110 protein-coding genes and 4 pseudogenes (1 of these 114 running past the window's edge) are annotated in these 112,019 nt (G+C 62.2%); 43 read left to right on the forward strand and 71 right to left on the reverse strand.

What is annotated here, in order from left to right:
* Window positions 1-77: 77 nt before the first annotated feature.
* A complete protein-coding gene (locus KEC16_RS08400; RefSeq protein ID WP_211547795.1) occupies window positions 78-281 on the reverse strand; it encodes a hypothetical protein in 204 nt (67 codons plus the stop codon).
* Window positions 282-411: 130 nt separating this feature from the next.
* On the opposite strand from KEC16_RS08400, the gene KEC16_RS08405 reads away from it, so the two are divergent.
* Window positions 412-1,641 carry an SLC13 family permease gene (locus KEC16_RS08405; RefSeq protein ID WP_211547797.1) on the forward strand — a complete coding sequence of 410 codons (1,230 nt, stop codon included), beginning with the start codon at window positions 412-414 and terminating at the stop codon, window positions 1,639-1,641.
* Between the two features lie 8 nt (window positions 1,642-1,649).
* Here KEC16_RS08405 and KEC16_RS08410 read toward each other — a convergent pair whose 3' ends face one another.
* The gene (locus tag KEC16_RS08410) at window positions 1,650-2,216 is read right to left on the reverse strand and encodes a TetR/AcrR family transcriptional regulator (protein WP_211547799.1); all 567 of its coding nucleotides are present in this window, start codon (window positions 2,214-2,216) and stop codon (window positions 1,650-1,652) included.
* A 110-nt stretch (window positions 2,217-2,326) separates the two neighbouring features.
* Here KEC16_RS08410 and KEC16_RS08415 point away from each other — a divergent pair, with 110 nt between their 5' ends.
* Window positions 2,327-2,860, forward strand: coding sequence for an HPP family protein (locus KEC16_RS08415; RefSeq protein ID WP_211547801.1), 534 nt, complete (start codon window positions 2,327-2,329; stop codon window positions 2,858-2,860).
* On the opposite strand, the gene KEC16_RS08420 is transcribed toward KEC16_RS08415, so the two are convergent.
* The 4 genes from KEC16_RS08420 to KEC16_RS08435 are packed head-to-tail and all read right to left on the reverse strand — an operon-like array spanning window position 2,824 to window position 6,722.
* Window positions 2,824-3,348 carry a 3'-5' exonuclease gene (locus KEC16_RS08420; protein WP_211547803.1) on the reverse strand — a complete coding sequence of 175 codons (525 nt, stop codon included), beginning with the start codon at window positions 3,346-3,348 and terminating at the stop codon, window positions 2,824-2,826. The genes KEC16_RS08415 and KEC16_RS08420 overlap by 37 nt on opposite strands.
* Window positions 3,345-5,138 carry a chloride channel protein gene (locus KEC16_RS08425; RefSeq protein WP_211547805.1) on the reverse strand — a complete coding sequence of 598 codons (1,794 nt, stop codon included), beginning with the start codon at window positions 5,136-5,138 and terminating at the stop codon, window positions 3,345-3,347. The genes KEC16_RS08420 and KEC16_RS08425 overlap by 4 nt, the downstream gene beginning before the upstream one ends.
* Before the next feature lie 5 nt (window positions 5,139-5,143).
* Entirely contained in the window at window positions 5,144-6,211 is a 1,068-nt protein-coding gene (locus KEC16_RS08430) for a GGDEF domain-containing protein (protein WP_249208986.1), read from the reverse strand.
* A gap of 10 nt (window positions 6,212-6,221) precedes the next feature.
* Complete coding sequence (locus tag KEC16_RS08435) at window positions 6,222-6,722, reverse strand: pentapeptide repeat-containing protein (RefSeq protein ID WP_211547807.1); 501 nt, start codon at window positions 6,720-6,722, stop codon at window positions 6,222-6,224.
* A gap of 125 nt (window positions 6,723-6,847) precedes the next feature.
* Between KEC16_RS08435 and KEC16_RS08440 the strand changes: the two genes are divergently transcribed.
* Complete coding sequence (locus KEC16_RS08440) at window positions 6,848-7,720, forward strand: tetratricopeptide repeat protein (RefSeq protein ID WP_211547808.1); 873 nt, start codon at window positions 6,848-6,850, stop codon at window positions 7,718-7,720.
* Here the strand turns inward: KEC16_RS08440 and KEC16_RS08445 are convergent.
* Window positions 7,707-11,273, reverse strand: coding sequence for a hydantoinase B/oxoprolinase family protein (locus tag KEC16_RS08445; protein WP_211547810.1), 3,567 nt, complete (start codon window positions 11,271-11,273; stop codon window positions 7,707-7,709). The genes KEC16_RS08440 and KEC16_RS08445 overlap by 14 nt on opposite strands.
* Before the next feature lie 191 nt (window positions 11,274-11,464).
* Here KEC16_RS08445 and KEC16_RS08450 point away from each other — a divergent pair, with 191 nt between their 5' ends.
* Genes KEC16_RS08450 through KEC16_RS08475 form a run of 6 tightly spaced genes read left to right on the forward strand, consistent with a single transcriptional unit; the run spans window position 11,465 to window position 18,961 of the window.
* Window positions 11,465-13,159, forward strand: coding sequence for a methyl-accepting chemotaxis protein (locus KEC16_RS08450; protein ID WP_249208987.1), 1,695 nt, complete (start codon window positions 11,465-11,467; stop codon window positions 13,157-13,159).
* A 48-nt stretch (window positions 13,160-13,207) separates the two neighbouring features.
* Window positions 13,208-13,708 carry a prolyl-tRNA synthetase associated domain-containing protein gene (locus KEC16_RS08455; protein ID WP_346344054.1) on the forward strand — a complete coding sequence of 167 codons (501 nt, stop codon included), beginning with the start codon at window positions 13,208-13,210 and terminating at the stop codon, window positions 13,706-13,708.
* A complete protein-coding gene (locus KEC16_RS08460) occupies window positions 13,705-15,507 on the forward strand; it encodes an aminopeptidase P family protein (RefSeq protein ID WP_249208988.1) in 1,803 nt (600 codons plus the stop codon). The genes KEC16_RS08455 and KEC16_RS08460 overlap by 4 nt, the downstream gene beginning before the upstream one ends.
* A 42-nt stretch (window positions 15,508-15,549) precedes the next feature.
* Window positions 15,550-17,358, forward strand: a complete 1,809-nt coding sequence (locus KEC16_RS08465) for an ABC-F family ATP-binding cassette domain-containing protein (protein ID WP_211547812.1) — start codon at window positions 15,550-15,552, stop codon at window positions 17,356-17,358.
* Window positions 17,359-17,363: 5 nt separating this feature from the next.
* Complete coding sequence (locus KEC16_RS08470) at window positions 17,364-18,248, forward strand: DMT family transporter (RefSeq protein WP_211547814.1); 885 nt, start codon at window positions 17,364-17,366, stop codon at window positions 18,246-18,248.
* On the forward strand, window positions 18,245-18,961 hold the full coding sequence (locus tag KEC16_RS08475) for an N-acetylmuramoyl-L-alanine amidase (RefSeq protein WP_211547816.1): 717 nt from the start codon (window positions 18,245-18,247) through the stop codon (window positions 18,959-18,961). The genes KEC16_RS08470 and KEC16_RS08475 overlap by 4 nt, the downstream gene beginning before the upstream one ends.
* Here the strand turns inward: KEC16_RS08475 and fghA are convergent.
* Both fghA and KEC16_RS08485 read right to left on the reverse strand, forming a co-directional pair.
* Complete coding sequence (fghA, locus tag KEC16_RS08480) at window positions 18,958-19,797, reverse strand: S-formylglutathione hydrolase (RefSeq protein ID WP_211547818.1); 840 nt, start codon at window positions 19,795-19,797, stop codon at window positions 18,958-18,960. The two genes, KEC16_RS08475 and fghA, sit on opposite strands and share 4 nt — an antisense overlap.
* 13 nt (window positions 19,798-19,810) lie before the next feature.
* Window positions 19,811-20,926: an S-(hydroxymethyl)glutathione dehydrogenase/class III alcohol dehydrogenase gene (locus tag KEC16_RS08485; protein ID WP_211548103.1), complete on the reverse strand. Its 1,116-nt coding sequence runs from the start codon at window positions 20,924-20,926 to the stop codon at window positions 19,811-19,813.
* A gap of 116 nt (window positions 20,927-21,042) precedes the next feature.
* Between KEC16_RS08485 and KEC16_RS08490 the strand changes: the two genes are divergently transcribed.
* Window positions 21,043-22,011, forward strand: a complete 969-nt coding sequence (locus KEC16_RS08490; protein WP_211547820.1) for a LysR family transcriptional regulator — start codon at window positions 21,043-21,045, stop codon at window positions 22,009-22,011.
* Here KEC16_RS08490 and KEC16_RS08495 read toward each other — a convergent pair.
* The 8 genes from KEC16_RS08495 to KEC16_RS08530 form a co-directional block, all read right to left on the reverse strand.
* Window positions 21,934-22,527 (reverse strand): phosphoribosylanthranilate isomerase, encoded by a 594-nt coding sequence (locus tag KEC16_RS08495; RefSeq protein ID WP_249209001.1) that lies wholly within the window; start codon window positions 22,525-22,527, stop codon window positions 21,934-21,936. The genes KEC16_RS08490 and KEC16_RS08495 overlap by 78 nt on opposite strands.
* A gap of 41 nt (window positions 22,528-22,568) precedes the next feature.
* Window positions 22,569-23,276: an orotidine-5'-phosphate decarboxylase gene (pyrF, locus tag KEC16_RS08500; protein ID WP_211547824.1), complete on the reverse strand. Its 708-nt coding sequence runs from the start codon at window positions 23,274-23,276 to the stop codon at window positions 22,569-22,571.
* A gap of 24 nt (window positions 23,277-23,300) precedes the next feature.
* Entirely contained in the window at window positions 23,301-23,618 is a 318-nt protein-coding gene (locus KEC16_RS08505; protein ID WP_211547826.1) for a lipopolysaccharide assembly protein LapA domain-containing protein, read from the reverse strand.
* Window positions 23,619-23,623: 5 nt separating this feature from the next.
* On the reverse strand, window positions 23,624-23,911 hold the full coding sequence (gene ihfB, locus KEC16_RS08510; RefSeq protein ID WP_211547829.1) for an integration host factor subunit beta: 288 nt from the start codon (window positions 23,909-23,911) through the stop codon (window positions 23,624-23,626).
* The gene (locus tag KEC16_RS08515; protein WP_211547831.1) at window positions 23,908-26,121 is read right to left on the reverse strand and encodes a PAS domain-containing sensor histidine kinase; all 2,214 of its coding nucleotides are present in this window, start codon (window positions 26,119-26,121) and stop codon (window positions 23,908-23,910) included. The genes ihfB and KEC16_RS08515 overlap by 4 nt, the downstream gene beginning before the upstream one ends.
* The gene (locus KEC16_RS08520; protein WP_211547833.1) at window positions 26,118-26,921 is read right to left on the reverse strand and encodes a phosphate/phosphite/phosphonate ABC transporter substrate-binding protein; all 804 of its coding nucleotides are present in this window, start codon (window positions 26,919-26,921) and stop codon (window positions 26,118-26,120) included. Before KEC16_RS08520 ends, KEC16_RS08515 begins: the two co-directional genes overlap by 4 nt.
* A gap of 92 nt (window positions 26,922-27,013) precedes the next feature.
* A complete protein-coding gene (gene dmeF / locus KEC16_RS08525; protein ID WP_211547835.1) occupies window positions 27,014-27,958 on the reverse strand; it encodes a CDF family Co(II)/Ni(II) efflux transporter DmeF in 945 nt (314 codons plus the stop codon).
* A gap of 54 nt (window positions 27,959-28,012) precedes the next feature.
* Window positions 28,013-28,288, reverse strand: coding sequence for a metal/formaldehyde-sensitive transcriptional repressor (locus tag KEC16_RS08530; protein WP_211547837.1), 276 nt, complete (start codon window positions 28,286-28,288; stop codon window positions 28,013-28,015).
* Window positions 28,289-28,422: 134 nt separating this feature from the next.
* Here KEC16_RS08530 and KEC16_RS08535 point away from each other — a divergent pair, with 134 nt between their 5' ends.
* On the forward strand, window positions 28,423-29,874 hold the full coding sequence (locus KEC16_RS08535; protein ID WP_211547839.1) for a TrkH family potassium uptake protein: 1,452 nt from the start codon (window positions 28,423-28,425) through the stop codon (window positions 29,872-29,874).
* 2 nt (window positions 29,875-29,876) lie between these two features.
* Window positions 29,877-31,328, forward strand: coding sequence for a TrkH family potassium uptake protein (locus KEC16_RS08540; RefSeq protein ID WP_211547841.1), 1,452 nt, complete (start codon window positions 29,877-29,879; stop codon window positions 31,326-31,328).
* Here the strand turns inward: KEC16_RS08540 and KEC16_RS08545 are convergent, their stop codons facing one another.
* The 3 genes from KEC16_RS08545 to KEC16_RS08555 form a co-directional block, all read right to left on the reverse strand.
* Window positions 31,329-34,013: a DUF748 domain-containing protein gene (locus KEC16_RS08545; RefSeq protein ID WP_211547843.1), complete on the reverse strand. Its 2,685-nt coding sequence runs from the start codon at window positions 34,011-34,013 to the stop codon at window positions 31,329-31,331.
* Window positions 34,014-34,034: 21 nt separating this feature from the next.
* On the reverse strand, window positions 34,035-35,771 hold the full coding sequence (locus KEC16_RS08550; RefSeq protein WP_211547845.1) for a diguanylate cyclase: 1,737 nt from the start codon (window positions 35,769-35,771) through the stop codon (window positions 34,035-34,037).
* An 87-nt stretch (window positions 35,772-35,858) separates the two neighbouring features.
* Window positions 35,859-37,307 carry a sensor domain-containing diguanylate cyclase gene (locus KEC16_RS08555; RefSeq protein WP_211547847.1) on the reverse strand — a complete coding sequence of 483 codons (1,449 nt, stop codon included), beginning with the start codon at window positions 37,305-37,307 and terminating at the stop codon, window positions 35,859-35,861.
* Between the two features lie 260 nt (window positions 37,308-37,567).
* Between KEC16_RS08555 and KEC16_RS08560 the strand changes: the two genes are divergently transcribed.
* Complete coding sequence (locus KEC16_RS08560) at window positions 37,568-39,202, forward strand: SpoIIE family protein phosphatase (RefSeq protein ID WP_249208991.1); 1,635 nt, start codon at window positions 37,568-37,570, stop codon at window positions 39,200-39,202.
* 28 nt (window positions 39,203-39,230) lie between these two features.
* Here the strand turns inward: KEC16_RS08560 and KEC16_RS08565 are convergent, their stop codons facing one another.
* The 6 genes from KEC16_RS08565 to KEC16_RS08590 all read right to left on the reverse strand — a co-directional run bounded on the left by KEC16_RS08565 (window position 39,231) and on the right by KEC16_RS08590 (window position 44,450).
* Window positions 39,231-39,647, reverse strand: coding sequence for a cupin domain-containing protein (locus tag KEC16_RS08565; protein WP_211547852.1), 417 nt, complete (start codon window positions 39,645-39,647; stop codon window positions 39,231-39,233).
* Between the two features lie 2 nt (window positions 39,648-39,649).
* Window positions 39,650-40,255, reverse strand: coding sequence for a glutathione S-transferase N-terminal domain-containing protein (locus KEC16_RS08570; protein WP_211547854.1), 606 nt, complete (start codon window positions 40,253-40,255; stop codon window positions 39,650-39,652).
* A 75-nt stretch (window positions 40,256-40,330) separates the two neighbouring features.
* The gene (gene gloB / locus KEC16_RS08575) at window positions 40,331-41,104 is read right to left on the reverse strand and encodes a hydroxyacylglutathione hydrolase (protein WP_211547856.1); all 774 of its coding nucleotides are present in this window, start codon (window positions 41,102-41,104) and stop codon (window positions 40,331-40,333) included.
* 14 nt (window positions 41,105-41,118) lie between these two features.
* Window positions 41,119-41,766: a class I SAM-dependent methyltransferase gene (locus tag KEC16_RS08580; RefSeq protein ID WP_211547858.1), complete on the reverse strand. Its 648-nt coding sequence runs from the start codon at window positions 41,764-41,766 to the stop codon at window positions 41,119-41,121.
* A 1-nt stretch (window position 41,767) separates the two neighbouring features.
* A complete protein-coding gene (gene ubiA, locus KEC16_RS08585) occupies window positions 41,768-42,682 on the reverse strand; it encodes a 4-hydroxybenzoate octaprenyltransferase (protein ID WP_211547860.1) in 915 nt (304 codons plus the stop codon).
* A 31-nt stretch (window positions 42,683-42,713) separates the two neighbouring features.
* Window positions 42,714-44,450, reverse strand: coding sequence for an EAL domain-containing protein (locus KEC16_RS08590; RefSeq protein ID WP_211547862.1), 1,737 nt, complete (start codon window positions 44,448-44,450; stop codon window positions 42,714-42,716).
* A 201-nt stretch (window positions 44,451-44,651) separates the two neighbouring features.
* Here KEC16_RS08590 and rpmI point away from each other — a divergent pair, with 201 nt between their 5' ends.
* The 7 genes from rpmI to KEC16_RS08625 all read left to right on the forward strand — a co-directional run bounded on the left by rpmI (window position 44,652) and on the right by KEC16_RS08625 (window position 50,963).
* Entirely contained in the window at window positions 44,652-44,858 is a 207-nt protein-coding gene (rpmI, locus tag KEC16_RS08595) for a 50S ribosomal protein L35 (protein WP_211547864.1), read from the forward strand.
* Window positions 44,858-45,214: a 50S ribosomal protein L20 gene (gene rplT / locus KEC16_RS08600; RefSeq protein ID WP_211547866.1), complete on the forward strand. Its 357-nt coding sequence runs from the start codon at window positions 44,858-44,860 to the stop codon at window positions 45,212-45,214. Before rpmI ends, rplT begins: the two co-directional genes overlap by 1 nt.
* Before the next feature lie 86 nt (window positions 45,215-45,300).
* A complete protein-coding gene (gene pheS, locus KEC16_RS08605) occupies window positions 45,301-46,380 on the forward strand; it encodes a phenylalanine--tRNA ligase subunit alpha (protein WP_211547868.1) in 1,080 nt (359 codons plus the stop codon).
* Window positions 46,377-48,773, forward strand: a complete 2,397-nt coding sequence (pheT, locus tag KEC16_RS08610; RefSeq protein ID WP_211547870.1) for a phenylalanine--tRNA ligase subunit beta — start codon at window positions 46,377-46,379, stop codon at window positions 48,771-48,773. Before pheS ends, pheT begins: the two co-directional genes overlap by 4 nt.
* 1 nt (window position 48,774) lies before the next feature.
* Window positions 48,775-49,356 carry a histidine phosphatase family protein gene (locus KEC16_RS08615; RefSeq protein ID WP_211547872.1) on the forward strand — a complete coding sequence of 194 codons (582 nt, stop codon included), beginning with the start codon at window positions 48,775-48,777 and terminating at the stop codon, window positions 49,354-49,356.
* A gap of 46 nt (window positions 49,357-49,402) precedes the next feature.
* On the forward strand, window positions 49,403-50,155 hold the full coding sequence (locus KEC16_RS08620; RefSeq protein ID WP_211547874.1) for a substrate-binding periplasmic protein: 753 nt from the start codon (window positions 49,403-49,405) through the stop codon (window positions 50,153-50,155).
* A 58-nt stretch (window positions 50,156-50,213) separates the two neighbouring features.
* Entirely contained in the window at window positions 50,214-50,963 is a 750-nt protein-coding gene (locus KEC16_RS08625) for a substrate-binding periplasmic protein (protein WP_211547876.1), read from the forward strand.
* A gap of 17 nt (window positions 50,964-50,980) precedes the next feature.
* Here KEC16_RS08625 and KEC16_RS08630 read toward each other — a convergent pair whose 3' ends face one another.
* The gene (locus KEC16_RS08630; protein WP_211547878.1) at window positions 50,981-51,463 is read right to left on the reverse strand and encodes a cache domain-containing protein; all 483 of its coding nucleotides are present in this window, start codon (window positions 51,461-51,463) and stop codon (window positions 50,981-50,983) included.
* Between the two features lie 132 nt (window positions 51,464-51,595).
* On the opposite strand from KEC16_RS08630, the gene KEC16_RS08635 reads away from it, so the two are divergent.
* The gene (locus tag KEC16_RS08635; RefSeq protein ID WP_211547880.1) at window positions 51,596-52,978 is read left to right on the forward strand and encodes an MATE family efflux transporter; all 1,383 of its coding nucleotides are present in this window, start codon (window positions 51,596-51,598) and stop codon (window positions 52,976-52,978) included.
* On the opposite strand, the gene KEC16_RS08640 is transcribed toward KEC16_RS08635, so the two are convergent.
* The gene (locus tag KEC16_RS08640; protein ID WP_211547882.1) at window positions 52,959-53,801 is read right to left on the reverse strand and encodes a dienelactone hydrolase family protein; all 843 of its coding nucleotides are present in this window, start codon (window positions 53,799-53,801) and stop codon (window positions 52,959-52,961) included. The genes KEC16_RS08635 and KEC16_RS08640 overlap by 20 nt on opposite strands.
* Before the next feature lie 130 nt (window positions 53,802-53,931).
* Here KEC16_RS08640 and KEC16_RS08645 point away from each other — a divergent pair, with 130 nt between their 5' ends.
* On the forward strand, window positions 53,932-54,375 hold the full coding sequence (locus KEC16_RS08645) for a hypothetical protein (protein WP_211547883.1): 444 nt from the start codon (window positions 53,932-53,934) through the stop codon (window positions 54,373-54,375).
* Here the strand turns inward: KEC16_RS08645 and KEC16_RS08650 are convergent.
* Window positions 54,372-55,214 carry a 23S rRNA (adenine(2030)-N(6))-methyltransferase RlmJ gene (locus KEC16_RS08650; RefSeq protein ID WP_211547884.1) on the reverse strand — a complete coding sequence of 281 codons (843 nt, stop codon included), beginning with the start codon at window positions 55,212-55,214 and terminating at the stop codon, window positions 54,372-54,374. The two genes, KEC16_RS08645 and KEC16_RS08650, sit on opposite strands and share 4 nt — an antisense overlap.
* Window positions 55,215-55,512: 298 nt before the next feature.
* Between KEC16_RS08650 and KEC16_RS08655 the strand changes: the two genes are divergently transcribed.
* Both KEC16_RS08655 and KEC16_RS08660 read left to right on the forward strand, forming a co-directional pair.
* Complete coding sequence (locus tag KEC16_RS08655; RefSeq protein ID WP_211547886.1) at window positions 55,513-56,037, forward strand: PAS domain-containing protein; 525 nt, start codon at window positions 55,513-55,515, stop codon at window positions 56,035-56,037.
* Window positions 56,015-57,325 carry a methyl-accepting chemotaxis protein gene (locus KEC16_RS08660; RefSeq protein ID WP_211547889.1) on the forward strand — a complete coding sequence of 437 codons (1,311 nt, stop codon included), beginning with the start codon at window positions 56,015-56,017 and terminating at the stop codon, window positions 57,323-57,325. Before KEC16_RS08655 ends, KEC16_RS08660 begins: the two co-directional genes overlap by 23 nt.
* Before the next feature lie 78 nt (window positions 57,326-57,403).
* Here the strand turns inward: KEC16_RS08660 and KEC16_RS08665 are convergent, their stop codons facing one another.
* From KEC16_RS08665 to KEC16_RS08695, 7 genes are all read right to left on the reverse strand, one after another.
* Window positions 57,404-58,030 (reverse strand): ParA family protein, encoded by a 627-nt coding sequence (locus tag KEC16_RS08665; protein ID WP_211547891.1) that lies wholly within the window; start codon window positions 58,028-58,030, stop codon window positions 57,404-57,406.
* A gap of 88 nt (window positions 58,031-58,118) precedes the next feature.
* Complete coding sequence (locus KEC16_RS08670) at window positions 58,119-58,841, reverse strand: capsid assembly protein (RefSeq protein ID WP_211547893.1); 723 nt, start codon at window positions 58,839-58,841, stop codon at window positions 58,119-58,121.
* A gap of 15 nt (window positions 58,842-58,856) precedes the next feature.
* Entirely contained in the window at window positions 58,857-59,129 is a 273-nt protein-coding gene (locus KEC16_RS08675) for a Bbp19 family protein (protein WP_211547895.1), read from the reverse strand.
* On the reverse strand, window positions 59,116-60,621 hold the full coding sequence (locus KEC16_RS08680; RefSeq protein ID WP_211547897.1) for a portal protein: 1,506 nt from the start codon (window positions 60,619-60,621) through the stop codon (window positions 59,116-59,118). The genes KEC16_RS08675 and KEC16_RS08680 overlap by 14 nt, the downstream gene beginning before the upstream one ends.
* A 1-nt stretch (window position 60,622) precedes the next feature.
* On the reverse strand, window positions 60,623-60,826 hold the full coding sequence (locus tag KEC16_RS08685) for a hypothetical protein (RefSeq protein WP_211547899.1): 204 nt from the start codon (window positions 60,824-60,826) through the stop codon (window positions 60,623-60,625).
* 129 nt (window positions 60,827-60,955) lie between these two features.
* Entirely contained in the window at window positions 60,956-61,327 is a 372-nt protein-coding gene (locus KEC16_RS08690) for a hypothetical protein (RefSeq protein WP_211547901.1), read from the reverse strand.
* Entirely contained in the window at window positions 61,324-61,689 is a 366-nt protein-coding gene (locus KEC16_RS08695) for a hypothetical protein (RefSeq protein ID WP_211547903.1), read from the reverse strand. The genes KEC16_RS08690 and KEC16_RS08695 overlap by 4 nt, the downstream gene beginning before the upstream one ends.
* 121 nt (window positions 61,690-61,810) lie before the next feature.
* Here KEC16_RS08695 and KEC16_RS08700 point away from each other — a divergent pair, with 121 nt between their 5' ends.
* Window positions 61,811-62,449 carry a S24 family peptidase gene (locus tag KEC16_RS08700; RefSeq protein ID WP_211547905.1) on the forward strand — a complete coding sequence of 213 codons (639 nt, stop codon included), beginning with the start codon at window positions 61,811-61,813 and terminating at the stop codon, window positions 62,447-62,449.
* Window positions 62,450-62,488: 39 nt separating this feature from the next.
* On the forward strand, window positions 62,489-62,770 hold the full coding sequence (locus KEC16_RS08705) for a hypothetical protein (RefSeq protein WP_211547907.1): 282 nt from the start codon (window positions 62,489-62,491) through the stop codon (window positions 62,768-62,770).
* Here the strand turns inward: KEC16_RS08705 and KEC16_RS08710 are convergent.
* The 6 genes from KEC16_RS08710 to KEC16_RS08735 form a co-directional block, all read right to left on the reverse strand.
* Window positions 62,767-63,105 (reverse strand): hypothetical protein, encoded by a 339-nt coding sequence (locus KEC16_RS08710; protein WP_211547909.1) that lies wholly within the window; start codon window positions 63,103-63,105, stop codon window positions 62,767-62,769. The genes KEC16_RS08705 and KEC16_RS08710 overlap by 4 nt on opposite strands.
* A complete protein-coding gene (locus KEC16_RS08715) occupies window positions 63,102-63,632 on the reverse strand; it encodes an RNA polymerase sigma factor (RefSeq protein WP_211547911.1) in 531 nt (176 codons plus the stop codon). Before KEC16_RS08715 ends, KEC16_RS08710 begins: the two co-directional genes overlap by 4 nt.
* Window position 63,633: 1 nt before the next feature.
* Window positions 63,634-64,005, reverse strand: a complete 372-nt coding sequence (locus KEC16_RS08720) for a hypothetical protein (protein WP_211547913.1) — start codon at window positions 64,003-64,005, stop codon at window positions 63,634-63,636.
* A 113-nt stretch (window positions 64,006-64,118) separates the two neighbouring features.
* Complete coding sequence (locus KEC16_RS19780) at window positions 64,119-64,493, reverse strand: GreA/GreB family elongation factor (RefSeq protein WP_346344055.1); 375 nt, start codon at window positions 64,491-64,493, stop codon at window positions 64,119-64,121.
* Window positions 64,494-64,627: 134 nt separating this feature from the next.
* A complete protein-coding gene (locus KEC16_RS08730; RefSeq protein ID WP_211547917.1) occupies window positions 64,628-64,966 on the reverse strand; it encodes a helix-turn-helix domain-containing protein in 339 nt (112 codons plus the stop codon).
* 1,582 nt (window positions 64,967-66,548) lie between these two features.
* Window positions 66,549-66,767 carry a hypothetical protein gene (locus KEC16_RS08735; RefSeq protein WP_211547919.1) on the reverse strand — a complete coding sequence of 73 codons (219 nt, stop codon included), beginning with the start codon at window positions 66,765-66,767 and terminating at the stop codon, window positions 66,549-66,551.
* A gap of 162 nt (window positions 66,768-66,929) precedes the next feature.
* Between KEC16_RS08735 and KEC16_RS08740 the strand changes: the two genes are divergently transcribed.
* From KEC16_RS08740 to KEC16_RS08760, 5 genes are all read left to right on the forward strand, one after another.
* Window positions 66,930-68,621, forward strand: coding sequence for a hypothetical protein (locus tag KEC16_RS08740; RefSeq protein ID WP_211547921.1), 1,692 nt, complete (start codon window positions 66,930-66,932; stop codon window positions 68,619-68,621).
* 65 nt (window positions 68,622-68,686) lie between these two features.
* Complete coding sequence (locus tag KEC16_RS08745; RefSeq protein ID WP_211547923.1) at window positions 68,687-70,393, forward strand: PEP-utilizing enzyme; 1,707 nt, start codon at window positions 68,687-68,689, stop codon at window positions 70,391-70,393.
* Window positions 70,394-70,408: 15 nt separating this feature from the next.
* A complete protein-coding gene (locus tag KEC16_RS08750; protein WP_211547926.1) occupies window positions 70,409-71,287 on the forward strand; it encodes a PEP/pyruvate-binding domain-containing protein in 879 nt (292 codons plus the stop codon).
* A gap of 25 nt (window positions 71,288-71,312) precedes the next feature.
* On the forward strand, window positions 71,313-72,215 hold the full coding sequence (locus KEC16_RS08755) for an HD domain-containing protein (RefSeq protein ID WP_211547928.1): 903 nt from the start codon (window positions 71,313-71,315) through the stop codon (window positions 72,213-72,215).
* Between the two features lie 19 nt (window positions 72,216-72,234).
* Window positions 72,235-73,287, forward strand: a complete 1,053-nt coding sequence (locus tag KEC16_RS08760) for a pyridoxal-phosphate dependent enzyme (RefSeq protein WP_211547930.1) — start codon at window positions 72,235-72,237, stop codon at window positions 73,285-73,287.
* Between the two features lie 112 nt (window positions 73,288-73,399).
* Here the strand turns inward: KEC16_RS08760 and KEC16_RS08765 are convergent.
* Both KEC16_RS08765 and KEC16_RS08770 read right to left on the reverse strand, forming a co-directional pair.
* A pseudogene (locus KEC16_RS08765) lies at window positions 73,400-73,825 on the reverse strand (IS630 family transposase); the annotation flags it as partial.
* A gap of 18 nt (window positions 73,826-73,843) precedes the next feature.
* Window positions 73,844-74,527 (reverse strand): annotated as a pseudogene (locus KEC16_RS08770) (IS3 family transposase); the annotation flags it as partial.
* Between the two features lie 78 nt (window positions 74,528-74,605).
* Here KEC16_RS08770 and KEC16_RS08775 point away from each other — a divergent pair.
* On the forward strand, window positions 74,606-75,247 hold the full coding sequence (locus tag KEC16_RS08775; protein ID WP_211547934.1) for a plasmid pRiA4b ORF-3 family protein: 642 nt from the start codon (window positions 74,606-74,608) through the stop codon (window positions 75,245-75,247).
* 205 nt (window positions 75,248-75,452) lie between these two features.
* Here KEC16_RS08775 and KEC16_RS08780 read toward each other — a convergent pair whose 3' ends face one another.
* On the reverse strand, window positions 75,453-75,917 hold the full coding sequence (locus KEC16_RS08780) for a very short patch repair endonuclease (RefSeq protein ID WP_211547936.1): 465 nt from the start codon (window positions 75,915-75,917) through the stop codon (window positions 75,453-75,455).
* 122 nt (window positions 75,918-76,039) lie between these two features.
* On the opposite strand from KEC16_RS08780, the pseudogene KEC16_RS19785 reads away from it, so the two are divergent.
* The 3 genes and pseudogenes from KEC16_RS19785 (at window position 76,040) to KEC16_RS08800 (ending at window position 81,949) form a co-directional block, all read left to right on the forward strand.
* Window positions 76,040-77,161, forward strand: a pseudogene (locus KEC16_RS19785) (DNA cytosine methyltransferase).
* Entirely contained in the window at window positions 77,158-80,076 is a 2,919-nt protein-coding gene (locus tag KEC16_RS08795; protein WP_211547939.1) for an ATP-binding protein, read from the forward strand. The pseudogene KEC16_RS19785 and the gene KEC16_RS08795 overlap by 4 nt, the downstream one beginning before the upstream one ends.
* The gene (locus KEC16_RS08800) at window positions 80,069-81,949 is read left to right on the forward strand and encodes a response regulator receiver domain (RefSeq protein ID WP_211547941.1); all 1,881 of its coding nucleotides are present in this window, start codon (window positions 80,069-80,071) and stop codon (window positions 81,947-81,949) included. Before KEC16_RS08795 ends, KEC16_RS08800 begins: the two co-directional genes overlap by 8 nt.
* A gap of 65 nt (window positions 81,950-82,014) precedes the next feature.
* Here the strand turns inward: KEC16_RS08800 and gmtX are convergent, their stop codons facing one another.
* The 8 genes and pseudogenes from gmtX to KEC16_RS08840 all read right to left on the reverse strand — a co-directional run bounded on the left by gmtX (window position 82,015) and on the right by KEC16_RS08840 (window position 91,409).
* Complete coding sequence (gmtX, locus tag KEC16_RS08805) at window positions 82,015-82,692, reverse strand: gamma-mobile-trio protein GmtX (protein ID WP_211547943.1); 678 nt, start codon at window positions 82,690-82,692, stop codon at window positions 82,015-82,017.
* Window positions 82,685-83,248, reverse strand: coding sequence for a transcription elongation factor GreB (greB, locus tag KEC16_RS08810; RefSeq protein ID WP_211547945.1), 564 nt, complete (start codon window positions 83,246-83,248; stop codon window positions 82,685-82,687). The genes gmtX and greB overlap by 8 nt, the downstream gene beginning before the upstream one ends.
* Before the next feature lie 39 nt (window positions 83,249-83,287).
* Entirely contained in the window at window positions 83,288-86,500 is a 3,213-nt protein-coding gene (locus tag KEC16_RS08815; RefSeq protein ID WP_211547947.1) for a VPA1269 family protein, read from the reverse strand.
* Entirely contained in the window at window positions 86,497-87,879 is a 1,383-nt protein-coding gene (gene gmtY, locus KEC16_RS08820) for a gamma-mobile-trio recombinase GmtY (RefSeq protein WP_211547949.1), read from the reverse strand. The genes KEC16_RS08815 and gmtY overlap by 4 nt, the downstream gene beginning before the upstream one ends.
* Window positions 87,880-88,077: 198 nt before the next feature.
* A pseudogene (locus KEC16_RS08825) lies at window positions 88,078-88,305 on the reverse strand (transcription elongation factor GreB); the annotation flags it as partial.
* Window positions 88,298-89,110, reverse strand: coding sequence for an aminotransferase class IV (locus KEC16_RS08830; protein ID WP_211547953.1), 813 nt, complete (start codon window positions 89,108-89,110; stop codon window positions 88,298-88,300). The pseudogene KEC16_RS08825 and the gene KEC16_RS08830, both read right to left, overlap by 8 nt.
* Window positions 89,107-90,420 (reverse strand): aminodeoxychorismate synthase component I, encoded by a 1,314-nt coding sequence (gene pabB / locus KEC16_RS08835; protein ID WP_211547955.1) that lies wholly within the window; start codon window positions 90,418-90,420, stop codon window positions 89,107-89,109. Before pabB ends, KEC16_RS08830 begins: the two co-directional genes overlap by 4 nt.
* 2 nt (window positions 90,421-90,422) lie before the next feature.
* A complete protein-coding gene (locus KEC16_RS08840) occupies window positions 90,423-91,409 on the reverse strand; it encodes a 2-hydroxyacid dehydrogenase (RefSeq protein WP_211547957.1) in 987 nt (328 codons plus the stop codon).
* Between the two features lie 169 nt (window positions 91,410-91,578).
* On the opposite strand from KEC16_RS08840, the gene KEC16_RS08845 reads away from it, so the two are divergent.
* Complete coding sequence (locus tag KEC16_RS08845; protein ID WP_211547959.1) at window positions 91,579-92,079, forward strand: SH3 domain-containing protein; 501 nt, start codon at window positions 91,579-91,581, stop codon at window positions 92,077-92,079.
* On the opposite strand, the gene KEC16_RS08850 is transcribed toward KEC16_RS08845, so the two are convergent.
* The 6 genes from KEC16_RS08850 to KEC16_RS08875 form a co-directional block, all read right to left on the reverse strand.
* Window positions 92,055-92,846, reverse strand: coding sequence for a phosphatase PAP2 family protein (locus KEC16_RS08850; protein ID WP_211547961.1), 792 nt, complete (start codon window positions 92,844-92,846; stop codon window positions 92,055-92,057). The two genes, KEC16_RS08845 and KEC16_RS08850, sit on opposite strands and share 25 nt — an antisense overlap.
* A complete protein-coding gene (locus KEC16_RS08855) occupies window positions 92,843-94,561 on the reverse strand; it encodes an ArnT family glycosyltransferase (protein ID WP_211547963.1) in 1,719 nt (572 codons plus the stop codon). Before KEC16_RS08855 ends, KEC16_RS08850 begins: the two co-directional genes overlap by 4 nt.
* A gap of 206 nt (window positions 94,562-94,767) precedes the next feature.
* On the reverse strand, window positions 94,768-95,646 hold the full coding sequence (locus KEC16_RS08860) for a 3-hydroxybutyryl-CoA dehydrogenase (protein WP_211547965.1): 879 nt from the start codon (window positions 95,644-95,646) through the stop codon (window positions 94,768-94,770).
* 94 nt (window positions 95,647-95,740) lie between these two features.
* Window positions 95,741-96,676, reverse strand: coding sequence for an electron transfer flavoprotein subunit alpha/FixB family protein (locus KEC16_RS08865; protein ID WP_211547967.1), 936 nt, complete (start codon window positions 96,674-96,676; stop codon window positions 95,741-95,743).
* A 2-nt stretch (window positions 96,677-96,678) separates the two neighbouring features.
* On the reverse strand, window positions 96,679-97,425 hold the full coding sequence (locus KEC16_RS08870) for an electron transfer flavoprotein subunit beta/FixA family protein (RefSeq protein ID WP_211547969.1): 747 nt from the start codon (window positions 97,423-97,425) through the stop codon (window positions 96,679-96,681).
* Between the two features lie 126 nt (window positions 97,426-97,551).
* Complete coding sequence (locus KEC16_RS08875) at window positions 97,552-98,118, reverse strand: cob(I)yrinic acid a,c-diamide adenosyltransferase (protein ID WP_211547971.1); 567 nt, start codon at window positions 98,116-98,118, stop codon at window positions 97,552-97,554.
* A 120-nt stretch (window positions 98,119-98,238) separates the two neighbouring features.
* Between KEC16_RS08875 and lptG the strand changes: the two genes are divergently transcribed.
* The 4 genes from lptG (at window position 98,239) to KEC16_RS19985 (ending at window position 102,300) form a co-directional block, all read left to right on the forward strand.
* Window positions 98,239-99,342 carry an LPS export ABC transporter permease LptG gene (gene lptG, locus KEC16_RS08880; protein WP_211547973.1) on the forward strand — a complete coding sequence of 368 codons (1,104 nt, stop codon included), beginning with the start codon at window positions 98,239-98,241 and terminating at the stop codon, window positions 99,340-99,342.
* A gap of 4 nt (window positions 99,343-99,346) precedes the next feature.
* Window positions 99,347-100,813: an ArnT family glycosyltransferase gene (locus KEC16_RS08885; protein WP_211547975.1), complete on the forward strand. Its 1,467-nt coding sequence runs from the start codon at window positions 99,347-99,349 to the stop codon at window positions 100,811-100,813.
* Window positions 100,810-101,514: a phosphatase PAP2 family protein gene (locus tag KEC16_RS08890; protein ID WP_211547977.1), complete on the forward strand. Its 705-nt coding sequence runs from the start codon at window positions 100,810-100,812 to the stop codon at window positions 101,512-101,514. Before KEC16_RS08885 ends, KEC16_RS08890 begins: the two co-directional genes overlap by 4 nt.
* A gap of 258 nt (window positions 101,515-101,772) precedes the next feature.
* A complete protein-coding gene (locus KEC16_RS19985) occupies window positions 101,773-102,300 on the forward strand; it encodes a cold-shock protein (RefSeq protein WP_283091897.1) in 528 nt (175 codons plus the stop codon).
* 218 nt (window positions 102,301-102,518) lie between these two features.
* Here KEC16_RS19985 and KEC16_RS08900 read toward each other — a convergent pair whose 3' ends face one another.
* The 3 genes from KEC16_RS08900 to KEC16_RS08910 form a co-directional block, all read right to left on the reverse strand.
* Complete coding sequence (locus KEC16_RS08900; RefSeq protein WP_211547981.1) at window positions 102,519-103,025, reverse strand: invasion associated locus B family protein; 507 nt, start codon at window positions 103,023-103,025, stop codon at window positions 102,519-102,521.
* Window positions 103,026-103,106: 81 nt separating this feature from the next.
* Entirely contained in the window at window positions 103,107-103,619 is a 513-nt protein-coding gene (locus tag KEC16_RS08905; protein ID WP_211547983.1) for an NUDIX hydrolase, read from the reverse strand.
* 38 nt (window positions 103,620-103,657) lie between these two features.
* On the reverse strand, window positions 103,658-103,891 hold the full coding sequence (locus KEC16_RS08910; RefSeq protein WP_211547985.1) for a hypothetical protein: 234 nt from the start codon (window positions 103,889-103,891) through the stop codon (window positions 103,658-103,660).
* Between the two features lie 134 nt (window positions 103,892-104,025).
* On the opposite strand from KEC16_RS08910, the gene KEC16_RS08915 reads away from it, so the two are divergent.
* Genes KEC16_RS08915 through KEC16_RS08925 form a run of 3 tightly spaced genes read left to right on the forward strand, consistent with a single transcriptional unit; the run spans window position 104,026 to window position 106,219 of the window.
* Complete coding sequence (locus tag KEC16_RS08915) at window positions 104,026-104,361, forward strand: TusE/DsrC/DsvC family sulfur relay protein (RefSeq protein WP_211547986.1); 336 nt, start codon at window positions 104,026-104,028, stop codon at window positions 104,359-104,361.
* Between the two features lie 45 nt (window positions 104,362-104,406).
* A complete protein-coding gene (locus KEC16_RS08920; protein ID WP_211547989.1) occupies window positions 104,407-105,228 on the forward strand; it encodes a hypothetical protein in 822 nt (273 codons plus the stop codon).
* Window positions 105,229-105,253: 25 nt separating this feature from the next.
* A complete protein-coding gene (locus tag KEC16_RS08925) occupies window positions 105,254-106,219 on the forward strand; it encodes an NADPH:quinone oxidoreductase family protein (RefSeq protein ID WP_211547991.1) in 966 nt (321 codons plus the stop codon).
* On the opposite strand, the gene KEC16_RS08930 is transcribed toward KEC16_RS08925, so the two are convergent.
* From KEC16_RS08930 to KEC16_RS08970, 9 genes are all read right to left on the reverse strand, one after another.
* Entirely contained in the window at window positions 106,216-107,244 is a 1,029-nt protein-coding gene (locus tag KEC16_RS08930) for an NAD(P)/FAD-dependent oxidoreductase (protein ID WP_211547993.1), read from the reverse strand. The genes KEC16_RS08925 and KEC16_RS08930 overlap by 4 nt on opposite strands.
* A 13-nt stretch (window positions 107,245-107,257) precedes the next feature.
* Window positions 107,258-108,127: a TIGR01459 family HAD-type hydrolase gene (locus KEC16_RS08935; RefSeq protein ID WP_211547995.1), complete on the reverse strand. Its 870-nt coding sequence runs from the start codon at window positions 108,125-108,127 to the stop codon at window positions 107,258-107,260.
* Window positions 108,127-109,194, reverse strand: coding sequence for a quinone-dependent dihydroorotate dehydrogenase (locus KEC16_RS08940; protein ID WP_211547997.1), 1,068 nt, complete (start codon window positions 109,192-109,194; stop codon window positions 108,127-108,129). The genes KEC16_RS08935 and KEC16_RS08940 overlap by 1 nt, the downstream gene beginning before the upstream one ends.
* 1 nt (window position 109,195) lies before the next feature.
* Entirely contained in the window at window positions 109,196-109,543 is a 348-nt protein-coding gene (locus KEC16_RS08945) for a DUF952 domain-containing protein (RefSeq protein WP_211547999.1), read from the reverse strand.
* A gap of 30 nt (window positions 109,544-109,573) precedes the next feature.
* Window positions 109,574-110,203 (reverse strand): NnrU family protein, encoded by a 630-nt coding sequence (locus KEC16_RS08950; RefSeq protein WP_346344056.1) that lies wholly within the window; start codon window positions 110,201-110,203, stop codon window positions 109,574-109,576.
* Window positions 110,204-110,226: 23 nt separating this feature from the next.
* On the reverse strand, window positions 110,227-111,126 hold the full coding sequence (gene folD, locus KEC16_RS08955; protein ID WP_211548001.1) for a bifunctional methylenetetrahydrofolate dehydrogenase/methenyltetrahydrofolate cyclohydrolase FolD: 900 nt from the start codon (window positions 111,124-111,126) through the stop codon (window positions 110,227-110,229).
* Window positions 111,123-111,446: a DUF167 family protein gene (locus KEC16_RS08960; RefSeq protein WP_211548003.1), complete on the reverse strand. Its 324-nt coding sequence runs from the start codon at window positions 111,444-111,446 to the stop codon at window positions 111,123-111,125. Before KEC16_RS08960 ends, folD begins: the two co-directional genes overlap by 4 nt.
* Complete coding sequence (locus tag KEC16_RS08965; protein ID WP_211548005.1) at window positions 111,443-111,748, reverse strand: YggT family protein; 306 nt, start codon at window positions 111,746-111,748, stop codon at window positions 111,443-111,445. The genes KEC16_RS08960 and KEC16_RS08965 overlap by 4 nt, the downstream gene beginning before the upstream one ends.
* Window positions 111,749-111,863: 115 nt before the next feature.
* Window positions 111,864-112,019 carry the 3' portion of a bacteriohemerythrin gene (locus KEC16_RS08970; RefSeq protein ID WP_211548007.1) on the reverse strand. Its footprint extends 240 nt past the window's final position, so only the last 156 of its 396 coding nucleotides appear in the window; its start codon lies beyond the right edge, outside the window; the stop codon is at window positions 111,864-111,866.

A 112,019-nucleotide genomic window follows, 5' to 3' on the forward strand; every position in this document is an offset into this window, starting at 1 on the left:
CGCGCCCCCCCCTCCGAACTCAGCAGGAGAAGCGAATCACGATGCAGCCTCAGATGAAAGGGTTTTTCCGCAGCCTGTTAAACGCTGACATCGACCATTTTGCCCAGAGCATTCTGGGCATGGGATTGGGCGGGCGGCTGGCCCTCGGCGGCGGCGGTTACCAATTGGACGACGGCAGCGTCTTGCTGTGCCGCATGGCGCAGCATGCGCATGCCCAAATCCTGACCAAGATGGCCTTTCCAGCCGGCCAGGGACAATTCGGTCATACCGGTGACGTCCATGGGTCACGTCCCTTTGCGCACAGAGTGTGGATGTCTCTTTATACCACAAAACACGGTCTATTTTCAGGTTCCGAAGGTATGAGCATGCTATAACCGTGCAAGCCATCGGGGGCGAAACACGGACGTGTTCATGGATAATCTGATCGTCATCGTTTTCGGCCTGACCTATTTGGGCATGGCCCTGGGGCGGGTGCCCGGCCTGACGCTTGACCGCACCGGGATCGCGTTGATTGGCGCCGTGGCGCTGCTGGCTTCCGGCCGGGTCGGGGTTGGGGATGCCGGCGCCGCCATCGACATGCCGACATTGTTGCTGTTGTTCGCCTTGATGCTGATCTCGGCCCAATTTCAAGAAGCCGGTCTTTACCGTGTCGTCGCCGGCAAGGTGGCGGTGTCGGCGGGCAGCGCCAACCGTCTGTTGCTGCTGACCATTCTGGCCGCCGGCCTGTTGGCGGCGATCTTGGCCAACGACATCGTGGTTTTCGCCATGGCCCCCATGTTGATCGAGGGGATCAAGGGGCGTGGCATGGATCCGCGGCCGTTCTTGCTGGGGTTGGCGGGCGGGGCCAATGCCGGCAGCGCCATCACCATCATCGGCAACCCGCAAAATATTCTGATCGGTCAGGTGGGCGACCTGGATTTCTGGCAATTCATCGCCGCCTGTGGGGTGCCGGCGCTGGTTTCCATGCTGCTGGTGTTCTGGTGTGTCCGCTTGTTCTGGCGGCGGGAACTGGCGGTGCCGCCGGTGCCGGCGGCGGAGGGTCTGGTGCCGCGCCTTGATTATTGGCAGACCGCCAAGGGGGTGGCGGCGGTGGGCGCCTTGCTGGCCCTGTTCGCCACCGACCTGCCGCGCGAAGTGGGGGCGTTGGCGGTGGCGGCGCCGCTGTTGCTGTCGCGGCGCTTGGCCAGCCGCGACATGATCGGCACGGTGGATTGGCACCTTTTGCTGCTGTTCGCCTGTCTGTTCGTGGTCACCGACGCCTTTGCCGCCACCAATTGGGCGGCCAGTGGGGTGGAATGGCTGGCGGAACGGCAATGGCTGCCGGACCGGATCGGAGTGATGGCGCCGATGCTGACGCTGGCTTCCAACACGATCGGCAATGTGCCGGCGGTGATGTTGATTTTGTCCATGTGGCCGATCGAAGGCAGTGGGCCGCTTTACGGGCTGGCGCTGTTATCGACCTTGGCCGGCAATCTGTTGCTGGTGGGATCACTGGCCAACATCATCGTGGCCGAGCGCGCCGCCGCCAGTGGCGTGCGTCTGGGCTTTCTTGACTTCGCCAAGGCCGGTATCCCCATGACCTTGGCCTCGCTGGCGGTGGCGGCGGCGTGGCTGTTGCTGGGCGGCTGGATGAATTGGTGAAGCCCGGTCTATAGAATGCGGCTGGCGATGACGCGGGCGGTTTTCCAGGCGTCGGCGTCGCCACGGACGAAGGCTTCGGCGATGGCGCCTTCCTTCAACAAGGCCAGTTGGCGGGCGGTGTCGATGGCCAAGCCGGCTTGGGCGCACAAAAGAACCAGATGGTCGAGAACGGCTTGTTTATGACCGGCGGCTTGCCGATGAAGGGGGTGATCGGCGGCGACGAACTCGCCGGCGGCACGGACGAAGGCGCAGCCGACGAAATCAGGCCCCAGCGGTTGGGCCGCCCCGCCGATCCATTCGCCGACAGCATCGAACATGGCCAGCAATTGCTGTTTGGGATCAGGGCCGCCGATGGCCCGCATGCGGTCGAAGAGCCAGCGTCGAAACAAGGCGTCGCGATGGGCCAGCGCGGCGGCGATCAACGCTTCTTTCGAGGCGAAATGGCTGTATAGCGTCATCTTGCTGGTTTCGGCCTCGGCCAGGATGGCGGCGATGCCGGTGGCGTGAAAGCCGTCGCGCAGAAAGAGGCGAAGGGCGGCTTTAACAAGGTCGTCACGGCGCGATGGCGGGGCCAAGAAACTCTCCGGTCCAACGAGAGGATGATGTTGCGATCATAGGCGCGGTGGTGTGGATTGACAATAACTGACCGGTCAGTATAGAAAGGGGCGTGGCAACCGGAGGATGGATGATGCGTGGGCTGCAAAGATTGAAAGGCGGCGGCACTCTGCCGCCGCGGCCGCTGCTCAAACAGGTGTTGGCGGCGTGGTTCGGCGGATTATTGGCCATTGCCGCTATGGGTGGATTGACCGAATGGACCGCGACACCATGGCTGATGGCCCCGTTCGGGGCCACCGCCGTGATTGTTTTCGGCCTGCCCGATTCGCCCTTGGCCCAGCCGCGCAACGTCATCTTTGGCCATCTGCTATCGACAGTGATCGGTCTGGTGGCGCTGAAACTGGCGGGGCCGCATTGGTGGTCGATGGCGATGGCCGTGGCTACCGCCATCGCCGTCATGCAAGTCAGCCGCACAGTGCATCCGCCGGCCGGGGCCAATCCGCTGGTGGTCATGCTCGGGGGGGCGGATTGGGGCTTTTTGGTCAGTCCGGTGCTGATCGGGACATTGGTCATGGTCGCGGTCGCCCTTGCCAGCAATAACGTATTGGCGGGCCGCCGCTATCCGCTTTACTGGGGGCTGCCCAATTGGCGGGCCGGGTCATAGCCATCGCGGCGGGCGGCCAGCAAAATCTCGGCACAGGCGACGGCGTCGGACAGGGCGTCGTGGTGATTGAGCGGCTGGGCGAGAAAGCGGCAGACGTCGGGCAGTTTGGTCGGGCGCAGGTTCCACACCTCTCGGGCGGCGCGTACGGTACAGACGAACGGCGTTAACGGCGCCGGATAGCCATAGGCCCGACAGCATTCGGCCAGAACCCCTTTATCGAAGGGGGCGTTATGGGCGACCAGGAACGGCGCCTCGCTGATCAAGCCGCGGATTTCGGGCCAGAAATGGCCGAAATCGGGCTGGTCCTTGACCTGATCCCAGGTGATGCCGTGGATATGGGTAAACAGCATGGTCTGGCGCGGCGGCCGAATCAGCCGGTACCAGGTGTCGGCGATCTTGCCGTTTCGCACCAGGGCCAGGGCCAGGGAACAGGCGCTGTCGCGGCCATTATCGGCCGTTTCGAAATCAAGGGCGATGAAATCGGTCATCGGGGCTGAGAGGTCTTTCTTCCGGTTTCTTCGGCCCGGGTGGTGACCAGGGCGCTGTTATAGGCGTTCAAGGCGTCACTCAGATGAATCCAGCCCGCGAATATTTCGGTGTCGTCATGGCTCACCACCGCCATGTGGGCTTCGTGGAGCCGCTGCATGGTGTCGATGGCGGTGCCGATGTCATCCTCCAGGCTAAGGACCGGGGGATGCAGACGGGCGACGTCTTGGGCATTGAGCAGATCGTCCAGGTCCGAATCAAAGGCGGTTTCGGCCAGATCGGCCAAGGTGATGCTGCCGATCAGGATGCCGCCGTCGCACAAGACGAACACCTCGCCTTCGGGCCGGGCCTGCAACAACTGGCGGACATGGCCCAGCCGGGCTTGCCGCGGCACGGTGACGGCGTCGCGCTTGACCACATCGGCGACTTTCAAATTCTTCAGAATGCGGCTTTCGGCGCCGGCTTCCAGATCGATGCCGCGCCGCGACAATTGCCAGTGAAAGAACGATCCGCGCCCGGTGATCTGGCTTAACAGCACATTGGCGACGACGCTGGCCAGCATGACGGCGACGGTGACTTGATAATCTCCGGTCAGTTCAAACACGATCAAGGTGGTGGAAATCGGCGCTCCCAGCACCGCCGAGGCCAAGGCTCCCATGCCGACCAGGGCATAGATGCCGGGGACCGAGGCGAGGGTGGGGGACAGGTCGCCGATGGCGAAGCCGAACAATCCGCCCAGCATGGCGCCAAGGACCAAGGCCGGGCCAAAGACGCCGCCGGCCAATCCAGACCCCAGGGAAATGGCGGTGGCCGCCAGTTTGGCCAGCAACAGCGCCGCCAACAGGCCCGGACCGATCAACGCTTTCAGGCTGTCATCGGTGATGTCGTAGCCGACGCCCAAGACCTGGGGAAAGGCCAGGGCGATCACCCCGACGGCGAAGCCGCCGACGGCGGGGCGCAGAAAGGCGGGGCCAGGCAGGCGGGACATCTGGCTTTCGCTCAGGCGGACCAGATGCATGAACACGACGGCGGTCAGGGCGCAGGCGATGCCCAGGCCGGCGAAGGCGGGGAATTCGGCCCAGGTGCCCAGATGCATAGCGGGGATGGAAAAGGCGGGATAATTGCCGAACCAGCCCCGCGACACCATGGTCGCGGTGACCGAGGCGATCACCACCGGGGCGAAGGCCGACAGGGCGTAATGACCGACCACGACCTCGTGCGCGAACAAGGCGCCGGCAATGGGGGCATTGAACGACGCCGCGACGGCGGCGGCGACGCCACAGCCGAGCAATGAGCGCGACAGGTTGCGGCCCAGACGCAGGCGCGCGGCGATCCAACTGGCGATGGAGCCGCCCAGATGCACGGCCGGTCCTTCCCGTCCGACCGAGGCGCCGACGCCAATGGAGAGAGCCGAGGTCAAGGCCGCCGCCAAACCGGGCTTTAACGGCATATGGCCGCCATGCAGGGCGGCGGCTTCCATGACGTTGGCGACTCCTTGCGGCCGGCCGCCGGGCAACAGCCAATGGGCCAGGGCGCCGACGGCCAAGCCGCCCAAGCTGGGGATCAGCAAGATCTGCCACCACGGCAAAAGGGCGGCGGCATCATAAAGCCGTTCCGACGCCGTGCCCCAGGTCAGCCATTGAAGCAGGCCGATCAATTCGCGGAAGCCGACGACGGCGCAGCCCACCGTCAGCCCGGCGAACAAGGCCATGAAGGCCAGCACCAGCTGATCGTTGCGCAACAGCCGGCGGGACGCCTTGAGCAGCAGGCTGGGGCGGAACCGACGGGGCATGTGCCCTAGATATCCTCGAATTCGATGACGTTGGTGGTGGTCAGGTCGTCTTGGCTGGAGACGTGGTTGCGGCCCTGGCGCTTGGCCAGATACAACGCTTCGTCGGCACGGTGGACAAAGGCGCCCAGGGTTTCGCCGAATTCATATTCGGCCACCCCCACCGACAGCGTCACCTGTCCCAGCACCTGACCGGTGCGGCGGTTCAACACCTTGCGTCCGGCCACCTGACGGCGCACCGTCTCGGCCACGGCGACGCCGTCCTTGAGACGGGTGTCGGGCAAGATGATGGCGAATTCCTCGCCGCCATAGCGGGCGGCGGTATCCTTGCCCTTGATGCAGTCTTGGATGGTGCGGGCGACCAGTTTCAACACCTGATCGCCCAGCATGTGGCCGTGGCTGTCGTTGAATTGCTTGAAGAAATCAATGTCGATCATCAGCAGCGACAGGAATTTGCGTTCTTCCTCGGATTCCAGGGCCGATTCGCGCAAGCTGATGTCGAAGAGTTTGCGATTGGCCAATCCGGTCAGGGCGTCGGTGGTGGCCTCGCGCTTCAACTGGTCCAGATCCTCGCGCAGGCGGGCAATCTCGCCCGAGCTGGTTTCCAGGCGTTCTTCCAGTTGGCGGTTGACCTCGATCATCACCTTGGTTTCATCCAAGATGGATTTGACCAGCACCCCCAATTCCGGGCCGGGGGTCGGGCAATCCAGCTCGCCGCTGAAATTTTCCAGGGCATTGCCGTATTGGATGGCGCCTTGGCTGGCGGTGGACAGATATTCCATCACCCGAGCCACCGCGTCTTCGATTCGCTTGCCGACGGCGCGTAATTCGGCCTCGTGTTGCGACATGCCGAAAAAGCGTTCGTGCAATTCGCCGCAAATGGTGTCGGTGAATTTCTGCCCCGAGCGCAAGATGCCATTGATGGCCTTGGTCAATTCGGGGTCGCGGTCGGCGACGAAGGCGTACCAGACAATGAAATTGTTGGGATGGGCGGGGACGCCATAGCGATCCATCATGCCCATGGCGGCGCGGGCGCAATGGGCGGCGATATCGACCGGATCGGTAAAGGTGATCATGGCGGCGATCCTAATTGCATTGGCCGATGGATCCCTCGGCGCACAGGCGTTGACCATCGGTCCAACGAGCCCCCGACAGGTCGGCGTTCAAGAAATCGGCGCCTTGAAGCCGGGCGCCGGTGAGGTCGGCTCCGCGCAACTGAGCGCGAAAGAAACGGGTGCGGCGCAGATCGGCCTGTTTCAACGAGGCGTTGCTCAGGTCGGCCTTGGTGAAATCAGCTTCGACAAAGATGCCGCCATCCAGGTTCGCCCCGCTCATTTCCGCGCTGACGAAGCGGGCGCGGTAAGCGTCGGCGCCGGTCAGTGTGGTCGCTTTCAAGATGCTGCGCTGAAAACTGGTCTCGCGCAGGCGGGCGCCGGTCAGGTCATGGCCGGACAAATCGCGGCTATCGGCGTAACAGCGCTGCCAATCCACCTTGGGCGCGGCCGGGGCGTTGCAATCCGCCGCTTGGGCGATCGCGGAGACGGTAAGGAAGGCCGTCAGGATGGAAAGAAGAAGGGTTTGTCGCATATCTCTTTTTTAGACGCCTGTCGCCTGTGGCGGAAGTACTATTTCCGCTTGTCGGCGCATGGTTTACCTGCGGCTCGCCGAAGCGTAGTCTGTTGTGACGGTCCCATGACCAGGAAATTCCAACCATGACCGAGATTGCCGCCGATACCGCTCTTGCTCAGGCCGAAGCTCATTGGCTGGCCGGGGAAGCGCAACAAGCCCGAGAAGGTTTCCGCCGCGCCCGCATGCTGTTCCATCAGTCCGCCGACGCGATGGCGGAAGCCCATGCCCTGGCCCTGCTTGGCGATTTCGAGGCCGAGCACGACCATTGGGACGACGCGGCCACCGCTTATGCCGAGGCGCGGATGCTGTACACCCGCTTGGGCGATCAGCATGGCCAGGGCGGCATGCTGGTGCGCTTGGGACGGTTGGGGCAGCAACGCGGACGACTGACCGAGGCCGAACAATATTTTCTATCCGCGCACGAGGTGTTCGCCGCCGCCGGCGATCTGTCGGGCATGGCCCATGTGGCCAAGCGGCGCGGTCATTTGGCCCGCGATCAGGGTCGCCACGATGTCGCCCTTGATCATTATCACCACGCCCTCGAACTGTACCGGCGGGCCGGCGACACCTTGGGTCAAGCCAATGTGCTGAAGGGATTGGCTTCGTTGCACCGCCGGCTGGGGCATGGCGACAAGGCGCATCAGAATTTCGAGGAAGCTCGCGATCTTTACGCCCAGGCCGGCGATGTTCTGGGCGAGGCGGCGGCCTGTCGTGGTTTGGGCCATCTGCTGCGCCAGTTGGGCGACCACGAAGGGGCGGTCAAGGCATTGGACGCGGCCCGTCACCTTTACGCCGCCATGGGGCATTTGAAGGCCGAGGCGGAAACCCGGTTGGAACTGGCCGAAGACATGGCGATGTCTGATCCGGCCAAGGCGCGGGCCCATCGCAAGCATGCCCAGGATCTCTTCACCCGCCTGGGCGATCACGATCAGGCCGCCGCCATCACGGTGGCGTGAAGCCGCCGCCGCCCGGAGTTTCCACCACCAAGGTGTCGCCGGCTTCGACCTGGACCTGTGCGGTGCCGGGCAGCATTTCGATGCGGCCGTCGGCCCGTTCCACCCGGTTCTCGCCCTTTTGCCCATCGCCGCCGCCGCCCAGACCGAAGGGGGCGACACGGCGACGGTTGGACAAAATGGCGGCGGTCATCGGTTCTTGGAATTTCAGCCGGCGGATGACGCCGTCGCCGCCGCGCCATTGGCCGTCCCCGCCCGAGCCCCGGCGAATGGCGAAGCCATCCACCAGCACCGGATACCGCCATTCCAGAACCTCCGGGTCGGTCAGGCGTGAATTGGTCATGTGGGTCTGCACGGCGCTGGCCCCGGAAAAACCCGGCCCGGCCCCGGCGCCGCCGCAGATGGTTTCGTAATATTGGCGGCTGTCGTCGCCAAAGGTCAGGTTATTCATGGTTCCCTGGCTGGCGGCCATCACCCCCAAGGCCGCCATCAGACAATCGACCACCGCCTGACTGGTTTCCACGTTGCCGGCGACCACCGCCGCCGGCGCGGTCGGGGCCAGCATCGAGCCTTCGGGGATGATGATCTCCAGCGGTTTCAGGCAGCCTTCGTTCAGGGGAATGGCGTCATCGACGATGCAGCGGAACACATAGAGCACCGCCGCCCCGGTAATGGATTTCGGCGCGTTGGCGTTGCCGGGGCGTTGGGCGCTGGTGCCGGTGAAATCGATGCGGGCGCGGCGGTGGGCGGGGTCGATGACGATGGCCACCCGGATCACGGCGCCATCATCCATTTCCACGGCAAAGCTGCCGTTTTTCAGTTTGGCGATGGCCCGGCGGACCGCTTCCTCGGCATTGTCTTGCACGTGCCCCATATAGGCGGTGACGGTATCGCGGCCGTATTGCTCGCACAGCCGGATCAGTTCCGTCGCCCCTTTTTCGTTGGCGGCCAATTGCGCCTGAAGGTCGGCGATGTTCTGGGCGATGTTGCGAGCGGGGAAGGGGCCGGACCGCAACAATTCCTCCAAAGCGTGCTGGCGGAAATGCCCGGCCTCGACCACGGCGAAATCATCGATCAGCACGCCCTCCTGATCGATGGAGGTGGAATTGGGTGGCATGGAACCGGGGGTGATGCCGCCGATATCAGCGTGATGTCCGCGCGACGCTACATAAAACAACGGGCGCCCATCGACGAAGACCGGGGTGATGACGGTGACGTCGGGCAGGTGGGTGCCGCCGTTATAGGGGGAATTGAGGGCGAAGGAATCGCCGGGACGCAAGGCGCCGGCGCGGGAACGCATGATCGTGCGCACCGATTCGCCCATGGAGCCCAAATGCACCGGAATATGCGGGGCATTGGCCACCAGCCCGCCTTGGCTATCGAAGATGGCGCAGGAAAAATCCAGGCGTTCCTTGATGTTGACGGAATGAGCGGTGTTGGCCAGCACCGCCCCCATCTGTTCGGCCACGCTCATGAACAGATTGTTGAAGATTTCCAGCAAAACCGGGTCGGCTTGGGTGCCGGCGGCAAAGGATTGCGGACGTGGGGCGATGCGGCGCAACAACAGATGGCCTTGCGGCACGATTTCACCGCGCCAGCCCGGCTCGATGACGGTGGTCGCGGTGGCTTCGACGATGATGGCCGGACCATCGATCCGATGGCCGGGGCGCAGATGCGCGCGTTCGAAGACGTGGGTCTGGCGCCATTGGCCCTGGCAGAACATCCGGGTCTGCTCCGTCGCGGCGGCGGCGGCGGTGGCGGCGGGCAAATCGGGCATGGTGACGGCTTGACCGCCGCCAGCCACTTCGACGGCCACCGATTCGGCCACCAGCGGGCGGTTGGGCAAGATAAAGCCGAAGCGGGCGCGGTGGGCATCGGTAAAGGCGGCCGCCAATGTCGCCTGATCGCCAAAGGCGATGTCCAAGGCGGTATCCGAACCGTGGTACTTCAGTTTGACGGTGCGGGTGGCGCTCATGTCCAGGCGCTCGATTCCTTGGCGTTCCAACTCGCAACGGGCAATGGCTTCGATATCAGCCATGGCGCGGTTGACCGCCGGCATGGCGGCGGCGTCCAGAACCATCTCGACGGTGCGTTCCTTCAGCACCCGCAGATCGGCGAGCCCCATGCCATAGGCCGACAGCACGCCGGCCAGCGGGTGCAAGATGATGCTGTCCATGGCCAAGGAATCGGCGACCAGACAGGCATGCTGACCGCCGGCGCCGCCGAAGCAGGCCAAGGCATGACGACCGACATCGTGGCCGCGGGCCACGCTGACATGCTTGATGGCGTTGGCCATGTTGAGCACGGCGATGGCCAAAAAGCCCTCGGCCACCTGTTCGGGGCTGCGCCCGGTTTGCGCCGCCAAGGCGGCGAAACCATCCTGGGCGGCTTGGAGGTTCAGGGGCTGGTCGGCGGTGGGGCCGAAGACATGGGGAAAGAAAGCGGGGTGAATTTTGCCGAGCACGACATTGCAATCGGTCACCGTCAGCGGGCCGCCGCGCCGATAGCAGGCCGGGCCGGGATTGGCCCCGGCCGAATGCGGGCCGACGCGGAAGCGGGCGCCGTCATAGGTCAGGATCGAGCCGCCGCCGGCCGCCACGGTATGGATATCCATGATCGGGGCGCGCAGGCGGATGCCGGCGACCATGGTGTCGAAGCTGCGTTCGAAGCTGCCGTCATAATGCCAGACATCGGTGGAGGTGCCGCCCATGTCGAAACCGATCAGACGGGAAAATCCGGCCTGGGCGCTGGTGGCGACGCCGCCGACCACGCCGCCGGCCGGCCCCGACAAAATGGCGTCCTTGCCCTGGAAGCGGCGGGCGTCGGTCAACCCGCCGGAGCTTTGCATGAACATCAGCTTCGACCCGCCCAATTCGGCCGCCACCTGTTCGACATAGCGGCGCAGGATGGGGGACAAATAGGCATCGACCACGGTGGTGTCTCCGCGCCCGATCAGCTTCATCAGCGGACTGGCTTCGTGTGACAGGCTGATCTGGGGAAAACCCAGGTCGCGGGCCAGCCGGCCCAAATGGCGTTCATGTTCGGGGAAGCGATAGCCGTGCATCAAAACGATGGCGACAGCGCGATATCCGGCGGCGTGGGCGGCGGCAAGAGCGGCCTGGGCGCCGTCCAGATCCAGCCCTTCAATCACGGCGCCGCGCGGGCCGATGCGCTCGGTCACTTCGATGACGTGGGAATACAGCATTTCCGGCAGCTGAATGGCGCGGGCGAACAGATCGGGGCGGTTTTGCTGACCGATGCGCAAGGCATCGGCGAAGCCGGCGGTGGTGACCAGGACACAGGGTTCGCCCCGGCGTTCCAAAAGTGCGTTGGTGGCCACCGTGGTGCCCATCTTTACCGCCGCCACCCGTTCCGGCGGGATGGCCTCGCCGGCTTTCAAGCCCAAGCATCGACGGATGCCGGCGATGGCGGCGTCGGCGTAATGTTCGGGATCTTCCGACAACAATTTCAGCGTCGCGAGCGTCCCATCGGGATCACGGGCGACGATGTCGGTGAAGGTGCCACCGCGATCAATCCAAAATTGCCATCCGCCCATGGGTGCTCCTTAGGCCTAAGAGGGGAGATGCTACTCCAGCTTCAACCCTTGGGAAAGGCGACTTGCGCCATTGGTCGCAAGTCGTTCGCCCAACGTGTAGTCCGGGTATCCCTTGGTGATGTGGCAAAAATTTGCACAAAGAGTATGGTTGCTCTTAATAGAACTAAGGTATGTCCTTTGAGGGGGCCGAGATGATGAAATTACTCCATTCCATGGCGATCGCCGTTCGGTTGTGGGTTATCGTCGGCTTGACAGTTGCTGGTTTCGCCATCGCCTTTGTCACCGAGATCACCCAATTGTCCACTGACACCATGCAGGCCCGTCAGGCCAAGGTGCGCAACGTCATCGAGGCCGCCTCGGGCACTGTCGGCCACTTTACCGCCTTGGCGGAAAAGGGCGAGATGACGCGCGAACAGGCGCAAGCTTCGGCCATCGGCGCCATCAAGGCCATGCGTTATGACGGCACCGAATATGTGTGGATCAACTCGTTGGATGGCCTGATGGTCATGCACCCGACCAATCCCAAGCTGGAAGGCCAGGAATTATTCGGTCTTAAGGACCCGACCGGCAAATTGTTCTTTAAAGAGATGGTCGATGTGGTCCGGGCCAAGGGCGAAGGCGTGGTCGAATACATGTGGCCGAAGCCCGGTTCGGACCAGCCCGTGCCCAAGGTGTCCTATGTCAAGGGCGTGCCGGGCTGGAACTGGCTTTTGGGATCGGGCGTCTATGTGGATGACGTCGCCGTGGCGGTGCGCGAACGGGCGATCACCCGCGGATTGCAGACCGCCTTGGGCATCGTGCTGCTGACCTTGGCGGTGGTGGTCATCGCCCGCTCGATCAGCAATCCGCTCAAGCGCCTGACCGTGACCATGAATGAACTGTCCCATGGTCGGCTGGATATCGCCGTTCCCGACCTCGATAAAGGGGCGGAAATCGGCGCCATGGCGCAATCCATCGCCGTGTTCAAGGATAACGCCGTCGCCATGCGCCGCATGCAAGAGGAACGGGCCGAGGCGGAACAGCAGGTCGAGGCCGAGCGCCGGGCCCTGCGCCTGAAGATGGCGGGTGATTTCGAAGCTTCGGTCAAGCATGTGGTCAGCATGGTCGGTCAATCGGCCCAGGCGCTGAAAGGCACCGCCCAAGCCATGAGCGACAATGCCGACGATACCGCCGGCAAGTCGCAAGCGGTGGCGGTTGCCGCCGAACAGGCGACGGCGAATGTGCAGACGGTGGCGGTGGCGACCGAGGAATTGTCGGCTTCGATTCAGGAAATCTCGTGTCAGGTGCATCGCTCGGCCTCGATCGCTCAAAACGCCGTGGAGGCGGCCGAGCGGACCAATGACACCGTTCGCGGCTTGGCCGAAGCCGCCGGCCGTATCGGTCAGGTGGTCGGCATGATCAACACCATCGCCAGCCAGACCAATTTGTTGGCGCTTAACGCCACCATCGAGGCGGCACGGGCCGGTGACGCCGGCAAGGGCTTCGCCGTGGTCGCCAACGAAGTGAAATCCCTGGCCAATCAGACGGCGAAGGCCACCGACGAGATCGTCGCCCAGGTTCAGGCGGTGCAAGCCGCCACTGGCGACGCGGTCAAGGCCATTGGCGAAATCAGCCATGTCATTGCCGAAATCAACGAGATTTCAGGCTCGATCGCCGCCGCCATCGAGGAACAAGGGGCGGCGACCCAGGAAATCTCACGCAATACCCAGCAAGCGGCCCAGGGCACCCAAAATGTGTCCGATAATGTGACCGGGGTGCGGCAGGTGGCCGATGAAACCGGGCGTTCGGCCGGTAATCTGTTGGATCAGGCGCAAAACCTGTCGGCAGAAGCCGGGCAATTGTCGACGGCGGTGGATCGCTTCTTGTCAGAGGTGCGGGCGGCGTGATGGCGTGGTAAAAGTCTGGGCAGGATTTCAGCAAGGGACCTGCCCGCTTTGCCAGCCACCCCCGAGGACTTATTCGCCTGTTTCGACCGCCTGGATATCGCGGTGACCACCCACCACCATCCGCCGGCCTATACCGTCGCGCAAGGCAATGCCGTCTGGGCCGACATTCCCGGCATTCACTGCAAAAATCTATTCCTGAAGGATGGGAAGGGCAAATTGTGGCTGGTGGTCGCCCCGGCCCATGTCCGTATCGACCTCAAGCGCCTGCCCGCTCGTATTGGCGCCGCCCGGCTGTCCTTTGCCTCGGCGGAAATGCTGGCCGAGGTGTTGGGGGTGGAGCCGGGTTCGGTGACGCCCTTCGCCCTGATCAACGATGGCGAAAAGCGGGTTACTCCGGTTCTGGATGCCTGGATGATGGCGCAGCCGCTTTTGAATTATCACCCCTTGCGTAACCATATGACGACAACCATCACCGCCGACGGCTTTCGTCGGTTCTTGGCCCATACGGGCCATGTGGCGGATGTGGTGGCCGTGCAGGAGCAGGTATGAAGCCGGCGGATGAACAGATGATTTCAGGGCCGGCGGGGCCAGAGCGGATCGGGGATCTGCGCAAGGAACTGGCCGCGCGCGGCTTGACCGGCTTCATCGTGCCGCGCGCCGACGAACATCAGGGCGAATATGTCCCGGCATCGGCCCAGCGTCTGGCTTGGCTGACCGGCTTCACCGGCTCTGCCGGCATGGCGGTGGTGCTGCATGGCCGCGCCGCCATTTTCATCGACGGCCGCTATACGCTGCAAGTGACGCAAGAAGTCGATGCGGCGCGTTTCGAAATTCGCCACATGGTCGAGCAGCCGGTACAGCGCTGGCTGGGCCAGGCCCTGACCGCCGGCGACCGCTTGGGCTTTGATCCTTGGCTGCACACCGCCGAACAGGCCGAAACCTTGCGCCAGGTCTGTGAACGGGCGGGGGCCGAACTGGTGGCGTGCGCCGACAATCCGCTGGATGCGGTGTGGCATGACCGGCCGCCGCCGCCGTGCCGGCCGGTTGTCGCCCATCCCTTGCGTTTCGCCGGGCGGAGCGCGACGGAAAAACGGCTGGCCCTGTCCGACAGTTTGCAGGCTGATCATCTGGATGGCGCGGTGCTCACCGATCCGGCGTCGATCGCCTGGCTGCTCAATATTCGCGGCGACGACGTCGCCTATGTCCCGCTGCCCCTGTCGTTCGCCATCCTTCATGGCGATGGCGGCGTCGAGCTGTTCATGGACCCGGCCAAGATCAATCCGGCCTTGGTCGATCATCTGGGGGACGGGGTGCGCCTGTTTCCGCCGGCCCACTTCACCACCCGGCTGGCGGCGTTGCGCGGGCGGATCCGGGTGGATAAAAGCACGGCGCCGATGGCGGTGGTCCAGGTTCTGCGGGATAAGGACATCACCGTCGACATGGCTGGCGATCCCTGCGCGCTGCCGAAAGCGTGCAAGAATCCGGTGGAATTGGCCGGCGCCCGTGCCGCGCATGTGCGCGACGCTGTCGCCATGATTCGCTTTCTCGCATGGCTGGAGGCCGAGGACGACGTGGACGAAGCCGCTGCCGCCGAGCGCTTGTACCAGTTCCGGGCCGAGGGCGAGCATTTTCGCGGCCTGTCCTTTCCCACCATCGCCGGGGCGGGGCCGAACGGCGCCATCGTGCATTACCGTTCTTCGCCGGCGACCAACCGCAAGCTGCTGCCCGGCCAGTTATTCCTGCTGGATTCCGGCGCGCAATATCTGGACGGCACCACCGATGTCACCCGGACCATGGCCGTCGGCGGCGCCGGCGCCGAGGAATGCGAGCGCTTCACCCTGGTGCTGAAAGGCCATATCGCCATCGCCACCGCCCTGTTCCCCCAAGGCACCACCGGCAGCCAGCTTGATATGTTGGCGCGGCGGGCGTTGTGGGCGCGGGGGCTGGATTACGACCATGGCACCGGCCACGGCGTCGGCTCGTATCTGTCGGTGCATGAAGGCCCGCAACGCATTTCCAAGGTCGGCGCCGGGGCGGTGCCGCTGCGGGTCGGCATGGTGGTGTCGAACGAGCCCGGCTATTACAAGGCCGGGGCTTACGGCATTCGCATCGAGGCCCTGGTGGCGGTGGAGGAACGACCGCTTCCGGCCGGCGGCGAACGGCCGTTACTGGGCTTCGAGACCCTGACCCTGGTGCCCATTGATCGCCGGCTGATCGTGGTGGATCTGCTGGATGCGGGGGAACGGGCTTGGATCGATTGCTATCACGGCCGGATCCGCGACGAAATCGGCCCCTTGGTGGACGACGACACCCGGACTTGGCTGTGCCGGGCGACGGCGTCGCTTTAAAGCCATCTTGCTTGCGCGGGCGCCAAGGTGTAGGTGAAGCGTATGGCTTCACCTCCGCTTCTGTCGCTGCGCGACGTCCGCCTGACCTTTGGCGGCACCCCCCTGTTCGAAGGGGTCACCACCTGGGTTGGCAAAGGCGACAAGACCGTTCTGGTCGGTCGCAACGGCTCGGGCAAATCCACTTTGCTGAAAGTCTTCGCCGGCGAAATCACCGCTGATTCCGGCGAACGTTTCGTGCAGCCCGGTGCCCGCATCAGCTATTTGCACCAAGACCCGCTGATCGAGGCGGCGACCTTGGCCGATTTCATCGCCGAGGGATTGCCCGAGGATGAGCGCGATCAGACCTGGCGCGTCGATGCGTTGATGGAGGCGTTGGGGGTCGATGGCACGCGCTCGCCCGCCAATCTGTCCGGGGGCGAAGGCCGCCGCGCCGCTTTGGCCCGTGCCCTGGTCGGCGAGCCTGACGCCTTGCTGCTGGACGAACCGACCAACCATCTGGATCTGCCAACCATTTTGTGGCTGGAGGAATGGCTGAAATCCTATCAGGGCGCCCTGGTGATGATCAGCCATGACCGCCGCTTTCTTGAAGGCGTGTCCAAGCAAACCCTGTGGCTGGAGCGCGGCGTGGTGCGCCGGGCTGAATTCGGCTTTGCCGGCTTCGCCGCCTGGCAGGAAGAAACCTATGCGGCGGAAGAAGCCGAACTGGACCGCATGAACAACAATCTGCGCCAGGAACTGCATTGGCTGTCGCGCGGCGTCACCGCCCGGCGCAAGCGCAACATGGGCCGCTTGCGGGCGTTGCAGGGGCTGCGCAAGGAGCGTTCGGTCCGGTTGTCGTCAAAGATGGACAATGACCGCCGGGTGGCGATGGAAGCCGATGCCGGCGAGGTTTCCGGCCGCTTGGTCATCGAAGCCACCGCCGTGGTGAAAAAATTCGATGGCAAGGTGGTCGCCGACGGTTTTTCCACCCGCATCATGCGCGGCGACCGTGTCGGCCTGATCGGCCCCAACGGCGCCGGCAAGACCACGCTGTTGCGCATGCTGACCGGCGACCTGGATCCCGATGGCGGCGAGGTCAAGCTGGGCACCAATCTGGAACCGGCTTATTTCGATCAGCGCCGCGATCGCTTGAATCCCGATATCAGCGTCTGGGACACCCTGACCGATGGGCGCGGCGACAATGTCTGGGTGCGCGGCACGCCGCGCCATGTGGTTGGCTATATGCGCGACTTCCTGTTTTCCGACAATCAGGCCCGCACCCCGGTGCGGGCGTTGTCCGGCGGCGAGCGGAACCGTCTGCTGCTGGCCAAGCTGTTGGCCAAATCCTCGAACCTGCTGATTTTGGACGAACCGACCAACGATCTGGACATGGATACCCTGGATTTGCTGGAAGAAATGTTGGCCGATTATCAGGGCACGCTGTTGGTGGTCAGCCATGACCGCGATTTCCTGGACCGGCTGGTGACCAGCATCATCGCCGTCGAAGGCGATGGCGACATCAAGGAATATGTCGGCGGCTATTCCGATTATCTGGCCCAACGCCCCCAGGTCAAGGCCGCGCCGGAAGCCAAGGCGGCGGTCAAGGCCGAGGCGGCGGCCAAGGCGAAATCCCCCGGCAAGCTGTCATACAAGAACCAGCGCGAACTGGACGAATTGCCGGCCAAGCTGGAGAAGCTGCACGCCGAGATCGCCCGGCTTGAAAGCGATCTGGCGGATGCCAATCTGTATGCGCGTGACCCGGCCCGGTTCGACAAACTGGTGCAACGGGGCGATGCCGCCCGGGCTGAACTGGAACGGGCGGAAGAACGCTGGCTGGAGTTGGAAACCTTGCGCGAAGAATTGGCCGGATAATCCCCATGCCGCTCAAGGATTGGCTGTTGGCCCTGAGCGTGGTCACCTTGTGGGGGCTGAATTTCATCGCCGTCAAGGTGACGGTGCAGACCATTCCGCCGTTTTTGCTGACCGCCTTGCGCTTTGCCCTGGTCGCCGGGGTGCTGGCGCCGCTGTTTCACCCCCAGCACCATCAATGGAAAGGCATTATCGGCATCGCCGCCGTGCTGGGGGTCGGCCATTTCGGCCTGATGTTCGTCGGCGTCTCGGGCATGGATGCGGCCAGCGCCGCCATCATTACCCAATTGGGGGTGCCGTTCTCGGCGCTTTTGGCCTGGATCGCCTTTGGTGAGCCGTTGGGGCTGGGGCGCGGCATCGGCTTGGTGCTGGCCTTTGCCGGCGTCGCCCTGCTGGCCGGCGAGCCTGGCGTGTCCTCATTGGCGCCGGTGCTGATTTTGGTGGCGGCGATGATCGCCTGGGCCGTCAGCAACGTCCAGGTCAAACGCCTGGGCGCGGTCAACCCGCTGGCCTTGAATGGCTGGATGGCGGTCTTTGCCGCTCCCATGCTGTTGGCCTTGTCGCTGGCCACCGAAACGGGTCATGCCGATATTCCCGCCCGCATGATGGCCGATTGGAAGCCGTGGGCTGGCCTTTTGTACACGGTGATCGGTTCGTCCCTGATCGCCTATTCCCTGTGGTATGGTTTGTTGGGCCGTCACGCCATGAACCGGCTGGTGCCGGTCACCTTGTTGGGGCCGGTGGTCGCCGTTGCCGGCGGGGTGCTGGTGCTGGGGGAGACGCTGACCTGGCAAAAGCTGGTGGGCGGGGCCATCACCATCATCGGCGTCGCGGTCATCCAATTCTTGGGCGGCAACCCGCAGCCGCCGGCCGAACCGGAACCCGGATCATGATACGTCTGACCGATCACCCGTCGCCAAATCACGAAGACCGCCGCGACACCGCCATCGACATGCTGGTGTTGCATTACACCGGCATGCAAAGCGCCCCGGCGGCGTTGCAGCGGCTGTGCGATCCGGCGGCCAAGGTCTCGGCTCATTATCTGATCGACGAGGATGGCGGCGTCTTTCAGCTGGTCCACGAAGCGCGCCGCGCTTGGCATGCCGGCCAATCATCCTGGCGCGGTCATACCGACGTGAATTCCCGCTCCATTGGCATCGAGTTGGTCAATCCGGGGCATGAATTCGGCTATCGCGCTTTTCCCGAGGCCCAGATCGACGCCTTGATCGCCCTGACACAATTGATCTTGGCCCGTCATTCCATTCCCGCCCGCAATGTCGTCGGCCATTCCGATATCGCGCCGGCGCGCAAAACCGATCCGGGCGAGCTGTTCCCCTGGGCGCGGCTGAAATCCTATGGCATCGGTCTATGGCCGTTTTCCGGTGAGGAAAAAGTGGAATGGCTGCCCCAGGAAACCCTGCGCCGGCTGGCCGAATACGGCTATGACATCGGTGACCCGGTGGCGGCGATGACCGCCTTTCAGCGCCATTTCCGTCCCCAACTGGTCAATGGCGGCAACGATCCGGAAACCGCCGGCCGGGTTGAACGCTTGCTGGGCGCTTTGCGTCCGGGGGCCGGTCCGGTGGTTTCCTTCGAAGGCTCTTAAGCCTTCAATGCCGCCGCGTGATGGCGCAAATGGTCGTCGATGAAGCTGGCGATGAAATAATAGCTGTGGTCATAGCCCGGCTGCATTCTCAGCGTCAGCGGATAATCGGCGACACCGGCGGCGGCTTGTAAAAGCGCGGGGCGCAATTGCGTGTGCAAAAACGAATCGGAATCGCCTTGGTCGATCAGCAGCGGCAAGCGTTCGCGGGCGGTGGCGATCAAATTGGTCGCATCCCATTGCCGCCAGGCGACGCGGTCGTCGCCCAAATAACGGGAAAACGCTTTTTCCCCCCATGGACAGGTGGAAGGATTGACGATGGGGGCGAAGGCCGACACCGAGGCATAGCGGCCGGGGTGGCGCAGGGCGCAGACCAGGGCGCCATGACCGCCCATGGAATGGCCGGAAGTGGCCCGCTTGGCGCTTACCGGAAAATGCGCCTCGATCACATCGGGCAGTTCGTGCACGACGTAATCATGCATGCGGTAATGGCGCCGCCACGGCTCTTGGGTGGCGTTCACATAAAAACCGGCGCCCAGGCCGAAATCCCAGGCTCCATCGGGATCGCCGGGCACGCCTTCACCGCGCGGGCTGGTGTCGGGGGCGACGATGGCCATGCCCAGTTCCGCCGCCAGCCGCAGCGCCCCGGCCTTTTGCATGAAATTCTCGTCGGTGCAGGTCAGTCCCGACAGCCAATAGAGCACTGGCACCGGCGCCGCCGCCGATGCCCCCGGCGGCAGGTAGACGGCGAAGACCATGTCGCACTCAAGTACAGCGCTGCGATGACGCCAGCGCTGGTGGCTGCCGCCAAAGACGGTGTTGAGCGCGATCCGTTCCATGTCCCCTCCAAGCTCAGCGGTCATAAAGAATGACCGAGCGGATGCTTTTGCCTTCATGCATCAGGTCGAAGGCTTGATTGATGTCGTTCAGCCCCATGGTGTGGGTGATGAAGGTATCCAGCTCGAACTCGCCGGCCATGTAGCGTTCGACGATGCCGGGCAATTCCGAACGGCCCTTGACGCCGCCGAAGGCCGAGCCGCGCCACACCCGACCGGTAACCAGTTGGAACGGCCGGGTGCTGATTTCCTGGCCCGCCCCGGCAACGCCGATGATCACCGATTCGCCCCAGCCCTTGTGACAGCATTCCAGGGCCGAGCGCATGACGTTGACGTTGCCGATGCATTCGAACGAGTAATCGACGCCGCCATCGGTCATCTCCACCAGCACTTCTTGGATCGGCCGGTCGTAATCTTTCGGATTGATGACGTCGGTGGCGCCCAATTGCTTGGCGATCTCGAATTTCGACGGGTTGACGTCGATGCCGATGATCCGGCCGGCCTTGGCCATCACCGAACCGATGATCGCCGACAGGCCGATGCCGCCCAGGCCGAAGATGGCCACGGTGGCCCCCGGTTCGACCTTGGCCGTCTTCAGCACCGCGCCCATGCCGGTGGTGACGCCGCAGCCGAGCAGACAAACTTTCTCCAGCGGCGCCGCCTTGCTGATCTTGGCCAGGGCGATTTCCGGCAGCACGGTGTATTCGGAAAAGGTCGAGGTGCCCATGTAATGGAACACGTCGCGGCCACGGGCGGAAAAGCGGGTGGTGCCGTCGGGCATCAGCCCCTTGCCCTGGGTGGCGCGGATCGCTTGGCACAGATTGGTCTTGCCCGACAGGCAGAACTTGCACTGACCGCATTCCGGCGTATAGAGCGGGATGACGTGGTCGCCCACCGCCACCGAGGTGACGCCGGCGCCGATTTCCTCGACGACGCCGCCGCCTTCATGGCCCAAGATCGCCGGGAAGATGCCTTCCGGGTCCTCGCCCGACAAGGTGAAGGCGTCGGTATGGCAGACGCCGGTGGCGACGATGCGCACCAGCACCTCGCCCGCTTTCGGCGGCGCCACCTGGACTTCTTCGATTTCCAGCGGGCGATTGACTTCCCAGGCGATGGCGGCGCGCGACGTGATCATGGTTCTCTCCAAGGACGGCATATTCCAGCCGCCAGACTAACAGCCGGCGGAAATTGACAATCAAGCGTTTTGGCACAAGATTATTGCATATTTGGGATAATAGGGCGGCAGAGATGAATCGTTGGGATGGGATCGACGAATTTGTCGCCGTCGCCGAAACCGGCAGCTTTTCGCAAGCGGCCAAGCGGTTGCGGGTGTCGTCGTCACAGGTCAGCCGGCAGGTGGCGGCGCTGGAGGACCGCCTGCACACGCCATTGTTTTACCGTACCACCCGCTCCGTCGCCCTGACCGAGACCGGCCGCACCCTGCTGGGCCAGTGCCAAAGCCTGATCGCGGGCCGCGACGCCGCCCTGGCCTCGGTCAATGTGGCGGATGAGGAGCCGTGGGGCTTGCTGCGCATGACCTGCTCGGTCGCCTATGGCGAAATGTTCGTAATGCCCCTGGTCACCGACTTTCTGCAACGCCATCCCGGCTTGCGGGTCGAGGTCGACCTGACCAACGCCACCCTTGATCTGGTGCAAGGCGGTTACGATCTGGCGGTGCGGCTGGGGCGCTTAAGTGATTCCAGCCTGATCGCCACCCGGTTGGCCCCGCGCGTCATGTATCTGTGCGCCGCCCCCGATTATCTGGCGCGCCATGGCCGTCCGACACAACTGGCCGCATTGGCCGAGCATCAATGCCTGATCGGCACCAGCGATACCTGGATATTGGATGATGGCGGCCGCGAATGGCCGTTCAAGCCGCGCGGCCGCTGGCGCTGCAACAGCGGTTCCAGCGTCCTGCACGCGGCGTTGCGCGGCCTCGGCATCTGCCAATTACCCGATTATTACGTGCAGGAACATCTGCGCGCCGGCCGATTGGAATCCGTGCTGGATGCCCACCGGCCCCCGCATACCGGCGTCTGGGCGGTCTACCCGGAACGGCGTCATCTGTCGGCCAAGGTGCGGCGGATGATCGCCTTGCTTAAGGAAGGGCTGGCGGCACGGCCGGAATATGGCGGTGGCTCAGCTTCCCTTGGCCGCCTTGATGAAGGCGGCGATCTTGGCGGCGTCCTTGATTCCGGGGGCGCTTTCGACCCCTGACGACACATCCACCGCCGGAGCGCCGCTGATGCGGATAGCTTCGGCGACGTTGGCCGGGGTCAGGCCGCCAGCCAGCATCCACGGCAGCGGCGCCTTGTAGCCGGCCAGGATGGTCCAATCGAAGCTGGCGGCATTGCCGCCGGGCAGGACGGCGCCCTGGGGCGGCTTGGCGTCAAACAGCAGATGGTCGGCGACGTCGAAGAACGGTTCGGCCTGGGCCAGATCGGCGGCGCTTTCCACCGCGATCACCTTCATCACCGGCACGGCGAATTCGCGGCGGATGGCGTCAAGGCGTTCCGGCGTTTCCGAACCGTGGAATTGCAGCAGATCCAGCCGCACATGACCCAGGACTTCATCCAGGAAGGCGTCTTGGGCATCGACGAACAGGCCGACCAGACCGATTCCTTCGATGAATTGGGTCAGTTCGGCGGCGCGTTCGGGGGTGACGAAGCGCGGGCTTTTGGCGAAGAACACCAAGCCCAGATAATCGGCGCCGGCCTCGATGGCGGCGTCCATGGCCTCTTCGTCGGTCAGGCCGCAGATTTTGACGTCGACGCTCACCCGTTCAACTCCTCAAGGATGCGCTTGGCGGCGTCGGCCGGATAGCTGGCGGCGGTGATCGGACGGCCGATGACCAAGATATCGGCACCGCGTTCCATGGCCTCTTTGGGCGTCATCACCCGCTTTTGGTCGCCGGCCTCGGCCCAGGCGGGGCGGATGCCCGGCACCACCAAGGCCATGGCCGGTCCGACCATGGAGCGGACGGTCTCGACCTCGTGCGGGGAACAGACCAAGCCATCGACGCCGGACGCCTGGGTCAGCACCGCCAGCCGCTTGACCTGTTCCAGCACGCTGCCGGAAAAGCCCACGGATTCCATGGCCGATTGATCCATGCTGGTCAGGATCGACACCGCCAGCACCTTGACGCGGGGGCGATCGACCTTGGCCGCGGCATCCTTGGCCGCGTCCACCGCCGCCTTCATCATGGCGAAGCCGCCAGAGGCGTGAATGGTGGTGTAGCGGGCCGCCAAGGGGGCGATGCCGCGCATGGCCCCGGCCACCGTGTTGGGGATGTCGTGGAATTTCAGATCGAGAAACACCGGCATGCCCAGCGCGGTGATCGCCTCGATGCCGGCGGGGCCGTTGGCGGTAAAGAATTCCAGCCCCAGCTTGACCCCGCCGACCAAGCCCTTGAGCTTGGCGACCAGATCAGCGGCCTGATTGACATTGGTGGTGTCAAGGGCGACGTAAACGGGATTGGGCATAAGGCCCCCTTGAAGAAGATGTTATCAGGCGGCGCGATCGTCGGTGACGGCGGCGACAGACATTTGGGCGGATTGGGCCGCCTGTAACTGACGTTCCAGCGAATCGGCGCGGCGACGTTGTTCGCGGGCGCGGCGGCGTGCCCCATGACCGGACAGCCACATGGCGACGGCGCCGATGACGATGCCCTTGATCAAGGCGCCGAGCACCGCCAAATAGACCGGCAGGTCCATGGCCCAGGGCAGCGGCCACAATTCCAGGCGGACTTCATGCCGATTGGCGATGGCGAAGATCACGATCAGCAGAGCGATGGGGGTGGCCAGCAGCCAGCCGAGCCAACGCATGCGCCTTACTCGTCGCCGGCGTTCAACCGCTCGCGCAGTTGCTTGCCGGTCTTGAAGAAGGGCACCACCTTGCCATCCACCGCCACTTGCTCGCCGGTCCGCGGATTGCGGCCTTGGCGGGCGTCGCGGCTTTTCACCGAAAAAGCGCCGAAACCGCGCAATTCCACCCGGTCGCCACGGGCCAGGGCGCCGGCGATCTCGTCGAAAATCGTGGTGACGATGCGTTCCACGTCACGCTGATACAAATGCGGGTTCTTTTCCGCCAGGCGGGCGATCAGCTCCGACTTGGTCATGGCGTGGTTTCCACTTCAGGTCTGTTGTCGGTCGCAGCCTGCCCAAGCCCCGCCCCCGAGTCAACTACATGGTGCTCGGCGGGGCCTGGCAAGGTGAAGAAGAAGGTGGTTCCCAGGCCTTCCCCCTCGGAGGAAAGCCAGATGCGGCCGCCATGGCGCTCGACGATCTTGCGGCAGACGGCAAGGCCGATGCCGGTGCCTTCATAGGCTTGAGCCGAATGCAGGCGCTGGAAGATCATGAACACCCGGTCGGCCTGATCGGCGGGAATGCCGATGCCGTTATCGCTGACGAAGAAGACGCCGGCGGGGTCGCAGCCGATGCGGATATGGGGCGGGCGGTTGGGGTCGCGGTATTTCAGCGCGTTGCCCACCACGTTTTGCAACAAACGCTCCAGTTGGCTGCGATCCCCCCGGACCTGGGGCAGGGGGGCGCGCTCGATGGTCGCCGCCGCTTCGGCGATGGGGCCGGTCAGCAAAGCCAGGGCGGCGTTCAAGGCTTCGTCCATAAGGACGGTGTCGTTGTGCAGCGGCCGATGGCTGACGCGGGAATAATCCAGCAGATCACCGACCAGGGACTGCATCCGCTTGGCCCCATCGGTGAGGAAGTTCAGATAATCGCGGACGTCTTGTTCGACATCCGGCCCAAGCCGGCGTTCCAGCAAGGTGGCGAAACTGGAAATCTGCCGCAAGGGTTGCTTGAGATCGTGGCTGGCCACATAGGCGAATTGTTCGAGGTCCTGGTTTGAACGCTTCAATTCATCAAGCAGGCTGGCCAGCTTTTCCTCGGCCAGCTTGCGGTCGGTGATGTTGAGCTTGATTCCCAGATAATTGGTGATCCGGCCTTCGAGATTGCGGATGGGCTGAATGGATGCCTGTTCCCAATAAAGCGTCCCGTCCTTGCGGCGGTTGACGAATTCCCCCCGCCATTGCTCGCCCCTGTCCAGGGTCGACCACAAACTCTGATAGGTTTCCTCGGCCGTCAGCCCGGATTTCAACAGCGACGGCATCTGGCCGATGACTTCATCGGGGTGATAGCCGGTGGCTTGCAGGAAGCTTGGATTGACGTATTGGATGCGGCGCTCCAGATCGGTGATGACCACCGAAACCGGACTTTGTTCCACCGCGCGGGTCAGCATGTGCATGCGGTGGGCGTTTTCCATGGCGGCGGTGATGTCCGACCCGGTGCCGCGATAGCCGAGGAAATGGCCATCGTCATCGAAGCGCGGCACGCCGCTTTCCTTGACCCAGCATGGCCGGCCGCCATCATCTTCCATCCAGTACTTAAAGTCGCGGAACGAGCGATGGGCGGAGAGGTCTTCCAGGTGGTGTTGCCAGGTTTCGGCATCGACCTCCATCTTCGACGTCCCCAGGTCCCAGCGCCGCCGGCCCAACAAGGTGTCGGGCGAGCGCTTGGTGATGGTGGTGAAGGTGTCGGACAAAAAGACGTAGCGTTCGTCCTTGTCGGTTTCCCAGAACCAATCAGAATTGATCTCGGAATATTCCCGGAACCGGGTCTCGCGTTCGGCCAGGTCGCCATAGAAGCTTTGCAGGCGGTCGGCCATGGTGTTGAAAGCCCGCGCCGTTTCCGCCAATTCGTCCGTGCCGCTGGCATCGATGCGATGGGCCATGTCGCCGTGGGCCAGTCGAATGCTGGCATCGCGCAAACGCCCCAACTGGCGGGTCAGATAAAGCCCCAGCATCAGCGAGAACAGGGCGACCAGCACCATTTCCAAGGCGGAAATGCCAAAGGCCCAGCGCCGCAGATGGGCGCTGGCGGCGGTCACCCCGTCGATGGCGATGCCGAATTGCACCCGGCCATAAGGCACGCCGGCAGCCAGGATATCGGTCTCGCGGTCCAAGACGCCGTCGGTGGCGCTGGCCAGGCTTTCATCGGCGACAAAGCGGGTTTGGTCGGCGGGGAACTCGCCATATTGGGCCAGCACCCGGCCGTCTTTTTCGACGAAGCGGGCGTAGCGCAACTGGCCCGAGACGGTTGCTTCGCGGGCGATGCTGTCCAAGGTGGCGAAATCCCAGGACAACAGGGCGTCTCGCGATGCCGCCGCCAGCAATTTCCCGGTGGTTTCCGCCCGGTTCAGCAATTCCTGTTCGGTTGAGCGCTGCAAGATTCCCAAGGTGCTGAGCACCAAAATGGTCAGCAGCACCGCTTCGATGACGGCAACGCCGAGGACGGTTTTTGTCCGAAATTTCATGGCGCCGCCCCCTTCAACAGCGTCTCGACCGCATTTCCGCTCAACGAGCGGATCGGGTCATAGGTATGATCGTCGGCCAAGGCAACCCCCAACAAGGCCGCTCGGGCCAGCACCGCCTTGCCGGCATCATCGCCATCGAGGGAAAACAGCACCGCTTGCAGATGGGCCGCCCGCGCTTGACCAATGCGGGGCAGGACGAAGATCGGATAGGCGGGAAACGCTTCGGTGATCAGGACGACGCGCAGAAAGGCGCGGACATCCATGCCTTGACGGGTCAACGTCCGCACGGCGCCGCCTCCGGCATCGGCGATTCCGTCAAGCACGGCGCGATAAACCGATTCATCCGATGACAGGGTCATTTCCTGAACGTCGACGTCGCCGCGGAGCAGGCTGGCCCGATTGAGGACCGTCGCCCCCAGGGCGCTGGCGGCGGGAAAGGCCACTTTGCGCCCGTGCAGGTCCTGAATGCTCCGCACCGGCGAATCGCCGCGCACGACCAAGACGCCTTGTTCATCCTGACGTTGCCGGGCAATGGCGCGGGCGCCCAAGGCTTGGGCGGCGGCCACGTACAAGACCGGGCTGCCATAGATCACGTCATACTCGCCGGCCAGCACCCGGCGTTCGAATTCCTTGATGTCAGGGGCGGTACGAAAGGTCAGGGAGGCGCCAAAGCGCCGGCCGGCTTCTTCGAGCAAGGGGACCCAGCTTTCGGCCAACCGGCTGGCCGATTGTTGCGGGGTTATGCCGACCACCAGCCCTTCTTCGGCATGGACGCGGCCGGCCCACACAAGCGCCAGCATAAAGACCACCACCCCCTTGCGCATGCGGCCCAGAACCTCCCCCGATATGGCCGCCGAACGACCTTAATTTTAGCGGGGGTATGCTAACTTTTTCAACCGCCGCTGTCGAATCCCAAGGGCTGGATTTCCACGGTGAGATGGGAGATTTCCCCCAGATGGGAGAGCCGCGCCTTGTAGCTTTCAAGCGGTTGCGGCGCGGTCGAGGCGATGGCGACGATGGCGGCATGGTGGCCCGGCCCGATTTGCCAGACATGCAGATCGACAATCTGGTCGTGGGCGGTGACCAAGGCGGCGCGGATGGCGTCGGGTAAATCCTCGTCGTGGGGCAGCAAATCGACCAAAATGGCGCCGCTGTCTTTCATCAAGCCCCAAGACCAGCGCGCGATGACCACGGCGCCAACCAGCCCGATCATCGGATCAAGCCACGGCCAATCCCAGGCCCGGCCCAACAACAAGGCGGCGATGGCCAGGACGGAAGTCAAGGCGTCGGCGATGACGTGGATATAGGCGGCGCGCAAATTGTTGTCGTGGCCATGATGGTGGTGATGCTCATGGTGATCGTGGTCACCATGATGATGATGAGCGTGACCGTCCTTGAGCAGCCAGGCCGAGGCCAGATTGACCAAAAGCCCCAGCACCGCCACGGCAATGGCTTGCTCGTATTGGATGGGAATGGGGGCGACCAGCCGCGCGGCGCTTTCCCAGGCGATCTGTAGCGCGACCAAGGCCAGGACCACGGCGCTGGTGAAGGCGGCCAGATCGCCCAAACGGCCGGTGCCAAAGCTATAGCGCCGATCATGGGCGTGACGGCGGGCAAAGAAATAGGCCAGCGCGGTTATCAGCAAGGCGGCGGCATGGGTGGACATATGCCAGCCATCGGCGACCAGGGCCATGGACCCGAACACGGTGCCGGCGCCGATTTCAAGCCCCATGGTCAGGGTGGTCAGAAGGATCACCGCCCAGGTGCGGCGCTCGTTGCGCTGTTGGTCGGGGCCCAGAAAGACGTGGGAATGTTCCAAGGATTGCAGCGATGCCATGGCCGGCCTCTCGTTTGGCGGAACTATTTCATATAGGTGCGCCGTTTGGCGGAACTATTTCATATAGGTGCGCAAGATTTGGATCAGTTCATCGGCGCCTTGCTGGCGCGCCTTTTGATCGGGGGCGTCAACCACATGATGGCCGACATGGCCCTCGACCAATTCAGCCATCAGGCCATTAACGGCGCCGCGGACCGACGCGACCAGTTGCAGCACGTCCAAGCAGCAATCGCCCTCACCCTCCAGCGCCCGCTCGATCGCTTCGACCTGTCCGCGGATGCGCCGGATCCGCGCCACCAGCTTGGGTTTGTCCTTGAATACGTGACTCATGCCTTGCCTCCGACGAAATAATATAGGGGGGTATCCTATAGAGTCCAGTTCGAAGAAGGCCTGGCGCACACGATTTTCTGGACAGCGGCCGGCAACCGCGCCAATAGTCGTGCCGATTATAGGGGTGAGGCGGGTTGTTCGATTTTCGTCCGGTCATTTTCGTCAACGGCATATTGCTGATCGTGCTGGCCGCCGCCATGGCGCTGCCGGCGGCGGTGGACTGGCTGTATGACGATTTGGATTGGCGCGTTTTCATGGTCGCCGGCCTTGTCACCTTGCTGGCCGGCCTGGGGATGGTCCTGGGAGCCCGGCCCGAGGGCCGGCTGGACCTGTCCACCCGCCAGGCTTTTTTGCTGACCACCCTGGCCTGGGTTTTCATGGCCGCCTTCGGCGCCTTGCCGTTCACTTTTTCCGCCTTGCACGTCAGCTATACCGACAGCTTCTTCGAGGCCATGTCGGGGCTGACCACCACCGGTTCCACCGTCTTGACCGGGCTGGACAGCATGGCCCATGGCATCTTGCTGTGGCGCGCCATCCTGCATTGGCTGGGCGGTATCGGCATCATCGTCATGGCGGTGGCCATCTTGCCGATTCTGCGCATCGGCGGCATGCAATTGTTCAAGATGGAAAGCTCGGACAAGACCGACAAGGTCAAGCCGCGCACCTCGCAGGTGGCCAGCGGGATCGTCATGGTCTATGTGGTGCTGACGGTGCTGTGCGGCGGTTGCTTGTGGCTGGCCGGCATGACCCCGTTCGAGGCGGTGTGTCATGCCATGGCGACATTGTCGACCGGTGGATTTTCCACCTCGGACGCTTCGGTCGGCAATTGGAGCAATCCGTGGATTCAGTGGATATTGACGCTGTTCATGGCCATTGGCGGCGCCACCTTCGTATTGTTCATCAGCCCGTGGCGGCGTGGCCGCTGGGCCATCCTGACCGATTCGCAGACCCGGTGGTATCTGCACTTTCTGGTCTTCTTCACCTTGCTTTTGACCCTATGGCAATGGGGGGTCAACGACTGGTCGCCCGGCGACGCCTTGCGCCATTCGGCCTTCAACGTCGTTTCCGTCGTCACCACCACCGGCTTCGCCTCGACCGATTATTCCTTGTGGGGCGGTTTGCCGCAGGTGATCTTCTTTTATCTGACCTTTATTGGCGGCTGTACCGGATCGACATCGGGCGGGGTCAAGATTTTCCGATGGGAAGTGCTGTTCGCCATGGCCGGGGTTCACCTGAAGCGTCTGTTGCATCCGCACGGCGTCTTCGTCATCGACTTCAACCGCCAGCGCATTTCCGATTCGGTGGTCGATTCGGTGTTGGGCTTTGTCGTCATGTATTTCCTGACCTTCGCCGTCTTCGCCCTGATCTTGACCATGACCGGCATGGATTTCGTCAGCGCCTTCACCGGTTCGGCCACCGCGCTCAGCAATGTCGGCCCCGGCCTGGGCGAGGTGATCGGCCCTGCCGGTAATTTCAAGCCGGTGCCGGATCTGGCCAAGTGGTTGCTGTCCTTTGAAATGATGCTGGGACGCCTGGAATTGTTCACCGTCTTGGTGCTGTTCTCGCGTTCGTTCTGGCGGGGGTGACGATGATCGATTTCCGCCCGGTCTTGCATGTCATCGGCTGGCTTTTGTGCCTGCTGGCAAGCGCCATGATGCTGCCGGCGGTGGCCGATATCATGGCGGGGAACGGCCAGTGGATGAACTTCATTGCCGCCGGCGGTATTACCGTGGTGGCGGGATTGGGGTTGGTCCTGGGCACCTGGAGCAATCAGAAAAAGCCGCTCAATATCCGCCAAGCCTATCTGGCGGCGGGGCTGGGATGGCTGGTGCCGTGCCTGTTCGCGGCCTTGCCCTTCGCCTTGGGCAATGGCGGGCTGTCCAGCGTCGATGCTTTTTTTGAAGCCACCAGCGGCATCACCACCACCGGCTCGACCGTACTGACCGGATTGGAAGGCATGCCGCCGGGTTTGCTGTTGTGGCGCGGCCTGCTGCAATGGCTGGGGGGAATCGGCATCATCGTCATGGCCCTGGCCGTCTTGCCGGTGCTCAATATCGGCGGCATGCAGATGTTTCGGGTGGAGGTGCTGTCGTCGCGCGATCGCGCCGCGCCGCGTGCCGCCCGTATCGGCTCGACCCTGATCAGCGTTTATGTCGGGCTGACGGCGCTGTTGGCGGCGGCGCTATGGGCGGCGGGCATGGGGCGATTTGACGCGGTGATCCACGCCATGAGCACCATCGCCACCGGCGGTTTCGGCAATTACGATTCGTCCATGGCCCATTTCGACAGCGCCACCATGGATCTGATTGTTTTCATCGGCATGATCTTGGGCGGCATGCCGTTTCTTTTGTTTTTCACGTTGTTGCAGGGCGATTGGCGCCGGGTCGTGCGCGATCAGCAATTGCGTTGGTATCTTGGCCTGATGGCCCTGGGGTCGCTGGCGGTGACCTTATGGCTGATCGACACCCAGGATTTCGGCCCATGGACGGCCTTGCGGCATGGGGCTTTCACCGTTGTCTCGGTGATGACCGGGACCGGGCTGGTGACCATGGATTACAGTTATTGGACCGGCATGCCGGTGGCGGTGCTGTTCTTTCTGACCTTTGTCGGCGGCTGTGCCGGCTCCACCGCCGCCGGGATCAAGGTGTTCCGCTTTCAGTTGCTGTTCGCCAATGCCGTGGTGCAAGTCCGTCAATTGCTGCGCCCGCATGCGGTGATGGTGCCCAGTTTCAACGCCAAACCGATACCCAAGGATGTTCTGACCTCGGTCATGGGTTTTATTTTCGTCTATGCCCTGGCCTTCGCCACCTTGTCGATGATGCTGGCCTTGCTGGGGCTGGATTTCGTCACCGCGCTCTCGGCCTCGGCCTCGGCCATTTCCAACGTCGGCCCCGGCCTGGGCGCGGTGATCGGCCCCGGCGGCAGCTTTGCCACCTTGCCGGATTTGGCGAAAATCCTGCTGGCTGGCGGCATGCTGTTCGGACGGCTGGAAATGTTCATCTTGCTGGTGGTGTTCGTTCCCAGTTTTTGGGAAGACTGATCACAGCACCAGATCGACGCGGGGCGTCGCCTTGGCGTCGTCATCAATGCGCGGACGACAGGTGAACAGCTGACCGGCATCGACGCCGGCTTGGTCGACCAGCCAGGATTTGACGGCGACGGCCCGCGCCTCGGCCAGACGGCGCAGGCGGTCGCGTTCAAATTCGGCCAGCTCGGCGCGATTCTTTTCCGCCATCATCGCCTTGAAACGGGTCAGCAGACTGGCGTCGCGGTGCAGGACCGGTCCATCGCTGGCGGTCACCGCGACACCGCAGAGATTGAGGCGGATGCCGTCGCGGGCGGTCAACAGGCCGGCAACCTTGCCAAGGGATTCGGTCTGGGGTTGGCTCAACTCGGCGCTGCCGGCGGCAAAGCTCAGGGATTGCAAGGCGAGCACCGGCTTTTCCGCTTCGTCGAGAACCATGCCGATCAGGCCGACGAACGGAAACGCCACTTTCAAGGTGGTGAAAACGGTGGATTTCAGCGCTCCGCCGATGGCTTGGTTGACGGCGTCGCTGGTATCGAAATTGGGATTGTCGAGATCGCCGCGCACGGGAATGGACAAGCTGATGCGGTCATTGCTGTCGCGCAGCAGATCCAGCACCGTCTCGATCGGCATGTCCGCCTGCTTGGCCAAGGGGGCATTGGGGTCGGGTTGGGCGATGGTCAGGCGCGACAAGGTCAGTCCAAGTTTGCCATCCAAGCGGCCGTCGCGAACGATCAGACCGATATCGGCGTCCAACTGGCCGGTATGCAGATTGACGCCCAAGGCGTCGGCGGCATAAGGCGACAGCGGCGGCAATTCCAGCGCCCGCACCAATCCCTTGACGTCAAGCCCCGGAATCGGTCGGAACGGCCGCATCATCCCTTGCGCCGACATTTCGGCGGCGCCGACAAGGGCGCGCAGCGAGAAGGGGCTGTCTTGATCGGGGCGGCCGCTATCAAGAGCTTCGATGGTGCCGGCCAGACCGCTGACGGACAGCCGCACCGGATCGGGGAGACTGCGGTCACGGAATTCGACCTGTCCGCCCTCGCTCAGGCGCAGCAGGCCCACGGCAAGGCGCGGCGTCGGGCCGTCGCCGCCGCCTGGGGGAAGGTCGCTCAGGCCCTGAATGCCATTGCCGTCGCGGCTGATGCGAATGACCGGCTGTTTCAGCGTCAGGGCGGCGGCGGCGATGTCGCCTTGCGCCGAGATCCGCGCCTTTTCCAGCGTGGCGGACCGAGCCTTGAGGCGCGGGGTATAGCGGCCGGGACGCGATAGCGCCGACAGGCCGGTCGCCTCGAATCGGGCAAGCGATGCCTGCGACGGGGTCAAAAGCAGATCGTGCAAAACGGCGTGGTCGGCGGCCAGCCAATCGCGGTCGCCTTGGCGAACGGAAAAGCCGTCCACCGTCACATTCAGCGTCCCGGAAAGCGGCGGCAACAGACCTTCCGGCCGATCATGGGCGAATTCACCCTGGGCCGAGGATTTGGCGGCGCTCAATTCCCAGCCGGCGGCGTTGATCCTTGTCGCCACCCCATCGGCCTGGCCCGTGGCCCGGAACAATTCCTTGGCCTTGGGGCTCAGGTTCAGATGGGTCGCGCCTTTCCAGGCCAATTGATCGTGATGGATGCGCAGATCATCCATGACCACGGCCCAATCGGTGGCGGAGAAAGCCCCGGTCCAGTCCAAAATCTCGGATTTGCCGTCCAAGCTGGCCCGTTCCAGGACGATCTGGGCGGTGGCTGTGCTGATCCGTGCCGTCCCTTGGGTATAGAGAAAATTCTGCATCGCCGCTGTTCCGGCGGCGGTCAGGCCGTCGGCTTGGCGCAGGTGACCTTGCCAGCTGATCGATTTGGCCCCAACCTTGCCGCCCTCCAGCGGAATGTTGGCATCGGCCAGTTCAATTCGTCCTTCGGCCGCAAGGGGCGCCCCGGCGGCGGCGGCCCCGGTCAGATGTAGCGCGCCACTGATTTTCCCGGTCCAATCGGGCAATCCGCCCCACTGGGCGAAGGGGGCGACGTCCAAGCCCTGAAGGGTCAGGTCGGCGGTGAAATCCAAGCTGTTGTGAAGCGGCCGGAAACTGCCGGACAGAGTGACCGGGGCGCCATTGAGTCGGCCTTGCAGCGACACCAAGGCGGGCGCTTGCGGGGTCCAGGATTGCAGGTCGCGCACTTCCAGCCGATCGACGGCGACGGTCAGCCGAAACGCCCCGTCTTGCAGATGAAGGATGGAATTGGTCAAGGTCAGGGCCGAGACGCCATATCCCCAATCGGAAACCGCAGCGGCATCGCCGTTTTCGCCGGGCAGGGCCAAGCCGTTGACCCGCCATCCATCCGGCTGCCGCTCAAGGGTGATTTCGGTCTTGTCCAGATGCAGATGTTCCAGCCACAAGCGCCGCGACAGCAGCGGTTTCCAGCGGAACGTCAGGTCGATGCCGTCGATGCCCAGGGCTTCGCCGACGGCGTTCATGGCCTGCATGCCGCGGACGGCGATGTCGCCTTTCCACAAGGAAAGCCGAGCCTGGGAAACGCTGGCTTGGCTCCAGCCCATGTCGACCAGACCGCGGACCAGTCCCCAGCGCAGGCCGAAATCAGGCAGATACAGCCCGACAGGAATGGCCAGCCCCAGCAGCACGGCCAAAGTAATCAGCAGACGCCGGATAAAAGTGAATTTGCGTGGCGATGGTGCAACGGGTTGGTTCATGCTGTTATGGAAACAGGCGGATCACGCCGGGTCAATGACTTCCGTGCAAACCTGATTGCGTCCACTATCCTTGGCGCGATAAAGCGCCTTGTCGGCCTTGGCCAAAATCAGCTCGACCGAGCAATCCCCCCCGTGGGGGGCGGCGGCGCCGATGCTGATGGTGAAGCTGGTCTGGCTGCCATCGGGCAAGGGCACGCGGGCGGCGGCCACCTGCGCCCGCAAACGCTCGGCTGTGACCAGGGCGCCGGCCATGCCGGTTTCCGGCAGCAAAACGGCGAATTCTTCCCCCCCTAGGCGGCCAACGACGTCGATATCGCGCAAGGCCTTGCGCAGGGTGTCAACCAGCAGGCACAAGGCTTGATCGCCAACGGCGTGACCGTGATGGTCATTGATGGATTTGAAGTGATCGACGTCCAGCATCAGCACGGTCAGCGGGTTGCCGTACCGATGGGCGCGTTCCAGCTCGGTTGCGGCGGTGGCCAGGAAGTGGCGGCGATTGAAAGCTCCGGTCAGCGGATCGACGGTGGCCAGACGGCGCAATTCCCGTTCCATCGCCTTGCGATCAGAAATGTCGGTCATCACGCCGATGATGCCGACGGGGCGTCCTTCTTCGTCCAGATAGGCGCTTTTCAGCACCATGGCGTCAACGCGGGCGCCGACAGGCGGCAGGATCGGGGCTTCGAAAGCCGCTTGTTCGCACGCCCCCGATAACAGCTCGGCGTCGGTCACCGTGTCTTCCAGCGGCAACAGGGTTTTGAGTTCGCCGTCGCCGAACAAGGCCCGGAAGGCCCGATTGCAGGTCTGAACCCGACCGAGGGCATCCTTGAACCAGACCGGGCTGGGGATGGTGTCGATCAGCGATTCGCTGAACCGGCGTGACGCTTCGGCCACCAGGGTCATTTCCTCGGCCCTATTGCGCTGCGCCGCCAACTCGCGGGTGCGGCTGGCGACGCGCATCTCCAGGGTTTCATTCGACCGCCGCAAGGCCGTGACCGCCCGGTTGTGACCGGTGATGTCACGGGCTTCGACCATCATTTCCGGCCCCATGCCGGTTGCCGGCAGCACCGTGGCGCGAACCAGCGCATCAAAGGCGGTGCCGTCACGGTGGAGCAGTCGCAACGGCACCGCCGCGCCTTCCTTGGCGATATCGTCAACCAGCGGGGCATAATCGGGGTGCAAGATGTCTTCGAGCCGCAAGCCGATAACCTGTTCGGCCTCGACCGCCCCCAGCAGGGCGATGCCAGCCTTGTTGACATAGCGGATCGAGCCGGCGACCACATGGCAGACCAGATTCATGGAATTATCCACCAGCAGGTGGAAACGGGTGTCGGTCTGTTGGGCGGCGCCGGCCAGCTTGCCCTCTTTGGACATGTCGCGGCCGGTCACCACGGTGGCGTCGGGGCCGATTTCGCGGGCGCGGTACACCTGCAATTCGATGTCGTGCAGCGCCCGATCCAAGCCGATGATGCGGGTGGGAACGCCGCGATCCTCGCTGGCCATGCCCGCCAGGAACAATTCCAGCACTTGGCCGTATTCGGGAATCAAGAATTCAGCCAATCTGCGGCCGATCAGTTCCTCGGTGGTTTTTGCTCCCAGCATGCGGGCGCCGGCACCATTGATTGCGGTGATGGCGCCAGCCCTGCACAAGCAGATGAGGTCACGGCTGACCTCGAGAATCTGCATCATCTCGCCGTTGAAGCGCGGACCGCGCCTGCGCCGTTCGATGGCGAGATCGATGATGTTAGTAATTGGATCCATCAACCCGGTCCCCGCTTCTCCCCAAGTAAACGGCTTAATCCTTTCAGCAAAATGCATCAACCTAAAAGCAACGAGGTAGAAGCGTTTTCATTGCCCCGATTCGGCGGTGACCCGATTGCGCCCCATTTGTTTGGCCTGATACATGGCGCGGTCGGCGCGGCTAAGAAGGTGGTCGAACAGGGTCTCGCCCTCCAGCCGGGTGGTCACGCCCAGGCTGATGGTGGTGCGCAATCCACCCTCGACCACCGGCAGATGGAGTGCGGCAACGGCGGTCCGCAACCGTTCGGCCAGCTGGGTTGCCCCCTCCAGACTGGTTTGGGGCAAAAACACGGCGAATTCCTCGCCGCCCATGCGGCCAAGGACATCGACCTCGCGCAATTGCTCGGCCATGGTCGCGGTCAGCGCCTTCAGCAATTCGTCGCCGATGGCGTGGCCCCAGGAATCGTTGACCGTCTTGAAGAAATCCACATCCAGCATGATCACCGATAACGGCAGGTCATAGCGATGGGCGCGCTCGATCTCTTGGTGCGCCAGGGCGGTGAAGTGACGGCGGTTTGCGATGCCGGTCAGCGGGTCCATGGTGGCGAGGCGGCGTAATTCCCGTTCCAGGTTCTTGCGTTCGGAGATGTCGATGGCCATGCCGATGATGCCATTGGGCACCACCCCATCGGCGGGCAAGGCCGCCTTGGTCACCAGCAGAGCGCGGTTGCGGCCGCTGCAATCGGGAATTTGGGTTTCGAATTCCTCGCGCCGGGATGATCCCTCAAGGACCCGGCAATCGCTCTCGAGTTCTTCCGGCGGCAGGTGGCGGCCCAGGACTTCCTCGGCCGAGTACCCGAGCCACGACTGCGTCTCGATGCCGAAAAATTCGCGAAAGGCACGATTATAAAGACGGTAATGGCCGGCCAGATCCTTGACCCACAGCGGATTGGGCAGCAATTCCACCAGACGCTCGGAAAACGCCTGGGCCTCGGCCAGGGCATGGGTGCGTTCCAGCACGCGGGCTTCAAGAGTGGCGTTCAACTTTTCGATGGTGTCGATGTCGATCCACGAGCGCAATGCCCCGACCAGGGCGGTAAACAGCTTTTGCGCCGTCAGTTCGGTCTTCGAGCGGTAATCGTTGATGTCATAAGACAGCATCACCTCGCGTTCCGGCGCTTCGCCCGGTTGGCCGGTGCGCAAGATGATGCGCAGGCGGGTGTTGCCCAGTTCCTGGCGCACCACCTGGGCCAAGGAGAGCCCGGCATGGTCGGTTTCCATGACCACGTCCAGCAGCATCACCGGGATATCGCTGCGGTTTTCCAAGATGGTCCGCGCCTCGGCGGCGGAATGGGCGGAAACGGGGATGAACCCGCGATCCTTGAAGCGGAAATCCCGCAAGAGAACCGCGGTCATGCCATGCACCTGAGGGTCGTCATCGACGACCAGGATCGGCCATGGCGGCAAGTCTCGATCGCCATCAACCGCTTTGGCGGCGCGTAAATTAAGACGCTTCTTGCCGGAATCGCCAGCGGGCGGAGAGCTATCTGAATTCATTGCAACTCTTTGATGGTATCTGTGATCTTGTCGACTTGGGATCATTCCATGCTGCACGGCACATAGCCATCGACAATTTGGCGTCTACTCACGTCGATTTGTGTCAAATGCCCAGGTTTCGCGGCGAGTGAGAGTTTCCCTCTGGGATAAAAGCGGCTACTATCTGGCGAGATCACTCCAGGCGCATGGAACCAGCCCCCTTGTTTCAGTCCCGCATACCCGGCGCGGGTCCGCGTTCACCTCAGACGACCCAGGTACGCATGCTGGACGGGCTGTCGTTCAAGCAGGCCTTCGCCACCTTGATCATCGCCTTGACGGTCGGGCTGCTGACCAGCGCCTATGAACTGCAAAACGATTACCGCAATATGCACGAGCAGGTTCGGCACGATATGGCCGCCGACCTTAATCTTGTGCGCGGCCTTGCCGTCGAGGCCGCCTATCAGTTGTCGGCGGAACTGGCCGGCGAGGTGGTGGGCGGGCTGCACCAAAATCCCATGGTGCTGGAAGTCACCTTGACCGACAATTATGGCGGCGAACTGGGCAAAGAGAAGCGGGCGGCGGTATCGACCCCCTTTCCGGCCTTGGCCGAACGGTTGTTTGGGGACGTCGCCGCTCACGCGCGTGCGCTGGAAACCCGCAACCCCAACGGCTCCAGTACCTCCGTCGGCTCCTTGGAACTGCACTTGGACAGCGCCGGCCTGCTCAATGCGTGGCTGAGTCGCGCCGCTGCCGCCGTTTGGTCGGGGGTGGCGCGGGCCGTGCTGGTGTGCGCCTTGGTGGTTGCCGTCTTTTACATATTGATCACCAAGCCGTTGCTGCGGATCACCGCCGCCATCGGCCGCGTCGATACCACCCATCCCGGCGCCTTCCTGATCGATCTGCCGCGGGGGCATCAGCGCGACGAACTGGGGTTGCTGGTCGGCACCGTCAACGGCATGTTGGGCGAATCCCAGCATGGGTTGGATGATCGCGATTCCGCTCAAAACGAACTGGCCGCCCTGGCCCGCGATCTGGAACGCCGGGTGGCCGAGCGCACCCATGAACTGGCGCGGGAAAAAGAAGGGGTGGAGCGGGCCTTGGCCCAGCTGAACCTGGCCAATACCGAATTGGAAAAAGCCAACCGCGATATCAATGACGGCATCCGTTACGCCAGTCGCATTCAGACCGCCCTGTTGCCCGATCAGGGGGCGCTGTCGGGCGTGGTGGATGAACTGGCGGTGGGCTGGCAACCGCTGGACATGGTCGGCGGCGATTATTATTGGGCCGGCTCGTTCGATTCCATGGGCGTCATCGCGGTGATGGATTGTACCGGTCACGGCGTGCCCGGCGCCTTCATGACGGCGGTGGTGGCCTCAAGTTTCAGCCGCATCTTGCATCATCACGGCCACGAGGACCCGGCCGAGATGCTGACCCAGTTGAATCGGCTGGTGAAAACGGCGTTGCGCCAGGACCGCGATAGCGCGGTCAGCAATGATGGCTTGGACGCCGCCATCTGCGTCATCGACCGGGCCAAGGCGACGCTGACTTTCGCCGGCGCCAATCTGCCGTTGCTGGTGGCCGAGAATGGCGGTTTGCGGCAAGTGCGCGGGGACCGCATGAGCCTGGGTTATCTGGACAGCCCCGAGGATTACCGTTTTTCCGCCCACAGCATGAGCATCACCCCCGGCTCGGCTTTTTATCTGTATACGGACGGCGTCACCGATCAGGTTGGCGGCGACAACAACCGTTTGTTCGGCCGTCGCCGGCTGCAGGAAGTGCTGGCCGAAATGGGTACCCGCCCGGTCACCGAGCAGATGGATGCCTTGTTCCAGCAATTAAGCCAGTGGCGCGGCGAGCAGCGGCGCCGCGACGACATGACCTTTGTCGCCTTTCGGCCGTTGAGCGCCGAGGCTTAGCTCCCGCCCCCCACACGTGGGGGCGGGGTCATGGCGCCCAGCCCGGCGGGGCCATCTCGAAGCCGTCGAAATGAAAGGCGGGGGCGACGATGCAAGACACCAATGTCCACGCCCCCAACGGTTCCGCCGCCTGCCAGGCATGGGCGGGAACCACCGCCTGGACGCTGTCCCCCACCATGACGTCGCCGCCCAGGATGATATCCCGGCTGGGCTGGCCCGCTTCGGCGATGGACAGGCGCAACGCCTCGCCGCCATGCCAAAGCCAGATTTCCACCGCATCGACCCGATGCCAATGCGAGCGTTCGCCTGCCTGCAACAGGTAATGGATGGCGGTGCACGCCCCCCGGCCGCCATCGTCGTGATGGCGGTAGGTTTCGCCGTAATGACCGCCTTCCGGGTGGGGCCGCAGCCCCAACCGGGCGATGACGTCAGCCGCTTGCGACATTGTTATTCCGTCGGTTCGGTGTCGCGCACCGAGCGGCGGTTGTGGATGGTGGAGAACCAATGCGCGAGGTGCGGCCGGCCGGTGCGCCAATCAGCCACCGCCTTGCGGAAATCCAGATAGCCCAAGGCGCAAGCCACGGTGATCGGGCCGATCAGGAAGACGCCGCCCCAATGACCGACTTCCTTTTCCAGCACGTCAAGGGCGCGGTTGATGGCGGCGGTCTGGCGTTCGATCCACCCGTCCCAGCGCTTGTCCTCGGGGCGGATGGTCTGTTCGATGCGGATGGCCACGGCGGCGTCCACCAGGCCGTCGGCCAGCGCTTCCAGGGTCAGCTGACGCCAGCGTTCATGGCCGGCATCGGGGATCAGCTTGTGGCCGGAATGCAGGGAATCCAGATATTCGCAGATGACCGGCGAATCAAACAGCGCCTCGCCGCTTTCCAAGATCAGCGCCGGAATCTTCGACAGCGGGTTTTCGCTGACGAAATCGGCTTCAGAGGCCCAGGCATTGGTCTTGACCATGTCGATCTTGTCGTCCAGACCGCATTCGATGGCGGTCATCCAGACCTTGCGGGCGTAGGGCGAGGTGTGGGAATAGCGCAGTTTCATGGCAAGACGTTCTCCTGGGTGATGGGACGAGCCCGCGTTCGGCGCGGGGTTTGGCATATCCCTCTGCCGGGCTGATTAAAACACATCCTTGCGCCGACGCAATTCGGCGAAAACCAAAAAAGGATCGGTTCCCGCTTCCAGGCCGACGGCGCGGGCCACCGCCGGCACGTCGGCGCGCAGGAACGGGTTGGCGGCGCGTTCCTGGGTCAGGTTGGACGGTACGGTGGGGCGGCCGGCGGCGCGCAAGGCGGTCACCGCCTCGACGCGGGCCTGCATGGCCGGGTTGTCGCGTTCCAGCAGCCGGGCAAAGCGGCAATTGGCGGCGGTGTATTCGTGGGCGCAATAGACCAAGGTGTCGCCGGGCAGATCGCGCAAGTGGCTGAGGCTGGTCCACATTTCTTCGGCGGTGCCTTCGAACAGGCGGCCGCACCCCATGGAAAACAGGGTGTCGCCACAAAACAGGGCGTGGGAATCGGGAAACCAAAAGGCGATGTGGCCGCTGGTATGACCCGGCGTTTCCAGCACCATGGCCGCCGCATGCCCCAACAGGAAGGATTCGCCGTCGCCGATTTCGATATCGATGCCGGGAATGCGCTGAGCGTCCCGGCGGGCGGCGACGACGCGGGCGCCGGTGGCCGCCTTGAGCTCCAGATTGCCGCCGGTATGGTCGCTGTGGTGATGGGTATTGAGAATGTGGGTCAGCTGCCAGCCCCGGACGGCCAGGGCTTCTTGCACCGGGGCGGCTACCGCCGGATCAATGACGGCGCAGGCCCCGCTTTCCGGTTCGTGGGCCAGATAGATGTAATTATCGGTCAATACGGCAATCTGTTCGACGACGATCCGGGCCATGGCGCGGGCCTTTCCTATCCGACGATTTTGTAGATGACCACCTCGCGGCTGGTGCGGTCTTCCAGATCCAGGCTGGTGGCCACCTTCATGCGCGAGATTTCCAGCAGGCCGTGCTTGGGCAGATAGGCGCGACCGGGATCGGCCATCAGCACCAGGGCCCCCGCCGCCGCCAATTGACGCAGCCAGGGGAAGATGTACTCGGTCATCGGCCGTTCGTAGCAAACGTCGCCGGCGACCACCACATCCCATTGGCAGGGGCTGCCGACGATGTCGCCGCACACCACTTCGACCGTGGCGCCGTTGAGTTCGGCATTAAGGCCGATGGCCACCGCGGCCATGGCGTCGATTTCCACCGCCTGCACATGGGCGGCGCCGGTCTTGGCGGCGGCGATGGCCGAAGCGCCGCAGCCGGCGGCGAAATCCAGCACCCGTTTGCCGCGCACCATGTCGGGATTGTCAAGCACATGGCGGGTCAGGGCCTGACCGCCGGCCCAGCAAAAAGCCCAATAGGGCGGTGGCAGGTTGACCCGCAGCAATGCCGCCTCGGTGGCTTCCCACAGCGGCGTCACCTCGGTGGCCATCCACATCGAGATTTCCGGGCAGGCCGGCGGCTGCGAGATTTCGGTATTGGTCTGGATAAAGCCGGCGGGGTCTTCGATCATCTTACAGCACCTTGCCGGCGATGATGGCGGCCAGCAGACCCCATCCGAACAGGCGGTTGGATTTGAATTTGGCCAGGCAATCGGCGCTGTCGTTCATTTGCAACGACAGCGCCTGCCACGCCAATTGTCCGGCGGACAGCAGCAGCACGGGATAGAACGGCCAGGACAGGCCGGCGCTGAAGCCACTGGCCCCGATCAGCGCCACCGCCCCGGCATAAAAGGCGACCAGGGCCGGGCCGGTCTTGGCGCCCAGGCGCAAGGCGCTGGATTTGACCCCGATCAGCGAATCGTCGTCCTTGTCCTGGTGGGCGTAAATGGTGTCATAGCCCAATGTCCACAAAATGCCGGCGCCATAGAGCAAGAAGGGGGCGGGGGCGATGCTTCCGGTCACCGCCACCCAGCCCAGCAATGCCCCCCAATTGAAGGTCAAGCCCAGCCAGGCCTGTGGCCACCAGGTGATGCGCTTCATCAACGGATAGGGAAAGACCAGGATCAGCGAACCGATGCCCCACCACAGCGCGGCGGCGTTCAATTGCACCAGCACCAGCAGCCCGATGGCCAGTTGAGCCGCCAGGAACAAGGCGGCCTGGCGGATGCTGATCGCCCCCGATGGGATCGGGCGGCCCTTGGTCCGCTCAACCATGGCGTCGAATTTGTGATCGGCGATGTCGTTGATGGTGCAGCCGGCGCCGCGCATGATCACCGCGCCGATGGCGAACAGGGTCATCAGGCGCAGGTCGGGGCCGCCATCGGCGGCCAGCGCCACGCTCCACCAGCATGGAAACAGCAGCAACCAGGTGCCGATGGGGCGGTCCAACCGCATCAATCGCAAATAGGGGCGGGCCGCCGCTGGAACCCAGCGGTCGATCCAGTTGCCGACGGGAATATCGCCATTAAGGGCAGGGGCTGTGCTCATGGCCGCAGCCTACGGAAAAACACCCGGGTTGTCAGCCATTGCTGATGGTGGGAAAGCGAATGGGACGGGCTTGGGGGGCCTGATTGCGAAAGGCCAGCAGGCCGTTTTGCCAAAACAATCCGTTGACGGCCCAGCCCTTCATCGGGTCGGACTCGATATTGGCCGGCTGCATGGGTTTGCCGTACAGATAGCCCTGGGCGTGGCGGACCTTAAGCAGCTTCAACAGATTGGCGGTTTCGGCGGTTTCGACGAATTCGGCGATGGTGCCGACTTTCAGATCGGCGCAAAGCTGGGCGATGGCCTTGAGGTACGGCGTCGGCGTGTCCGAGCCGGCGACTTCCTTGATATAGGCGCCGTCGATCTTGACATGGTCCACTTCCAGCGCCCGCAGGTAGTGAAAAGCGGCCGAGCCGGCGCCGAAATCGTCGAGACAGACGGCAAAACCGGATTTGCGCAAGGATTGCAAGATGGCGTTGACGGCGGGCAGGTCGTCCACCGCCGCCGATTCGGTTAATTCGAACAGCATCCGGCCGCGCAGATCGGGGCAGGCGGCGACCATGGACAGCAATCTGCGGGCGGTCGGCGCATGCGACAAGGAGCGGCCCGACAGATTGACGGCGAAACGCAGGCCCGGATTGTTGCCCAGGGGCGAACGCATGAAATTGATCGCCCGGTTCAAGATGGCCATGTCCAGATTGCCGACGATGCCGACATTTTCGGCGAAGGTGACGGTTTCGAACGGCGAGGATTTGCCGGGAAAGCGCACCAGACATTCGAAATGGTGGACCATGTCGGTCCACAGATCGACGATGGGCTGGAACACCAGTTCAAAGCGGCCCTGGTCGATGACTTCCTTGATTTCGCGCATCTGGCCAACGGTGGACGACAGGCGCGAGCGGACGTCACGGGCCAGATTGGTCAGGCTGACGTCTTCGCCTTGGGAAAAGCGATTGAGTGAATAGAGCAAGGCGTTGGTGGCCTCTTCCGACGAAATGCCGGCGGCGTCCAAGGCGACCGAGGCCGATTTGACCGGTTCGGCCCGATCATCGGGCAAAAAGGCGCTGACCAGATCGGTAAGCGCCGCTTCGATGCTGGTGGTGGTGATATTGGGGGAATGAATGACGCCGTAACGGTTTTCGCCCAGTTCACCGGCCGCGTCGCCGCCCATGGACACCGCTTTCAGGCGTTCGCCCAATTCGGCCATGAATTCATCGGCCCTGACCGGCCCGGCGGCGGCGCGCACCTGTTCCACCGCCGGCAATTCCAGCATGGTCAGTTGGTAGACCTGCTCGGAATCGGCGCCGGTGCTGCCTTCGTCCATCATCCGCCGGGCAAGGACGGAAAAATCCTCGCGGTTGAGCAGGTGGCCGATGGGGGTGCGGTTTTCCGCCGGTACTTCCAGGGCGCTGGCATGGGTCAACGCCAGCAGGCGGTGACCGGGCTTGTCGGGGTGACGATAGCCGGCCAAGGCGACCGGCCTGTTGGGGCGGTTGGCGCCGCCCGGCGTATGCAAAAGCAGCAGGCGGACCCGCTCGCCCTCGTCCATGCGGGCCAGGGCGCGCTCGATGCGTTCGCCATCTTGGGGGATGAACATCGACGCCACCGGCTGGCTGGTCAAGGCCCGTGCCGGCTTGTTGGTCAGCGCCATGGCGGCGCCGACGGCAAAGACGATGGCGCCGTCATCGTCGACTTCCACCAGCAGATCGGCGGCGGCGAAGGCGAATGCTACATAAACTTCCCGCGATGTCGCGATGTCGCCCGCCGCCATGATGCCCCTGTTGGCTGTGCTTCCCGTGTGCGGAACTATGGCACGGGCGCGGGCCTTGTCGCTAGTGACGATATGTTCCGCCAAAGCTTGCATTCCATTGACCTTGCGTTTATAAGCTTCCTCCTTCAAGCGCGCTGGGCCTGTTAGGGCATGCCTTGCCGCTTTTACTCGTCCGAAACTTCTTTTTCGAAGGATGCAAAAATGCCCAAGATGAAGACCAAGAGCGCCGCCAAAAAGCGGTTCACGCTCACCGCCAGCGGGAAGGTCAAGGCCGGCGCAGCCAACAAGCGCCACTGCCTGTCCGCCAAGCCGAAAGACATGAAGCGTCAAGCCCGTGGCACCTTCGTCCTGTTCAAGGCCGATGGTGAAAAGGTCAAGCAATACTACCTGCCGAACGGAGCTAAGTAATGGCGCGCGTCAAGCGGGGCGTAACCACTCACGCCCGTCACAAGAAGATCATGAAGCTGGCCAAGGGCTATCGCGGCCGGGCTTCCACCTGTTTCCGCGTCGCCATCGAAAAGGTCGAAAAGGCGCTCAGCTACGCCTATCGCGACCGTCGGGCCAAGAAGCGCAATTTCCGGGGTCTGTGGATCCAGCGTATCAACGCCGGCACCCGTCAGTACGGCATGCCCTATTCCCGTTTCATGAATGGCCTGAAGAAGGCCGGCATCCTGCTGGACCGCAAGGTTCTGGCGGACATCGCCGCGCGCGAGCCGGAATCGTTTAAGTCGCTGGTGCAAAAGGCCGAGGCGGCCCTGGGCTAAGGCACTGCGATTTCTCAGCAGGTCTGTTTTGCTTAAGGGGGCTGCCCATGCGGGCGGCCCCCTTTTATGTCCGAATGGGGTGAAGCATGGACGAACTCGATAAGATCCGCGTCGCGGCCTTGGCGGCGGTAGCCGCCGCCGATAGCGTCGAGGCATTGGAAGCCGCCCGCGTCGCCGCGCTGGGCAAGAAGGGCAGCATCTCGGGCCTGATGGCCGCGCTCGGCAAGATGGACCCCGAAGCCCGCAAGGCCGCCGGCGCCGCCATGAACGCGGTCAAGGACGAGGTGGCCGAGGCCATCGCCGCCGCCAAATCGGTGCTGGAAGCCAAGGCGCTTGATGCCCGTCTGGCGCGCGAGAAAGTCGATGTCACGCTTCCGGTCCGCCCCGACAGCCAGTCCGGCCGCATCCACCCCATTTCCCAGGTGATGGAAGAAATGGCCGCCATCTTCGCCCAAATGGGCTTTGATGTGGCCGAAGGTCCCGATATCGAGGACGATTTCCACAATTTCACCGCGCTCAACATCCCGGCCGAACATCCCGCCCGGCAGATGCATGACACCTTTTATTTCGGCGAGCGCGAGGATGGTTCGCGCCACCTGCTGCGCACCCATACCAGCCCGGTGCAGATCCGCACCATGCTGAGCAAGAAGCCGCCGATTCGCATCATCGCCCCGGGCCGCACCTATCGCTGCGATTCGGACATGACCCACACGCCGATGTTCCATCAGATCGAAGGTCTGGTGATCGACAAGACCACCAATATGGGCCACCTCAAGGGCTGCCTGCTGGAATTCGTCACCACCTTCTTCGAGGTCGACGAAGTGCCGGTGCGTTTCCGCCCCAGCTTCTTCCCCTTCACCGAACCCTCGGCCGAGGTCGATATCGGCTGTTCGCGCGACGGCGGCGAACTCAAGATCGGCAAGGGGGCCAGTTGGCTGGAAATCGGCGGGTCGGGCATGGTTCATCCCAATGTGCTGCGCGCCTGCGGCATTGATCCCGACGAGTATCAGGGCTTTGCCTTCGGCATGGGCGTCGAGCGCATGGCCATGCTGAAATACGGCATTCCCGATTTGCGGACTTTCTTCGATTCCGATCTGCGCTGGCTCAAGCATTACGGCTTCGTCCCCCTTGACGTGCCGACCCTGTCCGGAGGGCTGACCCGATGAAATTCACCTTGTCGTGGCTGAAAAGCCATCTGGACACCGAAGCCACGCTGGCCGAAATCGACGCCCGCCTGACCATGCTGGGCCTGGAAGTCGAGGAAATCCATGATCCGGCCAAGGATTTGGCCGGTTTCACCATCGGCCATATCGTCGAGGCCGAACAGCACCCCAATGCCGACCGCTTGCGCATCTGCAAGGTCGATACCGGCGCCGGCATCATTCAGGTGGTGTGCGGCGCTCCCAACGCGCGGGCCGGGATCAAGGTCATTTTGGCGCAGCCGGGAACCTTTATTCCGGTCAGCGGCGACAAACTGAAAAAGGGCAATGTGCGCGGCATCGAAAGCCAGGGGATGATGTGTTCCTGGCGCGAGCTGAAGCTGGGCGAAGACCATGACGGCATCGCCGAACTGGACGCGGATAGCCCGGTCGGCGCCAAGCTGGTCGAGGTGATGCGCTTCGATCCGGTGATCGAGATTTCCATCACCCCCAATCGCGCCGATTGCCTGGGCGTCCGCGGCGTTGCCCGCGATCTGGCGGCGTCGGGTCTGGGGCGTTTGAAGCCGCTGGTGGTCAATCCGGTCAAGGGCGGCTATGTCAGCCCGATCAACGTCGCCTTGGATTTCCCCGAGGATGCCAAATCCGCCTGTCCGATGTTCGTCGGCCGTCACTTCAAGGGCGTGAAGAACGGCCCCAGCCCGCAATGGCTGCAAGACCGTCTGACCGCCATCGGCCTGCGTCCCATTTCGGCCCTGGTCGATATCACCAATTTCTTCACCTTCGATCTGGCCCGCCCGCTGCACGTCTTTGACGCCGCCAAGGTCAACGGCGCCCTCACCGCTCGTCTGGCCCGTCCGGGCGAAAAGCTGATGGCGCTGAACGGCAAGGAATACGAGCTGTCGGCCGAGATGACGGTGATCGCAGACCAAGCCGGGCCGGAAGGTCTGGCCGGGGTGATGGGCGGCGAACATTCCGGCTGCACCGAAGCGACCACCGAGGTTTTCTTGGAAGTGGCGGCTTTCGATCCGATCCGCACGGCGGCGACCGGGCGCAAGCTCGATATCTTGTCCGATGCCCGCTTCCGGTTCGAACGCGGTATCGATCCGGCGTTCCTGATCGATGCGGCCGAACTGGCCACCGCCATGATCGTGGAATTGTGCGGCGGTGAAGCCTCGGAATTGGTGGTTGCCGGGGCCGAACCCGATTGGCGCCAATCCATCGCCCTGCGGCCCGAACGGGCGGAAGCCCTGGGCGGTGTGGCGGTGGAGACCAAGCGTCAGGAACTTATCCTGACCGCCTTGGGCTGCACCGTTTCCGAACATGGCGACGGCCTGTTGGTGGTGCCGCCGTCATGGCGCGGCGACATCACCGCCGAACACGATCTGGTGGAAGAGATCATCCGGGTCAACGGCTATGATCAAATCCCGGCGACGCCGATGCCGCGCCCGACCATGTGCAAGCCGGTGCTGACCCCGGGCCAGCGCCGCGCCGCCTGGGTGCGTCGTCACTTGGCCAGCCGGGGATTGGTGGAAACGGTGACGTGGTCGTTCCTGCCATCGGCCCAGGCCAAGTTGTTCGGCGGCGGGACCGCCGCCATGCATCTGGCCAATCCCATTTCCACCGATCTGGATTGCATGCGGCCCAGCCTGCTGCCCAATCTGGTGGTTGCCGCCGGGCGCAATGCCGATCGCGGTTTCAAGGATTTGGGCCTGTTCGAGATCGGGGCGCAGTTCGATGGCCCCGAACCGGGCCAGCAACGCGCCGTCGCCGCCGGGATCCGGGTCGGCAAGGCGGTGCCGCGCCATTGGAAGGAAGCCAGCCGCGCCGTTGACGTGTTCGACGCCAAGGCCGATCTGCTGGCGGCCATCGCCGCCGCCGGGGCCAACCCGGATTCGTTCCAGATCGGCACCGATGCGCCGTCTTGGTATCACCCCGGCCGTTCCGGCGTGCTCAAGCTGGGCAATAAGCCGGTCGCTGCCTTTGGCGAAGTGCATCCGGGCGTTTTGACCGCCTTGGACGTCAAGGGGCCGATCGTCGCCTTCGAATTGTTCCTGGAAGCCTTGCCGCCGCAAAAGGCCAAGGCGACCAAGGCCAAGCCGCTGGTGAAACTGTCAGCGTTCCAGCCGCTGGAGCGTGATTTCGCCTTCGTGCTGGATGCCGAAATGTCGGCCGATGCGGTGCTGCGGGCGGCCAGGAACGCCGAGAAGGCCCTGATCACCGATGTGTCGGTGTTTGACCTGTACGAAGGCCCCAATGTGGGCGAGGGCAAGAAGTCGCTGGCCATCTCGGTGACCTTGCAGCCCTTTGACAAGACCCTGACCGACGAAGAAATCGAAGCGGTGGGCAAGAAGATCGTCGAAGGCGTGCTTAAGGCCACGGGTGGGGTCTTGCGGGGATAACATGCCCACCATCATTTTGCTTCGTCATGGCGAAACCCATTGGAATCGCCAACAGCGCATTCAGGGTCACGGCGATTCGCCGTTGACCCTGAACGGCATCGAGCAGGCCCGCGCCTATGGCCGCGCCATCCAGCCCTTGCTGGGGGTGGGGCGATGGCGGTTGGTCAGCTCGCCATTATCGCGGTGCATGCAGACCAGCGCCATCTTGTGCGAAACCGCCGGTCTGGACTTTGCTCAGGTCGAGCGCGATGCCCGCCTCAAGGAAGTCTCGACCGGGGAATATTCCGGCCGACTGAAAACCGAGTTCCCCCCCGGTCAGCTGGGCGGCAGCGGCCGGCGATCGTGGTTCTTTCACTGTCCTGGGGGGGAAACTCACGCCCACATGGTCAGCCGTCTGTCGGCATGGCTGGCGACCCTGGGCGACAACGATCATGTTGTCGCCGTCAGCCATGGCATCGCCGGTAAAATTCTGCGTGGCCTTTACGCCGGCTGGGATCCCGATCACGCCTTGGCCCAAGACAGCCCGCAGGACGCGCTTTTCCTGTTGCGCGATGGCCTTGTCCAGCGTGTCGCTTGCTCCTGATCCCCCCCTGTGCTTTGGTGGTATCGGCAGGGGAGAGGGGGAAGGAATGATGCGTAAGATCAAGACAGTTTTATTGATCTTGGCGGCCATGGTCATGGCATCGCCCGTCTGCGCTCGCGATTTGGTCGTCGGGGTCGAGGAACAGGAATATTACCCCTTATTCGCCGTGCGAGAGGGCGATTACGTCGGCACGGCGCGGGAAATTCTCGATGCCTTTGCCCATGCCCAGGGACACCGCCTGATTTATCGGCCCTTGCCCATCGACCGTCTGTTCAGCGAATTGGTGAGTGGGAGGATCGATCTGAAATTTCCCGATAACGCCCAGTGGGGCGGCGATTTCAAGGCCGGGCGAAGCATCGCCTACAGCAAGCCGGTGGTCGCCTCTCTGGATGGCGTCATGGTACGGCCGATGAATTTGGGGCGCGGTGCCTCGGCCATCCGGGTGTTGGGCACGGTGTCGGGGTTCCAACCGCTCGGCTGGAAGGACCGCATCGCCGATGGCTCGGTCGCGCTGAGGGCGCAGACCGGGGTGGAAGACCTGCTCAAGCAGGCCGCCACCGGCAAAGTGGACGGCGCCTATGTCAGTGTCGCTGTCGCCAATTATGCCCTGGCGCGGTTGCTGGATATGGATGGGGCTTTGGTTTTCGACGCCAGCCTGCCCCATATCCGAGGTTCTTATCATCTCTCATCATTCACGCAACCAGAGATTATCCGCGCATTTGATCAATGGTTGATGGAAAACGCCGCTCTGGTCGAATCGGTCAAACTCAGGATGAACGCGGAAAAAGGCATCAAGTGACTTGCCGAGTGTTGTGCGTTGGTGTTCATTGAGCCGTCGAGAAAAGAGGATTGGTGAGATGAAGCGCCTTGGATTGGCCTTGTTTATCATGTGCGCAATGACGGGAATTGCCCAGGCCGCGCCGCGCGAACTGGTCATCGGCGTCGAGGATATTGAATATTATCCGCTCTACGCCATCCGCGATGGCGAATATGTCGGGGTCATGCGCGAGATCGTCGATGCTTTCGCTCGGGCCAAGGATTACCACGTCACCTATCGGGCCTTGCCGATCAAGCGGCTTTATGCCGAGTTGGCCGGCGGCGGCATCGACGTCAAGCTGCCCGACAATCCCGGCTGGGGCACCGAGGCCAAGGCCGGGCTGACCATGACCTACAGCAAGCCGCTGGTATCCTATATTGACGGCGTCGTCGTCCGTCCCGGCTCCATCGCCAGGCAGGCGGACCAGTTTCGCACGCTTGGCACCGTGGCCGGCTTTACCCCGCTGGCGTGGGCGGATCGGGTCAAGGCCGACAAGGTGGCGCTGAAGGAAAATCCGCGGATGGAATTGCTGCTGCGCCAGACCGTGGTCGGCCATGTGGACGGCGCCTATGTCAACGTGGCGGTCGCCCACCACGTGCTGAACAATATCTTGAACATGCCCGGCGCCTTGGTCTTCAACTCGGCCTTACCGCATTCCCGCGATTATTATTATCTATCGACCAGTCGGCACCCGCAGGTGGTCGCGGAGTTCAATGCCTGGTTGAAAGAGAATCCGCAGATGGTCAAGGATATCAAGGACCGCTTTGGCGCCGAAAAAGGGGCGGAGTAACCGCCCCTCTTGGGGGCTCAGCGGTGATAAAAGCCGGCGCCGACGACGTAATCGCCGACCTGGACCACGTATGAGGTCTTGTTTTCCAGCTTGCCGGTGGCCGGGTTCTTCCACAGGTAATCGACCATCCCCGACCCGTTGCGCTTGGCTTTCTTGATGATTTCCTGAACCAGCTTCAAGCCGGCGGCGTCGGTCATTTCCCAAGCGTCCGAGCCGGTGCGTTCCGGGCGGAAGCCGGTGGCTTTGTAGACGCCCTTGGCATCGAAGGCGAAGACGTAAAGATCGTTTTGGATCCACTTCCCCTTGGGGTCGTTGAAGGCCTCGAAGGCTTTTTCCGCGCCGACCTTTTTCATGAAGGCGACGGCGTCATCGACCAGGGTTTGCACCTGTTCGTAACCATGGTGAACGATTGGGGCCGGCGCATTGGCGTCGGCGGCCCAGACCGGCGGCGCCAGCATCAGCGCCACCAGCAACGCCACGCTCAAGCGGTTGGAAAACATAGATCAGCCTCCCCTTCATTATGATTTCGACCATTCTAATATAGCTTCGCCAGGAAACAAAAGGCCGGTTGAACGGTCTGGACTTTCGTCGGCAGGACACGGGGTCTTAAGGGGTGCTATAAGCGCCCGATCATGAACACATCCCCGTCACGCTGGCGGGCCGAGGCGGCGGCCATGTTGTCGCTGGGCTGGCCCATTATCCTTACCAATCTGGCCCAGATCGCCATCGGCACCACCGACACGGTGATGATGGGATGGTTGGGGCCGACGGATCTGGCCGCCGGAACCTTGGGCGCCAACCTGTATTTCGGCTGGTTCGTCATGGGCATCGGGCTGGTGTTGGGGACGTCGCCCATGCTGGCCCAGACCCTGGGGGCGCGGCGGCACGCTGTGCGCGAATGTCGGCGGATCGTCCGTCAAGGATTGTGGCTGGCGGGATTATATAGTCTGCCGGTGTGGGTGGTGTTGTGGCACACCGAGACGATTTTGGGATTTTTGGGCCAAGACCCTGCCCTGACCGTCACCGCCGGAGCCTATGGCCGGGCGGTGATGTGGGGATTGCTGCCGGCCTTGGGGATGATCGCGCTGCGTTCGTTCATCGCGGCGCAGGAACGGCCCCGCGCCGCCATGGTGGTCACCGTGCTGGCGGTTGGCTTGAACGCCGGGGTCAATTGGCTGTTGATGTTTGGTCATTGGGGCCTGCCGGCCATGGGGGTGGTTGGCGCCGGGGTGGCCTCCAGCCTGTCCAATGCCTTCATGTTCATTGCCTTGCTGGGGTTCATCCTGGCTGACCGGCGTTTCCGCCGTTTTCATCTGTTGGGCCGTCTGTGGCGGTCGGATTGGCCGAAATTCAAGGAATTGCTGCGGGTCGGCGGCCCCATGGGGCTGGCCATGGGGTTCGAGGTCTCGGGCTTCAACGCCGCCGCCTTTCTGATGGGGGTGATCGACGCGCCATCCCTGGCCGCCCACGCCATCGCCCTCCAGGTGGCTTCGGTCACCTTCATGGTGCCCATGGGGCTGGCCCAGGCGGCGACCGTGCGGGTCGGGCTGGCCGCCGGCGCCGGCAATGCCGACGGCGTGCGCAAGGCCGGCTGGACCGCCTTGGTTCTGAGCAGCGGCTTCATGGTGCTGATGGCGGTGGTGCTGATCGTCTGGCCCCAGGCCATTGTCAGCGCTTTCCTTGACCTTGAGCGGCCGGATACGGCGGTGGTGCTGTCCCACGCCTTGGTGTTCCTGGCCGTGGCGGCTTTGTTCCAGGTGGTTGATGGCGCCCAAGTGGTTGGCGCCGGCGCCTTGCGCGGCCTCAAGGATACCCGCGTGCCGATGATCTTCGCCGGTTTGGGCTATTGGGGGCTGGGGATCCCCATCGGCGCTCTGTTGGCCTTTGGCGCCGGCATGGGGGGCTTGGGCATCTGGATCGGTCTGGCGATCGGTCTGGCGGTGGTGGCGGCGCTGGTCACCCTGCGGTGGAGCCTGCGCCGCCGCCTGGATCTGCTTAAGCCATATTGTCCTTAAGCCAGGCTTGCAGGCGGTTCCATCCGTCTTTGGCCGCTTCCTCGCGGTAGCTGGGGCGGTAATCGGCGTGGAAAGCGTGCGGGGCGTCGGGGTAGACGACGATCTCGGTCTTGACCTTGGCGGCCTTGGCCGCCTCACGCATGAGGGCGATGCTGTCTTGGCTGATGCCTTGGTCGGCGCCGCCATAAAGTCCAAGAACCGGGGCCTTCAATTGCGCCGCCAAGTCCAGCGGATGATGCGGGGTCATTGCGGTCGCCTCGCCCGTCAACTTGCCGTACCAGGCCACCGCCGCCCGCAATGTGGGGTTATGGGCGGCATAGAGCCAGGAAATCCGCCCGCCCCAGCAAAAGCCGGTGATGGCCAGACGATGGGGGTCACCGCCATTGGCGCCGGCCCAGGCGGCGGCGGCGTCGAGGTCGGTCAGCACCTGGCGATCGGGGACCTTGGCGACGATGGTTTTCAACAGCGTGGGGATGTCGGCGATGGTCGAGGGATCGCCTTGACGGACATAGAGTTCCGGGGCGATGGCCAGATAGCCCAGCTTGGCCAGCCGACGGCAGACATCGCGGATATGTTCGTGCACGCCAAAGATTTCCTGAACCACCAAGACGGTGGGCAGGGCGCCGGCCTGCGCCGGCCGGGCGACATAGGCCGGCAACTCGCCGATCATCACCGGGCCGACGCTCAGGCCCATGGCGTCGGTGGTGATGGCTTCGGCGTGGACCGGGCCGGCGGCCATGGCGAAGCCGGTTGCGGCCAGCGCCGTGCCGATAAAGTTCCGGCGGCTGAAAGCGGGGTTCAGGCTTTTCATGTCTTCGTGCATCGCGAGATCTCCCTTTGGCTGCCCTGAGTGTGGGGACGTCTTGGCGCAATTGAAAGGGGGGCTTGACCATTGTCAGATCGCCGTGACCGAAACGGGCCTAAACTGCCGCTTTCCATCGGGGGGAAGTCCCATGATCCGCCGTCTTGTCTTGTGCGCCTGCCTTGCCATCCTTCCCATTTCCGCCGCCGGGGCGGAACAGATCGGGTGTCCCGATCTGGCGCAAGCGGTTCAAGTGGGCGATTGTCCCTCCGAGGCGCAGCTGAAGTACAGCTATGCCGGCTATTGCAGCGACGACGCCCGCATGTATGACAAGGATAACGGCAACACCTGCGTGACGCTGGAGGACTTCAAGAAGCTGAAAAACCACGCCCTGTGGGAAGCCGGCGATTTTCAGGGCTATCTGCATTGTGGCCGCACGCCGGAGCAAACCCGAGCGCTGAAACTGACCGAGGTCAAGGTCGCCCCTGCCGGCAAGCTGACAAGGGTGGTGTGCACCTATGAAGATGGCGCTCAGATGGTGTTGCGCACCCGTCGCGCCTGTACCGAGGCCGAGGGAAAGATCACCTGCGATTAGGCGTTGTCGGGCACAACCCAGTGCAAGCGTGAATGGGCGTCGGCCTCGCCCATGACGCCGGCCAGCCATGGCATCAATCGGCCCAATGCCTGGTCCAGCTTCCACGGCGGATTAATGACCACCAAGCCGCAGCCGTTCAGGCGGTCGGGGGCGTCTCCGCCCCTGATCCAGATGTCGGCGGCGATGGTTTTCGGCAGTCCAAGCATGGCGAGGTCGGCATGGAAACGGTCGATGACGTCGCGGGCCTTGATCGGATACCACAGGGCATAAAGCCCGGTGGGCCAGCGCTTCATCGCCTCGATCAGGCCTTTGCGCATGCGCTGGAATTCGTCGCGCACCTCGAAAGGCGGGTCGATCAGCACCAAACCGCGCCGTTCCGGTGGTGGCAGCAGGGCCTTAAGGCCGTCATAGCCATCGCGGTGATGGACGCCGACCCGGCGGTCGGCGGCGAAGCGGGCGCGCAATTCCTCGGCATCTTCCGGGTGCAATTCGCACAGGGCCAGCCGGTCGTGGGGGCGTGCTGCCAGGGCGGCGATCATCGGTGAGCCGGGGTAATAGCGCAGGCCGCCATCGGGGTTGAGGCTGTGGATCGCCGCCAGGAAGGGCGCCAGCTCTTCCGGCGGGGCGGCGGCGGCCAAAACCTTGGCGATGCCGTTTTGCCATTCGCCGGTCTTTTCCGCCTGCACCGAGGCAAGGTCATAGGCGCCGATACCGGCATGGCTGTCCAGATAGGCATAGGCCGCCTCCTTGCGCTTGAGGTGCTCAAGGATCAGGGCCAGGGCGGCGTGTTTGTGGACGTCGGCAAAATTGCCGGCGTGGTATGCGTGTCGGTAATTCATGGCCCAGGCTTGTGGGCAAAAAACCGGAAAATCGCAAGAAAATTAGCAGCGGCGGCCCTGCGCAGTAATTTTATACAAATTCTAAAAACAATTGGATTGTGCGTCGCAGCATTTGCGGTTGTCGGCAGTAACCGATGATCGCGTACAAAGCTAAAGTCAGCACTATTCGGCTTGCCCGTAAGTATTTTTAATTATGGCTTAATGCCTTGGCTCTATATGTTAAACCGCGTGAAGCTGCCTGGGTCACCCCTGTGGCGTCGCCTGAATCGTCATCAACGAGCCGACCCGTGGGGGGGACATGGCACGAAACGATGTGAAACTGACTGGCGTTGAACGCACCTTCGGAGCTGACGAAATCATCGTCAGCAAGACCGATCTGAAGGGGCGCCTGATTTATGCCAATGAGGTCTTTTTGCGTTTGGCCAGCTATAGCGAAGCCGAGGTCATCGGTCAGCCGCACAGCCTGATCCGTCATCCGGAAATGCCGCGCTGCATCTTCAAGTTGCTGTGGGACACCATTCAGTCCAGACGGGAATGCTTTGCCTATGTGGTCAACCGTTCCAAGAACGGCGACCATTACTGGGTGTTGGCCCATATCACCCCCACTTTCAATGCCGCGGGCGAGATCGTCAGCTATCATTCCAATCGGCGCGTGCCCAAGCGCGAGGCGATCGCCAAGGCGGAAGCCTTGTATGCCGAATTGGCGGCAATCGAAAATAAAGCCGACGATCGCAAGAAGGGCATGGAAACGGCCTATCAGGTCTTGAACGATAAGCTGCTGGCGCTGGGGGTGCCCTACGATGAATTCGTCTTCGCTCTCTAAGGCGTGGATCGCCTCGGCCGTGGCCGCCGTCGTTTCGGTGGTCATGCTGGTGCTGCATCTGCTGGCCGCCGACGCGCTATCGTCCCTTTTGGCCGCCGTTGCCGCGATCTCGACGCTGTTGTCGTTGTGGATGATCCTGCGCACCCGCTCGGCCGTGCATCGGGCGCGGGCCATCCTGGCCCAGGCCGCCGCGGGCCGGTTGGATTCCCGCGTTGTCGGGATCAGGGAAGCCGGCGTGCTGGGTGATTTGGATCACGCCATCAACCGGTTGCTTGATTTGACCGAGGCCTTCACCAAGGAAGCCGACGCCGCCATGGCGATGACCGCCCAAGGCCGCTATTTCCGTCACATCTTGCTGGAAGGCTTGGTCGGCGAGTTTTCCGATCATGCCCGCCTGATCAACAGCGCGCTGACCAGCATGGAAAACAAATCCAAGGAATTCGTCACCGAGGCGACCGGCGTCGGCAACACCATCAAGCACATGAGCCAGGCGGTCGCCGCCACGGCCACCGAGTTGGAAGCCACCGCCCAGCAGATGCGCGACATCGCCAACCAGACCAGCAACCAATCCTCCACCGTCGCCCGTGCCGCCGAGGATGCCTCGGCCAATGTCGAATCGGTGGCTTCGGCGGCGGAACAGGTCTCGTCCGGCATTCGGGAAGTGGCTGCCCGTATTCAACAATCGGCCAATATGGCGCAAGACACCGTGCAGGTGGCGGGGCAGACCGATCACGCTATCCAGGGGCTGGCCGATGCCGCTCAAAAGATCGGCGACGTGGTCAAGATGATCACCGAGATCGCCAGCCAAACCAATCTGCTGGCGCTGAACGCCACCATCGAAGCGGCCCGCGCCGGGGAAGCTGGCAAGGGCTTCGCCGTCGTCGCCAACGAAGTCAAATCCCTGGCCAATCAGACCAGCCGGGCCACTGACGACATCACCAGCCAGATCGAAAGCATGCGTCAGGCCACCCGTGGCGCGGTCGATGCCGTGCGCCGCATCGCCGGCATGATCAGCGATATCAATGACAATTCGTCCGGCATCGCCGCGGCCACCGAACAGCAATCGGCGGCGGTGGCTGAAATCAGCCGGGCGATCCGCGATGTCGCCGCCGGGGTGCAGACCGTGGCCGGCACCATCAACGAAGTGTCGGAAGTGGCCGGCACCGCCACCGAGGCCGCCGATCAGGTCCTGATCGCCGCCGGCGACATGGCGGCGCGGACGGTCGGCATGAACGACGACATCGACGCCTTCATCATTCGGGTCTGTTCCGGGATGCGGATGCAGTAGGCGCGGCCCGTTCAGACGCCACGCGGGGGTATGCGCGAGGCGCGGCCCGTTCCGGGCTCGTTCAGACGCCACGCGGGCTCAGTCTTGCTTGGCCAGCAGGTCCAGCAACGGCGTCCATTCGGCGGCGTAATCGCGGGCGCGGCGTTCCTTGGCTTCCAGCACCGAGGACCCCAGCGCCGCCACCGACGGATAGATCTGGCTGTCGCGCAGCCGCGCCACCACCGGAAAACCAAGCGAGGCGAAGAACACATCCAGTTGTTCGGTGGCCTTGAGCCCGAGGCGCAGGCGGTTGCCGACGATGGCCACCACCCGCTTGTTCTTGCGCACGGCCTTGACCTCGGACAGCTTTTTCAGGAAATGGGCGGTGGCGTCCTGGTCGAAAGCGCCGGGCAGGACGGGAACCACCACCACGTCGGCGATGGCGATCAAATCCTCGACGTCCTTGTGATGCATGGCCGCCGGGGCGTCGATGACCAGGCGGTCGATGCCCTTGGGGGCCGAACCCAAATCCTTGGACCAATCGAGGCCGGTCACCACCGGAGCGCTTTCATCGCGGCGTTTCAGCCAGTTCAGCGATGATTTCTGGCGATCGCAATCGGCGATGACGGTTTTCAGGCCGGTGGCGGCGAACGAGGACGCCAGATGGGTGGCGATGGTGGTCTTGCCGCACCCGCCCTTGATATTTCCGACCAGTACCGACAGCATCGCCGCCCCCTTCTTTCGTCTTTCACGGGGCAGGGTAACACAGGCGGCGAGGCGCGAAAGGTGAAGATCGCGCCCCGCCGCCCTGGAATCATTCTCCGTACAGGCGGCGGAAGCCCGTCGATACCTTGTCGATGAAGGCGGGGTCGCGCTGTTTCCAATAGCGCGGGTCTTGCAGCATTTTCTTCAATTCGCCTTCCGACGGTTCGGATTCGCGGCTGCTGGGCTGGCGGCCGACGGACGGTTCGCCCGAATTCATCATGGCGCGCATGGCGATGATGCCGTCGGCGGAGGTGGCCAGGGCCTGATACACCTCGGGGGCGAGATTGCTTTGCCCCCAGGCCGAGACCTGACGGGCGGTTTCCGACCATTTGGCGTCGCCGCCGAAATGATCGCGCAGGCGTTCCAGGCTGCGCTGGCTTTCATATTCGCCGGCCATCTGCTCGATGGTCGGGATAACCCGTTGATGCGCCAGATCATAGACCAATTGCGCCTGTTTGGGGGTGAAGCCGGCCTGATGCAGCGCCCGATTGACCTCGGCATCGGAACTCAGCATGGGATGGCGCTGTTCGATGGCATATTGGTCGGGGCTGTCGGGAACCCCCAGCGCCCGGTGAAAGGCGCAGCGTTGTTCGTCGGAACAATCGTCGCCAGGGATTTCGACCATGCGGTGCATGCGCCGTTCCAAATCCTGATAGGCCTGCAACAAGGCTTCGGTGCGCAAGCCGCCGGTGGCGGGATCGCGGAACTTGTCCGGGATGCCGGTGGGCTGACGCGGATCGGCTTCCGGCTCCAGGGAATCTTCATAGTACATCTTTTGTTCTCCGAACTAAATGTGTAGGGAACCGTCGCGGCCGCGTTCGACCAGCGACAGGATGTGGCTGGCCAGCAATCGCTGGCCTTCCAGGCAGCGCAGGGATGCGTCGCTGGCTTCGGGACCAAGACAGCGGTCCAGGGTCAGACTGCGCAGATGCGCCAGGGCCAGATCGCCATCGGCGCCGGAAAAAGCGCGGGCGAAGGCTCGGGCGATGGTCAGGCGTTGGCTGTCGTCGGGCGCGGCCGGTTGTTCGAACCAGGCCCAACCGGCATCAGATTTGGACATGGGGAACCTCTTGTTGCTGCGGGGTTATCATCAGGTCGGCGGGAATGTTGAAGGCGCGACCAAGCCATTGGGCCGTGGCGGCGGCATCGACCACCGCCAGTCCGGCCGGGCCAAGTTGAGCCAAGGCCGACAGCCAGGTCAGCATGCTCTGGGCATCACGCTGGGCCTGGGATTGCGCCAGGGGTGAACGATATTGCAGATCGATGGTGTGGCCATCGACCAGCAAGGCCGGGATTTCGCCGCGGCGCCGCAAGATATGGACGGCCCGTAAAATAAGCGGCGTCAGCAATTCCGATTGCAGCCGGCCATAGGTGGCGCCAAGCAGGCGGGCCATGTCGGCGGCCCGTTCCAGGATTTCGGTCGCCGTCATCTTGGGGGCCTCGGTTTGCCCCAGCTTGTCGGCCAACAGCGCGTGGCGGATGCGGCCGCGCAAATCGTCGAGCACCAGTTGCGAGATATCGAAGCGGCCGGGCGATTCCAGCGGCTTCAAGCCGGCCGAGCCCACCGCCTTGGGGATAATGGTGCCGGGCACCAGTTTGATGTTGGCCGGATTGAGCACGCCATCGTCATCGGCCTGCCAAATGCCGGTCACCGCGATGGTGGCGTTTTTCAACACCAGTTCGACCACCTTGTTGGCGGTTTTGATGTCAGGCAAGGCTTTCATCACCGGGGAGCGGCCATAGATTTCCCCTGGCGCTTTCAGCCAGCGGAAATTGATGAACGGGCTATGGCCGAAACGCCCTTCGGCCAGCAAGGGGGCGTCGTCGTCGCCCTGTTCCAGGACGGCGGCGTAATCGTAATGGCCGCGCTGGTTGGGAATGACCGCCTCGATGATGGCAAAGCGGGCCTGTGGGTCTTCCTCGCCCTGGCGCAGCAAGGAATCGGGCCATTCGGCCGCTGGAAAGCGCAGGCGCAAGGCGGCCAGGGTCAATTCGTTGCGGCGAAAGGTGCTGTCCAACTTGCCGTCGGGGCCTTCTTCCAGGACGGCCTGGGCCAGTGGCACGGCGGTGAAGCGAAAGGCCGACGGCTCGCCCGGCTGCGCTTCCTCGAACAACAGGCAGGCGGTGCCGCCGGTGACCACGTCAAGATAGCATTGGTGCATTTCCACGGCGAAGTTCGAGCGGTCGAAATGGCTTTGCAAGATGGCCCCGACCTTGTCGAGCAAGGGCGCCACCTGCTGGCGTTCGGATTCCTCCAGATCGGGGCCGGCGGTCAGGCCGAACCATTGGGCCCAAGGCGGCGTCAGTTCCGACAGCAGGCTGGCGGCCAATTGATCGACGGCATCGGCGGCGGTGCCGTCGAAGAGGCGGTCGCCCTTTTTCTCGCCCGGATTGGGCTGGTGCAGCACGGCGTCGCGCAAAGGCAAGGCGTAATCATAGCATTCCTGCCAATGGGCTTCCCAGGTCGAGCGCCGTTCCTTGGCCTTGCGATAGCGTTGGCGGAGCTGATCGGGAGCGCGATCCGGCTCCGGTGGGTGAAGGGATTGGGTCATGTCATTCCCCCAACAAACGCTTGGCGTCGCCGCTGACCGGGGTCAATACGCCGCGTTCTCCGGTGGTGACCATGCCGGCCCGGCCACGGCGGTTGCGATTCATGGTTTCAAGGCGTTGCGCCCGAGCCTCGGCCTCGGGATCGGTTGGCGTCGGCAACGGTGTCGGTTCCGGCGCCGTCGGGGTGCTGCTGAAAAAACCGCCCATCGGGCTCTCCTGTTCGTCTTTTGTTCCAATTGGCGCCAGAGAAATGTCCCGAAGGGCAGGGGCCGAGGCGCTAACTTGAACTAATGGGGGAAAATTATTTCTCATATATAACCAAAAGAAGCAGCACATTCAAGGTATATTTTCCTTTGATGTCAGGAGGCGGTATAATTGCCACGGGGTGATGACGCCACCGGCCTGAATGCCGAGAATCCGTTTCACCGCTTCGACGCAGGTATAGGGGCGCCATGGCGCGGCCCGTCGGGGCGGGGGGCGCAATCGGGTGGTCACCACGGTGATGCCGTGGCGGCGGTAAAAACCAGCCAGACCGGCGATGGTTTCCACCCGGATCGTGGTGTGATGTGACAGCGGGTCGATGACCACCCAGAACGGCCCGCTGCGGACGGCGACAAAGCAATGACGAAAGCCTGGGCGCAGCAATCGCAGCCACCATAAATCGGTGGTGTGAACAAAGCCGACCAAGGCGCAAGAGGCGGGAATCATGCGACGATCCCCTTGTTCCGTAACGATGTTTCAAGTTTATCCAAGGCTTCTCGCCAAAGAATATCCTGGCCTTCGGACCAGGATGTGGTGCCGCCATCGCCAACCAGACGGGTGGCCAATTCGGCCAGAACGCGCAGATGGCCTTGACTTAGTCGGCCTGTTCGGAACAGGCGCATGACTTCGCGGTGGATGTCGTCGGGGTCGCAGGGGCGGGGAATGGCGGCCATATCGGCACGGGGGCGACAGCCGGCCAGCCGGGCCATTTGGCAATGGGCGTACCAGAGCCAGGCCTCTTCGGCGCATCTAAAGGGTTCGGTTGCGCACACCAAGAGGTGACGCGGCATGAAACGCGGTCGGGCCATGAGGGCACTCCGTACGAGAACGCAAGGAGAACATTGAATCCGCCGATTGCGGATTTTTGTCAAGAAGTCATAGGTTATTATTCCTGCTGTTTTCCGTGGCCGATTCAGGGATCATCTTCCCATGCTGACGCACACCGATATCTGGGCTGCCCTTGATTCGCTAGCCCGCGACCATGGATTGACGGCGTCGGCGCTTGCCCGGCGTGCCGGGCTGGACCCGACCACGTTCAACAAAAGCAAGCGCATCACGCGGGAAGGCAAGCCGCGTTGGCCTTCGACGGAAAGCGTCGCCAAGGTGCTGGACGCCACCGGCGCCAGCCTGGGGCAATTGCTGGTCTATATCGACGATTCGGTTCCCAGCGAAAACGGGAAGGGACCGACCATTCCGCTGATCGGTTCGGCCCAAGCCGGCGATCGCGGATATTTCGACGATGCCGGCTATCCGTGCGGCGGCGGCTGGGATGAAATCCCGTTTCCCGAAGTCGGCGACAACAATGCCTATGCCCTGGAAGTCTCGGGCGACAGCATGGAGCCGCTGTATCGCGACGGCGACATCGTGATCGTTTCCCCCGCCGCCTCGGTGCGGCGCGGGGATCGTGTCGTGGTCAAGACCATCGAGGGCGAAGTGATGGTCAAGCAATTGATCCGCCAGACCGCCAAGCGCATCGAGCTGGCCTCGCTCAACCCCGCCCATTCCGGTCGTTCATTCGCGACGGAAGAGGTTTCGTGGCTGGCGCGCATCTTGTGGGCGAGCCAATAAGGCCTTGCGCATTTGTTCGCTTTATGTTCTAAATCGAGCATGCGTTTCATCTTGCTTCATTCGGCCGTGCCCGGTGACGAGCGCCGTTATGACGGCCCCATTCCCCGCCGCGATCCGCCGCCAATGGCGGGGGCGTCCGCTGTGTTGGAGCGGTTGGCGGCGGAAAGCCGTGCGCAGACGGCGCGGCGGCGACAGCGGATCAACGCCGTGCAGGTGTTGGAAGATGGCGCCTTGTCTCAGCGCAGTCGATCCTTGAACGATTACCGGCGTCAGGCCATGGCGGTGCGCAATGCCGGAAAAATCAATGGCGCGCCGGCCTAAGCGCAGAAGCGTTTGGCCAGAATTTCCGCCACCGCCGCCGCTCCCAATCCCAAGCTAAGGTGGAGCGCTTGCAAGATTGCGCGCATTTCGGCATGACCGAGTTGGGCCATGCCGACGACCGGGATCACAAGTCCCAGCGCGATGGCCGCCCACGCAAGCCAGCCGGCGCGGCGACGGCCAAGGATGGCCAGGCCGCACAGGGCGAGAACCAGCGCGGCGCCGCAGGCCATGTGGACATGCAGGGGCAGGCCGACGCCAAGCCAATGCATGAGCCCCAACACCAGGGCGGCCCCGGCGGCGGTCCGGGCGACGATGAGCAGAGCTTGCTTTTTCATGGCGTCTTTCCTTCCTGGTTGGGATCGGCCAGCAGCCGTTTCAAGGTTTTTTCCGCTCGGTTCTTGCGTGACAGCAAGGTGCCGATGGGCTGGCCCCATTGTTCGGCCAGTTCGCGAAAGGTGTAGCCTTCGACCTCGACGGCGACCCAGACCTCGCGCTCGGCCAAAGAGAGCTGGGCGAGTGCCGCTTCCAGCAGGTCGCGCCATTGCTGGTGTTGGGCGTTCTGGTCGGGGCCGGGCGCTCGGTCCTCTTGGTCGGGCGACAATTCCTCGGTGCGGCGGTGGCGTCGCAGCAGGTCGGTCAGGCTGTTGCCCACCGCGCGGAACAGATAGGCGGTCAGGTTTTCCACCTCGGCCAGCAGATCGGCTCGTTCCAACAAGCGGAGCACCGCGTCCGAGACGACGTCTTCGGCATCCAATTCGGAAAATCGTCCCAAGCGGGCACGGACCAGCCGCGTTATCTTGTCGCGTTCACGCGTTATCGTCGCGGTCAGGCGTTGCCGTCCGCCGTTGTGATCGGGGGGCATGTCAATGGTGACCGCACCCGCGACCGCTTTCGCCCGTCTGTTTGTCGGCATAGGCCTGAAAGGCGCTGGCGCCTTCGGCATCCCACCAGGCCGAATACAAGGCGGCGTTGGCGCCATGGCGGTGGCCGAATGTGCGGGAAAAGCGGCGATGATGCCCATGCCGGCCAGGGGTGAAGCGCCCGGTCAGGACCCGGACCAGCACCAAGATGGCGACGGCGTGCCAGAAATTCAACGGCGGCAGGCCGAACAGATCGGGGATCACCGCGTTCCAGGCCAGCATGACGACAGCGCCGAAGACGATGGCGAAGACCAGGGCGGCGGCCAGTCCCAGCAGGACGTGGCGGATCATTCGAAGGGGAGTGCGGGAAAACATTGGCGGCGCCTTCATGTCGGTTGCTTGGCAGGGCCGGGGGTTCCCGGTCATACCCTTGTGATCATGATGACGAGCGGGACGGGAATTTTATTGCAGCCGCCGTGGCGAAATTTTCATTCCACCGCCTCGTAACGGATTTCGATGATTTCCAGCGTCTCGATGCCGCCGGGAATGCGCAATTGCACGGTGTCGCCCTCATAGGCTTTCATCAGGGCGCGGGCGATGGGGGCGATCCAGGAAATGCGCCCCTTTTCCAGGTTGGCCTCGTCGATGCCGACGATGGTCACCGTCTTTTCCTCGTTGCGGGAATTGGCATAGGTGATGGTCGCGCCAAAGAAGACCTGTTCGGTATTGGTCTGGGTTGTGGGGTCGACGACGCGGGCGGCCTCGATGCGCTTGGTCAGGAAGCGTAGGCGGCGGTCGATCTCCCGCAGGCGCTTCTTGCTGGCCGTTTTAACCCCAAGAACATACTCATCATTTAAAATCAATGAGTTAAATGGGTGGCCATAATTCGGCGATATACTCGTTAGACGACATTTTAATTTTCGGGCGCGCGGGCGACTGCGAAGTGTAAGACGGCGCGGCCAGCGCCGGCTCACTTCGCTGGCGACCGCGCGCAACCTCACTGGCGATTCGCGAGCGCCTCGATTGTTTTTTGAGCGACTTCAAGATCGCTTTCAGACAGTGTCCGCAGCGTGAGGACCACCCTGTGCTCCCGAGCAACGCGGCCCACATCCCGACCCAAATCTTCGTCGGCAAAGAGCTCCGCCAACCGCAAGCCAAGAGCAGAACACAGCGCCTGAAGCGTCTCGATCGCAGGCATGGTCTTCCCGCGTTCGATATTCGAGATTGTCTCGGGGGTGCGATTGATCCGCTCGGCGAGCTGCTCCTGGCTCAGGCCAGCGCTTTCGCGCCCCGCTCGTACCTTTGCCCCTAAAACAGATTTCAGATCGGTTGCCATGAACCGAAGTGTCTCTTCGACTCACGTGCTTGACCATCGGGAGTCGTTTCGCCTAATGAAGGTTATGGCGAAATCTGATTTCGGATTGCGGGGTTATGAGGACAGAGCTAACGCTTGACGGCGACATCGCCGCAGAAATTGCCGATTTCGCATTGGAGAGGGTTGGGCGTCAGGTACCTGGCTTCGGCCCAGCCGACGTAATTGCGCACCTGTGTGGGGCGACCGCTGGGATCCTGCTCGGGAGTTTACCACCGGACCAAGCCATCAAATCAACTGAGGGATGGCGCCTCCTCCTCATTGAAGCCATCAAGCAGTTGGCCGCTCATCCGAATGCCGACCAAATGGAGGGATAGGCTTTGCCACGTTCGCTTCTGCCTCCCGATCTCACTGGCGATGGGCGAATTGCATACCAGGGACATTGGATTTCGGAGCACCGCGATACTGAGGTATCCGGAGATGGCGGGATTCGAAAGTTTCGCGAGATCTGGGTGAGGGATCTATGTGGCGAGGAGCGTCGATGGGAGATGCATGACCGGCGGTTTGGCGCGCTTGAAGGGTATTCGATTGGCATCCTCGCATACCAGCCCGATGATGGGGAGGGGCTTCTCCTAGGCGTGGTCAATTACCACACCGGCGAGGCGCGACTGCTTCCAAGCAGGCGTTCCGGCCTCGGGTGGAAGGTCTGGCTCGGCTATTTCGCCCTGTTGCTCTTGGTAGAGGGCGGGGATCCCTGGCGAATGTACGCCTGGCTTGGGGGCGTGGTCCTTTTGACGGGAGCAACCGTATATTCAGCTCTTGGCGATGTCCGGCTCGCGGAAAGGGACCGCCGACGGCTTGCATTCCTTAAGGAACTCGGATGGGCAGGGAACTGATAATTCAAATTGAGGCCATAACCAAGCCTGGGACTTATTCCCGTGATATTCTCGGCCTAGGTTCGGCCATCTCCACGAGGTTCATGCTGGCGCTATAACCGCCCGTCCTGGGCTTTTCCTAACTCATCACTGGCCCAGATGTTCGCCCACAGCATGGGCTGCTTCTCGGTACCCAAGTCCATTCGACGGACAGTCCCCCAGGGCATTTCCTGCCTCTGACGATCCAAATTCAGGCGCACATCAGTCTTGCCCCTTGGGTGCCATTGCCGGCCAGGGATCATTGTCGTTGTTCGCTGCTGCTGGCATTGCTGCCTCAATTCGGTCTAACGCAGCCTCCAGTAGATGGGGCGCATTAAGCGACGAAGGCCTCAGGTGTGCAAGTTGTCCATCAGAATCGCGGCGAATGACGCAGGCGGCCACTCCAAACGGTGCGGTCCACCCCCGGCTCTCCAAGATACGCATGTACATTCTTATCATGCGAGCCTCCAGGTCCGATAAATAGGCGCGCTTGCATCTGCGTCGCAATATGCAAAGCACATTCAGTATCAGCACGGTAGTCAGGCGACAGCACCAACGTCAACCGTTAAATATTCGATTGGTTTATGTGGGTAAATTTAAGTGCATTCAGCATTACACATTTAGATTGTGCCTAATATTATTTATTGAGCACTGTAATTTTCAGAAACCACTCCGCTCTGAATGCCCCTGGTTCAAACATTATGGCGCCGGGTCAGTGGCCGAAAAATTTCAGCCGATAGTGTTTTCCCCGATACCCATTGTCCAAAGCGCCCCCCGGTCATCCCCACAGCGGAATGTTCAGGGGCGGCATTTTTCTCCGGCACATCCATTGATATGCTGAACATGGTGGCGAACTGGTGGCTGAAAATTTCCGTGCTACGTGAAATTTTCCTCGCAAAAACGCTGATCATCTCAATAATTCGACCAAATTTTCATCGCTAGGCCAGTGAAAATATATGTGTTGATCCGCCTTTCTACCTTTCATAGGCTTCCACGTATGGGATCAACCGACATCACAGAAACGACGGGAGCAGGTGAGCCTGGCTTAGCGCGGAATGAGAGGGGAAGGGTCAATGGACATCGCGGAAACCGTCAAACTCATACACAACAATGACCCACGGAGCCTGCACGTGCTCCGCGACGCCTTGCTCCCCTTGCCTTATCAGCTTGCCGATGTGTTCGTCTGCCGCGATAGATCGTCGTTCGACATTCGCTGGTACCAAGTTAAAGACACCAAAGGGTCGATTAAGCATTTCGGTCGCTTGCACAAGGATAGTCAATGCAATCGAATTACTCCGGGAACGCCACCCTGGACACTGATGTATCGCGAAGGTGTATTTGAAGTTCTCGATGTCTGGGACCGGAACCACATTCTAGGAGGCAGCGACGATTACCTGGCAAAGCAGGATAACGCGTATGCTTTGTTAGAGAGGGCCTATCCGGAAATATTCATGCGGGACCGGTTGCACCGGAGGCTAGTACACGGCCTGAAGGATCTGTCGCTGTTCCGTATCCGGCGGACTATTGAGGAGAGGGAGTACACTATTTGTTTTCGTTTTTTTAATAGGATCGACGACACCAGGGGTGACGCGGCCAGGGATGAGGCGACCAGAGGTGAAGCGGCCGAAAAGACCATTGCCCCGGACATTACCGAGCGCGCCCTCGCGCTTCAGGAAACAGTGCTGTCCTCCATTCCCCATTTTCTGTCCTGGCCGACATCGCAGGAGTTCTCCGGCCTAAAGGCGCGTTGCGGCTTCATCCAGCGGAACATCCGCTTTCTCAGCTACGTCGGCAACCCGAACTGCATCTGGCTGTCCGGACCGGACCCGCTCGAAAGGGAATTTTGGGCGCGAGCCATCCACAATCATATGGCCACGCGGGGTACCGATGCCCCAAGGGATCCAATAGTTTCGCCACCCGATCCCGTGCCGTTCTTCGGTGATCCTGGAAGTACCTACCTAAAGTTTTCTGGAAATGATCCCGAAATGTTGAGGGGGACGCACCTAGATCGCGCGCTGAGCGACCCCAAAATGGCCACCATCTATGTTGACGATTTCGACCGCGCCCCCGCACCTGCGCTGCTGGCTCTGCTCGACGCCGCCGTTGGACAGCCCGTGCGGAAAATCGATGGTACGTTCATCGATCCAAATCGACTGACCATTATTCTTGGGTCCGGACCGCAGGCGACGGTAACGCTCACACAGAATATCGACCAAGATCAGCATCTATATATTGCCAGTCGAAAATTCTATCTGCCCAAGTTTCAGGAGCGGAGCGAAGAAGGGGTTCTCGATGCCGTCGATAACGCCTTCACGTGGGCCAAGGCGAAGGTCGGCGTCACGGTGCCGGATCTTGCTCTCGACGATACGTGGCGGAAAGACCTGGCGCAGGCGCTGCTCTCTCGCGAAGCCCCTGCAGTCTCGATGCGGGATGTCGTGCGTCAGCTAATGGATGCTTTGAAGCACCTCCCATCCGACACGACGGTTTTGCGGCGTCCTAGGACGCCGATCCCACCAGGCCTTCCAAATCCGCGTTCAGAAGAGGAAATAATCTGGGACTTCATCCAACTCATGATGAAGCGATTTGAGGAAATAAAGGCGAACGGGAACGGCGCCGCATCAATTAGAGGCCCCATGTCAAAACAGGCCGACCTCGCTTCTGTTATGATCATGAAAGAGATGAGAAGACGTGGCGATAATGAAAAAATTATTTCTACTACACTTGGCGTCGATATTGTCACTGTTAGGACAAAACTTAATATGTAATATGGCGGACGAATTAAGTGTAGCGAAGCGCGGTTGAGCGCAGGAACGGAGGCTAAGAAATCACCATGCAGTACGAACACGAGAGGTGGCTTTCCTGGAATCAGCCGGCGAATATCCTCATGATCACGCTTCCTCTCGAGGCTGGCGTCTACAGGGCAAAGGAGTTCTTTGGCCAAAACTGGCCTCTGACAATACTTTATTTCGAAGGTGATCAAGTTGTCTGGTTCAATCGGTGGGAAGAACTGCGCTCTCTGGGTGAGAAAATCCTCGATTCCTGGCTCCTTCCCGGCGCCTCCGAGCAGTTCTTTACTGGCTTCGAGCAGGAATGCAAGACGATGCGACGGGCAGTCCAGGACATGGTGCAGTTGCTTGAGAGCAGCGATCCACCTCATGCAGTCTTGGCTGATCACTACCGGGCCTTCGTCGATAAATACCTTCGGTGGTATGCAATCGGCTGGTGTGCCGAGCCGGTCCAGTTCTGCGCTGAACGAATTCTAGTCCGCGAGTTGGAGCGCCTAGTGGCTTTGGGGCACATTGAGGGTGAGAAGGTCATAAGCGGGAAGATCCATCTATTCTCCCCCACCGCCATGACCTATCAGGCCAAGATGGAGATTTCGTTTGCTGCGTGCGTGGAGACCGTCCTCGCCGCCCTTCGTCGAGCCGGCTGGTCGATTGCCGACGACATGCCATTTTCCAGGGAGGAGCCATTCATCACCTGGTCGGCAGTGCTCAATGATCCCATCTATGATGATGCACGCCGGATGTGCCAAGCACATGCGGCGGAGTTCTATTGGTCGCGCAACAACTATCTCAATACATGCAAGTTGACCGGTCCGGACGTCCTTGATGAGGTCGGCAAGGCGCTCAAGGACAGGCCCCCGCAAGCAATCCGGAAGGGAGTGGCCGACCTTGAGGGGATGTTTACCCGCGAGAACCCTTCCCGCCGGGAGCTGAAGCAAAATCTAGGCGCCTATCACCGGGCCATCGTCGATATCTTGGGCAGCAACGCCCTGCTGAAAGACCGCCGTAAGGAAGTTATCAGTAGGGTCAACCATGTCCTCACCCTGTTTCTGGAACGGATCGCAGCAGACTTTAGCATCACCCTCGGGCAAGCGCAGCAGATGCTGTCGGCGGAGATTGAGGAGGTATTGTCGCAGGGCCGTATTTCCGAGGCGCTGTGCGAGACACTAACGATGCGGCGCGAGAAGGCGGTCGTCATCTGGTGCGAACACGACGTGGCCCCGATCGAATACACCTCCCTGCGGCGTCTGCGGGACTCTGGACAGGACCGATACCCGCCGTTGACGGAGTGGACCATGGGCGGACCGACGATCGTCGAGGGCGCGGCTGCGGCAAACGACATGCTGGCGGCTCTCAACGGCAAGTTCGGCTTTGTTCTCGACCTGGAGAAGCGGGTGACCAGCAGTCGCATCAAGGGCGACTGTGTGTTCTTTAATCCCGGCGAGTTTGAGATCAAGGGAACCGCCCGCATCGTTCTTGATCCCAAAGTGCCGGGCAACTTCGAGAAAGGCGACGTGCTGATCGCCCCCTCGACGACACCCGACTACCTGGCCCTGATGAAAAAGGCCGCGTGCATCGTGACCGACTGGGGTGGATGGACGTCACACGCGGCGCTGGTTGCTCGCGAATTCGGCAAGCCGTGCATCGTCGGCACCAATTACGCGACCAAGATCTTCGCGGACGGGGACCAAGTCGCCGTCATCCTGCCGGATGGGATCATAGAGAAGTCACTTCTAGAAGAACCGGCTTAGTCAGGAGACAGGACCATGGACATCATTATGTGTGATGTGCCGCAGTTGGCCAGCCCCCTCGATGTAACGAGGATCGGCGGAAAGGCTCTGCACCTCTTCAAGCTCATTGAGCATGGTTTTCCGGTTCCTGCGTTCTTTTCTCTGACGGTGGAGCACGCGAAGGAGATCGAACTCGAACAGGAGCGTATCCTTGCCGCATTCGACGCCTTGAACTCCCCGCGCGTGGCCGTGCGCAGTTCCGGTGTCGATGAGGATAACGCCCAAGCCTCGTACGCTGGCATGTTCGAGACGTGCCTCAATGTCTCGCGCGATACGCTGATTGCCAGCATCCACAAAATCTTCGAATCGAAAGATACCGAAAGGGTTGAGGGGTACCGGGCAGAGAAGGCGCCGCAGCACAGCCACCCCAGCTCCATGGGGATCGTGGTGCAGTGCCTCGTAAATAGCGATGTCAGCGGCGTTGCCCTGACCCAATTCAACACGCCGGCCGATGGTGCCGGGCTGTTTGCCGTTATCGAAACGTGCTGGGGACTGGGCGAGACCCTGGTGCAGGGGCTGGACACGCCGGAACGCTACATCATTGACCGCAGGCGGCTGAAGGGCGATGGCAACGATGGCGCGGCGATCCAGCGCAATCTCGGCAACCAGCTAACCATGCAGGTGGTTGCCCCTAAACACGGCGGGCACCCGGTCGTCAATGTACCTGTCCCAGTCCATATGCGGCTACGTCGCCGTCTGAGCACGCAGCAGGTCTCGATGGTTACGCTTATGGCGTGCTCTATCGAGGAAAAACTTTTCGGCGGCGAACCTGCTGACATCGAATTCGCCCTAGCTAACGATGTGCTTTTTATCCTTCAGGCGCGCCGGCTAGCCAGCCGGGGAACGCCAGCCTGAACCGAAAGATCATGGGATGGTCGCAATGAAAATTCTGAAGGAATTCCATCACTTCAAGGCCGGCAGTCTCGGCAGCGAGCGCGTTTCCCATTACGAGCGCTTTCTTCTCGACCGCATTCTGGAAAAGGGCGCCAAAATTCCCGACAACAAACGCCAGAATTCCATGGCCTGGGAGTTGAAGCATCACGCGTCCTGTGTCCAATTCGCTAGGCTCTTTGCAAAAAAGCGCGGTTTGTCGGAAGATGTTTGTGCCGTCGGCATGCTCTTGCATGACATTTATGCAATTGATGAGGGAGAGTACTCCAACCACGCTAGGCTTGGCGGCCCCGTGGCGCAGGAAATTCTCGATCATCTCGGCGGATTCGACGAGGCGGAGCGGACGCTGATCCTGCGCATTATCACGGAGCACAGTGACAAGCACATCTTCTCGAACGACTCCTATAGCGAATTCGGCAAGGATGTGGATGTTTTAGATTGTTTTCTCTATCCGGAGGCCTTCAACTTTTACTTAAAGGAAAAACCGCCGAACAAGCTCCACGCCTACCTTTTGCGAGCAGGAAGGATCAATGCTGATCTTGGCTTGCCGATGGACAAACGTTTCGACATCTTGAAAAGCTACCAACCAGACGGAAAATGGCTTGCCTGCTATGCCTGTCCGACCGGTGTGGAACCTCTTGAAACCGCCTGCAGGTCTGGCTTGTCACTAGCAATCGTGGCAGGAACTGACCGCGAGGTCACCATTCTTTTTCCGTGCAATGAGGAGGATGCCTTTCGGACAGCCTTCGACGCAACCGGTCGCGGCTGTGTTTTATCGACAGCTCCAGTGATGCCACACCGGCTGCAGATCATTTGGCCGATCCTCGGCCTGTACGAGGACGTTAGTGGCCTAGCTGCATGCAGCAACCGATTGCAGAATTTTCTTCTCTAACATTCCAGGATGTCGCCCCATGTTCACCCCACCTGAAGGTCGGGATGCCACGCGACAGCGGCGCAAAGATGAAGAGCCGCGTCATGACCTTATCAGCGAAGCCCTCGCAAAACTTGATCGTTTCGCACTCGCGGTTGGCCAGACTCCCATGATCGAGCTACGAAACCTTGGTTTGTCCAACGGCAACCGCCTGTTTGCAAAATGCGAGTTCATGAACCCGTCGGGCAACCTTTATGACCGAGTCTACGCCAACATTATGAGGACATTGTTGGCAAGCGGTCAGATCATTCCCGGAGAAACCACGCTTGTAGAAACCACTTCGGGAAACGCTGGCACGGCTTTCGCTCACATCTGTGCCCGGCTCGGCTTTCGCTGCCATGTCATCTTGCCAGCCGACACCCCTGCCAACCGCAAAGCAAAAATATACAACTACGGTGCAGAGATCATCGATTCACCAAAGGGCAAGTACGTATCTGGCGCAGTGAAGACATTAAAGAATTTTATACAAACTCATGGCAGCGAATACCGCGCAGGAACCTTGATTTGTCCAGACCATTCTCGGAACGAGTTAAGCCTGGAATCCGTTGCTATGATTGCTGACGAGATCGTGAGCGATCTTGGGCGTATGAACCTCGTTCCAGACATTCTGGTGCTGGGCTGCGGAAATGGAACAACTATCCTGGGAACTGGTGGGCGCCTGAAAGTGCTCATGCCGCATGTCCGCTGTATGGTGTTCGATCCGGTCGAAGCACCTGTAGCTCACGGTCTCCTCTATCCTGATCTCGTCCAGGACTATTCTCAGGAACGTCAACATCGAATTATTGGGACGGGCGGCCTTGGCGTATCGTTTCCTTTCCTTCACGACGAACGATTTTCTCGTTGCGTCGATGGCGTTTCCATGGTTACCGATTGGGAAATGGTCGAGGCCATGAAGTCACTGGAAAGGCGGGAGCGCCGCACCCCAGGACATTCTTCAGCAGCCGCTGTTTCTGTCGCGCTGCGCATCGCAAAAGAGGTGAGTGGAAAAAATATAGTGACAATATTTTATGACGATGCGCTGTACTATAATTGACAATGCTTTGATATGATCATCGCTATCTTCATCCCACCTGAAGTAGAATTTAGGGTGCGGGTTTAGTTTTGCGCTGCTTCTCTGCAGCGATGCCGGTTAGGGCACTTCCCGATCACATCGAATAACCACTGTTTTTGATGTAGTTTGTGCATTCATCAGGCAAGAATTCGTCGATCGCGGAGGCAATAGCCCGCCACAGGGCATCGACCGACCTAGCGGCAATCCGGCGCAGGATGGCCTTAAGTTTGGAGAAAACCTGCTCGATGGGGTTCAGATCGGGGCTGTAGGGTGGCAGGTAGCGGACCGTTGCTCCCGCCGCCTCGATGGCCTCGCGGATTCCGGCGACCTTGTGAGAGCCGAGGTTGTCCATGATGACGATGTCGCCGGGCGCGAGTGTCGGCAACAGGGCTTACTGGACCCAAGCGAGGAAGCGCTCTCCGTTGATGGCGCCATCGAACACGCAAGGCGCGGTGATCCGATCGTGCCGCAGGGCCGCCAGGAATGTGGTCGTCTTCCAATGGCCATGGGGAACTGCGGCTGACCTGCTCTGGAACTTTCATCCGGCCGAAAGTAGAGCCTCGACCGAGGTTACGCCGTTGGGCTCGGTTTGGGCAATGGGGGCAGGCTCGGAGCCCGGTACGGGCGGAGAGCCTGCCCCCATTGCCTTGAGTTTGGCGGCGTGAGCCGCCGGTGTCTGGTATCCCAGGGCCGAGTGCGGCCTGGCGGTGTTGTAGTCGGCGACCCAGGCGGCGATGACGGCGCGGGCCTGGGCCATGCTGGTGAAGACCGTTTCGTTGAGCAACTCGTCGCGCATCCGGCCGTTGAAGCTCTCGACGAAGCCGTTCTGCATGGGCCTGCCCGGCGCGATGTAGTGCCATTGCATGCAATGGTCTTGCGCCCATTTCAGCACGGCGTTCGAGGTCAGCTCGGTGCCGTTGTCGGAGACAATCATCTCCGGCTTGCCGCGCCGGGCCACCAGCGCTGTCAGTTCGCGGATCACCCGCACGCCGGAGATCGACGTGTCCGGCACCGAGGCCAAGCATTCCCGCGTCACATCATCGACGATGTTGAGCACGCGGAAGCGCCGCCCGTTGTCCAACTGGTCGTGGACGAAATCCAGTGACCAGCGGGCGTTGGGGCGGGCCTCGACGAGGATTGGGGCGCGGGTGCCGATGGCCTTGCGGCGGGTGCGGCGCTTGCGCACCATTAGCCCTTCCTCGCGGTAAAGTCGGTAGATCCGGGTGCCCGGGCATTCCGCCAGACGGATCGACAAATTGCTGCCGTGGAACTGGAAAGGTTAAACTGGCACACTGGCGGCATGAACCGTTCAGCCAAATCCGCCTTCGAGAGCTACAACGAGATCGCCACCATCCGCATTGAACTGGTGGACAGCGATCCCTTGATCTGGCGCGAGGTCGAGGTGCCGACCTCGATCACCCTCAAAGTCCTTCACGACGTCATCCAGGCCGTCATGGGATGGTTCGATTGCCATCTCTGGGAATTCACTATCGGCGAACGGCGATATGGATTGCCCCCGGACGAGGACTGGGGAACCGAACCGCGCTTTGAAGCCGCCAAGGTGCGGCTGCGAGACGTGGTGAGCTCCGGCAGCACCACCATCGACTATCTCTACGACTTCGGGGATTCGTGGGAACACCGTCTCACGGTGACCAATATCCGTCAGGGCGATCCCGACCGTTCCTGTCCGCGCTATGTCGGCGGCGAGCAAAACGCTCCCCCGGAAGACTGCGGTGGCCTCCCTGGATTCTACGAAATTCTCTCCGCTGTTGCGGATCCAGACCATCCCGACCACGCCGAAATGGTGGACTGGTTTGACGACTACGCCCCGGACACCTTTGACGACTTGCCCATCAAGTACACCCTCGGTCGCATCGCCAATCAGCGAAACGCCGTAAGGGTCCGCCTCGCCAAGAAGAAGGCGACGCCGTCACCGGACTGAGCCAAACCCAAAATCAGCGGCCTTCACCGGACGGATACGAATCAAGCTGCGATACCGCAACTGCCGCGAGTTGGTTGCCCCGCAAACGCATACCCGCTACTCTCTTCCAGAGTAGGCGCCCCGGCTGAAGTGTTCGGGCGCCATTGTTGATTCGTTCAAACGCTCGGAGTGTCTGGAATGCGGTCACGGGTGTACCGTGCCTAATCTATCGCCGAACCGCCCTCTGTCGCGCGGCGCTGGTATTCGCGCCTTCGAAGATCTGGGTAAGACACCGCCCAAGAGTGGCCCTATTGCGAGTCTCGCACTCCCAAACTATGGCCACCCGCCAACCGAGAGCTTCCAATTCGGCCATCTGCCTGGCATCTCTGCTCACGTTAAGCGCCAACTTGTTTTGCCAGAATGTTTCACGGGTTTTCGGCATCGTGGCCCTCTTGCACCCCGGATGTTGGTGCCAAAAGCAACCGTGAACGAACAGCGCAAGACGCCATTTGGGCAGAACCAAATCGGGTTTCCCAGGCAGGTCCGCGCGGTGAAGGCGGAAGCGGAAACCGGCGGCATAAAGCCATTTGCGCACGGCAAACTCCGACCGGGTATTCTTCCCTCTAATCCGCGCCATAAGCCTGCTGCGTTCAGCGGGGATGGGAGGGTCATGGATGGCGCTATCATCCATGGGGTTGCAGCCTCTTCGTCGCCTGATCGATCACTCATGATCTCACATGCTTGCACGGGCGCGCCATGAGTTTTATCGATCCAAAAAAGCTTGGAACTAAGCGCCCAAATCTGTTCTGGGAAATGGCGCTTCCGGATGTAGCGTGCAGAGATGCCCGCCCGAAAGGGGTGGATCTCTTCGCCGGAGCTGGAGGCTTTTCTTTAGGGGCACGTCTTGCGGGGATCGATATCGTCGCAGCCGTCGAGAAGGACAAGCATGCTTGCACCACCTACGAATGGAATCTGATCCATAGCGGCGTCGCCAATACCCGCCTTTTCTCCGAGGACATTCTCAAACTTGATCCGGGCAAGTTCATGTCCGAGGCGGGGCTAAAGCCGGGAGAATGCCAGGTGCTGTTGGGCGGCCCACCGTGCCAAGGCTTTTCGGCACACCGTCTAAACGGGTCCGGCATCGACGACCCGAGGAACAAGCTCCTCCTAAGATATTTTGAGTACGTCAGAGCACTGAGGCCCGCCTTTTTCATTGTGGAAAACGTTCCGGGGATGCTTTGGCCACGCCATAAGGCCTACGTCGAGGAATTTCGCCGGCTTGCGATCTAGGCCGAATACGAGCTCCCAGATGCGGTCACCCTCAACGCCCGGAACTATGGCGTTCCGCAAAATCGAAAGCGGGTTTTCCTCTTCGGTACAGACAAAAGGCGACGATCCCTTAACTGTACTTGGCCTCCACCTTACACACACCGCGACCCAGGCGAGCTGGATGGTCCCGACGCAACATGGCTGAAAGCATCTGCGGTGTTCGAAACGCCGCTGCCTGCGGATGACCCAAATGGGATCCACATGAACCATGGCGCGGACCTAATCAAACGATTCCAAGATACGCCGATAAATGGCGGGTCGCGGGCGCAATCCGGTCACCGCTTGAAATGTCATGCAGATCATGATGGGCATTCCGACGTTTACGGGCGGATCGATCCCTCGGCACCTGGACCAACAATGACGACGGCCTGCATAAATCCGTCAAAGGGTAGGTTCGTTCATCCGAACGAACCTCATGGGATCACGCTTCGTCAAGCGGCCAGATTTCAGACCTTCCCTGACGGGTTCATTTTCGCTGGCGGCTTGATGGCGGGTGGCACCCAGGTGGGAAACGCCGTTCCCGTCCAGATGGCCCAGGCGCTTCTTGAGCCGATCGTACATGCCTGGGAGCGCCAACAGGCAATGGGTGAGGAGGTGACCTCTTGACCTTGGAAGTTTCTTTCCAAACGCGAGCGAGAACGATCGACCATCTCGGACGCGGGCAGATCGCCGACAGTCCGACGGCAATCAGCGAGCTGTGGAAGAATGCCTACGACGCCTACGCGACAAGCGTTTCTCTCCACATTTTCGACGGTACTCCAGAAGTCGCGGCCATCTTCGACGACGGCTGCGGAATGGACGCGAGGGATTTCGTCGAACGTTGGCTGGTGATCGGAACCGAGTCCAAGATCGCCGACCCCGATCGCCCCCCACCCGAGACCTTTGGCCTTGAACCGCGCGAGCGTCAGGGCGAGAAAGGAATTGGCCGTCTGTCGGCCGCGTTTCTTTCGCCGGCGACGGTTGTCGTTTCACGCAAGCCCTCAGGGCCGTTTGCCGCCGTGATGGTCGATTGGCGCCTATTCGAAAATCCGTTCATCGCATTGGACGACGTTCGCCTCCCTGTCGAGGAATTTGAAGAGCCAGGTCAGCTCTACGGTCTTCTTCCTCGGATGGCCGAAGTCCTTCTCGCCAACCTTGGGCACGCTGGAAATGAACGCGGACAGCGGTTGGAACGCGGGTGGGACAAGTTCTCCGATCATGAATCTCGATCTGGTTTCCGAGCAACTACCGCTTCTCAAATTTCGGCGGCGTGGCAGGAGATGCCGCTTAATAGGCGCCATCTTGAGGAATGGCCGGCGTTCCTTGGCCTTGAAGGGCATGGAACAGCGCTATTCATGCTCAGCATTCATCATGAGTTGGCTGTTTGGGTCAGGCCGGAATCAGACGATGCTGAGGCCGAGATTGTTCAGGATCGTTTGCGCCAGACACTATTGGGATTCACCGATCCTTACGGTGAAGGCAGGCTGGAATTCGATTACGAGGTTCTCCTTCACCGAGGTGAACGAGTAAGCACGGTGCTTCGCGCGACCGATGTCTTTGGGTACGAGGAACTCAAGGAGCTTGAACATTATGTCAACGGCTCCTTCGATGAAAATGGCGTCTTCCGCGGACGTGTCGTCGTATCCGGTCGTGATTTAGGCATTAAGGAGTACGTTCCTCGGCGCCCTCCACCGAAGACTGGTCGGGATAAACTTGGCAAGTTTTCGTTCTGCATCGGTACTTATGAGAGGGATTTTGCCAGGACCACTCACACCGAACAGCAACATTCTCGGCTGGACACACAGGCCGATAAATACGGCGGGGTTGCAATTTACCGGGATGGCCTCCGAGTGATGCCTTACGGGCGCGCCAATGCCGATGTGTTCGAGATCGAAGAACGGCGTGGCCGTCATGCCGGACGCTATTTCTGGGCACATAAGCGGAGCTTCGGCCGAGTATCCATCACCCGGTCGGAGAATCCCAACCTTCGGGACAAAGCGGGTCGTGAAGGTTTGGTGGACAATAGGGCCTTTCGGGAACTTCGCATCCTGGTGATCGGTCTCTTGATCGATTTCGCCTACCGCTATTTCGGCACAGATTCGGATATCCGCGCTGAAATGATGCCCGAGATCATGAAGGCGAACGCTACGGCAAGAGATGCGGCGGCAAAGGCGAAGACACGCCGGAGACGGAATGTTCGCACCTTCCTGAAAGAGCTAATGCCGGACCTCCGGAGCGGTTTGGCCGAGGTTGAGGCGCTGGCTGCCGAAGCGAACGAAGTGAAGCGAACGAATGACCGGGAGCGCGCCACCGTGCTCGCTGCGCGCTTCCAAAGCCTGGCAGCGAAGAAGGAGGACCTGCGCCCCCCGCCAGCGCCAGCAAAGCTCGGCGATCTGGAAGACAAGTACCGGGAATACCGCGACGGATATCGGGAGTTCGTGGCCGGTCTGGACAATCTTGCAAAGGCCTCGGTCGACATCGAAGCCTCTGTCGGCAGTCTTGCCCCCAACGAAGCCGCAAAGCGGAGCTTCAGCAGTCACCAGTCCAGCCTCAGTGTCAAGGTCGAGAGTTACCTCAGAAAGATCGAGGGGAAGCTCGACGATCTCCGGACTATGTGGCGGAACAAGGCGGGCGAAGATCGAGGCGCATTCTACAAACTATGCCGGCCGCTTCTCGAAGATGAAGTCGATGCAGAAACTCTCATCCGCTTCCTGAATTTGATCGAGGCTCATCGGCGGGAACTCGAGGAGGAGTTCGCGGCCCGATATACCCCCATGCTCAGAGCACTTGATCAATTGGCCGAGGGGATTGACCTGGACGGCGCGCTCTCCGTGACCGAGGACGACAAATCAGATCTCGAGGAGAAGATCCGCGATCTGAACGCTGTCGCTCAAGTGGGTATCACCGTTGAGATTGTCGGCCATGAGCTGGAAACCCTCGACGCTGAGGTGCGCCGTAATCTGATGCGCCTGCCGGAGGGCATTCGGCAATCCTCGGCTTTTAAGCTTGCCTTCGAAGCGCATCATGCGCTGACGGAGAAGCTCCGCTTCCTCTCTCCTCTCAAGGTCGCTGGCTACCGCGCGAGGGAAAAGATTCGCGGCGAGGCCATAGCGGAGTATGTCGGCGAGTTTTTCCACCGTGCCTTCCGAGATAACAGGATCACCTTTGAGGCCACACCTGCATTCAGGTCCCTTCAGGTCGTTGATCTGCCCTCTCGTATCTTTCCGGTCTTTATAAACCTAGTGAACAACTCCGTTTACTGGGTCACACATGCCGTTGATCGGCGGATTACGTTGGATTTTGTCGATGGTTTGGTCGTCGTTGCCGATAGTGGCCGGGGAGTGGACCCCGATGACGTCGGACGATTGTTTGAGCTTTTCTTTACCCGGCGCGCCGGTGGCCGCGGCGTCGGCTTGTATCTTTGTAAGACCAACCTCGGGGTGGCCCACCATTCGATCCGCTATGCTTGCGAGAACGACCCCGCGGTACTACCGGGCGCAAACTTCATTATCGAATTCAGGGGACTGACGAACGATGCCTGAGCCGCTGAGCTACGAAGAGAAGGTCGTCAAGACGTTTCGCAAGACGGCTCTCCGTACCGTCCTCATGATCGACGACCAGTTCCCCACGTTTTCGGATTTGGCGCAAGCAGCGTGCAACATCGATGAAAAGGTGTGTGGGCTGGCGAATGTGGACAAGCGTTTCACCGAACGCCAGCGCGCCCGGCGACTGTACGAAATGTTCCGCAAACACGATATGCCGTGCGACATAGAGAACACCATCAACGATATCGAGACGAAGAGCGGCGTCGAACGCATCAGAAAAAGTGATCTTGTTGTCCTTGACTACAATCTTGACGGGTCAACGGATGATAATAGGAAATCTGTCGGCCTGATCATGCGTCTCGCTGAGACCAGCCATTTCAATACTGTTGTGTTGTACACGGGGGCGCCCGACCTCGAACAGGTGTGGTTCGACGTCGCCCTTTTTCTGAAGGGCGGCTGGAAGGAACCCGATGACTTGTTGAGCGCCGACGCGCTCGACCTGTGGGAGAAGCTCACGGACGAGGAGGCCGTGTTTCCCGAGGTCAGCAACGAACTCGTGAAACGCTATCTGCTGGGCGAGGTGCGTGCCCCTACCCCCGAGAAGGATCCGATTACTGCCGAGTTAAAAGTTCTTGGTGTGGACAAGAACCACGCCGACGCCTTTATCGAAGCCTTGGTCCATCGCGCTGTCCGGGAGCGCCTTGCCGACAGGGTCTCCGCTGCGTCCGAAACCACCCGCCCGATCGCCGGCCGAAGCCAGAATGAAAGTCCCCGATGGTTACAGGCCGGAAACTGCTTCATCGCCATCATGGGGAAGCAGGCCATTGGGGCTGATGGCCTGCCATATGAGAACGACGATATCATCGGGTATCTGGACGCAGCGCTGACCGATTGGCGACCGAACCTCCTTCAGTTGGTGATCTCGGAAATCCAGAACATGTTGGAGCTAGAATCGCTGGCGACCGACGAAATGCACCTGCTGAACCCCGAGATCCAAGCTGGGCTGTTCTATTATCTTCTGCAGCGCATCGAAGGGCTCCCGATCGCAGAGGATGGCGCTCCGTTCACCCCCGGAATTGAAGCGATCATCGATAGGCTGGTGGACAGCATTCGGCGGAAGATCTCTGCGAACGAACTGGTGGCCAGTGGAGCAGCTCGCCTGCTGGCTGCGGAACTCAGGGACAAGGGCTGGCCACCTGCCGCAGAGAACGATCGTGCCATCTTCGATTTCGCTTCCAAAATTGCCGGGCTGGAGACTTCCCCCGATGTGGGTGAGACAATTTTCAAACTGAATTCCTTCCTGAACACGGAAGATTTCGAGCGTGGGCACATCACGACGGGCACCATTATCCGGGTCGCCGAAAAAGGGCGTGAGGGCGATCACTGGATATGCCTTTCCCCGGCATGCGATATGGAGGATCGCGAGCCTTCCCCGAAGACCATCCAGTTTTGGATGAAGGATATCTTCCCAGTGCGCGTCTTTGTGATCGTACGCCTTGAAACAAAGATGGACCACATGAAGGTCCTAAAAAGAGCTACAGACGGGTTCACAATCTTTGTGGAGAATGCGGATGGAAAGCAGGCATTCTCTGTTTTCGTAGGTGGCTCGTCGCAACCATCGTACGAGTTCCTTTTCCCCGCAGAGGCGGGGCGTGTTATTCTGGACGATGCGGTTCCCTATCCCCAATTCAAGGCCTTTCGCTTGGGACGTCCTGCCACCCCTGAGAGGTTTTCTCAGGACGCCCTTACTGAAGTAACCTTCGAGGTTGTCGGTCAGGTGCGAGAACAGTACGCAAGCCGTTTTCTCCAAGTTGTCGGACAACACCTTTCTCGCATTGGCGTAGATTATATCAATGCGCCTAAGGGGTAGCCGATAGTGGTGTCGCTGCGCGATGGCCTGCGAAACCGTGCCCATGCGACTCGACATCCAGCGCCTTATTCGCGCGACCTTCGGCATTGAGTATTACGGACGTATTCAATTACAGCGCGGAGCGTGGGAACAAACCCAGCGGGACTGATCATGGCGTTGCCGTTATAGAGCGCACCGCTCTCACCGATGGTCCATGCCTGATCATCAATCCAGTCGGCAGAAGCGAACCGTTCAAGCGGCCCGAGATTGATGTCGCTTTTCCGAGGCGGGAGGATTTCGACTTCGAAGGGCGACGACTCGGCGCTGTGCGAGGGTTCCGGCTGCGGCGCCTGCAATTTGGCAAATCCCTGCCGCAAAGCTTGGATCTCAGCGCGCTGCGCTCGATTCTCGGCCAGCATCGCGTTGAGACGCGTGCGGATATCGAGGTCAGGAATGGACGCGATCGCTTCTTGCAGGGGCGTTAAGTGTTGGACGGGGCGATGATTGGTTGACGCGCCCCTTGCCAGCGCAAACGCTTCGATCAGGCGGCGGAAGTCCTCACCATTAGCGTTGCGAATGGTCTGGGTCTTGAGCACGTTCACGGCCTCGCACTCCCGGCCTACCGCGACTATGGTAAAGGCCTTCACTCCTCGGCTCGCCATCTGATTGAGGATTTGGACGAGCGCTCGCACTGTGCCGCGCCGCCGTTCGTTCGAACGAGCCAAGACCTCTTCCAGCACGTGTTCGAAGCCGTTGTCATTCATCCACGTCGTTCGCCTCACCGTTACCGAGATACCGAATCTCCTCAACGACAATATCGCGACGACCGGCAGGTGTCCGGATGGCGACCGTGTCGCCGACTTCCGCCTTAAGGAGCGCTCGAGCGATTGGTGAGACCCAGGAGACCTTACCCCGGTCCATGTTGGCCTCATCAACTCCGACGATTGTGACGGTCGTCTCGGCACCGTCTTCCTCGGAATAGGTGACGGTTGCGCCGAAGAACACTCGCGAGCGATTGGTCTGGCGGGCCGGGTCAACGATTTCGGATCGCTCGATGCGCTTGCGCAGAAACCTTACGCGCCTGTCAATCTCTCGAAGCCGCTTCTTACCATATAGGTAGTCACCGTTCTCCGATCGGTCCCCATTGCCAGCGGCCCATGAAACGATCTCCACGATACGAGGCCGCTCGACCCGCCAGAGATTGTCCAACTCATCAACGAGAGCACGGTACCCCGCCGGCGTAACGTAGTTCTTCGAACCGGGCGCTAGACCCGCGGATCCCTCGTCATCATCTTCATCATCGCGAATCTGCTTTCCCATAAGGCCCTCAACAACATGACTACCCAGCTCCGCAGTGGCTCACTCTACGGACGAAAATTCGGGGGCGCCAATTTGACGCCTCTCTGCTCCGGTAGCAAGGCGGCGTGCGATCGTCTGATCCAGGAACGCATCCAACTCCTGCCGCAATGCTTCGGGAAGAAGGCCGGTTTGATCGCAGATATCCTTGATCATGGCCTCGCCCTCCATCAGGCGTATGGTGTTTCGGCGCCCGACCCGCATATCCAGCCATTCGCTCATTCGGTTGCCCACATAGGCGGAAAGCTCGTCATCGAGGTCAAGGAACCTGACGTCCAAGCCATGTCGCATGAGGACGCGATCATAGCGGCGAGCTCGAAAGTTACTCGCGGCTTCGGTCAAATTGCCACGGGCTGCGAGGGACGGATAGGCCACGGCAGATCGGCAAATCCGATCGGCAAGGTCCCACTCCGTGCTTTCCTCCAGCGCAGCTTCGACCGTGACGATATCCCCCACAACCAGGGCCAGGCCGGTTTCCTGTGCCTCCATTCGCCGCTTCGCGATCCCCCTGATCTGCTGCTCCAGCATTAGCAAGTTCGCCATCTCAAGGGTCAATTGGTTTTGCCTGGCCTCGATTTCTTGGATCTGGTGGGTGAGGGCTTCCCATTCGCGATACCCTTGGAAAATTCGTTCTTCCTGCATAGCCGTTTGCCGTTCATCGTCCAGCGGGTGCAGTTTCTCCTCCAGGCGTTCCCGTTGACGCGTAAGGCCGGTCATTTCGTAGCTGCGCACATTGAATTCGGTCTGCACACCCTCAAGCCATGCCTCGCCCGAAATGAAATACCGGCACCCTGCACAATTGGCGCGCCCACCAGGCACCGGCGTCGGCCGGTCCTCTGAGCTTTTTGCGTTGAGAGACGGTCCTCCTTGATGGCACCGACTAGCTCCGACGGGGCAGATCCCAGCTATCAACGGTACAATGCTGCCGTTCGGGGCACCGTGGAAGGCCTGCAAGGCGGCGCCGCTGGCAGCATGAACCAGACTCTGCAACTCGCCAATTTCTTGGGCGCGAGCAGCTTCAATCCATTGCCTTTGGGCTGCGTCCCGAGATTTGCCATCAGCATCCATCATCACTTCCGCGATGTGCTCCTGGCTGTGCTTGATATAATACATGGTCATGACGACCGTCGCGTGACCGACAATCTTCATGATCACATCCGGGGCCACTTCACCGTGCTCAATGTAATGTGTAATCAACGTGACTCGAAGTGCGTGCAAATCATAGATGCTTGCGCAGGCATCGCCGCGGGCATTGCGATTGGCAACGAGCTTAACCGGCGCTCCATCCGGACCGACAATCCCAGCATCGCGAAGTCGGCGCTCCACCTCTTCGCAAAGTGCTAGCCAGAGTCCCTTAACCTTACCGTCACCGATCGGTTCTCCTCGACGCGCTGGGTCGGGAAAGGTTCGGTCGCGAAAAAGGAAGCAGTTCCGCATGCCGGTGAGCTGGGCGTCGTGCTTTCGGCCCTTAAATTCCTGCAGGTCGGTCCACTCAGTCGGCTTCGGAAGCGGATTGTATTTTGCCTGCCAATCTCGCAGGGCAATCAGTTCCTTCGCCAAATCGTCCGGCATCCACGGTGCCGTATAGCCCTTGTTCCACGATTCCTTGTTGATATCGGCTGTCTTATTGGTGGTGAATTTCATAGTCAGAAACGGTCGGATCCGGCCTTCGACGATCTGAACCACGCCTTTCTGGGTGGGGGCGCCCGGGCTTTTACGTCTTCCCCCCCGCGACAAGCTGAGCCTGTCTCCTCGCTCGGCACTCCGCAATGGCCCGTGGTTTTCCACCATTTTCATCAGGTCAAGATCGGGAATGAGCTCGTCCGCCTCGCCGGAATCGAGCACGCGAATCTGCATCGTTCGGGCTGGGAAACGCAATTTTGCGAACAGCGCTACCGCGCGGGCCGGCGCCCAAACATATTCTCGGTCGCCAGAGGTCGGATCTTCCCAGAGGAACCAGTCTGGGCCAGACTTGCCAACAGCCCCAGGCATGCCAAAGGTTCCTTTTGGCCATGACCAGTCATTTTCGGTCAAGGTTTCAATCATGATCTTGAGGATGTGAGGCGGAACCGCGTCGCGGCTACTTTCACCCAGGGACTTAAGGGGGTCGCCCTTCTTCGATATAGGATTCCTGATGCCGGGGCGAGGGCGCCGCTCACCCAATTGGGTCTCCTCGGAGAACCGCGAGGCAATCGCAAATTCAAAGAAATCAACGATCAGATTATAATGCGATATGGGCGTCTTGTTGAAAAGGTTTGCATCGTATGTTTTATGCGATAGAAGGTCTTCTGGATTCCGTGGAATGCCTTTGTTTTCAATGAGGTATTTGAAGAAATATCTCATTGCTTGGATTCTGTTGGCGACGGAGTTTCGAGACTCCTTAATATACTCTGTCGCAATCTCAACCCATTCTAAAAGATCTTCACCCTCATTTTTCACCCAACTGAATTCTGTATCACGCTGATATGTATGGCGCGGCCAATAATCCGTAGAACGATGGCGCAATGGGCCATGCGCGTCTCCCTGTGCAGCAGTAATCGCAACGCCCAAAGTTGAAAATCTACCTTGCCTGCTGAATGTCATCAGGTTCAGTACATCTGGTACAAAATCGCCGATAGCCTCAGAAAAACTGACTCGCACCAAAACATCTTCAAAATGCGCAAGCATTTGGGTCGCATACGGCTTTTTCTGCCCGAGCAACTTTAGGCATGCTCGGTCTACGGTATCGAGCGCCTTGGCGCCGGTAGCCCAATGAGCCCGGACGAATTCAGGGGCGCTCATGGGCATAACAAGAACGCCGGATCGCCAAAGTGCGAGCAAAAATTCTCTGATTCGCGCCTTATCATTTAAGTACCACGGCTTCGCCGCCTGCACCGATGCGGCCTTTTCCTCCCTACTCTTTCTGTTTGGCTGCCCCCAGTTCTCCCGGCCCGCCATAATAGCGTCGAGAGCCGCAACCGCGGTTTCGTGGGAAGGGCTGGCAAAGAATGGCGCGACAGAGGCGAGGAACACCGGCGATCGCGCGTTCGACTGCGAACGTGTCCATGACCTCTTGGTCGACAAAGCCGCCAACTCGTGGCCGAGGAGATCTTGGTTCCACCGGTTTTCCGGAAAGAGCAGGAATCGATCCTGATCGATGTTCACCGTAACGGTATTGCCGGTCAGATAGCTGACGATCTCCCGGTAATTTTCGTAATGCCAATGCCTGCCGCTCATTTCAACAGGCATCCCAATTCTAGCTGATGCCTGGTGTGTTTTTCTGCAGCCTCCATCTCTTCCGCAATTTCCCCCAGCAAGGGTCCTTTATAGGTTTCCTGGGACGCTGGCGTACGGTGCCCCATCGCCACCTGAAGCGCTTTCGAAGAGACGCCTCGCTTCGCCGCACGCGATCCATAGGCGTGCCGATGTCCATGGGGCGTCGTCCCAAGGCGTTTCGCAGGAATCAGGCCGATGCGGCGAACGGCAGCGGCATGGACCTTCTCGAAGCCAGCCCTGGTCATTGGATCGCCAGCGGGAGTGACAAAAAGGTACGGATGGCGCGAGACTTTTGGTCTGGACTGGATGTAGAGAAGATAGAGCGACCAAAAAACGCGGTCGGCAGCTGCGTCCGACCAGAACGTGCGCAGCGCGTTCCTGTGCGTCAACAACGGATTCTTGAAGCCGACCCGCCTGCGGCCTGTTGCCGCGGTCAACGGGGCGCGCCCGTAGACAAGCCGCAAGTATTCGTCGCGCCGGATCTGGCCTGTCGCGCCCGTCTTGGGATCGCGGTATTCAGCGTAGCCGTCACTTGGGTGATGGACCCAGGGGACGCAGCGAGTCGGATCGCTCGGATGAGGCTGCACATCCCCGATCCACATCTGCAATACCTCCGAAATCCTGCGTCCTCCAAAGTGCAGCAGTATCGTAATCAGTTGGTCGCGCAGGATGGTCCAGCGCAGATGTGGTGGCCTGGATGAGAAGCCGTCGCGGAGCAACGGCAGGATGGACTCTTCCGGGAACCGCTTGGTCTCGTTGGCCGGGTTTTCGTGATAAGCCGACTGCTTCCTCACCGTAATCTCGCGGGCAACTCGGGACTGCTCGTAAGCCCGACCTGCGGACCGCAAATGGGCGAACAGGCTGCTGTCCTTCCTCTTGGCCCATCCTCGCCAAAAAACGATCTGCTCCGAGAGCGACGCTTGCCGCTCCGGGTTCAGCGGACGAATGCCCCGACTTTCCGCCAGCCAATCGCCGAACGCTGTCACAGTCTGAAGAGACCGGCGCACTTCCGCTGCCGACTTGGGAAGCCAGAAGAGATCAGATGGGTCATCACCGTCCGGACCGACTGTTCCCATGACCAGAGCATCGACCCAATGCTGCATGAACAGCGTGCGGCGCTCGAGCGGCAGATAATCCCGCCATCGAGCATCCATGAACTCGATCAGAGACCCGATATGGCGTGCCTGCGATCGTTGGGCGCCGATGCCCAACCTGTGGCGGTAGTCCGACCACGTCGTCCAAGGAATCCCACCAGGGAGCAGGATGCTGACCACCGGCAGGCCGACAGCGTCCAAATGCTCTACCCGCCAATGCGCCCTGGACGATTCGATCAAGTTCATGGGCATACATTGAGGGAACTTTTGGGGAAGGCAAGCGCCAAGCCCCTACCTGCATCGCTCGACGGCGATCAACCGCTGTGCGTGGCAGGTTGAACGAGCTCGGTGATTTATCCCCAAAAGCGCCTCTTGGATAGAGCCCGGCAAAGGGATTTGGGATCGGCGAGTTTCGCCATTGTTAGATTGCTAGCGGGGGTGAAAACCATAGATGTAATCACCATTTTCCGAACGGTCGCCGTTGCCGGCCGCCCATGAAACCGTTTCCACCACCTTGGGGCGGTCGATCCGCACCAGCTGGTTCATCTCGTCACGCAGAGCCTGCAAGCCCTTGGGGGTGATGTAATTGGGCGAGCCCTTGGGAATCGGGCTGGCGCCTTCGGGCAGATCGTCGTCGTCGCCGTCGGATTCCTTGGTAAAAGCTTTACTCATGCGTCAGTTCTTCCAGCAGTCTTGTGCTTAACCGGCCGGGGTGGCCGTCGCCGATCAGGTGGTCGTCGATGGCCACCAGGGGGCGGACCGACAGCGCGTTGGTCAAAAAGACCTCGCGGGCCGATCGAAGGTCGCTCAGCGTCAGCGAACGTTCCTGCGCCACCATGCTGCGCAGCAATTCCGCCCGGCGTATTCCGGGCAGGGCGCCATCGGCCAGCGGCGGCGTCGCCAAGAGACCATCGCTGTCGACCATGAACAGGTTGGCGATGGTGGTTTCAGCGACGATGCCGTCGGTATTGAGCAGCAAGGCATCGTCGGCGCCGCGTTCTTGCGCTTCCATCCGCGCCAATACGGTGTCGAGAGAGCTCAGCGTCTTGCAGCGGGCCAGCGGCGAATGGGCGTTGCGGCGAACATGTTGCGACACCACCACCCGCGCCGGCGACAGTGGCGGCGGCGGCGGCCCGGCGGTGATCAGCACGGTGGGGGCGCAGGGGGCGGGCGGCAACAATCCGCGGGGACCGGGGCCGCGACTGACGGTCAGGCGCAAGGCGGCCTGACTGAGGTGATTGGCGTGCAGCACGGCGGCGACGGCATCGGCGAACCAGGCGTCGCCGGCTGGCAGGGGCAGGCGCAAGATGGCGGCGCCGTCGCGCAGGCGGCGCAAATGAGCATCCAGGCGCAGGGGGTGGCCGTGGCTGATCTTGATGGTTTCAAACAGGCCGTCGCCCAGGGTAAAGCCGCGATCGGCCGGCGACAGGGTGGCGTGTTCCTGCGGCAGCAGGCGGCCGTCAAGAAAGACGATCATGGCGCTTCTCCGGCCAGTGCCGCCAACAGCGGGGCGGCCTTGACCAAGGTTTCATCGTATTCCGCTCGTGGATCAGAATCGGCGGTGATGCCGCCGCCGGCATGGATGACGACGGTGTTATCGTGTCGGGCGGCGACGCGGATGGCCACCGCCAGATCCATGGCGCCGTCATCGCCGAACCAGCCATAGGCGCCGCAATAGGGGCCGCGCGGCGCGCTTTCCAGTTCGGCGATGATTTCCATGGCCCGCACCTTGGGCGCCCCGGTGACCGAACCGGGCGGGAAGCTGGCGCGCAGCAGGTCAATGGCGCCAAGGCCGGGGCGCAGCTGTCCGGTCACGACCGAGACCAGATGGTGCACGGCGGCATAGGTTTCCAGCGCCATGCGCTGTGGCGCGGCGATGCTGCCCAGGGCACAGACGCGCGAGAGGTCGTTGCGCATCAGGTCAAGGATCATCAGGTTCTCGGCCCGGTCCTTGACGCTGGCGACCAGTTCCGCCGCCAAGGCGGCATCACTGGCGGCGTCGCCGCCACGGGGGCGCGTGCCCTTGATCGGCCGACTTTCCACCCGGCCCTTGGCGTCCAAGGATACAAAGCGTTCCGGCGACACGCTGGCCAAGGCGCCGTGGCGGCCCGAGATAAAGGCGGAAAACGGCCCCGCCGCCCGTGCCCGCATGCGCCGGTACAAGCTGAAGGGCGACAGGCCCTGGGGCCAGGGGGCGGTGAAGCGTTGGGCCAGATTGACCTGAAAGACATCGCCGGCATGGATGTACGCGATCACCTGGGCAATGTCGGCTTCGTAACGCTCGCGGGGGAGGTCGGGCCGGGCTGTGCCGCCGATGTTCCATTCCAGCGGCGCGAGCGGCGGCGCCGCCAGCAGACGGTCGCGTAAATGATGGGCGGCCTTGTGCGCGCCGATCACCCAGGCCTTGCCCTGGCGGTGGTCGAAGGCGGCCACCGCGTTGAATTCCCCCAACCGGGCGGCGGCAAAGGCCGGTGTCGCCGGGGGCGGAGACGGCAGACGTTCGAGCTGGCGGTTAAGATCATAGGACAGCCAGCCGGCAACGCCGCTTTGGAATGGCGGCAGCCCCGCCACGGCTGGCCGGCGGCGCGCCGCAAGCCGGGCGGCAAGGGCGGCGAATGGGGCGTCGGCGTCCAAGATGTCGACCGGATCGGCGGCGATATAGGAATAGTGCGAACGGGGATCTCCCCCGGCGGCGCTGTCCAGCAGCACCGCCAAGGGGTCGTCGGCCAAGGGGGCAAAAACGGCGACCGGGTCGGTCACCGGCAGATCAAGGACGGTTGGCTGCACCGTCAGAACATGCTGGCGAGCACGCGGTCCGGCGGGTTGTGGCCATCGGCGAAGGTCTTGATGTTGATGATGACCTTCTCGCCCATGTCGATGCGGCTCTCGATGGTGGCGGAGCCCAGATGCGGCAACAGCACCACGTTGTCCAAGCCCAACAGCTTGGGGTTTACCGCCGGCTCGTGCTCGAACACGTCCAGGCCTGCGCCGGCCAGTTCGCCGCGGCCAAGCATGCGGGTCAGCGCGTTCTCATCGACGATTTCGCCGCGCGAGGTGTTGATGACATAGGAATGCGGCTGCAACAAAGCCAAGCGGCGGGCCGACAGCAGATGGAAGGTGGCCGGGGTGTGCGGGCAATGGATGGTGACCACGTCCATGCGGGCCAGCATCTGATCCAGGCTTTCCCAATAGGTGGCTTCCAGTTCCGCTTCCAACTCGGGATGCAGGCGCTTGCGGTTGTGGTAATGGATGGACATGCCGAAGGCCTTGGCCCGGCGGGCCACGGCCTGGCCGATGCGGCCCATGCCGATGACGCCCAGACGCTTGCCCCAGATGCGGTGACCCAGCATGTGGGTGGGGCTCCAGCCGTTCCACTTTTCCGACCGCAACAGGCGTTCGCCCTCGGCCAGCCGGCGCGGCACGGCCAAGATCAGCGCCATGGTCATGTCGGCGGTGTCTTCGGTCAGCACGCCCGGCGTGTTGGTGATGGTGATCGAACGCTGGCGGGCGGTGGCCAGGTCGATGTTATCGACGCCGGTGCCGAAATTGGCGATCAACTTCAGATTGGGGCCAGCCTGGGACAAGACGGCGGCGTCGATGCGATCGGTGATGGTCGGCACCAGGACATCGGCGGTCTTGACGGCTTCGATCAACTCGGCCTTGGACAGCGGCTTGTCTTCCAGATTAAGCCGGGTGTCGAACAGCTCCATCATTCGCGTCTCGATGACGTCGGGCAACTTACGGGTGACGACGACCACGGGCTTCTTTTGCGGCATTTTCCATTCTCCTCCCGGGACCCCAATTAGCTTCACGACCTAGCAAGACCTGACCGTCTTGTCCAGAGATGGTTTCATTCAGCCCCCGGTTTCCCCATTACCTTGACCGGGCGGGCGCATCCCCCCCTATAATGCCGTAAGGTCACGGTATCAAGGAGCGGGTTTTCGCATGCATCGGGTTCGGGGGGTCGGTTTGGCGTTGGCGCTGATGCTTTGGGGGCAGGTGCCGGCCTGGGCTGGCGAGACCAGCGGCTTGCCCTTGCCGCGCTTCGTGTCCTTACGTTCAGACGAGGTTAATCTGCGCACCGGTCCGGGCGTGCGCTATCCCATCGACTGGATTTATCTGCGCAAGGACTTGCCCGTCGAGGTGGTGGCCGAATTCGAGGCGTGGCGCAAAATCCGCGACTGGGAGGGGGCCGAAGGCTGGGTCCATCAATCCATGCTGACCGGTCGGCGGATGATGGTGGTGGTTGGCGGCGAACCGCACCTGCTGCGCGGCGCCGACGCCGATTCGGCCGAGGCGGTGGCCCAGGTGGGGCCGGGGGTTCTGGGGCGTCTGCTGCAATGCCCGCGCAATCGCGATTTCTGTCGTGTCGAGGTCGGACAGGCTCAAGGCTGGTTGCGCCGCGACCAGCTTTGGGGGGTCTATAAGGGCGAGTGGCTGGAATAACCCGGCAGCCAGCCCTTGGCGCGGAACCAGCGGGCCAGCAGCACGGTGACGCAAATGGCCAGCCATGACCCGGCCAGGGCGTCCGACAGCCAGTGCACGGTGGTCGCCACCCGGCTGAAGGCCACCAGCACGGCGACGGTCAGCCACAAGGCGGCATGGCGGGGGAAAATCACCATCAGCGCCGTCATGGCGGCGAAGGCGGCCTGAGAATGGCCTGACGGGAACGAATTCATCCCCCAATGGGTGTTGAAGGGCTCGAAGCCATAGAGGCCCTGTTCGAACCAATAGCGCGGCCGCATGCGGCCCAGGCTGATCTTGATGGCGTTGCTGGTCAGACCCGACACCGCCATGGTCAGGAACAAGAAGCCCGGCGCTGCCGCCCGCCGCCGCCAAAAGGCCCGTCGCTGCACCGAAGCCGCCCGCCAGCCGGCCAGCATCAAGCCCAGGAACAAAAGGCCGGCGGGGATCAGATAAAGCTGAGCCTCGCCCAGGCGGGTGACGGTTTTGAAAAAGCCCTCGATTTCGCCGCTGATGTGGGATTTGAAAAATCCCGCCACCGGCCGATCCAACGCCAACATGGCCAAAAGGCAAAAACCGACGACGTAGACGCTGCCCCACGTCAAGGGGCGGGCGCTGACCCGCGCCGCATGGGCGGACAGTCGCGCCCGCGCCGGGGCGGCGCTGCTCCAGCCGGCTTGGGCCGACATGATCAGGCCTTCCCAGGCCAGGGCCACCCGTTCCATCAAGGACAAGAAGCCGCGCTTCATGGGCTCTTGGCCCCAAGGATAGCCAAGCTGGCCCGCTTGCCGCGGGAATAGTTGAAGCCGTCCAAAATGGCGAAGGCTTCCACTTTCAGCCCGGTTGCGGCGACGCGGGCATCGAAAGCCGCTTGCTGGCGACTTTCCACCACCACCAGGGCGCCGGGATTGGCGATCAGATAATCGGCGGCGCCGGCGCCATCGGTGAATTTGGTTTTGCTTCCCAGCAGGAAGACCAGCGACGGTTCGGAATAGCCGGCGGCGGCCACCGGCACGTCAGAGCCGATACTGTCGACCACCTGCGCCGCCGACCGCGACAAGAACACCTTGTCCAAGCCGGGCAGGACGCCATTGAAGAGAGCCGGATAGGTGGCGGCCGCGGTCAGCGCCAGCACCAGACCGGCTTGGACCATGGCCCCGCGCAGGGCCAGAACCACCGGGGCGATGGTGGTCAGGACGATGAGCGCGGCCGAGAGCAGGCTGAGGGCGGAGAAGCCGTTGCCGAATTGCATCGGCAACACGATGGTGGCGGCGGCCAGAACCAAGCCGATGGCCGTCCACAGCACGTACCAGACTTTCGCCGCCTTATGGCGAAAAGCCTCCAATCCCTCGACCGTCAAGGCGCCGATCATCAACGCGACGGCGGGAAAGAGCGGCAAGACGTAATGGGGCAGCTTGGTCGGGATCAGCTCGAACATGATCCAGGCGGGGATGGCCCAGGCCAGCAAGAAACGAAAGGCCAATCGCTGGCGCTGCGCCCATAACCGGGTCAGGGCCGGAAACAGCAGGGAACCCGGCCAGAACAGCACCGCCGCCAGCAACAGATACAGGCCGGGGAAGCCGCCATGGCTTTCTTGCGCCCCCAGCAGCTTGGGCAGCAGGTCGCCCTTGACCGCCTCGCCGACGAACGCGCCGCCGGTGGCCTGCGAAATGGCGATGAACCACGGGGCCGCCACGGCGGCGGCGACCACGGTGCCCAGGACCGGCTTCATGGAATTAAGCCAACGCAGATTGCGGTCGCTGATGCCCAGGGCGGCGATGGTCAGCAGGCTGATCACCGGCACCACCGGTCCCTTGACCAGGATGGCGACGCCTTGGATCAGCCAGAACAGCAAGGCCGCGGTCAGACCGGGGCCGACGATATTGGCCGCCGCCGAGGATGCGCCAGAGGAACAGCCGCCGGTCGAACACGTACCGCCGGCGGACGCGCCGCCCGACGCCATGTCGCGGGCGCGGCCCAGGATATAAAAGCGGGCCAGGATGCCTTGGGTCGCCACTGTGCACAGCAGCAAAAGCGCATCGGTCTTGGCCTGATGAGCCTCGGAAATCAGAATCAGCGCCGACGCCAGCAATGTCGCGCCCAACAGCGCCGGGCGGGCGCCCAGCAAGGACTTGCCGAAGGTGAAGGTCAGCAGCACCGCCGCCCAGGCGGCCAGCACCGACGGCAGGCGATAAGGCCAGGTTTGGGTCGAAGCCGGATGCGACAGCGCCTCGACGCTGATCGCTTGCAGCCAATAGGCCCCCGCCGGCTTTTTCGCCCGCATTTCGTCTTGGAATTGGATGCGGATGTAATCACCGCTTTCCAGCATCTGCCGGGTCGCTTGCATGAAGCGCGATTCGTCGCGATCCATGGGCGGCAAGCTGGCCAGTCCGGGCAGCATGATCATCAGGCAGAACAGGGACAACAGCAGATAGGGGCGCAAGCCGCCGGTCAGTCGATCCACGGAGACACATCCTTGGGCAGGGGCAACAGCTCGGTGCTTCTTCTACACCAGAAGCGGACGCGAACCAACAAAACCGCCCAATTTGTTGATTATGTCGTCCGTCCGGAGCGGAGCGCGAGGCTCCAGCGGCCGGGCGGCGGAAACGAAAAAGCGCCCCGCGATAGAGCGGGGCGCCTTGCCGTGTCGGCGTGATCCGGTGCGATCCCTTAGCGGGTCGGCACCGGCTTTTCACCGGTGTAATCATAAAAACCGCGACCGGTCTTGCGGCCCAGCCAACCGGCTTCCACGTATTTCACCAGCAGCGGGCAGGGACGGTACTTGGTGTCGGCCAGGCCGTCATGCAGCACGTGCATGATCGCCAGACAGGTGTCCAAGCCGATGAAATCGGCCAGTTCCAGCGGACCCATGGGATGGTTGGCGCCCAGCTTCAAGGCGGTGTCGATGCTTTCGACGCTGCCGACGCCCTCGTACAGGGTATAGACGGCTTCGTTGATCATCGGCAGCAAGATGCGGTTGACGATGAAAGCGGGGAAATCCTCGGCCGAAACCGGCTTTTTGCCCAGCTTGACCACCATTTCACGCACGAGGCTGAAGGTTTCCTCGTCGGTGGCGATGCCCCGGATCAGTTCGACCAACTGCATCACCGGCACCGGGTTCATGAAGTGCATGCCCATGAACTTGCCCGGACGGTCGGTCGAGGCGCCCAGGCGGGTGATGGAAATGGACGAGGTGTTCGAGGCGATATAAGCCGACGGCTTGAGCACCGGGCACAGCAGGTTGAAGATCTTGCGCTTGATCGCTTCGTCTTCGGTGGCCGCTTCGATGACCAGATCGCTGTCGCCGAAATCGGCGTAAGCGGTGGTCGTCTTGATGCGCGACAAGGTGGCGGCCTTGTCTTCTTCCGACAGCTTGCCCTTTTGCACTTGGCGGGCCATGTTTTTCTCGATGGTCGCCAAGCCCTTTTTCAAGGCTTCGTCGGAAACGTCGAGCAAGATGACGTCGAAGCCCGCGGCTGCGGCAACGTGGGCGATGCCATTGCCCATTTGGCCTGCGCCGATGACACCGATTTTCTGAATGGCACTCATGGGATGCTCCATTACGCGTAAGGTGTTGGGCTACTCGAACGTCTCATAAGCAAACGGGGCGGGTGTTCCCCGCCCCGAAATCGCTTGGTCCGGCTTACTTCTTGTCCAGCGCGGCGGTAAGCTCGGGGATGGCCTTGAACAAATCGGCGACCAATCCGTAATCGGCGACCTGGAAGATGGGGGCTTCTTCGTCCTTGTTGATGGCGACGATGACCTTGGAATCCTTCATGCCGGCCAGATGCTGGATGGCGCCGGAAATGCCGACGGCGATGTAAAGGTCGGGGGCGACGATCTTGCCGGTCTGGCCGACTTGCAGATCGTTGGCGACAAAGCCGGCATCGACGGCGGCGCGGGATGCGCCGACGGCGGCGCCCAGCTTGTCGGCGACGGCTTCCAGCAGCGGGAAATTGTCACCCGATTGCATGCCGCGGCCGCCCGAAATGATGATGCGGGCGCTGGTCAGTTCCGGCCGTTCCGATTTCGACAATTCCTGGCCGACAAAGGCCGACAGGGCCGGATCGGTGGCGGCGGCGATGGTTTCGATGGTGGCGGCGCCGTCCAGGGCGGCGGCTTCGAAGCCGGTGGCGCGCACGGTGATCACCTTGATCGCGTCCTTGGATTGGACGGTGGCCAGGGCGTTGCCGGCATAGATCGGGCGGACGAAGGTGTCGGCGGCGACGACCGCGACGATTTCCGAGATCTGGGCCACGTCCAACAAAGCGGCGACGCGCGGCATCACGTTCTTGCCGATGGCGGTGGCCGGGGCCAGGATGTGGCCATAGCCGCCGGCCAGGCCGACGATCAGGGTGGCCAACGGCTCGGCCAGCGCATGGGCGTAAAGCGCCGCATCGGCGACCAGCACCTTGGCGATTCCGCTGATCTTGGCGGCGGCGGCGGCGACGGCGGCGCAGTTTTCACCGGCCACCAGCACATGGATGTCGGCGCCGATCTTTTGCGCGGCGGCGACGGTGTTCAAGGTGGCGGGCTTGAGCGCGCCGCCTTCATGTTCGGCGAGAACCAAAAGAGCCATGGTCAGATCACCTTCGCTTCGTTCTTCAGCTTGTCGACCAAGGTGGCGACGTCGGCCACCTTGATGCCGGCGGCGCGCTTGGCCGGCTCTTCCACCTTCAGCGTCATCAGGCGCGGCGCCGCATCCACCCCCAGCGTGGCCGGGCTGGTGGTGTCGATGGGCTTTTTCTTCGCCTTCATGATGTTGGGCAGGCTGGCATAGCGCGGCTCGTTCAAGCGCAAATCGCTGGTCACCACCGCCGGCAATTTCAGGCTCAGCGTTTCCAGGCCGCCGTCAACCTCACGCGTGACGGTCAGGGTGTCGCCCAGCACGATCTTGCTGGCAAAAGTGCCCTGCGACCAGCCCAGCAACGCCGCCAGCATCTGGCCGGTCTGGTTGCTGTCGTCGTCAATGGCCTGCTTGCCCAAGATCACCAGACCGGGGGCTTCGCTGTCGATCACCGCCTTCAGCAGCTTGGCCACCGCCAGCGGCTGAACCTCGTCGTCGGTCTGCACCAAGACGCCGCGATCGGCCCCCATGGCCAAGGCCGTGCGCAGGGTTTCCTGCGCTTGCGCCGGTCCGATGGACACCACCACGATCTCGCTGGCCTTACCGGCTTCCTTAAGGCGAACCGCCTCTTCCACCGCGATTTCGTCAAACGGATTCATGCTGAACTTGACGTTCGCCGTCTCGACGCCCGTCTGGTCTGCCTTGACCCGGATTTTGACGTTGTAATCAATGACGCGCTTGACGGCGACAAGGACTTTCATGGTTTTGACGATCCCTCGATTGACCGCTCGCTGCCTAAATAGGTATTGCGTAGCGTATTTCAGTGTTGCATTGCACCATATGACGTGCGGGTATGGATGTCAACGTCACCGGCTTGACAGATAATGTTACCGATTTGCGCCCGGAATCCACAAGACATCCGCGCCGCCTTTTTCGTTGAGCCAGCGGGCCATGACGAACAGATGGTCGGACAGGCGGTTGATATAGGCGATGGCCTGTTCGCTGATTTGTTCCTCGCCGGCCAGGGTGCAGATATGGCGTTCGGCCCGGCGGGCGATGGTGCGGCCCAGATGCAGATAAGCCGAAGCGGCCGAGCCGCCGGGCAGGATGAAGGAATTGAGCGGCGCCAGTTCCGCGTTCATGGCGTCGATTTCCGCTTCCAGCCGCGCGACCTGGGCCGCGATGATCCGCAAGGCGGAGCCGGGGGCTTCGGCCGTGGTGGCCGGGGTGCACAGATCGGCCCCCAGATCGAACAGATCGTTTTGGATGCGGCCCAGCATGGCGTCGGCCTCGCCCGTACAATGCAGCCGGGCCAGGCCGATCGTCGCATTGGCTTCGTCCACGGTGCCGTAGGCTTCGACGCGGATTGATTGCTTGGGCACGCGGGCGCCGTTGCCCAGCGACGTCTCGCCCTTGTCGCCGCCTTTGGTGTAGATGCGGGTCAGCCGGACCATGGGGGTTCCTTCCGTATCCAGGGGGGTGGGATTTATGCCATGATTGCCGCCATCATGCGAGCCTTCCCCTGGGGACGAATCGCACTATAATCCGCCGCGACGCTATTTCGGATCAAGCTCATGCGCCTTTCTCCCACGCTCAGCGGCTATATCGGTCGCCAGTTCCTGCTGGCCTTCGCCTCGGTTCTGGCGGTCATCCTTGGCGTGGTCTTCTTGTTCGATGTCATCGAACTGATCCGCCGCGCCGCCGGACGGGGCGATCTGGGGGTGGCCAACCTGCTGTTGATGGCGGTGTTGAAATTGCCGCAAATGCTGCACACGGTGTTGCCCTTTGCCGTGCTGATCGGCGCGATGACGGCGTTCTGGCGGTTGACCCGGACGCATGAATTGGTGGTTGCCCGCTCGGCCGGCATCTCGGCTTGGCAGTTCCTCACCCCGGTGCTGGTGCTGGTGGCGGGGATGGGCGTGATCGAGCTGACCGCCTTCAACCCGCTGGCGGCAGCCATGTACGGCCGCTTCCAGAAGATGGAGGACGAGATTTTGCTGGGCAAGACCAGCTCTCTTGACGTCTCCGAGGTTGGCCTGTGGCTGCGCGAAGGCGATGCCGACCGTCAGATCGTGCTGCACGCCGATCAGGTTCAGCAACAGGCGTTGACCCTGAATTTGCGCGGCGTGCATGTCTTCATCCTCGACAGCAACGAACACTTCACCCGCCGGCTGTCGGCGCGGACCGGCACACTGGCCGATGGCTCGCTGGAATTGGGCGATGTATGGGAAATGGAGGGGGGCAAGGCGTCCGTCCACCACGCGGCGATGACGGTGCGGACCGAGTTGACGCTGGAACGGGTGCACGACAATTTCGCCTCGCCCGAGACCATGAGTTTCTGGCAATTGCCGGCTTTCATCACTTTTTTCGAGAAGGCCGGCTTTGCCGCCACCAAGCATCGCATGCACTTTCAGTCGCTGTTGGCTTCACCGCTGCTTTATTGCGCCATGGTGTTGGTGGCGGCGGTGTTCTCGCTGCGCCCCAATATGCGCGCGGGCGGCTTGCTGATGCGGGTTGGCGGCGGCGTCGCCGCCGGGTTTGGCATTTATTTCTTCAACAAGATCATCTATGCCTTCGGCCTGTCGGCGACCTTGCCGCAAGGGTTGGCGGCGTGGAGCCCGGCCTTGGTCGCCGGGTTGATCGGGGTTTCGGGTCTGCTGCATCTGGAAGACGGCTGAGGTCATGACTGTATCGTCGCGTTGGCCGGGCTATGCCCTGGCCCTGGTGGTTCTTGTCACCGTCTGGCGCTTGGCGCTGTTGGCCTTGGCTCCGCCCAATCTTTCCTTCGACGAGGCGCAGTACTGGGCCTGGGCGCAGACCATTCAGCTGGGATATTATTCCAAACCGCCGATGGTCGCCTGGGCCATCGCCGCCACCACGGCGCTGTTCGGCGAGGGCGAGGGCGCCATCAAGCTGTCTTCGACCTTGGCCCACACCGCCACCGCCTTGCTTCTTTTCGCCCTGGGGCGGGAAATGTTCGATCGCCGGGTCGGGGCCTGGGCGGCTGTGGGCTGGATTGTGCTGCCGGCGGTGTCGTTGTCGTCCATGGTCATCACCACCGACCCGTTTTTGCTGACCTGCTGGGCCGCCGCCTTGCTGTTTCTGGTCAAGGCCGAGCGGCAGGGCGCGGCGGTCAATGTCTGGTGGGGGGCGCTGGGACTGGCCTTTGGCCTGGGGCTTTTGTCCAAATACGCCATGGCCTTTTTTCTGCTGGGCCTGGCCTTGTGGATGGTGCTTGAGCCGTCGGCCCGGCGGCTGCTGAAAGGGGGCGGGCTGTGGTTGGCCTTGGCTTTGGCCGTGCTGGTCTATGCCCCCAACGGGCTGTGGAACGCCGCCAACGGCTTCGTCTCCTATGCCCATACCCGCGATAACGCCAATCTTGGCGGCACGCTGTTCAATTTCCCCAAGCTGGCGGAATTTGTCGGAGGCCAGTTCGGTGTCGCCGGCCCGATTCTGATGGCGGCGATCCTGTTCTCCCTGGTGGTTGCCTTCCGCCGGAATGCCGATCCGCGCTTGAAGCTGTTGGCGGCTTTCACCGTTCCGGTATTGCTGGTGATGACGGTGGAAAGCTTTCTGTCGCGGGCCAATGCGAATTGGACGGCTCCGGCCTATGTGGCTGGGGTGGTGCTGGCCAGTGCCGTCCTGGCGTCGCGGGCGCCGCGTCTGCTGCTGGCCTCGCTGCTGCTGCATCTGCTGGCCACCGGCGTGCTTTACAATATTGATGCGGTCCGCCACGGCCTGGGACTGGCCGAGAATACTCGCTTGGATCCGATGAAACGGATTCGCGGCTGGGACAAGGTGGGAGATCGGGTTTCCGCCCTGCTGGCCGAACATCCCGGTGCCCGCTTGTTGGCCGATGAGCGCAAGGTCTTGGCGACGTTGACCTATTACGTCCATCCCCATCCCTTTGACGCCATCAAGTGGAACCCCGGTGGGCAAATCCACGACCATTTCGACCAGACCACCCGGCTGGAGCCGGGGGGCGGCAGCTATGTCTACGTGACCGAGAATCCGGGAGTGCCGGAAAGCGTCATCGCCCGTTTCGGCGAGGCTCGCGGGTTGGGGACGATCGACGACCATCTCAGCGGGGATCACGGCCGGGTTTTGTCGGTGTGGTGGTTGCGGGATTTCAAGGGCTATGGAAAATGAGGGCGCTGTCCGCCATATGGCAATCGCTGGAGCGTCACCCCTGGCGCTGGACGCTGTCTTTGCTGGTGCCGCTGATCCTTTTGCCACGGATTGATTTGACCATCGCCGGTTGGTTCTTTGATCCGGTCAATGCGGTCTTTCCTGCCCGCTCGGCCCCGATGTACGAATGGGTGCGGCGGGTGATGCCTTATTTCCTGTTCGCCGGCGCCGGCTATGTGGCGGTGCTGTGGGCGGCCGGGGAAATGATGAAGCAGGTTTTTCTTGGCGTCAGTCGTCGGGTTGCTCTTTATTTGCTGTCTTCCCTGGCGTTGGGGCCGGGGCTGATTGTCAATGTTATATTGAAGGACAATTGGGGCAGGCCGAGGCCGTCAACTATTCGCGAGTTCGGCGGCGCCAATTACTATGTCCCGCCTTTGGTCATGACCGATCAATGCGACAATAATTGTTCGTTTTCCTCGGGGCATGGGGCGTTGGGCTTTTGGCCGGTGGCGGTGGCGCTTTTGGTGCCGGCGCCGTGGCGCGGCGCGGCGATGGCGGCGGCTTTGCTGTTCGGCGGCCTGGTCGGTTTTGTTCGCATCGCCCAGGGCGGACATTTTTTTTCCGACGTGGTGTTTTCGGCGGTTATCGTCATTAGTACAACGGTATGGCTGAATCATCGCATCCTCGGGCGGCCTGCGGCAGAGTCATGGAAAAATAATTGACTGAATCGCTATGAGTCGTCGCAAGACGCTATGCGAACGGGCATTTCTCAGGTAATGATATGAGTTCAGACTGTGCTCGAAGCCATACTGGCGGGGGCCGGGGTGCCTCGCGCTCGCGTGAGGGTAATTTTTTTCTAAGACGAGTAATGACACATGGCATGGAACCGAGACAATCATGGTAGTCGCTCCCGCGATCGTGGCCGGCGGGACGATTTTGGCGGCGGCGATATGGGTGGATACGAACCCCGCGCGCCGCGGATGAGCAGCAGCTTTGATCGCCAGCAGGTCACCCAGACGAACGTGACCGCCACCGTGAAGTGGTTCAATGCCTCGAAGGGCTTCGGCTTCGTTGCTCCGTCGGACGGCACCCCGGACGCTTTCCTGCACATCTCCGCCTTGGAGCGTGCCGGTCTGACCCAGGTCGCCGAAGGCACCACTCTGGTCGTTGACCTGGGCCAGGGCAACCGTGGTCCGCAGGTGGTTGTGGTGCATGAAGTCGACGCGTCGACCGCGACCGCGACCCCGCGCGCCGCGTCGTCGTCCTCGTCCTCTGCCCCGCGCATGGACCGTGGCCCCAGCGAGACCGTCGAAGGCGTGGTCAAGTTCTTCTCGGCCGAGAAGGGCTTTGGCTTCGTTCAGACCGACCAGGGCGGCAAGGATGTGTTCGTGCACATCAAGGCTCTGGAACGCTCGGGCATCAAGGCTCTGGAGACCGGTCAGCGCGTGCGCTGCACCACCACCCAGGGTCAAAAGGGTCCGCAGGCCGACAGCGTCGCCCTGATCTGACGCTTTGACGCCAAAGATTGGCCGTCCGCCGATTCACTCATTCGAGTGAGTCGGTTGGACGGTTTTTTCTTGACTTAAAATAAGTATAAAAGTACCAGTTTGCCGTTAACCCTTTGTCTCTCCGTCATTGCGCGGGGCGGAACATTGTTTCGCCCCGCGACTTTTTGGCCGGGACGGAGGTGCGGGGCAGAAATCAGGGGAGAGGGAGCGGTTTACGCTCAGCGCTTGACGCCACAAGCCTTGTCGATGGCTTCAAGCGCGTCACTAAAGCCGGCCAGCGACACGTTGTCGGTGACGGCGCCACCCTTGACGGGAACGGCGCGGATGGTGACGTCGCGACCTTTGACCATGGCGGCGATGATCGACGAATCGGCCTTGGTGTCCTTGGCCCAGGCGGATTTGCCGTTGGTGAAGAAACTGTGCTTCATGCCGCCGATCTGAATTTCGGCTTCGGAATCTTTTTTGAAGCCATAGCCGGCGATCAGGCTGACCTCTCCGGGGCTGCGGGGGCGGTGGGTGATGGCGATGGCGGTGCCGACCCGGCCCTTGTCGCCGCCCTGCACCCGATCGGCCTGGGCGGCCATATAACAGACCTTGCCGCCGCCTTCGGGATAGACATAGGCCTCCCAGGCGCCGGTCTTGCCCAGGCGCTTTGGCGCGTCGGCGGCCGTGGCCGGAACGGCGACGATCAACAAGGCCAAGGTCAGGATGGAACGACGGAGCATGGGGGAACCCTTTCCTGTTTCGCAACTGCGAAACGGTTTAAGCCCAGCAGATGGGTGCGTGTCAACCTTCAGGGTAAAGCGTCAGACAGGGCGGCCGCGGGGGGGGAAGACGCTTTGGCCGCGCATTTGCCGTTCGTATTCCAGCGACCAGCGGACATTGGGATAGGCCAGATCATCCCAGGGAATCTCGTCCCAGGCCACCAACATGACTTCCAGGCTTTCTGGACCGGCGGCGAAATCAGGGCTCAGCATCTGAGCCCGATAGATCATGTGCACCTGGCTGATCTCGGGGATGGAATAAATCGCCAGCAGGGCGTCGATTTCGGCGCGGGCGCCGGCTTCTTCCCACACTTCGCGCAGGGCGCCTTGTTCGGTGGTTTCGTGCAGTTCCATATAGCCGATGGGCATAGTCCAATACCCGACACGCGGCTCGATGGCGCGGCGGCACAATAGATATCGGTCTTCCCAAGTGCAAACGGCGCCAACGATGACCTTGGGGTTTTCATAGACAATAAAGCCGCAATCACCGCAAACCAGTCGTTCGCGGTCATCGCCTTCCGGCGTCATTCTGAGATTGGGGCCTTGCAGTCGCATGCGGGCAGTCTGAACAAGGCGGCGGAAACGCGCAAGCCCTATACCAGGATATCCACATAGGTTCCGCGACGGGCCATGCGATCCAACTGATCAAGGGGGAAATCCGCGGGCAGCACGCGGTTGCCGGGCTTGCCGCCAATGCCGCCACGGGTGCCGGTGGAAACGGCAGCGCCGGCCATGGGCACTTCGCGGCTGCCGCCGCCCAGTCCCAGGGCTTGTTTGAGGCTGTCCAAGCCAGCCGTGGATGCGCCAATGCGAAGATCGTCCGCCATATGTCCTTCCCGCGTAACCGCACCATCATAGCATGGGCGGTGGTTAGCATTCCATGAATGCGGCGCGCATTGACGTTCCGTGTCGGGCGCCCCATTATATAATTATAATCTAATAAAGTAGGGAGCGCATGTTCATGCCGGAACTCATGGTCAATAGCCAAGCGGTGGATGTCAGCGAAGCCGGCTGGCTGGAAGATTGCCGGGTGTGGAACGATGATATCGCCAAGGCCATCGCCGCGGCCGAAGGCGTCACGCTGACGGACGAACATTGGGATGTCATCCGCGAGGCGCGGGCCTATTTCGATGAATACGGTCTGGTGGCCGAGCAGCGGGTGTTCATGAAGCTGATGAAGGAAAAATTCGGAGCGGAACGGGCCACCCAGCAATATCTGTACACGCTTTTCCCGCACGGGCCGTTGAAGCAAGGCAATAAAATCGCCGGACTGCCGCGGCCAAAGGGATGCTCGTGATCACTTGTGCTTGCCCGTGACTCGCGCTTCGGGCTAAATGGCGGCATGGATAATAGCCGCCACAGCCCGGCCCAAGCCGCCGCGCAGCCGCGCGACCTCGCCACCCATTTCATGGAATGTGGGGCGCTGAACACAAATTTGACCTTGGCGCCGGGTGACCGCATGGTCATCACCGATGATTTCCTCAATGGCAAGGTGGTTGATCTGACCGCCATGTCCATGGCGGCGATTGTCGCCCGCGACGGCATGGTGGCCAAGGCCGCCATTCTGCCGCTGGGCTTGGCCGCCAGCAGATTGAAGGCGGCCGACCGCCTTAAGTACGAACGCCTGTTCGCGCTGATCGAGGATACCGCTTTTGACAGCGGCGTGCGCGAATCGGCGGAAGCGCTTATTCATGCCAATTTCCGCGAAACCCAGATCAAGGAATTGGCGGCCGAGCTGGGGGGCACGGTGGGGCCGGCGCGTCAGCGCTATAAGGCGTTCCTGGAAGTGGTCAAGCTGCTGGCCGACCGCAAGATTTCCGAGTCGTTGTTCTTGGACGAGTTCATGGACTTCACCCGGACCGTGGCTGGCAAGCTGGATTTCGGCATCTATTCCCTGTGCGTGGATCGCCTGTTCACCTCGGCCCGCATTCCGATCATGGTCAAGGCCTCGTTGCTGCGCGAAGTGTGCAAATATCCGCCGCTGATCCGCAAGGAATTGGTGACCAATCTGTTGTCATCGCCAGCCGCCGACCCGGAACTGGTCCGCTATGCCCGCCAGGAAGTGGCCAACGTGCTGACGCGGGAGCAATTGACGGAAATCTTTTTGTTCACCACCCTGAAACGGGCGTGGGCCGCGCAAAAAGACCGCCCGCGTCCGGTCTGATTCTTCACATCCTCCGAGGGTCATTATGCGTGCCATGGTTTGCCCCGCCTTCGGCGCCGCGCTGGAAATGCGCGACCTCCCCGCTCTCCCCCTGACGGCGGAGCAAGTGCGCATCCAGGTGGTGGCTGCCGGCGTCAATTTCGCCGATTCACTGCTGATCCAGGGCACGTATCAGGAAAAGGTCGCGCCCCCCTTCGTCCCCGGTTTGGAATTGGCCGGTATGGTGGTGGAGGTTGGCGCGGCGGTGACCGAACTGGCGGTTGGGGATCGGGTGATGGCCAATGTCAGCGCTGGCGCCTTCGCCAGCGAGGCGGTGGCCGATTGGACCGATGTCCACAAGCTGCCCGAGAGCTTGGATTTTATCGCCGCCGCCGGCTTTCCGGTGGCTTACGGCACTTCGCATCTGGGGCTGCTGAAAGCCGGATTGCGGCCGGGCGAGGCCTTGTTGGTGCATGGTGCGGCCGGGGGTGTCGGGCTGACCGCGGTGGAAATCGGCGTGGCCATGGGGGCGACGGTGATCGCCACGGCGGGCGGCGCCGACAAGGTCAAAGTGGCGTTGGATCATGGCGCCCATCACGGCATCGATTATAAAGCCGAAGATATCCGCACCCGCGTCAAGGAACTGACCGGCGGGCGCGGCGCCGACGTGGTTTACGATCCGGTGGGCGGCGCGGTCTTCGAGGCGTCGCTGCGCTGCGTCGCCGCCGACGGCCGTATCTTGCTCATCGGTTTTGCCTCGGGGATCGTGCCGCAGATTCCCGCCAATCATCTGTTGGTCAAGAATGCCACCGTGATCGGCTATTGGTGGGGCGCGTACCGTACGCTCAATCCCCTGCTGGTGCGCCAATCCATGGCCGAGGCCCTGGATATGTGGGCGGCGGGCAAGCTGCGCCCCCATGTCGGGGCGTGCTTGCCGTTGGCCCAGGCGGATGCGGCCATCGGCATGCTGAAAAGCCGCGCCGCCACCGGCAAGGTGGTCTTGACGGTTTAGCCGGGCGACTGGCCCGGCATGCCCATGCTGGTGGAATGTTCGAAATGCAGCGCCTCGCCCGGATGGGCGGCTTCATAGGCCGAATGGGCGGCGCGGGCGGCCTCGGCGAAGCCTGACAGGATCAGCTTCAGCTTGCCCGGATAGGTGCAGATGTCGCCGGCGGCGAAAATGCCGGGCACGCTGGTTTGCATGCTGGCCGGATCGACGCTGATGACATTCTTGTCCATGGTCAGGCCCCATTGGGCGATCGGGCCAAGCTCGGTGGCCAGGCCGAAGAACGGCAGCAGCACGTCGGCGGCCAGGGTGCGGGTTTGCCCGTCCAAGGTGGCGACGACGACGCTGTGCAATGCGCCATTGGCGCCGCCCAGGCCATGCAGTTGATAGGGGACCACCAGTTCGACGGCGCCGGCAGCGGCCAGGGCTTTCAACTTGGCCTCGGATTCGGGGGCGGCGCGGAATTTCGGCCGCCGATGCACCACCTGAACGCTGGCGGCCAGCTCGGCCAGGGAAATCGCCCAATCGACGGCGGAATCGCCGCCGCCGGCAATCACCACTTTCTTGCCGCGAAACGCCTCGCGCTTGGTGACGAAGTAATTGATGCCGCAGCCCTGGCCCTTGCCTTCATAGGCGTGCAGGCCATCCAGCGGCGGCCGGTTCGGGCCGAAAGCGCCGCTGCCGGCGGCGACGATGACCACCTTGGCGGAGATCTCGGTGCCGTCCGACAAGGTACAGCGCCACGTCTCCCCCGCCTTGTCCAAGCCGACCATCTGGCGGCCCAAATGATAGGTGGGGTTGAACGGCGCCGCTTGCGCCGCAAGTTGATCGATCAGGTCGGCGGCCAGCACGCTGGGATGGGCGGGGACGTCATAGATGGGCTTTTCCGGATACAGCGCGGCGCATTGGCCGCCGACGGAATCCAGCGCATCGACCACATGACAGTTCAGCCGCACCATGCCGCACTGGAACACGGCGAACAGACCGGCAGGGCCGGCTCCCACCACCACAACGTCGGTTTCATGTTTCATCGTCTGTCGCCCTTTACCAGAGGAAGCTACGGATGGCGGCGACGGGAACGTCGCCATGTTCGGCCACCAGCCGGTCCAGATTATCTTGTGTCGGAACTTCGCCCGGCGCGATGGCCAAATCCTTGGCGTGGATGCCTTGGGTGACGAACACCGCGCCGGCCAGCCCGGCGCCATTGGCGCCCTTGACGTCGGTGTGCAGGGCGTCGCCCACCGCCAGCACCCGCGCCGCCGGCACTCCCAGGATCTTCAGCGCCTGGGCATAGATGGCCGGATCGGGCTTGCCGCGCATGGAAACAAGGCCGCCCATGGCGACATAGCGTTCGGCCAGGGCGCCGGCACAGACGATGGGTTGGCCCTGGCGCATGACCACCAGATCGGGATTGGCGCAAACCATGGGCAACTGACGGGTCAGGGCCTGTTGCATGGCGGGCGCGTAATCCTCGACCGTTTCCTCCATGTCCCAGGGACCGGTGTTCAAGATGAAATCGGCGTGTTCCAGATCGACGCTGACGTAATCCAGGCCCAAGAAGACGTTTTCGTCGCGCTCGGGTCCCATGTGATAGAGGTTGCGGCCCAAGGCGGCGTAGAACGGATCGGTGCGGTCGCGCAATTCCAGGTAAACCGCCTCGCCCGAGGATAATACGTGGTCGTAAAGCTCGCGGCCGATGCCCATGCGGGCCAGTTGTTCGACCAGCGCGTCGGCGCGGCGCGGGGCGTTGGACAGCAACAGGCTTTGCTTGCCCGCCGCGCGCAAGGCGACCAGGGTGTCGCGGGCGCCGGCATAGGCCTCGACGCCGTCATGGACGACGCCCCACAAATCAAGAATGAAGGCGTCGGCCCGATCGGCGATGGCGGCAAGGCCGGAAATCTGGGCAATGGACATTACTTCCCCCGGTGGGCGGCGCCGACGGCATCGGCGATATTGTTATAGCCATCGGCGGCCAAGAGGGCGATCAGACCGCGGTTGATGCGCTCGATCAGGGCGGTGCCCTGATAGACCAAGGCGGAATAGACCTGAACCAGGGCGGCTCCGGCCTTGATCTTGGCATAGGCGTCGGCGGCGCCGGCAATGCCGCCCGCGCCGATCAGCGGCAATTTGCCCTCGGTCAGGGCGTACATTTGGTGCAGCACGGCGGTCGATGGGGCCAGCAGCGGCGCGCCGGACAAGCCGCCGGTTTCGCTGGCGTGGGCGCTTTGCAAGCTTGGCGGGCGGGCAATGGTGGTGTTGGACACGATCAGGCCATCCAAGGCGCCGGACAAGGCCACGGCGGCGATGTCGGCCAGATCCTCGTCATTGAGATCCGGTGCGATCTTGAGCAGCAGCGGCGGCCGCTTGGCCCCTTCGCTGGCCAGGTCAAGGGCGGTTCGGGTGCGGCCGACCAGACCTTCCAATTGATCGCGGCCTTGCAGCGCCCGCAGGCCCGGCGTGTTGGGCGACGAGACGTTGATGACGATGTAATCGGACAGCGGCGCCAGTTTGGCGGCGCCCTTTTCGTAATCGCTGGCGGCGTCCTCGGTGTCCTTGTTCTTGCCCAGATTGGCGCCGACGATGCCGATGCGCGGCCGTGCCAGCAAGCGTGCGGCCACCGCGTCCAGGCCTTGGTTGTTAAAGCCCATGCGGTTGATGACGGCCTGATCCTCGGACAGCCGGAACATGCGCGGCTTGGGGTTGCCGGGCTGCGGGCGCGGCGTCACCGAGCCGATCTCGACGAAGCCGAAACCTTGCCCCAGCATGGCGTCGGGAACCTCGGCATTCTTGTCGAAGCCGGCGGCCAGGCCGACCGGATTGGGGAAGCGCAGGCCCCACAAATTCTGTTCCAGGCAGGCATGGGACACGGCGCGGCGGCCCGGCACCAATCGGGATTTCAGGGCGCGGATGGTCAGGCCATGGGCCTGTTCCGGGTCGAGCTTGCGCAACAGCGGCCCAACCAGCGTGTAAAGATCGGCCATGTCAGTCCTCGAACGGGGGAAAGATGTGGTGGCCATCCGCGCCCAGGGGCAGCGGCTTGGCCCAACGCGCCGCGCTGACCGGCAGGGCGGCGTAAAGATGCGGAAACAATTGTCCGCCGCGTGATACTTCCCATTTCAGCGCCGCGCCCAGGGCGTCGGCATCGACGGCCAGCAGCAGCAGGCCAGTCTGCCCGGCGCGATGCTTGGCGGCGCTTTCAACGATCTGGGACGCGGTGGAAAAATGCATGAAGCCATCGGCCGCATCCTGGGACGAACCAAGATAGAAGCCGGAATTTTGCGCCGCCTGCCATTCGTCGGCACGGCACATGTGATAGAGGGTGGTGGTCATAATGGTGCGGACATTAGGGGCAAATGCCCGTCAAGGCAACGGCGACGCCCCGATCACCGGTTCATGCAGCCACAACAGCAGCGCATAGATCGCCAATCCGGCCAGCGGTCGCCACCAGCCGATTTCCGGCAGCATGGCCGGATGAATTTTTGCGGTCAGGGCGGCCAGTTGCTGCCAATCGGGCAGGCTCCGCTTACGCTTGGAATCCAGCAGACGCAGACCCATCAGGGCCAAAGCCAGCAAGGGGGCGAAGATCATCAGCGCCGCCACGTCGCCATTGGGCACCATGTGGGCGGCGGCCCACAGGGCCAGCCCCCACAAGATGGGATGGCGGGTCAGGCGCAGCAGGCCGGGACGGGCGGGGTCGTAGCCGCGCCGGCCGGGGCCGATGGAAAAGGGATTGGCGGCGGTCATGCCGATGGTCAGCAACAGGCAGGCGGGCAGCATGGCCAGCGGCGGCACCCAGCGCATCCACGGCGCTTGTTCCCACAGCAACAATGTGGGGGCTTGTTGATAGGCGACGATGATCCAGGCCAGCAAGGCGAGGGAGACGATGGAATAGGCGACGGAAAACCCGACGATCCCGCCCAGACGGGCCTCGGCCCAGCGACGGAAGCGGGGCTGGTTGGTCAGGCGGTGACTGACCAGAAAGACCAGCACCGCCAGAGCGAGGGGGAGCAGCCCTAGTTCCAGGGGTTGACCTCGGGGATATCAAGGCGATGCAGGCGGGCCGCCGCCGTCAGGGTGTTGCGCAGCAGGCAGGCGATGGTCATGGGGCCGACGCCGCCGGGCACCGGGGTGATGGCGCCGGCGACCTGGACCGCCTCGGCGAATTTGACGTCGCCGACCAGCTTGGACTTGCCGTCGGGCAAGGTCACCCGGTTGATGCCGACGTCAATGACCGTGGCGCCCGGCTTGATCCAATCGCCGCGGATCATTTCCGGCTTGCCGACGGCGGCGACGACGATGTCGGCGGCGCGGATCTCGGCCGGCAGATCCTTGGTTTGGGAATGGGCGATGGTCACGGTGCAGCTTTCGCGGATCAACAGATTGGCCATGGGCTTGCCGACGATATTAGAACGGCCGACAACCACGGCCTTGAGCCCGGTCAAGAGCCCGAGATGATCGCGCAGCATCATCAACGAGCCCAGCGGCGTGCACGGAATCATGCCGATCCCGCCCGAGGCCAGCATGCCGACATTCCACGGGTGAAAGCCATCGACGTCCTTGTCGGGGCGAATGGTCTCAATCACCTTTTGCGCGTTGATGTGACGGGGCAGCGGCAATTGCACCAAGATTCCGTGAACGTCCGGGTCGTCGTTCAACCCCTCGATCAGGTTCAGCAGGTGGTGTTCGCTGGTATCCGCCGGCAGCACGTGCTCGAACGATTTCATGCCGCATTCGGCGGCGCGCTTGTTCTTGTTGCGCACATAGACTTGGCTGGCCGGGTCCTCGCCCACCAGCACCACCGCCAGACCGGGGGTAACGTGGTGCAGATCGCGGATCTCATGCACCCGCGCGGTGATTTCGTCACGCAGATTGGCGGAAAAGGCGTTGCCGTCGATAAGCTTGGCCTGAGTCATGATCGTTTCGCCATCCATTGGTCAAGGCGGGCGGCCAGTTCGGCCCCGTCGCCGGAAATCAACAAGGTCTTGCGGCGGTCGGTGGCGCCGGCGACGATTTCGATCAGCGATTTCGCCACCCGCCATTCCTTGGCCAACATCTTGATCAGGGCGGCATTGGCCTTGCCGTCTTCCGGCACCGCCGTCACCGCCGCTTTCACCACGACGCCGCCATCGGCCTCGGCGGCCAGACCATCGACCTTGTCACGCGACGCCTTGGGGGTCAGGCGGACGAAGACCTTCAGCCCCTGGGGCGCAAGGCTATAGGGGGCTGGGCTCAAAAGCCCTGCACCGCCAGCAACAGCTTTTTCACCACCATTTGCAGGAACAAGATGATCAGCCACAGGGCGATGGGCGACAAATCGACGGCGCCGATATCGGGCAGCCAGCGGCGCAACGGCCGCAACGCCGGCTCGGTCAGGCGCGCCAAGACGTCGCCGATGGTGCGGACGGCGTGGTTATAGGTGTTGATGACGCCAAAGGCGATCAGCCAGGAAAAGATGACCGTGGCCAGAACCACATACCAATAGAACTCGAGGGCGAAATAAATCACCGTCAACAACGGTTCCAGGATGATGTCCATGGGGCAGCGGCCTTGATGGTTTGCGTTTCAGGGGAAACCTAACCACAGCAGGGCGTTAGCGCAAGCGCGCTGTTGCGGGATCGCCAAGGCGGACCCGCAACAGCGCCCCCTGGGGTCACGCCGCCTGATAGCCGGCTTGCATGGCGAATTGGGCGGTGACGGCGTCCATGGTGTTGCGATGGACCATCAGCCATTCCGGCAGCGCCTTGGTGAAATAGGAATCCTGCGGATTGCCGGCTTCCAACTTGGTCAAAACAGAGGCCAATTCGGC

Origin of the sequence: Magnetospirillum sulfuroxidans (genome assembly GCF_018224925.1) — a bacterium.
Taxonomy (GTDB): domain Bacteria; phylum Pseudomonadota; class Alphaproteobacteria; order Rhodospirillales; family Magnetospirillaceae; genus Magnetospirillum; species Magnetospirillum sulfuroxidans.

Bases quoted from the DNA above. Each gene is read 5' to 3' on its own strand.
- KEC16_RS08890 (WP_211547977.1), top strand. From the start codon at position 100,810: ATGAGGGCGCTGTCCGCCATATGGCAATCGCTGGAGCGTCACCCCTGG.
- KEC16_RS08635 (WP_211547880.1), top strand. From the start codon at position 51,596: ATGAACACATCCCCGTCACGCTGGCGGGCCGAGGCGGCGGCCATGTTG.
- KEC16_RS08495 (WP_249209001.1), bottom strand. From the start codon at position 22,527: ATGGACGCCGCCATCGAGGCCGGCGCCGATTATCTGGGCTTGGTGTTC.
- KEC16_RS08490 (WP_211547820.1), top strand. From the start codon at position 21,043: ATGAATCGTTGGGATGGGATCGACGAATTTGTCGCCGTCGCCGAAACC.
- KEC16_RS19985 (WP_283091897.1), top strand. From the start codon at position 101,773: ATGAGCAGCAGCTTTGATCGCCAGCAGGTCACCCAGACGAACGTGACC.
- KEC16_RS08660 (WP_211547889.1), top strand. From the start codon at position 56,015: ATGAATTCGTCTTCGCTCTCTAAGGCGTGGATCGCCTCGGCCGTGGCC.
- KEC16_RS08430 (WP_249208986.1), bottom strand. From the start codon at position 6,211: ATGATCACCTTTACCGATCCGGTCGATATCGCCGCCCATTGCGCCCGC.
- KEC16_RS08910 (WP_211547985.1), bottom strand. From the start codon at position 103,891: ATGGCGGACGATCTTCGCATTGGCGCATCCACGGCTGGCTTGGACAGC.
- KEC16_RS08440 (WP_211547808.1), top strand. From the start codon at position 6,848: ATGACCGAGATTGCCGCCGATACCGCTCTTGCTCAGGCCGAAGCTCAT.
- pheS (WP_211547868.1), top strand. From the start codon at position 45,301: ATGGACGAACTCGATAAGATCCGCGTCGCGGCCTTGGCGGCGGTAGCC.
- KEC16_RS08555 (WP_211547847.1), bottom strand. From the start codon at position 37,307: ATGAATTCAGATAGCTCTCCGCCCGCTGGCGATTCCGGCAAGAAGCGT.
- KEC16_RS08935 (WP_211547995.1), bottom strand. From the start codon at position 108,127: ATGTCCATTGCCCAGATTTCCGGCCTTGCCGCCATCGCCGATCGGGCC.
- KEC16_RS08925 (WP_211547991.1), top strand. From the start codon at position 105,254: ATGCGTGCCATGGTTTGCCCCGCCTTCGGCGCCGCGCTGGAAATGCGC.
- KEC16_RS08545 (WP_211547843.1), bottom strand. From the start codon at position 34,013: ATGAACCAACCCGTTGCACCATCGCCACGCAAATTCACTTTTATCCGG.
- KEC16_RS08550 (WP_211547845.1), bottom strand. From the start codon at position 35,771: ATGGATCCAATTACTAACATCATCGATCTCGCCATCGAACGGCGCAGG.
- KEC16_RS08435 (WP_211547807.1), bottom strand. From the start codon at position 6,722: ATGCGACAAACCCTTCTTCTTTCCATCCTGACGGCCTTCCTTACCGTC.
- fghA (WP_211547818.1), bottom strand. From the start codon at position 19,797: ATGGAACGGATCGCGCTCAACACCGTCTTTGGCGGCAGCCACCAGCGC.
- KEC16_RS08680 (WP_211547897.1), bottom strand. From the start codon at position 60,621: ATGACCCAATCCCTTCACCCACCGGAGCCGGATCGCGCTCCCGATCAG.
- KEC16_RS08845 (WP_211547959.1), top strand. From the start codon at position 91,579: ATGCATCGGGTTCGGGGGGTCGGTTTGGCGTTGGCGCTGATGCTTTGG.
- KEC16_RS08695 (WP_211547903.1), bottom strand. From the start codon at position 61,689: ATGGCCCGACCGCGTTTCATGCCGCGTCACCTCTTGGTGTGCGCAACC.
- KEC16_RS08650 (WP_211547884.1), bottom strand. From the start codon at position 55,214: ATGAATTACCGACACGCATACCACGCCGGCAATTTTGCCGACGTCCAC.
- KEC16_RS08540 (WP_211547841.1), top strand. From the start codon at position 29,877: ATGATCGATTTCCGCCCGGTCTTGCATGTCATCGGCTGGCTTTTGTGC.
- KEC16_RS08470 (WP_211547814.1), top strand. From the start codon at position 17,364: ATGCCGCTCAAGGATTGGCTGTTGGCCCTGAGCGTGGTCACCTTGTGG.
- KEC16_RS08630 (WP_211547878.1), bottom strand. From the start codon at position 51,463: ATGTTTTCCAACCGCTTGAGCGTGGCGTTGCTGGTGGCGCTGATGCTG.
- KEC16_RS08460 (WP_249208988.1), top strand. From the start codon at position 13,705: ATGAAGCCGGCGGATGAACAGATGATTTCAGGGCCGGCGGGGCCAGAG.
- ubiA (WP_211547860.1), bottom strand. From the start codon at position 42,682: ATGAGCACAGCCCCTGCCCTTAATGGCGATATTCCCGTCGGCAACTGG.
- KEC16_RS08815 (WP_211547947.1), bottom strand. From the start codon at position 86,500: ATGAGCGGCAGGCATTGGCATTACGAAAATTACCGGGAGATCGTCAGC.
- KEC16_RS08465 (WP_211547812.1), top strand. From the start codon at position 15,550: ATGGCTTCACCTCCGCTTCTGTCGCTGCGCGACGTCCGCCTGACCTTT.
- KEC16_RS08945 (WP_211547999.1), bottom strand. From the start codon at position 109,543: ATGACCACCACCCTCTATCACATGTGCCGTGCCGACGAATGGCAGGCG.
- KEC16_RS08715 (WP_211547911.1), bottom strand. From the start codon at position 63,632: ATGCCCCCCGATCACAACGGCGGACGGCAACGCCTGACCGCGACGATA.
- greB (WP_211547945.1), bottom strand. From the start codon at position 83,248: ATGGGAAAGCAGATTCGCGATGATGAAGATGATGACGAGGGATCCGCG.
- lptG (WP_211547973.1), top strand. From the start codon at position 98,239: ATGCGCCTTTCTCCCACGCTCAGCGGCTATATCGGTCGCCAGTTCCTG.
- KEC16_RS08400 (WP_211547795.1), bottom strand. From the start codon at position 281: ATGGACGTCACCGGTATGACCGAATTGTCCCTGGCCGGCTGGAAAGGC.
- KEC16_RS08760 (WP_211547930.1), top strand. From the start codon at position 72,235: ATGTTCACCCCACCTGAAGGTCGGGATGCCACGCGACAGCGGCGCAAA.
- KEC16_RS08620 (WP_211547874.1), top strand. From the start codon at position 49,403: ATGATGCGTAAGATCAAGACAGTTTTATTGATCTTGGCGGCCATGGTC.
- gloB (WP_211547856.1), bottom strand. From the start codon at position 41,104: ATGGCCCGGATCGTCGTCGAACAGATTGCCGTATTGACCGATAATTAC.
- KEC16_RS08875 (WP_211547971.1), bottom strand. From the start codon at position 98,118: ATGGTCCGGCTGACCCGCATCTACACCAAAGGCGGCGACAAGGGCGAG.
- KEC16_RS08885 (WP_211547975.1), top strand. From the start codon at position 99,347: ATGACTGTATCGTCGCGTTGGCCGGGCTATGCCCTGGCCCTGGTGGTT.
- KEC16_RS08670 (WP_211547893.1), bottom strand. From the start codon at position 58,841: ATGTACTATGAAGATTCCCTGGAGCCGGAAGCCGATCCGCGTCAGCCC.
- KEC16_RS08905 (WP_211547983.1), bottom strand. From the start codon at position 103,619: ATGCGACTGCAAGGCCCCAATCTCAGAATGACGCCGGAAGGCGATGAC.
- KEC16_RS08450 (WP_249208987.1), top strand. From the start codon at position 11,465: ATGATGAAATTACTCCATTCCATGGCGATCGCCGTTCGGTTGTGGGTT.
- KEC16_RS08420 (WP_211547803.1), bottom strand. From the start codon at position 3,348: ATGACCGATTTCATCGCCCTTGATTTCGAAACGGCCGATAATGGCCGC.
- KEC16_RS08865 (WP_211547967.1), bottom strand. From the start codon at position 96,676: ATGGCTCTTTTGGTTCTCGCCGAACATGAAGGCGGCGCGCTCAAGCCC.
- pheT (WP_211547870.1), top strand. From the start codon at position 46,377: ATGAAATTCACCTTGTCGTGGCTGAAAAGCCATCTGGACACCGAAGCC.
- KEC16_RS08735 (WP_211547919.1), bottom strand. From the start codon at position 66,767: ATGATCAGCGTTTTTGCGAGGAAAATTTCACGTAGCACGGAAATTTTC.
- KEC16_RS08705 (WP_211547907.1), top strand. From the start codon at position 62,489: ATGCGTTTCATCTTGCTTCATTCGGCCGTGCCCGGTGACGAGCGCCGT.
- KEC16_RS08445 (WP_211547810.1), bottom strand. From the start codon at position 11,273: ATGGGCGGATGGCAATTTTGGATTGATCGCGGTGGCACCTTCACCGAC.
- KEC16_RS08755 (WP_211547928.1), top strand. From the start codon at position 71,313: ATGAAAATTCTGAAGGAATTCCATCACTTCAAGGCCGGCAGTCTCGGC.
- KEC16_RS08530 (WP_211547837.1), bottom strand. From the start codon at position 28,288: ATGAGTCACGTATTCAAGGACAAACCCAAGCTGGTGGCGCGGATCCGG.
- KEC16_RS08415 (WP_211547801.1), top strand. From the start codon at position 2,327: ATGATGCGTGGGCTGCAAAGATTGAAAGGCGGCGGCACTCTGCCGCCG.
- KEC16_RS08775 (WP_211547934.1), top strand. From the start codon at position 74,606: ATGAACCGTTCAGCCAAATCCGCCTTCGAGAGCTACAACGAGATCGCC.
- KEC16_RS08730 (WP_211547917.1), bottom strand. From the start codon at position 64,966: ATGGCAACCGATCTGAAATCTGTTTTAGGGGCAAAGGTACGAGCGGGG.
- KEC16_RS08475 (WP_211547816.1), top strand. From the start codon at position 18,245: ATGATACGTCTGACCGATCACCCGTCGCCAAATCACGAAGACCGCCGC.
- KEC16_RS08690 (WP_211547901.1), bottom strand. From the start codon at position 61,327: ATGATTCCCGCCTCTTGCGCCTTGGTCGGCTTTGTTCACACCACCGAT.
- KEC16_RS08745 (WP_211547923.1), top strand. From the start codon at position 68,687: ATGCAGTACGAACACGAGAGGTGGCTTTCCTGGAATCAGCCGGCGAAT.
- gmtX (WP_211547943.1), bottom strand. From the start codon at position 82,692: ATGAATGACAACGGCTTCGAACACGTGCTGGAAGAGGTCTTGGCTCGT.
- KEC16_RS08560 (WP_249208991.1), top strand. From the start codon at position 37,568: ATGCTGGACGGGCTGTCGTTCAAGCAGGCCTTCGCCACCTTGATCATC.
- KEC16_RS08780 (WP_211547936.1), bottom strand. From the start codon at position 75,917: ATGGATGATAGCGCCATCCATGACCCTCCCATCCCCGCTGAACGCAGC.
- rpmI (WP_211547864.1), top strand. From the start codon at position 44,652: ATGCCCAAGATGAAGACCAAGAGCGCCGCCAAAAAGCGGTTCACGCTC.
- gmtY (WP_211547949.1), bottom strand. From the start codon at position 87,879: ATGAACTTGATCGAATCGTCCAGGGCGCATTGGCGGGTAGAGCATTTG.
- rplT (WP_211547866.1), top strand. From the start codon at position 44,858: ATGGCGCGCGTCAAGCGGGGCGTAACCACTCACGCCCGTCACAAGAAG.
- KEC16_RS08655 (WP_211547886.1), top strand. From the start codon at position 55,513: ATGGCACGAAACGATGTGAAACTGACTGGCGTTGAACGCACCTTCGGA.
- KEC16_RS08940 (WP_211547997.1), bottom strand. From the start codon at position 109,194: ATGGCCGATCTTTACACGCTGGTTGGGCCGCTGTTGCGCAAGCTCGAC.
- KEC16_RS08850 (WP_211547961.1), bottom strand. From the start codon at position 92,846: ATGAAGCGCGGCTTCTTGTCCTTGATGGAACGGGTGGCCCTGGCCTGG.
- KEC16_RS08615 (WP_211547872.1), top strand. From the start codon at position 48,775: ATGCCCACCATCATTTTGCTTCGTCATGGCGAAACCCATTGGAATCGC.
- KEC16_RS08740 (WP_211547921.1), top strand. From the start codon at position 66,930: ATGGACATCGCGGAAACCGTCAAACTCATACACAACAATGACCCACGG.
- KEC16_RS08425 (WP_211547805.1), bottom strand. From the start codon at position 5,138: ATGCCCCGTCGGTTCCGCCCCAGCCTGCTGCTCAAGGCGTCCCGCCGG.
- KEC16_RS08860 (WP_211547965.1), bottom strand. From the start codon at position 95,646: ATGAGTGCCATTCAGAAAATCGGTGTCATCGGCGCAGGCCAAATGGGC.
- KEC16_RS08685 (WP_211547899.1), bottom strand. From the start codon at position 60,826: ATGGGCGGTTTTTTCAGCAGCACCCCGACGGCGCCGGAACCGACACCG.
- KEC16_RS08520 (WP_211547833.1), bottom strand. From the start codon at position 26,921: ATGCTGGCGCTTGTGTGGGCCGGCCGCGTCCATGCCGAAGAAGGGCTG.
- KEC16_RS08830 (WP_211547953.1), bottom strand. From the start codon at position 89,110: ATGATCGTCTTTCTTGACGGCCGCCTGCTGCCGCAGGAACACGCCACC.
- KEC16_RS08675 (WP_211547895.1), bottom strand. From the start codon at position 59,129: ATGTCCAAATCTGATGCCGGTTGGGCCTGGTTCGAACAACCGGCCGCG.
- KEC16_RS08580 (WP_211547858.1), bottom strand. From the start codon at position 41,766: ATGATCGAAGACCCCGCCGGCTTTATCCAGACCAATACCGAAATCTCG.
- KEC16_RS08915 (WP_211547986.1), top strand. From the start codon at position 104,026: ATGCCGGAACTCATGGTCAATAGCCAAGCGGTGGATGTCAGCGAAGCC.
- folD (WP_211548001.1), bottom strand. From the start codon at position 111,126: ATGACTCAGGCCAAGCTTATCGACGGCAACGCCTTTTCCGCCAATCTG.
- KEC16_RS08965 (WP_211548005.1), bottom strand. From the start codon at position 111,748: ATGGACATCATCCTGGAACCGTTGTTGACGGTGATTTATTTCGCCCTC.
- KEC16_RS08570 (WP_211547854.1), bottom strand. From the start codon at position 40,255: ATGAAACTGCGCTATTCCCACACCTCGCCCTACGCCCGCAAGGTCTGG.
- KEC16_RS08900 (WP_211547981.1), bottom strand. From the start codon at position 103,025: ATGCTCCGTCGTTCCATCCTGACCTTGGCCTTGTTGATCGTCGCCGTT.
- KEC16_RS08590 (WP_211547862.1), bottom strand. From the start codon at position 44,450: ATGGCGGCGGGCGACATCGCGACATCGCGGGAAGTTTATGTAGCATTC.
- KEC16_RS08645 (WP_211547883.1), top strand. From the start codon at position 53,932: ATGATCCGCCGTCTTGTCTTGTGCGCCTGCCTTGCCATCCTTCCCATT.
- KEC16_RS08405 (WP_211547797.1), top strand. From the start codon at position 412: ATGGATAATCTGATCGTCATCGTTTTCGGCCTGACCTATTTGGGCATG.
- KEC16_RS08840 (WP_211547957.1), bottom strand. From the start codon at position 91,409: ATGCCGCAAAAGAAGCCCGTGGTCGTCGTCACCCGTAAGTTGCCCGAC.
- KEC16_RS08640 (WP_211547882.1), bottom strand. From the start codon at position 53,801: ATGCACGAAGACATGAAAAGCCTGAACCCCGCTTTCAGCCGCCGGAAC.
- KEC16_RS08720 (WP_211547913.1), bottom strand. From the start codon at position 64,005: ATGTTTTCCCGCACTCCCCTTCGAATGATCCGCCACGTCCTGCTGGGA.
- KEC16_RS08710 (WP_211547909.1), bottom strand. From the start codon at position 63,105: ATGAAAAAGCAAGCTCTGCTCATCGTCGCCCGGACCGCCGCCGGGGCC.
- KEC16_RS08800 (WP_211547941.1), top strand. From the start codon at position 80,069: ATGCCTGAGCCGCTGAGCTACGAAGAGAAGGTCGTCAAGACGTTTCGC.
- KEC16_RS08700 (WP_211547905.1), top strand. From the start codon at position 61,811: ATGCTGACGCACACCGATATCTGGGCTGCCCTTGATTCGCTAGCCCGC.
- KEC16_RS08505 (WP_211547826.1), bottom strand. From the start codon at position 23,618: ATGCGTTGGCTCGGCTGGCTGCTGGCCACCCCCATCGCTCTGCTGATC.
- KEC16_RS08515 (WP_211547831.1), bottom strand. From the start codon at position 26,121: ATGAAATTTCGGACAAAAACCGTCCTCGGCGTTGCCGTCATCGAAGCG.
- dmeF (WP_211547835.1), bottom strand. From the start codon at position 27,958: ATGGCATCGCTGCAATCCTTGGAACATTCCCACGTCTTTCTGGGCCCC.
- KEC16_RS08665 (WP_211547891.1), bottom strand. From the start codon at position 58,030: ATGCTGTCGGTACTGGTCGGAAATATCAAGGGCGGGTGCGGCAAGACC.
- KEC16_RS08565 (WP_211547852.1), bottom strand. From the start codon at position 39,647: ATGTCGCAAGCGGCTGACGTCATCGCCCGGTTGGGGCTGCGGCCCCAC.
- ihfB (WP_211547829.1), bottom strand. From the start codon at position 23,911: ATGACCAAGTCGGAGCTGATCGCCCGCCTGGCGGAAAAGAACCCGCAT.
- KEC16_RS08920 (WP_211547989.1), top strand. From the start codon at position 104,407: ATGGATAATAGCCGCCACAGCCCGGCCCAAGCCGCCGCGCAGCCGCGC.
- KEC16_RS08930 (WP_211547993.1), bottom strand. From the start codon at position 107,244: ATGAAACATGAAACCGACGTTGTGGTGGTGGGAGCCGGCCCTGCCGGT.
- KEC16_RS08625 (WP_211547876.1), top strand. From the start codon at position 50,214: ATGAAGCGCCTTGGATTGGCCTTGTTTATCATGTGCGCAATGACGGGA.
- KEC16_RS08750 (WP_211547926.1), top strand. From the start codon at position 70,409: ATGGACATCATTATGTGTGATGTGCCGCAGTTGGCCAGCCCCCTCGAT.
- pyrF (WP_211547824.1), bottom strand. From the start codon at position 23,276: ATGCCCAATCCCGTTTACGTCGCCCTTGACACCACCAATGTCAATCAG.
- KEC16_RS08870 (WP_211547969.1), bottom strand. From the start codon at position 97,425: ATGAAAGTCCTTGTCGCCGTCAAGCGCGTCATTGATTACAACGTCAAA.